This window comes from Mucilaginibacter sp. CAU 1740, assembly GCF_039839285.1.
GTDB lineage: Bacteria > Bacteroidota > Bacteroidia > Sphingobacteriales > Sphingobacteriaceae > Mucilaginibacter.
Genome location: NZ_JBDOQS010000010.1, coordinates 1 through 115,343, shown reverse-complemented (window position 1 = coordinate 115,343; position 115,343 = coordinate 1). Strand labels below are relative to the sequence as shown.

96 protein-coding genes and 3 tRNA genes (1 of these 99 running past the window's edge) are annotated in these 115,343 nt (G+C 44.2%); 28 read left to right on the top strand and 71 right to left on the bottom strand.

The window, feature by feature from the left end; translation table 11 throughout:
- On the bottom strand, positions 1–71 hold the start of the coding sequence (locus AAFN85_RS20985; protein WP_347529573.1) for a WYL domain-containing protein. 991 nt of this gene lie to the left of the window's left edge; only the first 71 of its 1,062 coding nucleotides appear in the window; it begins with the start codon at positions 69–71; its stop codon lies off the left edge, out of view.
- Between the two features lie 341 nt (positions 72–412).
- Here AAFN85_RS20985 and AAFN85_RS20980 point away from each other — a divergent pair, with 341 nt between their 5' ends.
- The 5 genes from AAFN85_RS20980 to AAFN85_RS20960 all read left to right on the top strand — a co-directional run bounded on the left by AAFN85_RS20980 (position 413) and on the right by AAFN85_RS20960 (position 5,074).
- Complete coding sequence (locus AAFN85_RS20980) at positions 413–1,867, top strand: RtcB family protein (protein WP_347529572.1); 1,455 nt, start codon at positions 413–415, stop codon at positions 1,865–1,867.
- Between the two features lie 83 nt (positions 1,868–1,950).
- Positions 1,951–2,574, top strand: a complete 624-nt coding sequence (locus AAFN85_RS20975) for a DUF5343 domain-containing protein (RefSeq protein ID WP_347529571.1) — start codon at positions 1,951–1,953, stop codon at positions 2,572–2,574.
- Positions 2,567–3,157: a Swt1 family HEPN domain-containing protein gene (locus AAFN85_RS20970; protein ID WP_347529570.1), complete on the top strand. Its 591-nt coding sequence runs from the start codon at positions 2,567–2,569 to the stop codon at positions 3,155–3,157. Before AAFN85_RS20975 ends, AAFN85_RS20970 begins: the two co-directional genes overlap by 8 nt.
- Positions 3,158–3,432: 275 nt before the next feature.
- A complete protein-coding gene (locus tag AAFN85_RS20965) occupies positions 3,433–4,350 on the top strand; it encodes a hypothetical protein (RefSeq protein ID WP_347529569.1) in 918 nt (305 codons plus the stop codon).
- A 259-nt stretch (positions 4,351–4,609) separates the two neighbouring features.
- Positions 4,610–5,074 (top strand): hypothetical protein, encoded by a 465-nt coding sequence (locus tag AAFN85_RS20960; RefSeq protein ID WP_347529568.1) that lies wholly within the window; start codon positions 4,610–4,612, stop codon positions 5,072–5,074.
- 384 nt (positions 5,075–5,458) lie between these two features.
- Here the strand turns inward: AAFN85_RS20960 and AAFN85_RS20955 are convergent, their stop codons facing one another.
- Positions 5,459–6,688, bottom strand: a complete 1,230-nt coding sequence (locus AAFN85_RS20955) for a hypothetical protein (protein ID WP_347529567.1) — start codon at positions 6,686–6,688, stop codon at positions 5,459–5,461.
- A 107-nt stretch (positions 6,689–6,795) separates the two neighbouring features.
- Positions 6,796–8,019, bottom strand: a complete 1,224-nt coding sequence (locus AAFN85_RS20950; RefSeq protein ID WP_347529565.1) for a hypothetical protein — start codon at positions 8,017–8,019, stop codon at positions 6,796–6,798.
- A 583-nt stretch (positions 8,020–8,602) separates the two neighbouring features.
- Here AAFN85_RS20950 and AAFN85_RS20945 point away from each other — a divergent pair.
- On the top strand, positions 8,603–9,730 hold the full coding sequence (locus AAFN85_RS20945; protein WP_347529563.1) for a glycoside hydrolase family 76 protein: 1,128 nt from the start codon (positions 8,603–8,605) through the stop codon (positions 9,728–9,730).
- Positions 9,731–9,927: 197 nt separating this feature from the next.
- On the opposite strand, the gene AAFN85_RS20940 is transcribed toward AAFN85_RS20945, so the two are convergent.
- Positions 9,928–10,266 carry a hypothetical protein gene (locus tag AAFN85_RS20940; RefSeq protein WP_347529562.1) on the bottom strand — a complete coding sequence of 113 codons (339 nt, stop codon included), beginning with the start codon at positions 10,264–10,266 and terminating at the stop codon, positions 9,928–9,930.
- 151 nt (positions 10,267–10,417) lie between these two features.
- Between AAFN85_RS20940 and AAFN85_RS20935 the strand changes: the two genes are divergently transcribed.
- The 8 genes from AAFN85_RS20935 (at position 10,418) to AAFN85_RS20900 (ending at position 15,228) form a co-directional block, all read left to right on the top strand.
- Entirely contained in the window at positions 10,418–10,573 is a 156-nt protein-coding gene (locus AAFN85_RS20935; RefSeq protein WP_022832652.1) for a lmo0937 family membrane protein, read from the top strand.
- A gap of 312 nt (positions 10,574–10,885) precedes the next feature.
- Positions 10,886–11,227 carry a hypothetical protein gene (locus AAFN85_RS20930; protein WP_347529561.1) on the top strand — a complete coding sequence of 114 codons (342 nt, stop codon included), beginning with the start codon at positions 10,886–10,888 and terminating at the stop codon, positions 11,225–11,227.
- A gap of 5 nt (positions 11,228–11,232) precedes the next feature.
- Positions 11,233–11,973 carry a DUF72 domain-containing protein gene (locus AAFN85_RS20925; RefSeq protein ID WP_347529560.1) on the top strand — a complete coding sequence of 247 codons (741 nt, stop codon included), beginning with the start codon at positions 11,233–11,235 and terminating at the stop codon, positions 11,971–11,973.
- A 125-nt stretch (positions 11,974–12,098) separates the two neighbouring features.
- Positions 12,099–12,890 carry an NIPSNAP family protein gene (locus tag AAFN85_RS20920; RefSeq protein WP_347529558.1) on the top strand — a complete coding sequence of 264 codons (792 nt, stop codon included), beginning with the start codon at positions 12,099–12,101 and terminating at the stop codon, positions 12,888–12,890.
- Between the two features lie 40 nt (positions 12,891–12,930).
- Entirely contained in the window at positions 12,931–13,095 is a 165-nt protein-coding gene (locus AAFN85_RS20915) for a hypothetical protein (protein WP_347529557.1), read from the top strand.
- Between the two features lie 3 nt (positions 13,096–13,098).
- A complete protein-coding gene (locus tag AAFN85_RS20910) occupies positions 13,099–13,578 on the top strand; it encodes a nucleotidyltransferase (protein ID WP_347529556.1) in 480 nt (159 codons plus the stop codon).
- 161 nt (positions 13,579–13,739) lie between these two features.
- Positions 13,740–14,960, top strand: coding sequence for a multiheme c-type cytochrome (locus AAFN85_RS20905; protein WP_347529555.1), 1,221 nt, complete (start codon positions 13,740–13,742; stop codon positions 14,958–14,960).
- A 43-nt stretch (positions 14,961–15,003) separates the two neighbouring features.
- Positions 15,004–15,228 (top strand): DUF4287 domain-containing protein, encoded by a 225-nt coding sequence (locus AAFN85_RS20900; RefSeq protein WP_347529554.1) that lies wholly within the window; start codon positions 15,004–15,006, stop codon positions 15,226–15,228.
- Positions 15,229–15,335: 107 nt separating this feature from the next.
- Here the strand turns inward: AAFN85_RS20900 and AAFN85_RS20895 are convergent, their stop codons facing one another.
- The 7 genes from AAFN85_RS20895 to AAFN85_RS20865 form a co-directional block, all read right to left on the bottom strand.
- Positions 15,336–15,500, bottom strand: coding sequence for a hypothetical protein (locus tag AAFN85_RS20895; RefSeq protein WP_347529553.1), 165 nt, complete (start codon positions 15,498–15,500; stop codon positions 15,336–15,338).
- A 164-nt stretch (positions 15,501–15,664) separates the two neighbouring features.
- Positions 15,665–16,912, bottom strand: a complete 1,248-nt coding sequence (locus AAFN85_RS20890; RefSeq protein ID WP_347529552.1) for a PepSY-associated TM helix domain-containing protein — start codon at positions 16,910–16,912, stop codon at positions 15,665–15,667.
- On the bottom strand, positions 16,905–17,150 hold the full coding sequence (locus AAFN85_RS20885) for a hypothetical protein (protein ID WP_347529551.1): 246 nt from the start codon (positions 17,148–17,150) through the stop codon (positions 16,905–16,907). The genes AAFN85_RS20890 and AAFN85_RS20885 overlap by 8 nt, the downstream gene beginning before the upstream one ends.
- A gap of 73 nt (positions 17,151–17,223) precedes the next feature.
- Positions 17,224–19,605, bottom strand: a complete 2,382-nt coding sequence (locus tag AAFN85_RS20880; RefSeq protein WP_347529550.1) for a TonB-dependent receptor — start codon at positions 19,603–19,605, stop codon at positions 17,224–17,226.
- A 775-nt stretch (positions 19,606–20,380) separates the two neighbouring features.
- A tRNA-Cys gene (locus AAFN85_RS20875) sits at positions 20,381–20,454 on the bottom strand.
- A 7-nt stretch (positions 20,455–20,461) separates the two neighbouring features.
- Positions 20,462–20,534, bottom strand: a tRNA-Ile gene (locus AAFN85_RS20870).
- 13 nt (positions 20,535–20,547) lie between these two features.
- Positions 20,548–20,621, bottom strand: a tRNA-Pro gene (locus AAFN85_RS20865).
- A 502-nt stretch (positions 20,622–21,123) separates the two neighbouring features.
- On the opposite strand from AAFN85_RS20865, the gene AAFN85_RS20860 reads away from it, so the two are divergent.
- From AAFN85_RS20860 to AAFN85_RS20845, 4 genes are all read left to right on the top strand, one after another.
- Positions 21,124–22,695, top strand: a complete 1,572-nt coding sequence (locus AAFN85_RS20860; RefSeq protein WP_347529549.1) for a TROVE domain-containing protein — start codon at positions 21,124–21,126, stop codon at positions 22,693–22,695.
- A gap of 1,010 nt (positions 22,696–23,705) precedes the next feature.
- Positions 23,706–24,461, top strand: a complete 756-nt coding sequence (locus AAFN85_RS20855; protein ID WP_347529548.1) for a nucleotidyltransferase domain-containing protein — start codon at positions 23,706–23,708, stop codon at positions 24,459–24,461.
- Complete coding sequence (locus AAFN85_RS20850; protein WP_347529547.1) at positions 24,458–25,534, top strand: nucleotidyltransferase domain-containing protein; 1,077 nt, start codon at positions 24,458–24,460, stop codon at positions 25,532–25,534. The genes AAFN85_RS20855 and AAFN85_RS20850 overlap by 4 nt, the downstream gene beginning before the upstream one ends.
- A gap of 313 nt (positions 25,535–25,847) precedes the next feature.
- Positions 25,848–26,531 carry a TIGR02117 family protein gene (locus AAFN85_RS20845; RefSeq protein WP_347529546.1) on the top strand — a complete coding sequence of 228 codons (684 nt, stop codon included), beginning with the start codon at positions 25,848–25,850 and terminating at the stop codon, positions 26,529–26,531.
- Between the two features lie 203 nt (positions 26,532–26,734).
- On the opposite strand, the gene AAFN85_RS20840 is transcribed toward AAFN85_RS20845, so the two are convergent.
- From AAFN85_RS20840 to AAFN85_RS20825, 4 genes are all read right to left on the bottom strand, one after another.
- Complete coding sequence (locus AAFN85_RS20840) at positions 26,735–27,706, bottom strand: NAD-dependent epimerase/dehydratase family protein (protein ID WP_347529545.1); 972 nt, start codon at positions 27,704–27,706, stop codon at positions 26,735–26,737.
- 321 nt (positions 27,707–28,027) lie between these two features.
- Positions 28,028–30,316: a GH92 family glycosyl hydrolase gene (locus AAFN85_RS20835; RefSeq protein ID WP_347529544.1), complete on the bottom strand. Its 2,289-nt coding sequence runs from the start codon at positions 30,314–30,316 to the stop codon at positions 28,028–28,030.
- Between the two features lie 175 nt (positions 30,317–30,491).
- Positions 30,492–31,163 carry a basic secretory protein-like protein gene (locus tag AAFN85_RS20830; protein WP_347529543.1) on the bottom strand — a complete coding sequence of 224 codons (672 nt, stop codon included), beginning with the start codon at positions 31,161–31,163 and terminating at the stop codon, positions 30,492–30,494.
- Positions 31,164–31,482: 319 nt separating this feature from the next.
- Positions 31,483–32,514: a substrate-binding domain-containing protein gene (locus AAFN85_RS20825; protein ID WP_347529542.1), complete on the bottom strand. Its 1,032-nt coding sequence runs from the start codon at positions 32,512–32,514 to the stop codon at positions 31,483–31,485.
- Positions 32,515–32,906: 392 nt separating this feature from the next.
- Between AAFN85_RS20825 and AAFN85_RS20820 the strand changes: the two genes are divergently transcribed.
- Positions 32,907–34,235 carry an amino acid permease gene (locus tag AAFN85_RS20820; RefSeq protein WP_347529541.1) on the top strand — a complete coding sequence of 443 codons (1,329 nt, stop codon included), beginning with the start codon at positions 32,907–32,909 and terminating at the stop codon, positions 34,233–34,235.
- Between the two features lie 2 nt (positions 34,236–34,237).
- Positions 34,238–35,398: an aminotransferase class I/II-fold pyridoxal phosphate-dependent enzyme gene (locus AAFN85_RS20815; protein WP_347529540.1), complete on the top strand. Its 1,161-nt coding sequence runs from the start codon at positions 34,238–34,240 to the stop codon at positions 35,396–35,398.
- Positions 35,399–35,484: 86 nt separating this feature from the next.
- Here AAFN85_RS20815 and AAFN85_RS20810 read toward each other — a convergent pair whose 3' ends face one another.
- The 27 genes from AAFN85_RS20810 to AAFN85_RS20680 all read right to left on the bottom strand — a co-directional run bounded on the left by AAFN85_RS20810 (position 35,485) and on the right by AAFN85_RS20680 (position 74,726).
- Positions 35,485–36,075 carry a hypothetical protein gene (locus AAFN85_RS20810; RefSeq protein WP_347529539.1) on the bottom strand — a complete coding sequence of 197 codons (591 nt, stop codon included), beginning with the start codon at positions 36,073–36,075 and terminating at the stop codon, positions 35,485–35,487.
- Positions 36,076–36,377: 302 nt separating this feature from the next.
- Positions 36,378–37,769, bottom strand: coding sequence for an outer membrane beta-barrel protein (locus tag AAFN85_RS20805; RefSeq protein ID WP_347529538.1), 1,392 nt, complete (start codon positions 37,767–37,769; stop codon positions 36,378–36,380).
- 568 nt (positions 37,770–38,337) lie between these two features.
- A complete protein-coding gene (locus tag AAFN85_RS20800; RefSeq protein WP_347529537.1) occupies positions 38,338–39,678 on the bottom strand; it encodes a sigma-54 dependent transcriptional regulator in 1,341 nt (446 codons plus the stop codon).
- Positions 39,653–40,828 carry a M20/M25/M40 family metallo-hydrolase gene (locus AAFN85_RS20795; protein ID WP_347529536.1) on the bottom strand — a complete coding sequence of 392 codons (1,176 nt, stop codon included), beginning with the start codon at positions 40,826–40,828 and terminating at the stop codon, positions 39,653–39,655. Before AAFN85_RS20795 ends, AAFN85_RS20800 begins: the two co-directional genes overlap by 26 nt.
- Before the next feature lie 6 nt (positions 40,829–40,834).
- Positions 40,835–41,380: a GNAT family protein gene (locus tag AAFN85_RS20790; RefSeq protein ID WP_347529535.1), complete on the bottom strand. Its 546-nt coding sequence runs from the start codon at positions 41,378–41,380 to the stop codon at positions 40,835–40,837.
- Between the two features lie 207 nt (positions 41,381–41,587).
- On the bottom strand, positions 41,588–41,770 hold the full coding sequence (locus AAFN85_RS20785; protein WP_347529534.1) for a hypothetical protein: 183 nt from the start codon (positions 41,768–41,770) through the stop codon (positions 41,588–41,590).
- A gap of 319 nt (positions 41,771–42,089) precedes the next feature.
- Positions 42,090–44,039: a sigma 54-interacting transcriptional regulator gene (locus tag AAFN85_RS20780; protein WP_347529533.1), complete on the bottom strand. Its 1,950-nt coding sequence runs from the start codon at positions 44,037–44,039 to the stop codon at positions 42,090–42,092.
- A gap of 4 nt (positions 44,040–44,043) precedes the next feature.
- A complete protein-coding gene (locus AAFN85_RS20775) occupies positions 44,044–46,356 on the bottom strand; it encodes a sensor histidine kinase (RefSeq protein WP_347529532.1) in 2,313 nt (770 codons plus the stop codon).
- A 427-nt stretch (positions 46,357–46,783) separates the two neighbouring features.
- Positions 46,784–48,112 carry an ATP-binding protein gene (locus tag AAFN85_RS20770; protein WP_347529531.1) on the bottom strand — a complete coding sequence of 443 codons (1,329 nt, stop codon included), beginning with the start codon at positions 48,110–48,112 and terminating at the stop codon, positions 46,784–46,786.
- 2 nt (positions 48,113–48,114) lie between these two features.
- A complete protein-coding gene (locus AAFN85_RS20765; protein ID WP_347529530.1) occupies positions 48,115–49,026 on the bottom strand; it encodes a DUF4157 domain-containing protein in 912 nt (303 codons plus the stop codon).
- Between the two features lie 8 nt (positions 49,027–49,034).
- Positions 49,035–50,021 carry a tetratricopeptide repeat protein gene (locus AAFN85_RS20760; RefSeq protein ID WP_347529529.1) on the bottom strand — a complete coding sequence of 329 codons (987 nt, stop codon included), beginning with the start codon at positions 50,019–50,021 and terminating at the stop codon, positions 49,035–49,037.
- Entirely contained in the window at positions 50,018–53,572 is a 3,555-nt protein-coding gene (locus tag AAFN85_RS20755) for a DUF4157 domain-containing protein (RefSeq protein ID WP_347529528.1), read from the bottom strand. Before AAFN85_RS20755 ends, AAFN85_RS20760 begins: the two co-directional genes overlap by 4 nt.
- The gene (locus AAFN85_RS20750; protein ID WP_347529527.1) at positions 53,569–55,089 is read right to left on the bottom strand and encodes a contractile injection system tape measure protein; all 1,521 of its coding nucleotides are present in this window, start codon (positions 55,087–55,089) and stop codon (positions 53,569–53,571) included. The genes AAFN85_RS20755 and AAFN85_RS20750 overlap by 4 nt, the downstream gene beginning before the upstream one ends.
- Positions 55,090–55,097: 8 nt before the next feature.
- The gene (locus AAFN85_RS20745) at positions 55,098–59,129 is read right to left on the bottom strand and encodes a hypothetical protein (RefSeq protein ID WP_347529526.1); all 4,032 of its coding nucleotides are present in this window, start codon (positions 59,127–59,129) and stop codon (positions 55,098–55,100) included.
- Between the two features lie 18 nt (positions 59,130–59,147).
- A complete protein-coding gene (locus tag AAFN85_RS20740) occupies positions 59,148–61,859 on the bottom strand; it encodes a hypothetical protein (RefSeq protein ID WP_347529525.1) in 2,712 nt (903 codons plus the stop codon).
- Positions 61,856–65,152, bottom strand: a complete 3,297-nt coding sequence (locus tag AAFN85_RS20735) for a hypothetical protein (protein ID WP_347529524.1) — start codon at positions 65,150–65,152, stop codon at positions 61,856–61,858. The genes AAFN85_RS20740 and AAFN85_RS20735 overlap by 4 nt, the downstream gene beginning before the upstream one ends.
- Before the next feature lie 8 nt (positions 65,153–65,160).
- The gene (locus tag AAFN85_RS20730) at positions 65,161–65,583 is read right to left on the bottom strand and encodes a GPW/gp25 family protein (RefSeq protein WP_347529523.1); all 423 of its coding nucleotides are present in this window, start codon (positions 65,581–65,583) and stop codon (positions 65,161–65,163) included.
- 5 nt (positions 65,584–65,588) lie between these two features.
- Entirely contained in the window at positions 65,589–65,879 is a 291-nt protein-coding gene (locus AAFN85_RS20725) for a PAAR domain-containing protein (protein WP_347529522.1), read from the bottom strand.
- Positions 65,880–65,888: 9 nt separating this feature from the next.
- The gene (gene vgrG / locus AAFN85_RS20720; protein ID WP_347529521.1) at positions 65,889–67,640 is read right to left on the bottom strand and encodes a type VI secretion system tip protein VgrG; all 1,752 of its coding nucleotides are present in this window, start codon (positions 67,638–67,640) and stop codon (positions 65,889–65,891) included.
- Positions 67,641–67,647: 7 nt separating this feature from the next.
- A complete protein-coding gene (locus AAFN85_RS20715; protein ID WP_347529520.1) occupies positions 67,648–68,319 on the bottom strand; it encodes a LysM peptidoglycan-binding domain-containing protein in 672 nt (223 codons plus the stop codon).
- Positions 68,319–68,501 carry a DUF5908 family protein gene (locus tag AAFN85_RS20710; protein WP_347529519.1) on the bottom strand — a complete coding sequence of 61 codons (183 nt, stop codon included), beginning with the start codon at positions 68,499–68,501 and terminating at the stop codon, positions 68,319–68,321. The genes AAFN85_RS20715 and AAFN85_RS20710 overlap by 1 nt, the downstream gene beginning before the upstream one ends.
- Before the next feature lie 4 nt (positions 68,502–68,505).
- The gene (locus AAFN85_RS20705) at positions 68,506–68,964 is read right to left on the bottom strand and encodes a phage tail protein (protein ID WP_119408241.1); all 459 of its coding nucleotides are present in this window, start codon (positions 68,962–68,964) and stop codon (positions 68,506–68,508) included.
- A gap of 2 nt (positions 68,965–68,966) precedes the next feature.
- Positions 68,967–69,398 carry a phage tail protein gene (locus tag AAFN85_RS20700; protein ID WP_119408240.1) on the bottom strand — a complete coding sequence of 144 codons (432 nt, stop codon included), beginning with the start codon at positions 69,396–69,398 and terminating at the stop codon, positions 68,967–68,969.
- Positions 69,399–69,441: 43 nt separating this feature from the next.
- Positions 69,442–71,430: a phage tail sheath C-terminal domain-containing protein gene (locus AAFN85_RS20695; RefSeq protein ID WP_347529518.1), complete on the bottom strand. Its 1,989-nt coding sequence runs from the start codon at positions 71,428–71,430 to the stop codon at positions 69,442–69,444.
- A gap of 11 nt (positions 71,431–71,441) precedes the next feature.
- The gene (locus tag AAFN85_RS20690; protein WP_347529517.1) at positions 71,442–72,893 is read right to left on the bottom strand and encodes a phage tail sheath C-terminal domain-containing protein; all 1,452 of its coding nucleotides are present in this window, start codon (positions 72,891–72,893) and stop codon (positions 71,442–71,444) included.
- Positions 72,894–72,911: 18 nt separating this feature from the next.
- Positions 72,912–74,102 (bottom strand): hypothetical protein, encoded by a 1,191-nt coding sequence (locus AAFN85_RS20685; protein ID WP_347529516.1) that lies wholly within the window; start codon positions 74,100–74,102, stop codon positions 72,912–72,914.
- Positions 74,103–74,141: 39 nt separating this feature from the next.
- Positions 74,142–74,726, bottom strand: a complete 585-nt coding sequence (locus tag AAFN85_RS20680) for a DUF4255 domain-containing protein (protein ID WP_347529515.1) — start codon at positions 74,724–74,726, stop codon at positions 74,142–74,144.
- Between the two features lie 739 nt (positions 74,727–75,465).
- On the opposite strand from AAFN85_RS20680, the gene AAFN85_RS20675 reads away from it, so the two are divergent.
- The gene (locus tag AAFN85_RS20675; RefSeq protein WP_347529514.1) at positions 75,466–76,062 is read left to right on the top strand and encodes an NAD(P)H-dependent oxidoreductase; all 597 of its coding nucleotides are present in this window, start codon (positions 75,466–75,468) and stop codon (positions 76,060–76,062) included.
- 90 nt (positions 76,063–76,152) lie between these two features.
- Here the strand turns inward: AAFN85_RS20675 and AAFN85_RS20670 are convergent, their stop codons facing one another.
- Positions 76,153–77,268 (bottom strand): metallophosphoesterase, encoded by a 1,116-nt coding sequence (locus AAFN85_RS20670; RefSeq protein WP_347529513.1) that lies wholly within the window; start codon positions 77,266–77,268, stop codon positions 76,153–76,155.
- An 87-nt stretch (positions 77,269–77,355) separates the two neighbouring features.
- On the opposite strand from AAFN85_RS20670, the gene AAFN85_RS20665 reads away from it, so the two are divergent.
- Positions 77,356–77,874, top strand: a complete 519-nt coding sequence (locus AAFN85_RS20665; protein ID WP_347529512.1) for a protease — start codon at positions 77,356–77,358, stop codon at positions 77,872–77,874.
- A gap of 132 nt (positions 77,875–78,006) precedes the next feature.
- On the opposite strand, the gene hmpA is transcribed toward AAFN85_RS20665, so the two are convergent.
- From hmpA to AAFN85_RS20600, 13 genes are all read right to left on the bottom strand, one after another.
- Entirely contained in the window at positions 78,007–79,218 is a 1,212-nt protein-coding gene (gene hmpA / locus AAFN85_RS20660) for an NO-inducible flavohemoprotein (RefSeq protein WP_347529511.1), read from the bottom strand.
- Positions 79,219–79,258: 40 nt separating this feature from the next.
- Complete coding sequence (locus AAFN85_RS20655; RefSeq protein WP_347529510.1) at positions 79,259–79,555, bottom strand: hypothetical protein; 297 nt, start codon at positions 79,553–79,555, stop codon at positions 79,259–79,261.
- A gap of 11 nt (positions 79,556–79,566) precedes the next feature.
- Complete coding sequence (locus tag AAFN85_RS20650; protein ID WP_347529509.1) at positions 79,567–79,857, bottom strand: cupin domain-containing protein; 291 nt, start codon at positions 79,855–79,857, stop codon at positions 79,567–79,569.
- Between the two features lie 29 nt (positions 79,858–79,886).
- Complete coding sequence (locus tag AAFN85_RS20645) at positions 79,887–80,273, bottom strand: group III truncated hemoglobin (RefSeq protein WP_347529508.1); 387 nt, start codon at positions 80,271–80,273, stop codon at positions 79,887–79,889.
- Between the two features lie 133 nt (positions 80,274–80,406).
- The gene (locus tag AAFN85_RS20640) at positions 80,407–80,814 is read right to left on the bottom strand and encodes a cytochrome C (protein ID WP_347529507.1); all 408 of its coding nucleotides are present in this window, start codon (positions 80,812–80,814) and stop codon (positions 80,407–80,409) included.
- A complete protein-coding gene (locus tag AAFN85_RS20635) occupies positions 80,811–81,074 on the bottom strand; it encodes a hypothetical protein (RefSeq protein WP_347529506.1) in 264 nt (87 codons plus the stop codon). The genes AAFN85_RS20640 and AAFN85_RS20635 overlap by 4 nt, the downstream gene beginning before the upstream one ends.
- 19 nt (positions 81,075–81,093) lie before the next feature.
- Positions 81,094–82,131 carry a cbb3-type cytochrome c oxidase subunit II gene (locus AAFN85_RS20630; RefSeq protein ID WP_347529505.1) on the bottom strand — a complete coding sequence of 346 codons (1,038 nt, stop codon included), beginning with the start codon at positions 82,129–82,131 and terminating at the stop codon, positions 81,094–81,096.
- A gap of 3 nt (positions 82,132–82,134) precedes the next feature.
- Positions 82,135–84,294, bottom strand: a complete 2,160-nt coding sequence (locus AAFN85_RS20625; RefSeq protein ID WP_347529504.1) for a cbb3-type cytochrome c oxidase subunit I — start codon at positions 84,292–84,294, stop codon at positions 82,135–82,137.
- Positions 84,295–84,405: 111 nt separating this feature from the next.
- The gene (locus AAFN85_RS20620; protein ID WP_347529503.1) at positions 84,406–84,843 is read right to left on the bottom strand and encodes an Rrf2 family transcriptional regulator; all 438 of its coding nucleotides are present in this window, start codon (positions 84,841–84,843) and stop codon (positions 84,406–84,408) included.
- Positions 84,844–84,929: 86 nt separating this feature from the next.
- Positions 84,930–86,045 carry a PAS domain-containing sensor histidine kinase gene (locus AAFN85_RS20615; protein WP_347529502.1) on the bottom strand — a complete coding sequence of 372 codons (1,116 nt, stop codon included), beginning with the start codon at positions 86,043–86,045 and terminating at the stop codon, positions 84,930–84,932.
- A 19-nt stretch (positions 86,046–86,064) separates the two neighbouring features.
- On the bottom strand, positions 86,065–86,394 hold the full coding sequence (locus tag AAFN85_RS20610; RefSeq protein ID WP_347529501.1) for a hypothetical protein: 330 nt from the start codon (positions 86,392–86,394) through the stop codon (positions 86,065–86,067).
- Positions 86,395–86,405: 11 nt separating this feature from the next.
- A complete protein-coding gene (locus AAFN85_RS20605) occupies positions 86,406–86,825 on the bottom strand; it encodes a hypothetical protein (protein WP_347529500.1) in 420 nt (139 codons plus the stop codon).
- Between the two features lie 154 nt (positions 86,826–86,979).
- The gene (locus AAFN85_RS20600) at positions 86,980–87,984 is read right to left on the bottom strand and encodes a sensor histidine kinase (RefSeq protein ID WP_347529499.1); all 1,005 of its coding nucleotides are present in this window, start codon (positions 87,982–87,984) and stop codon (positions 86,980–86,982) included.
- A 708-nt stretch (positions 87,985–88,692) separates the two neighbouring features.
- Between AAFN85_RS20600 and AAFN85_RS20595 the strand changes: the two genes are divergently transcribed.
- Positions 88,693–89,556, top strand: coding sequence for a helix-turn-helix transcriptional regulator (locus AAFN85_RS20595; RefSeq protein WP_347529498.1), 864 nt, complete (start codon positions 88,693–88,695; stop codon positions 89,554–89,556).
- A 21-nt stretch (positions 89,557–89,577) separates the two neighbouring features.
- On the opposite strand, the gene AAFN85_RS20590 is transcribed toward AAFN85_RS20595, so the two are convergent.
- Positions 89,578–90,021: a DoxX family protein gene (locus AAFN85_RS20590; protein WP_347529497.1), complete on the bottom strand. Its 444-nt coding sequence runs from the start codon at positions 90,019–90,021 to the stop codon at positions 89,578–89,580.
- A 170-nt stretch (positions 90,022–90,191) separates the two neighbouring features.
- Between AAFN85_RS20590 and AAFN85_RS20585 the strand changes: the two genes are divergently transcribed.
- Positions 90,192–90,785 (top strand): HD domain-containing protein, encoded by a 594-nt coding sequence (locus AAFN85_RS20585; RefSeq protein WP_347529496.1) that lies wholly within the window; start codon positions 90,192–90,194, stop codon positions 90,783–90,785.
- Here the strand turns inward: AAFN85_RS20585 and AAFN85_RS20580 are convergent.
- The 4 genes from AAFN85_RS20580 to AAFN85_RS20565 form a co-directional block, all read right to left on the bottom strand.
- Positions 90,782–91,363, bottom strand: a complete 582-nt coding sequence (locus AAFN85_RS20580; RefSeq protein ID WP_347529495.1) for a Crp/Fnr family transcriptional regulator — start codon at positions 91,361–91,363, stop codon at positions 90,782–90,784. The genes AAFN85_RS20585 and AAFN85_RS20580 overlap by 4 nt on opposite strands.
- Before the next feature lie 68 nt (positions 91,364–91,431).
- Positions 91,432–92,289: an SDR family oxidoreductase gene (locus AAFN85_RS20575; RefSeq protein ID WP_347529494.1), complete on the bottom strand. Its 858-nt coding sequence runs from the start codon at positions 92,287–92,289 to the stop codon at positions 91,432–91,434.
- A gap of 439 nt (positions 92,290–92,728) precedes the next feature.
- A complete protein-coding gene (locus tag AAFN85_RS20570; RefSeq protein ID WP_347529493.1) occupies positions 92,729–93,775 on the bottom strand; it encodes a glycoside hydrolase family 43 protein in 1,047 nt (348 codons plus the stop codon).
- 215 nt (positions 93,776–93,990) lie between these two features.
- Complete coding sequence (locus AAFN85_RS20565; protein WP_347529492.1) at positions 93,991–95,019, bottom strand: LacI family DNA-binding transcriptional regulator; 1,029 nt, start codon at positions 95,017–95,019, stop codon at positions 93,991–93,993.
- Between the two features lie 253 nt (positions 95,020–95,272).
- Between AAFN85_RS20565 and AAFN85_RS20560 the strand changes: the two genes are divergently transcribed.
- Together AAFN85_RS20560 and phnN are read left to right on the top strand one after the other, a co-directional pair.
- Positions 95,273–96,067, top strand: a complete 795-nt coding sequence (locus tag AAFN85_RS20560; RefSeq protein WP_347529491.1) for an endonuclease/exonuclease/phosphatase family protein — start codon at positions 95,273–95,275, stop codon at positions 96,065–96,067.
- An 81-nt stretch (positions 96,068–96,148) separates the two neighbouring features.
- The gene (gene phnN / locus AAFN85_RS20555) at positions 96,149–96,706 is read left to right on the top strand and encodes a phosphonate metabolism protein/1,5-bisphosphokinase (PRPP-forming) PhnN (protein WP_347529490.1); all 558 of its coding nucleotides are present in this window, start codon (positions 96,149–96,151) and stop codon (positions 96,704–96,706) included.
- A 7-nt stretch (positions 96,707–96,713) separates the two neighbouring features.
- Here phnN and AAFN85_RS20550 read toward each other — a convergent pair whose 3' ends face one another.
- Complete coding sequence (locus AAFN85_RS20550) at positions 96,714–97,157, bottom strand: GNAT family N-acetyltransferase (RefSeq protein WP_347529489.1); 444 nt, start codon at positions 97,155–97,157, stop codon at positions 96,714–96,716.
- Between the two features lie 145 nt (positions 97,158–97,302).
- Here AAFN85_RS20550 and AAFN85_RS20545 point away from each other — a divergent pair, with 145 nt between their 5' ends.
- Positions 97,303–98,088, top strand: a complete 786-nt coding sequence (locus AAFN85_RS20545; protein WP_347529488.1) for an SDR family oxidoreductase — start codon at positions 97,303–97,305, stop codon at positions 98,086–98,088.
- Positions 98,089–98,172: 84 nt separating this feature from the next.
- Here the strand turns inward: AAFN85_RS20545 and AAFN85_RS20540 are convergent, their stop codons facing one another.
- From AAFN85_RS20540 to AAFN85_RS20530, 3 genes are all read right to left on the bottom strand, one after another.
- Positions 98,173–99,597: a hypothetical protein gene (locus AAFN85_RS20540; RefSeq protein WP_347529487.1), complete on the bottom strand. Its 1,425-nt coding sequence runs from the start codon at positions 99,595–99,597 to the stop codon at positions 98,173–98,175.
- A gap of 64 nt (positions 99,598–99,661) precedes the next feature.
- Positions 99,662–100,255, bottom strand: coding sequence for a penicillin-binding protein activator LpoB (locus AAFN85_RS20535; protein WP_347529486.1), 594 nt, complete (start codon positions 100,253–100,255; stop codon positions 99,662–99,664).
- A 51-nt stretch (positions 100,256–100,306) separates the two neighbouring features.
- Entirely contained in the window at positions 100,307–100,729 is a 423-nt protein-coding gene (locus AAFN85_RS20530) for a hypothetical protein (RefSeq protein WP_347529485.1), read from the bottom strand.
- A 508-nt stretch (positions 100,730–101,237) separates the two neighbouring features.
- Here AAFN85_RS20530 and AAFN85_RS20525 point away from each other — a divergent pair.
- The gene (locus AAFN85_RS20525) at positions 101,238–101,735 is read left to right on the top strand and encodes a nuclear transport factor 2 family protein (RefSeq protein ID WP_347529484.1); all 498 of its coding nucleotides are present in this window, start codon (positions 101,238–101,240) and stop codon (positions 101,733–101,735) included.
- A 396-nt stretch (positions 101,736–102,131) separates the two neighbouring features.
- On the opposite strand, the gene AAFN85_RS20520 is transcribed toward AAFN85_RS20525, so the two are convergent.
- The 6 genes from AAFN85_RS20520 to AAFN85_RS20495 all read right to left on the bottom strand — a co-directional run bounded on the left by AAFN85_RS20520 (position 102,132) and on the right by AAFN85_RS20495 (position 114,806).
- A complete protein-coding gene (locus AAFN85_RS20520; RefSeq protein WP_347529483.1) occupies positions 102,132–103,958 on the bottom strand; it encodes a beta-galactosidase family protein in 1,827 nt (608 codons plus the stop codon).
- A 45-nt stretch (positions 103,959–104,003) separates the two neighbouring features.
- Complete coding sequence (locus AAFN85_RS20515; RefSeq protein ID WP_347529482.1) at positions 104,004–106,436, bottom strand: glycoside hydrolase family 2 TIM barrel-domain containing protein; 2,433 nt, start codon at positions 106,434–106,436, stop codon at positions 104,004–104,006.
- A 16-nt stretch (positions 106,437–106,452) separates the two neighbouring features.
- Positions 106,453–107,985, bottom strand: coding sequence for a glycoside hydrolase (locus tag AAFN85_RS20510; protein WP_347529481.1), 1,533 nt, complete (start codon positions 107,983–107,985; stop codon positions 106,453–106,455).
- A gap of 339 nt (positions 107,986–108,324) precedes the next feature.
- Positions 108,325–109,827, bottom strand: coding sequence for an RICIN domain-containing protein (locus AAFN85_RS20505; protein WP_347529480.1), 1,503 nt, complete (start codon positions 109,825–109,827; stop codon positions 108,325–108,327).
- 74 nt (positions 109,828–109,901) lie between these two features.
- Positions 109,902–111,605, bottom strand: a complete 1,704-nt coding sequence (locus AAFN85_RS20500) for a RagB/SusD family nutrient uptake outer membrane protein (protein WP_347529479.1) — start codon at positions 111,603–111,605, stop codon at positions 109,902–109,904.
- A gap of 18 nt (positions 111,606–111,623) precedes the next feature.
- Entirely contained in the window at positions 111,624–114,806 is a 3,183-nt protein-coding gene (locus tag AAFN85_RS20495; RefSeq protein WP_347529478.1) for a TonB-dependent receptor, read from the bottom strand.
- Positions 114,807–115,343: the final 537 nt, after the last annotated feature.

Here is a 115,343-nt window from a genome sequence, read left to right as displayed (position 1 = left end):
TGTTTGCGGCGGTTTTGGAGACAGCCGTCGATAGTGCGGTAGCGAATGAGGGCGTTGCGGTTTACGGGCATAGTTGTTTTTGGGGATTACACCGATTGATTTTTGATTACACCGATTTTGATCTATGATGATTTCTGATTTGGTTGATTGCGATAATTTGTCTGAACCGGAATTTGGGGAAATTATTTGAATTTATTGAATTTGCTTAGCATTCTGGTAATTCCTTCATTCCCCCAAATTCCGGTTCAGACTTTTTTTTCGATAATATTATAAAAATATTTTTCACTACGCAAATACATTGCGCAGATGGTATTTTAATTTGTATCATCAATCAGGCCAATATGGTCTGGAGAGCAAACAAAAGAAACCTCCCCGTCGAGTGGCGACGGGGAGATTTAGAAAAGCTTGAATTATGGAAAAGATAAAGATCAGCAACAACGAACTCACCGCCTTAGGTGTAAACGATAATAAAATAATGGAAAGCTTTAGCCGCGTAGCTAACGGACTGTTAAAACACGGCGTGATGGATAAACAAGAAATTCTGGCTAACCTCGAAGCGCTTATTGACGACCCAATGCCTTATACCTTTAACAAAGGCGACAAGTTTAAAAACCTTGCCGAGGCGGTGATCGATCTGCGTAAGGAAGGCAAGTTTCTGAAACAACCCCGTACTACCTTCGCCCTGAAAAAGGAGATCGCCGATTTCCCGGTTTACGGTATTGAGCATATTGAGGCTGGGGCCTTGGCGCAGATGAAAACCGCTGTTAGTCTCCCAATAGCGGTAGCAGGCGCTTTAATGCCCGATGCGCACCATGGCTACGGGTTGCCTATTGGCGGCGTGCTGGCCACTACGGCTAATACCATTATCCCCTTCGCGGTTGGGGTGGATATTGCCTGCCGTATGTGCCTGAGTATTTTTGATATGCCAGCCACTACGGTTGATACCGAGACCGATATGCTTAAAGGCCTGCTGCTTAACCATACCCATTTTGGGATAGGCGGTGTTACTAAAAACCATTTCGATAGCTCGCTATTTGACCGCGCCACATGGAGCGAAACCAAGGTGATCCGTAACCTGAAGGATAAGGCTTACGCCCAGTTAGGTACCTCGGGTACCGGCAACCATTTTGTTGAATGGGGCGAACTTACTGTAGCCGATAACATGCTGAAAGGCGTACCGGCCGGTAGCTACCTGGCATTGCTTTCGCACTCGGGCTCTCGCGGTTTTGGGGGTAATATTGCCGATCATTATTCAAAAATTGCCATGAGCAAAACCAGGCTTCCGCAGGAGGCTAAGCACTTGGCATGGCTTAATTTAGATAACGACGAAGGTCAGGAATACTGGATTGCCATGAATCTGGCCGGCGATTACGCCAGCGCCAACCACCACGAGATCCATAATAAAATTGCCCGTGCCCTTAACCTTAAACCGGTGGCCATGATTGAAAACCACCACAACTTTGCCTGGAAAGAGCAACTTGCCGATGGAACCGATGTAATGGTACACCGTAAAGGTGCCACCCCGGCCGGCGAAGGTGTATTAGGGATCATTCCCGGAAGTATGAGCACACCCGGCTTTATAGTGCGCGGTAAAGGCGCAACAGCTTCTATTAATTCGGCCTCGCACGGTGCAGGCCGATTAATGAGCCGAACAGCCGCCTTCAAAACCATTAAACGCGACCTGGTGGATGTCGAGCTGCTAAACAAGAAAATAACCCTTGTAGGAAGCGACCTTGACGAAGCGCCAATGGTTTATAAGGATATCCATACCGTTATGGCCGCCCAGCAAGAGTTGGTTGATGTACTGGCCAGCTTTCAGCCGAGGATTGTGAGGATGGCTGATGCAAAGGAGAAGCCGGAGGATTAAATAAGATCCAAACTTTTCAAACGAACTATTTAAATTCTAATAATATCTATAAATTTAATATTTCATCAAATAAACAAAACTATATGGCAGCGGAAATACCTTATCTTTCAATACCGGGATCAATTGTAAAGATTTTAGAGAAAGTTAAAGAAGCACAGACCCCAGAATCATTTAGTCAAGATTTTTTAAAGACAAAACTTGGCTTTAATGGTGGAAATTACATGAGATTTATTTCTTGGGCAAAAAAGACCGGACTATTAACGCAGGATGGCGTTCCAACACCTCTATATAAACAATTTAGAAATCCTACTACATCTGCAATAAGTTTGGCTAAGGCATTAAAAATTGGGTATGCCGAATTATATTCTAGAAATGAATATTGTCACGACTTGGACAGAAAATCATTTAAAGCTTTAGTTATGGAAGCAACAGGGGACTCTCACGATTCTACAAAAGTTGATTCGATAGTAGCCACTTTTTTTAATGCGAAAACTCTTGCTGATTTTGAATCCAACCCTATTAAGTCAAAATCTGATGAAGAGCCTGTAGAGCTCCCCAAAGGTCCAAAAGAGAGGCATGAAAAAGTTGATAAAACGCTCAGTTTGGGATTAAACTATACAATAAATCTAGTGTTGCCTAAAACCGACGATCCAGCCATTTATAACGCAATTTTCAAATCCTTAAAAGAAAATTTATTAAATGAATAACATTAATAGCATCGAATCGAAAATAAAGCTGTTTGCTTTAGCTAACTCACTAACTGAAAACAACTTAGATAAGGTTGAAAAAAATCTCGGTATCGATTTAGAGCGAGGAGCTCAAATCGAAGCAAAACGTAAAGATTATTATCTTCAATTTGAAGCAAAACTTCGAGAAGAGGCGAAGGAGATGGCAGAGCATTATGAAGTTTTTTATTGCCTTGAAAGATCAATTCGCAGTTTAGTGGTTCAACTTATGTTTGAGAAAAACGGAGAAAAATGGTGGGAAGAAAAAGTTAATTTAGAAATTAGAAAAAATGTTGATACAAATATCAAGAGAGAAGAAGAATCTGGCTATACTCAAAGATCAGAATTAAAAATTGATTACACAACATTTGGAGAACTGAGCCAGATAGTCACTTCCAATTGGGAAGCCTTTACAGATTTATTTAAAAATCCAAGAGCTTTCCAAAAAATAATGACTAGTTTAAATTTACTTAGAGGCCCAATTGCTCACTGTTGTCCATTAGCCGCAGATGAAGTTGTGAGACTTGAAATAACCGTAAAAGATTGGTTTCGATTAATGGAATGACTATCTATCTTAATCTTCCATTGGTGTACGCGTGTCGCGTGTACCTGAATCACATGCAAAGCCTCTCAACTTATAAACCACTTAAACAATCTTTAATTTATACCACAATACACTTAAAAAGTACCACAGTCTACTGGCAATAATCAATTACTTTCGCCCGAAAAAATAAAAGATGAATAGGGTAATCTGTTCTTAAAAAGAACAAATGTCAGCCCTTTATAAGTTTTAAGAGCTAATGACCTGCGCAACCCTATTTAGTTTTAATTTTCGATGCGATGAAAAAAATATTGCCACTTAAAAGCGTATTAGGCTACGCTTTGATATTTATAATGATAGGCACCTCCCTGATGCTTAATAATAAGGAGATCATATTACCGGAGATGGCGGCCCTGGCTATGGGTTGCCTTGTTTACGAGCATCCCGGCTGGCTGGCTAAGCCTTTTCATATTTTTCTTTTGCCTTCTATTACAGCTATCGGTGGCTTTCTCATCAACCAAACGGCCCTGCCCCTGCCTGCAAAGCTGATACTGGCTATAGCTTTTGTGTTATTAACGCTCCTTACCTTTAAAAGCTCGCTGGCTCCGGCGCTGGCTACCGGTTTGCTGCCTGTTATAACAAACGTTACTTCGGTTTATTTTATTTACTCCATACTCGCGCTTACCTTGTTACTGGTAGCATTTATGTACATTGAACATAAAGTACCGCAAATGCCGCCAAGCCTAAAACGGAAACCAAAAGACAATATCCTTTACTTAAGTTTTATATCAGTTTGGATACTGATCTGTGCCCAAAACAAATGGATGTATATCGCTGCCATCCCTCCTGTTTTGGTGGTAGGCTTTGAATCGATACACAAACCCGAATACTCTTTTACCATGTTTTATAAGCAGGTGACCGCCCTGTTTTTGGCTGCGGCTATAGGTATTACGGGCCTGTATTTTTTAGGCAACCTGCTTTTGGTGGCGCTGTTTGATATTATTGCCATAACGTTGATGCTGCGCGTGATAAAGCTTAAGCTGGTTCCGGCGTACGCGATGTCGTTACTGCCAATGGTATTGCATAACCCATCGTACCAGTATTTTTACTGGCAGGTATTGGTAATGGCTATTGTTGTTTTGGGTACTATTTACGGTTATAAGAATTGGGGGCTTAAAAACAAATTTAGTCTTGGATGGGTACGAGGACGACAATAGAGATGAGTAGTAGAAATTGCTATTGAACACCATCTCGTCAGAAAAAAACTTACAACAATAAGAAACTTTGCACCTTAGCATTCTTAAAATCTTCGCCTTTCACAAAAAAACTTTGCGCCTTAGCGCCTTTGCGTGCTCAAAAATATTCAGCGTTCACAAAAACCGTTGCACCTTTGCGAACCCAAATCTTCGAACCACCAATTCTGCACTTGCAAATCCCTAAACTATCCCCTATTTTCATGGCGTAAACTATATCACCATGAAACCTAAACCAAAAGCAAACCGCCTACTGTGGGTATTGATCATTACCGTTGCGTTTTTAATCGGCAACAAACACAACACCCAGGCATTAACAAGCCATAAACTTAGTACAGATTCAGTCCCAAACTCAACAAAACAGCGCGAAGTACTGCTATCTCAGCAACTGTTTGTGGTTAAACTATCTAAACTCAAAAGCAAACCCGACAAGCCACAAAAAGTTAATTTTAAAGCCGAACTACGCGATGCTTTCATGGTAATTTGTTATGATAAAAACAAAACCATTACAGAATTAAACTGGACTATGTGCCCCAATGGCAAATGCCCTATAACCGGCACATTCAATTACGGTTCGGCACAATACAAACAACTCGATACCGTAATAGCGAACGCCAGGTTAGCTAATGCCCAATCGACCAAAAAATTAAAAAGCCTAACATCATCCGCAAAAAGCAAAACACATTGATGTTTAACGTATAGATGATGTTCAAAAGAGAAAGTTTGCGAATCTAAGCGCCTTAGCCACTTCGTGTTCTTAAAACCCTCACCATTCACAAAAATAACTTTGCGGCTTAGCGTCTTTGCGCGCCTAAAATCTTCAGCCTTAACAGAACACATTTACCATCTCGTGTGCCTAAACACCTGATAAGGCCAGGCAAATTTCTGAAGCCCAAATCCCCCTAAAAAAATAAACTCCCCACAGCACTCGCTGCGTGGGGAGTTAAACCTAAACCTTATCACAAATCGTGAGCAAGGCGCTCACTATTTATGCAACTAAGATAGCAATACTTTTAAAAACTGCAACTTTCCCGTTACAAACATTCATCAAATCTTCATACCTACCGGGCTGCTACCTCCCGCAAAATGTATATTTTCTGAGCTGGATGGTAGCTTTAGTGTAGTTAGACGAAGCCACAGGTTCGGGGAAAAGTGAATACATATTTTTACCATCGCCTGTGGCTATCAGGTGGCCATTGTAGGATGCATCGGCAAGGGTGCTCCAGGTAAGATCGCCCATGGCATTATACCGTTCCCATTGCAGGTATCCATCCAAATAAATATTATTATCCCCATCAAACGCCATCGATCCATTCCTGATCACCTGCTTTTTCCAAGCCAAGGTACCGGTGTTAGCTATTTTACGCAGGGTGTTGTACCGCCAGTCGTCCTGGTTAAAAGTATTTACGTACACATTGTCGTTGTTGTCTATAAGCAGACCTAAGGGGCCTGCATACTCGCCTATACCAACCTGTGTAACCCATAAAAAATTGGTTTTAGCATCAAGCTTTTGCAGGTAAAAAATGGCCGGTTTGGCATCGGTAGGCTGTTCGGTAAGTTTAATATGAGCCTCATTAGTTGGGTTGAAGTTGGCATCCTTATCCGTTATTCTGCCAAGCAGATAAATGTTACCATTGGGGCTAATCTTCAAATCAATAATGCCCGAGTAAAAGCCTCCGCCATCTACGGTACTTTTTTCGGCCAAAAGGGTATTGCCGTTCATTATGGTCAGCCTGTTTTCAAAGCCTATATCATACCTGTTCCCATCTTTATCAACAGCCAGGAAAAAATCCCCGTACTGATGATCATCGCCATTGGTAATTTCGCCCTTATCATTAAACCTTACATTACGCCCTAAGGAATATGGCGAAGTTGAGTATTCGGTATGGAGATAAATATTTTGCTGATAATCGAAAACCAACGAGATCCCGTCGATATCAAAATTAAATACAGGTTTATCTACCTCTTTAGCCCAGATCAGTTTACCCTCACTGCTTAGCTTTTGGAGCACCACACCTGGCCCTGTAAGGTTTAACACGCCATCTCCGGGATCGGCGTCAACAGTTCCTTTTACTTCTGATGCTACATAAATATTGCCTGTTTTATCAACCGCTACGGCGTAGTGAAAATTCGCTTCTCTCCCATCGGTTATCATCACAGTTTTATTCCACTGAAAAACAGGCTGACTGTCACACGGGTCGGTTTCAGGGTTTTGCTTATCTTTTTTACAGGTGGATAAAATACTACAGGCACAGATAAGCGTGATTGCTGTTTTAAGGCTTAAGGTTGATGATTTTGGCATGATGCGGTAGTGGTTTGCCTTAAAGTTAAAAGCATTATACCGCGCATTTGCTATTTATTTTATTCATTAAAGTTGTAAAACCTTATAAAACTTATGAATCGACCAGTTTAACGACCGCAAAATTCAAACCTCCGGATGTGGATTGTTACCTTAGTATTGAGCTTAAAAGGCTGTTCCATTTCAGGATAAAGCGAGTACATGCTGCGCCCATCGGCAGTGGCTATTTGGTCACCTTTGTAAGCGGCATCGGCAAAGGTATTCCAGGTTAAGTCACCACTAATATTATACCGTTCCCATTGTAAATAGCCATCTACATAAATATTACTTTGTGAATCAAGTACTACCGATCCGTTCCTGATCACCCGTTTTTCCCACCTAAAACTGCCATCGTTAGCAATACGACGCAAAAAATTATATTGCCAGCTGCTTAGGTCATACCTGTTGATATATACATTTTCATTTTTATCAACCAGCATATGAAGTGTTTTGCCCCAAACACCTTCGCGCCCAACCTGTTTAACCCATAAAAAATTGCCTTTGGCATCCAGTTTCTGCACATAAAAGGCCAGAAATTTTTCGTCGGTGAGCGGTTCGGTAAATTCCATGTGCGTTTCCTTACCGGGGTCAAAATCCATCTCCTTATTATCAGTAACGCCAAGGATATAAATATTGCCACGATCGGTAATTTGTATATCTGTTATTATCGTATTATTAGGCCCTTGCATTAACCGCTTGTTCATTAAATAGGTGTTACCCATACGCTTTACCAACATGTTACCGTACTCTATCTGGTATTGAGCGCCGGTATTATCAACGGCCAGCAGGGTATGGATACCATATTGAAAATCGGCACCGTTAACCACATCACCGGCTTCGTTAAATTTTGTAGTACGATTGATGTTACCGTAGCTTACGTTTAAATAAGCGTTACGATAGGCATCAACAATTAACACCATGGTATCAACCTTTGATTGTTGCACCGGGATACCTACCCTTTTTGCCCAAACCAGTTTGCCGGTAGCATTTAGCTTTTGTACCACCACCGCAGGCCCGGTAAAGTTTAACACGGCCTCGCCGGGGTCGGCATCAACAGTACCCTGAATGGTGGCAGCCACGTAAACGTTTCCCATATTATCGGCGGCTAAAGCATAGTTAGAATACCGATCGAAACCATCGGATACGATGGACACCTTACTCCAATTAAAAACGGGTTGTCCCTCGCAAATATCTATTTGGGGAGTTTGATTACCTTTTTTGCAGGATGATAAAATGGTGAGTATGCAAATAAAGGCGAACGCGAAAGTAAGGTTTACGGCTGGATGTTTTAACATGATACGGTAGTGGTTTGCCTTAAAGTTAAAGGCATTATACCGCGCATCTGTTGTTTATTTTATTCATTAAAGTTGTAAAACTTATACACCCGAAGGTATCAGCACGGCTAAAAAAATAAAAGCCCCATAGCACTCGCTGCATGGGGCTTTAAAACCTAAACCTTATCACAAATCAATGGGCGAGTGCCCATTTTTTGAATAATCTAATTTAATACAAAAAGCATCAATTGCAACATTCCTGTTACATTCATTTTTGTTCATTTTTGCTTAACCCTAAATACACACGTAAGAGTCGGTTTCGCGAACGATAAAGTATATGTCGGCAAGTACTTTCACCCTATATTTATTTCTTTTATTATAGTCATTCTATCTTAAGGATGTTTACAAAACATTCCGCCTTCCCGGTTAAAAACCCGGTTAAAATTAGGGTTAACAACTTTTTGCGGGTTAAAACATATACAGCGTTTTACTTTTTGCACTATCATTGCCTTACCAATAAACATTAACCAATAATTAAGAAAATAAAGCCTTCTACTTTATCTGCCCAAATAAAACCTATTATACCAACCTACATTTATTAATTATGAAAAAAACGTGCTACACATTAGCGCTCGGCCTGTTCATTACAATAGCAAGCTGTAGCAAAGGCAAAGAGGTTACCCCGGCAACGCCCGTAAAAACCGATCCTGCCAAACCCAACGACACACCCGGCTTTAGCAGCTCCGATGCCGACCTGGCTTACACCGCTTTCAACAACGCTTTTTACGATACTAATAACAAACTATACTTCAGCACCACTAAAAAAGACGGCGTAGCCGCCATCTGGACGCAGGCCATTTACTGGGATATGGCCATGAACGTGTACGAGCGTACCAAAACCCCGGCCCAGCTTACCCGCATTGGCGATATTTACCAGGGCAATTACAACCATTACGATGGCTACAATTGGGATAACACCACGGTTTGGTTTATTTATGATGATATGATGTGGTGGGTGATAGCCCTTGCCCGCGCAAACCAGCTTACCGGCAACACCACCTACCTTGAAAAAGCTAAATCTGGTTTCGAGAGGGTGTGGAAAGGATCATATGACCCGGCCGGCGGCGGCATGTTCTGGGATTTTCAGCACAGCGGCAAAAACTCGTGCATTAATTTTCCTACGGTTATCGCGGCTATGAAATTGTATGCCATTACTAAAGACGCCTCGTACCTGGACAAGGCCAAATCGATCTATAGCTGGTCGAAAACTAATTTGGTAGATGCTTCGGGAAAAGTGAACGATAATAAAATTGGCAGCAACCCTGCAGGCGGTCAAGATTATACCTATAATTCGGGTACGGCAATAGGCGCGGCTATGGCTTTGTACAAGCAAACCAACGATGCCAGTTACCTTACCGATGCCAAGCTATATGCCGATTATGTAAAAAACAGCATGTGCACCAACCAGATCCTCCCTGCCGAAGGCGATTTTAACGAGCAAGGTGTGCTGAAAGCCATTTTTGCACAATATATAATGCAGTTGATTAATGATGGTGGCCAAAGCCAGTACTTAAGCTGGATCCAAACCAACGTTAACACCGGCTGGGGCAACCGAGATTCGCGCAACCTTACCTATCGCAACTATGCGGTAAGTACGCCAACCGGCGATATCCAATCGTACGAGGCCAGCACTATTGTAACCTTTATGCAGTTGGTGCCGCCAACTAAGTAAGGGTTTAATATTTCACGCAAAGGCGCAAAGGCGCAAAAACGCAAAGAAAAAATCTGGCGTTTTTGCGCCTTTGCTTACTTTATATATTGAACTTTCACAAAAACCTCGTGCCTTGGCTCCTTGGCATACTTAACTCAACAACCATCCACAAAAAAACTTTGCGTCTTAGCGCCTTTGCGTGCCTAAACCCCGAACTTTTATACATCCCACATTGCCGGCGATTCCCTGTACCTGTTTATTTCGTCAATCACCTGCTCTACTTCCCTGCGGGTAAGGGTATCTTCGCCATCGGTAATATAATTAAACACAACTCCGGGTTCTTCATAGTTAATATGACCTAAGTAATCGGGATTGTTGTTCTTTTTAAACAAGCGGCGTATTTCGGCAGCGGCAGGTTTTATGTTCAGCGCCGATTTAACACGCTTAAAAATGCTATATGAGTAGGTTATTATCGGGTGCCCATCCATGCGCAGTTCTGTTTCGGGCAAAATAGCCAGGTGCAGGTTGTAGGCTACTGTAACAAAAAATGGTTTCATAAAAACATGGTTTACCGGCAGATATAGCAAGCGTTATGCCACAATAACCAAATATTTAATTTATTTACTTAAACAATAATATTTTACCATAACTTCAAACACTGGCACGGTTTTTACAATACATCTCATAACAAACTAAATATATACTACCATGAGATCATTATTGTATATCATCGCCGTTATCCTCATTATAGGCTGGGCGATCAGCGTATTTGCCTACTCGGCAACAGGTTTAATCCATACATTATTGGTAATAGCGGTAATATCCTTTTTACTGGGCATTATCCGCAGTCCATCAACTGTTTAACCAGCCGATACTATAACATTGTAATATAATAGCGAACGCGGACCGGTGAGTCCGCGTTTATTGTTGATTTTTGTCTGAACCATGATTTATAGGATTAAGTGATTGTCAGGATGATTTTGTCTGAACCCGAATTTATGGAATTAAGGAACATACAGAATGCTAAGCAAAATCCTAAAAAATCCTTTAATCCTAAAAATCACGGTTCAGAAAAAATCAGCGTAATAAAACAAATCAACGGTCGAAATCCCGGTTCAGACAAACTGTTTAACATTCCACTTGTTAAATTTATTACACCTATAAAAACATATTACCATGGCACTAACTGATGATGAATTTCGAGAAGAATATAAACCGTTATACATTCCTGCCCATTTCGAGGTACAGGATACACAGCAAAATAAAATAGTTTTCGCTTTGGCACAGCTTGGCGAAGGCTCCGCTGCCGATGTGATTACCGAGTTGGAAACCCTGCAACCCGGCATAACCGACGATCAGTTGAAGGCGATCACCAAAACCGTTCTGGCCGATCTGTATGATAAAGGCCTGCTGAAAGGCGAAGAGCATAACGGGCAGATGCAATATAACCTCAGCAAAATAACCGAAGCAAACGATGGGTCGACTGATGCGGGTGAAGGCTTAACCGGCTTGTCGTAACTTGCATGCGAGGTTCTTATTATTCGGGCACCAGCAATATTGTACTGCCGGTGCCCAATAAATCGGCCTTTCCGGCGGCTTACCAGGATAAAAGCAGACTTAGTTACTACGGCTCGCTTTTTAACAGCCTGGAAGTGAACAGCACTTTTTACAAAATCCCCTTGGGTAAAACGGTAGCGCGGTGGGGAGAAGAAGTTCCTACCGGCTTCAGATTCACCTTTAAACTCTGGAAGGACATCACCCATAATAAAAACCTCGCTTTTAAACCAGCCGACATACAACGTTTTTTTGAAGTGATTGATCATTGCAATAAAAAAGGTTGTTTATTAGTCCAATTACCGCCCGGTACCCGTTTTGACGATCATCGGCAGTTAGAAGTTTTATTGGCTGAGATCCGTGGGCATGATCCTGAAATGGTATGGCATATCGCTGTCGAGTTCAGGCATAAATCGTGGTATAACGATATTACTCATCATCTGTTGCAGCAATATAACATGGCGATGGTTACACATGATATGAAAGCCTCGGCAACACCAATTATTGAACCATGGACTGATTTTGTTTACATCAGGTTTCACGGACCGGAAGGCGGTTACCGGGGCAGCTATCCCGATGAGGTATTAGCTGAATATGCAAGCTATATTAACGAGTGGCAAGAGGACGGCAAAACTGTTTATGCGTATTTTAATAATACACTGGGCGATGCATTGCCAAATCTGCTTACGCTGAACAATTTGGTATCATAGGTATAAAATAGATCCAAGTTATTGCGTGGTGATTCTACAACCTCCTTTTTTCCATAAATTTTAAACTTGTCCATTTCACTACATTAAAAGTATCTTAGTACAATCAACAAACCAGCAAACACGCTATGAAACGCCGTTCGTTCATCAAATCATCCGTATTAACCGGTGTAACCGCAAGCATACTACCAGCCATGAGCCAAGCCACAGAAGCCCCAGCCACCACTGCCGAATACTATGAATTAAGGGTGTACAGCCTAACAAACGGCATTCAGCAAAAACTGGTGGAAGATTATTGGAAAGATGCCGCCATCCCGGCCATGAACCACCTCGGCGTAAAACACGTAGGCGTGTTTACTGAAATGAACCCGACCGGGCAAACTCAACTATATATACTTGTACAATACAACAGCCTGGCCCACTACAGCAGCGTTGCCGATGCCCTCGAAAAAGATCAGGCATATCAAACCAAGGCTTCGCTGTACCTCAACGCGCCGGCCACAGCACCAGCTTATGAGCGCATTGCAAGTTCGTTAATGAAAGCTTTTACTCATATGCCCCACCTTGAGGCTCCGGAAAAGAAAACCCGCGTTTTCGAACTCCGTCAATACCAAAGCGCAAGCGAGGCCGCCGGTAAAAAGAAGATAGAAATGTTTAACAACCAGGGCGAGATAGATATTTTTAAACGCCTCGGCTTCGCACCGGTATTTTGGGGCGAAACGGTGATCGGCAACCAAAGACCAAACCTTACCTATATGGTTACCTTTGATGATATGGATGCCAAAGCCGCCCACTGGAAAGCGTTCGTATCCGACCCTCAATGGAAAAAAATAAGCGCAGTACCTGAATACGCTGATGCGTTGTTGGTGAATAAAATAACATCGACTATGCTGGTGCCTACAGATTATTCGCAGATTTGATTGTGGGATGCATTTTTTGTAAATTTGAATTGATCGCGTAATGGAAAAAGAAAAGCAAACATTTAGCCCTGCCGAAATAGAACTTTTAAAAGAAGGACTTAAGCGCAGCTATAAAGAACGTTTTGAAATGGCCACCCGTTTGTACAAAGTTCAACAAACCATGAGTAAAGCTACCATTACACACAAACCATTTATCAGCAAGTAACCTGTGGACGTTTTTGATGAAGAGATATTAAACTTCTGGAGAGCACTACAGGAAAATAATGTTCAGTACATCATGATTGGCGGCTATGCCATCAACCTTCATGGTTACCAGCGCTTTACAGGAGATCTTGATATCTGGATAAAAGACACACTCGACAATAGAAAACAATTGCGCAAAACATTTGTGAGTTGTGAAATGGGCGACTATCCAATGATAGAATACATGCAATTTGTTCCCGGTTGGACGGAATTTCATTTAAACAACAGCCTTCAGTTAGATATTCTCACAGAAATGAAAGGCCTTGAGAATTATACTTTCGATGAGTGTTTGCAAATGGCGTCAATCGCGGAGATTGAAAATGTCAATGTTCCGTTTCTCCACATTAATCAGTTAATATTAAATAAGAAAGTGATCAATCGCCCTAAGGATCAACTTGACGTATTGGCACTTGAACAAATAAGCAGGTTACGAGAGGATCAATAACTAAATCCGAAATCTAACATCCCAATTCCCTCCCCTACATCACCACTACTCCCATTTTTTCTTGTTTGCATTATCTAAATATTGCTTTAAATTGTAATTGGATTTTTCGTGGTCTTGCGAATATCCAAACCAATTTATAACCAGCCATATAACCGTAAACAATGCTCAAAAAAAGATACCTTTTTTTAGTTCTACTTGCCCTTATACCTTTTAGCTTTATTTTAACACAATGCTATACAAGCACCTATGCCGATCCGCGGGGTGAGGTGTACGCCGGCTCCGAAAGTTGCAAAAAATGCCATAGCGATGTTTATACATCATACCTGCACACGGCCCATTTCCAAACCTCGCAACTGGCCACCGAACAAAATATCAGGGGTAGTTTCGCTAAAGATTCCAACAGTTTCAGTTTTGGCATGGGGCAAAAAATCGTGATGGAAAAACATAACGACAGCCTGTACCAGGTAGGTTACATTAACGGCAACAAAACCGAAGCCGAACCTTTTGATGTAGCCATAGGCAATGGCAAGGCACAAACCTATATGTACTGGAAAAGCAAAATGTTGTATGAACTTCCGGTATCTTATTTTGAAGCACTGCACAATTGGGCCAACAGCCCCGGCTATTTGCCTGATAGGATGAATTTCGGTCGCCCAATTTTGCGCAAGTGCCTGGAATGTCACAGCTCGTTTGTTAAAGAACTTCCGCCCGAAAAAGGTGAATTTGGTTTCGATAAAGCATCGATGGTTTATGGTATCGATTGCGAACGCTGCCACGGCCCTGCCGCTAACCATGTTAACTACCATACCGATAATCCGGATGATAAAAAAGCTAAATACATAGCTACTTATGTGTCCCTCTCGCGTACGCAAAAAATGGATGCCTGCGCGGTTTGCCATTCGGGTAATAAAAATATTCCGCAACGCTCATCCTTCGAGTTTGAAATGGGCGATACTTTAGTAAAAGACCGCACCCAGCCCCGCGTTATCCCCGGCACCGGCAACATGCCCGATGTGCACGGGAATCAATACGATTTGTTGATAGCCAGCAAATGCTACACCATGAGCAAAATGGATTGCGGCAACTGCCACAACCCGCATAGCAATGCCAAACAAAGTATGGCCATATACACCCAGAAATGCTTAAGCTGCCACAGCGAGGCCAGCCATAACTTTTGCAAAATGGCACCACAATTAGGTACCGTGATCGGTAAGTATTGCATTGATTGCCATATGCCTAACAAGGCCTCGAACGTGATCAGGCTTGAATCGGCAGAGAGCAAGGTGAAAGTGCCTTACATGGTGCGCAGCCACTACATCGGCATTTATCCCGAAGAAACGCAGAAAATAGTTGAGTTGATAAAAGGCAAAAAAGGGGTTTAATTTTTACCGATATTGATAACATCAATGACAAATAACAAACCGCATGTCATTCCAGGGATATTTAAAAACCATTAAAGAAAAAACCGGCAAGGGCCCAGCCGATTTCAGGCAGCTGGCCGAAGAAAAAGGATTTACTAAAAGCGGCGAACTAACTGCCAAAGCCGGTGATATTACCAAATGGTTAAAGGATGATTTTGAGTTAGGGCATGGCCACGCGATGGCTATTTACGCCTTGCTGAAAGGTATTAAGAACGAAAATAGCGAGTAAACGCTGCGGCACGTTGGCGTGAAGACAGCCCAACCGGGGGGATGGTAGAAAAATTTTTACTCGCCGTTGCCGTGTCTCCACGGCAACCAGTATGCATTCCTCCCCTTTCAATTATACACCACATAATACAATCTTATCGCAATAAGATACAACGCCAGCAGATCGCCTTTTAAAAGGTTAATTTTTTGCCTGGAGGTAAGCTTGCTTTTTGAACTAAAGCACGTTTTATAAATATTGGTTATGGTTATCCTTGTGGTATTTAACGTTTCCATGTTTGGCAGATGCTTTTGGTTTGATGCTTCATTTAATTGAACCACCTATAACCAATCATTTGCCAAACAATCAAAATACTAACTATCAACAACTTAACACAAAACAAAATCAAACTTCCCCACCATATTTCGAAATTTTACGACGAAATAAAGTAGACCAAAGCTTATTTCTGTACCACTACCCTCCGCGGCACATAACCCGGTTTGGCATTAACGGCAGCAGGCTTAACATTGCTGTTTGTGGTTTTACTTTTAACAACCGGCTTCTTCTTCTTCTTCCTTCTACCCCACCAAATAATAAAACCTGTTATTGGTAATGAAGCGCAAAATAGCGTGCCTAAAAACACCAATATTTTGGTAGGCATCCCGTAAATACTGCCCGTATGGATGCCGTAGATAGAGTTCTGCAACTTTTCAGCAGTGTTTTTAAACTCCTGGCGGGTTTGCTGTTTTAATACGCCGGTTTTAGGGTCATACTCGTAGCTGTCACCTTCGTCCCAGCCACTATGATCATTAAAACTTAGGTAGAAGGCTATGGTGTGTTCCTGGTGATCTTCGTTAATGGTTTCGGGAAGGTTGATATAAAGTTCTGTCCAGTTTTTGCGTTTAGTGAGCACATCGGCAAAAGCTATATCCAGCGGATCTTTGCCAGATTGTGTTACCGGCGTTGGTTTTACTTTTTGCACCTGCTCGGTTTTAGGCAAGCCGCCAACCAGGCTGTACAACCCGGTTGCCCACCAGTTAAAACTCCATACAAGGCCGGTAGCAGCCAATATAAATATCAGCATAAACGAATAAAAACCGCCAACGTTATGGATATCATAATTCTTTCGTCGCCAGCGGGCATCCCACTTAATAGTGAAACGTTGTTTAAACCCTGCTTTATTTTTCGGGAACCAAAGTACCACGCCGGATATCAACGACACGATAATAATGAGCGAAGACACCCCGATAAACCAATGCCCTATATCATACCTCAACAACATTTGCTGGTGCATTACCCGGCACAGGTAAATCCAGTTGGTTTTAAAATTGATCTCGCCCTGAGCCTTGCCTGTGTAAGGGTTTATGTAAACTTCCTTACCATATTCATACTCGGAGAAGAAAGTGATACCCGGCTTTTTTGCCTGGCGATAAGCGCTGAACGCGTAATTTTTATCAGCATCATTTTTTAGCTGGATCCCGCTCAGGGGCTGATCTTTACCCGAAGCTATCTGCGCCTGTTTCAAAAGTACAGAAATCGGCAGGGGCTGCTTATTTATCTTATCAGCAAATACCGTATCATGATGCCACCAATTGGTAAGCTCAACCTGGAACACAAAAATAGCGGCAGGCAGCAGGCTTAATACTAAAACAAGACCCGATGCAAAACCGAGCCATAAGTGGATTTTACCAGCTATCTTTTTAAACATTTGATGATATGTATTGGTACAACGCTTTCCTGTCAATTTTTGGCACCTGTATAATAATACCCTCATCAGTAAGCCTTTTTAAATGCCCATACACCGAGCCTATACTCACTGGTGCACCTCCGGCTTTCACATCAAGCCAAATGGTTTCGGCATCTACCGGGTCGCGGTGATCCATCAGGTATTGTAAAATTACCTGCGATATGGGCCTTAGCTTTAATTGGTTGTTCTGATCATACATAACAGGTGTACTATTCAGGGTTAATAAAAACACCGGCAGCGAACAAACGCCCACTGCCGGCTTATGATATAGGTTAAAATTTAAACGATACCGATGCGATAAATTGACGCAAAGGCTGCGGATTAGCCGTAAACGACGGCGACCAGTATTTTTTGTTGCCGATATTATTGGCAGCAACCCCCACACGCCATTTAGGCTGCTCATAAAACACCGTAGCGTTAACCAGTACAAATGATGGTATCACAATGGTGTTCTCGAGGTTGTAATAGCTTTTTTGCGCATAGTTACCTCCTACGCCAAATCCAAAATCCTGCAGCACAGATCCCGATTGGAATTTGTAGCTACCCCAAAAGTTAGCTACGTTTCTTGGCGTACCGGTAACATCTTTACCCTCACCCTCGGTGGCGCGGATGTATTGGTTTTTATTGTAAACGTAGCCAGCCAAAAGGTTCAAACCTTCTACCGGGTTAGCCGTAAGGCTTACCTCAACGCCTTTACTTTTTTGTTTACCATCCTGGTAGGTGTAGTTGGCATTATCATAGCGCAAGGCATCGCGTACATCAATATTGTAGTAGCTTACCGTAGCCGAAAGCCTGTTATTGGCTGTGCTTACTTTAACACCACCCTCCCACTGAAAAGCATGCTCTGGTTTCAACACCACACGGGTACCGTTTGGCTGTACAGTTGGGCCGTTGTTGGTGAAGCCGCTCATGTAGTTACCAAAAATGGATACCTGATCTTTAACCGGCTGATAAATTAAACCCAGTTTAGGGGTAAGCGAGGTTTGGCTGTAACCGCCATCGCCTTTAAGTTGATACCTGTCAACACGTAAACTTACCAGGGTCATTAACCTGTCGGTAATATTTATCAGGTCTGAAGCGTAGGTAGCGTATTGATTGTATTCAGATGGGTAGAGGCCTGTAAAACCTGAAGCAAGGGCCTTATCGGCGCGCAATCTTGTAACCGGGCTATAGGTTTTGGTGATATCGATGGTATCAACCACGGCATCAGCATAAGTAAAATCGCTGGTGGTATGTACATAATCAAGTCCCCATACCAGGCGGTTGCGTACTGAACCGATCTTGAAATCACCCCTCAGGTTGTGCTGAATATCAGTATTGATGGTAGTAATAGGGCCAAATAACGACGCGCCACGCTCAACCTGCGTAGGGCTGATAAATACCGGGTAAGCCTGGTAGCTGCGCGATACTTTTTCGTTATTTACCGAAATATTGGTTTGCGATGTCCAGTTATCGCTGATCTTGTATTTGGCCTCGAAGTATGAACGGAAGGTATTGGTAACCGCATTGAAATCGTCGCTGTATAATGATGCGCGGTAATCAAGCGGGATTTGGTTTACGTTAGTGATATTCAAACCCGGGAAACGCAGGTAAGGCGTGCGGGTGAGATCTTCATGATAAATTTCCAGATCGGCCGATAAGGTCAAGCGGTCGTTCACTTTATAAAGCAGGCTTGGATCGATGGTAAACGTGTTGTTATGGCCATTTACCAGGTAGCTTTGCTGTTTGTTTACAGCCGCGTTAATGCGGAACAGTACTGTTTTCTCTTTGTTAAGCGGCGAATTAACATCAGCAGTAACGCGGTTCAAACCCCAGCTGCCTGCCGAGTAGGTGATCTCTCCTTTGGTTTCTTCGGTCGGTTTTTTGGTTACCATATTGATGGCACCGCCATATGATGAAACAGTATTACCAAACAAAGTAGCCGATGGGCCTTTCAAAACTTCAAAGTGATCAACATTCACCGGATCGACAGATGAACGACCGGCCGCGATGAACTGGATACCGTTACGGGCAGCTATCTCGGCAGTAAAACCTCGCAAAGTGATACTTGTACCACCGGCAGGATCAATAGAAGGGATAGCACCCGGCACGTTAGATAATGCCTGCGAGATATTAATATTCAACTGATCTTTAAGCAATTCGCTGGTCACCACATTATATACCTGCGGATTTTCGAGGTTTTTAATAGGCAGTTTGGCAACATCATCACTTTGCTGGCGGTTAAATTTATTGATACGTTTGCCCGATGTAACCACCACTTCCTGTAGCTGTTGGTTATTTTCGGTAAGGGTGAAGTTAACCTCGGTGGTTTCTCCCGCTTTAACCTCAACAGTTTGTGTTTGAGTAACAAGGCCTATATAGCTTGCAACCAAAGTATAAGTACCTGGCGTTACATTGTTTATAGTATAAGTGCCGTTATTACCGGCGTGGGTGCCTTTGTTGGTACCTTTCAGGGCGATGTTTACAAACTCGCCGGGTTCGCCGTCGGATGTTTTTACTTTTCCTTTAATAGTACCGTGTGGGGTTTGGGCAAAGCCCGCGTTAAAAACAAGACAGAGCAATAAACAGCCCAGCCATTTTAAGGTATTGTAAATGTTACTTTTGGAGGAAGGATTAGAGGTAGAAGTTTGACTGCATAGTCGGGTAGAATTCATAGTTTTGTTTAAATGATTAATTAAGATTGAAGGATCTGTTAACATTACCCGGTGTTAAGTTTGGCGACCATGCACCGGGGTATTTTTAATTTATTTGAGGGTTTGCTGATAATTTTAACAGCTGTATCACCTCTCCCCTTCCTCTCCGCATTCCATCAGGTCCCGTTATCCATCTTAAACCGATAATCAACCCACTAAATGGCATATCAAACAACAAATTCATATTGGATTGGCAATAAGCATCTGCGGCAAAGAACGTTTTTATTTAGAATAAATCCAAATAAAAACAACAAGCTATTGAGTATCAATAAGCTTAGTTATTACCATTAAACATTTTGCATAAAGCGAGATTTTGTCAAAACTTGAATTTGGGGAAATTATTAGAATTTGTTGAAATTGTTTAGAAGCCCTACCAAAACCGTCATTGCGAGGCACGAAGCAATCCCCGACTGTACAGGGCGGATCTTTATAGCTGCTCTGTCTCTTGGGGATTGCTTCGTACCTCGCAATGACGCTCGGACATATAGCAGTTTTTTAAACATTTGCCTGGCATCCTGCCCATTCCTTAAATTCAACAAATTCGGGTTCAGACAAAATGAGCTATTCAATACTTACGAGGCAAGTATATCAAAAAATAACTAAAAAAATAGGCAATAAAATCCAATATTAATATTATTTAATAATATTAAACACAACTAACACCGGCATAACTTTAAGCTATACCAACAAGCAAAATGCCCCGATAAGGAGATAATCTCCCACAATAAAAAAAAAGAGGCCGGTACAAGATTCGAACTTGCGAACATTCCTTTTGCAGAGGACTCCCTTGAACCACTCGGGCAACCGGCCTTGTGTGTGGAAATAAAAGGACTTGAACCTTTAACCGACACCGTATAAGGGTGCTGCTCTAACCATTGAGCTACATTTCCAGCTATAAATCAGTAGGGTAACCCGGACTCGAACCGGGAGCCTCCACATCCCAAATGTGGTAATCTGACCAATTGATATACTACCCTAAAACGCAAAAAATCCCCTTAGTTTTTATCTAAGAGGATTTTTCAGATGTGTTATATACTTACTATATATACATAGCTATCTCCTCCGATAAATCGGTATGGGTGATGGACACTGTATATATATTGTTGCTTTCATGATGCAATTATACAAACAATATTTAAATTAAAAAATATTTATTAAAAATATTTTTTTTGAACCAAATTGAGGAACGATTCGAGCGCTAAGGAACAATCTAATTTTAATTATTTTCAGAAGCGTCATTGCGAGGTACGAAGCAATCCCCGACTTTACAGAGCGAACCTACAAGCCCCTCTGCCTCTCGGGGATTGCTTCGTACCTCGCAATGACGGCTTATATATACAAACAACCTCCAAGTAAATAACCCAAATCCCGGTTCAGATAACTTTTTTAAAAAAATTTCAAATAATTTTTCACTACGCAAATACACTGCGCAGTAGCTTCTAACCTTTGTATCATCAAAACAAACAAAGGAGGTTTAAAATGAAATTCAACCTGTTAAGCAAAGTAAAAACCATCGTTACTAATTATGAAGGCGCTAAAGCATTTAAAATGAGCGCTGAGATGGAACTATACACCACGGTAGTAACCTGGAGCTTAAACGATACCTTTTATGAAAAAGATGAAGCACGTATGGAACGCCTGCGCACCTTGATAGCGAAATGCAACCCGGTATTTGTGGGTAAGCTGGCGGTGTATGCCCGTACTAAAATGTATATGCGTTCGGTACCGCTGGTGCTGGCTACTGAATTGGCTAAGCTACACTCGGGCGACGATCTGGTTGCCCGGGTTACGGATGGCGTGGTTGGTCGTGCGGATGAAATTACCGAATTGCTGGCCTGTTATCAGGTGCTGAACCAGCGTAAGGGTACTAAAAAGTTAAACCGCTTATCAAAACAGATGCAAAAAGGTTTATCGCTGGCGTTTAACCGCTTTGATGAGTACCAGTTTGCTAAATATAACCGCGATGGCGCTGTTAAACTGCGCGATGCCTTGTTCCTGGTGCACCCACGTGCCAAGGATGATCTGCAACAGCTGATATTTAACAAAATAGTAGCTAACAACTTGCAAACACCTTATACATGGGAAACTGAGCTATCGGCTTTAGGTCAACTAAATTTCGATAGCGTTGAAGCTAAGTCTATCGCGTTCCGCGCCAAGTGGGAAGAACTGATAGATAGCGGTAAAGTGGGCTACATGGCTTTATTACGTAACCTGCGTAACATACAGGAAGCCGGCGTAAGCTATGCCCACTTTAAAAAAGTGTGCGCAACGCTAAGCGATGGCGAGCAGGTGGCGAAAGCCAAACAGTTCCCATTCCGTTACCTGGCTGCTTACCGCGAGCTGATAACACCAACTAACGCTGTGCAAAACATAGCAAGGGCAGCAAAAGCAGCCATAACAGGCAACAAAGGCTATACCGGCGAACTGCTCGATGCTTTGGAAAAAGCGGTACAGGCGAGCGCTGCTAATATCCGAGGCTTTGACGAAAATACCCGCGTGCTGTTGGCTTGCGACGTTTCGGGCTCAATGCAGAAACCGATCTCGGCAAACTCGAAAGTGTTACTGTACGATATCGGCCTGATGCTGGCTATGCTGCTGCAATCGCGTTGCAACAATGTGGAAGTGGGTATGTTTGGTAACTACTGGAAAACCATTGCTGTACCACGCCATAACATATTAGGCAACGTGCAGGAATTTTATCGCCGCGAAGGTGAAGTGGGTTATGCCACTAATGGTAACCTGGTGATCCAGGATCTGTTAGACCGTCGCGTACAAATGGATAAGGTGATGCTATTTACCGACTGCCAATTGTGGAACAGCAACAGTGGTGCCTATGATATCCAACAGCTATGGGTTCAATACAAACAAACAATCGCGCCAAAAGCAAAACTCTACCTGTTTGATTTGGCAGGCTATGGTCAAACGCCATTGCAGCTACTGAATAATGAGGTGTACCTGATTGCCGGCTGGAGCGATAAAGTTTTCGATGTACTGGCTGCTATTGAAAAAGGCAACTCCGCGTTGGATTTAATTAACAAAATTGATTTATAAATATGGGGAGGAAAAGGCCTCCCCTACTTAAGGAATAAAGATGCCGTATGCCTGGCGTTACTTCGCTCAAAATGAAAATTAACGCGGGCTGCCTGTTGCTCTTTATAAAGAAGGTGCCGTATGCAAGTGTTACTTCGATTCCAAGCCTGAAACGCCGGTTCGAGTCCGGCCCCGTAAGGGTAGTTGAGATGGTTAAACACAGGGTAAGCACGCACTTGTAACCTGTTGCCCTTCTTTTTTAAATATTAAAACTTATAAAATGCGGAGAGATTTATCCCTCCTGTTAAAAAATAAAGATGCCGTAGGTAAGGGTTACTTCGCGACAGACCAAGGGGAGGGCATTGTGGCGCAAGCCGTGATGGAGGTTCGAGTCCTCGCTTGCAAGCCCCCAATTAAAGACCCTTTCCGCCTTTGCTCTTTATATAAAGAAGGTGTCGTTTATAAGTGTTACTTCGATCCTTACTGTAACGCCGGTTTGATTCCGGCCCCGAAAGGGTAGTTTAGATGATTAGAACGCAGAGAAAGCACGCACTTATAACCTGTTACCCTTCTTTTTAAAACATTGAAAATAAATAAGGTGCCGTAAACAAGTAATACTTCGTTTAGGGACGTTAGGGTCGCCGGTTCGAACCCGGCCCGCGGGTAACCGCGGTAGCTCAGTTGGTAGAGCATAAAATAGAGACTTGTTACCTGTTGCCCTTATTTTTAAAAATGAACAGCGGTTAAAGTGCCGTAGATAAGTATTACTTCGCCTAACCCCAAGGTCGCCGGTATAAGTCCGGCCCGTAGCGTAAAGCTAAGGTAGCTCAGCAGCATAGAGCATGGGACCCCGATTACTTATCGGCTATTCGCCTTTAACCGCTGTTTATTAAAACTTTGCAACCTAACCTTTATCAGTAAAAGAAACCGGGATGCCGTGTACGTGCGATACTTCGCTTTCCACGCAAAACCTACCGCACATTAATTATTGCTCCCGGTTTCTTTATTTAAACTTTTAACTGAACAATATCATGAACCAAACCATACAACAAAAACTGCTTGGACTGGAGCAGGCCGAAAATATAAAAATACTTTACGCCTGCGAATCGGGCAGCCGGGCCTGGGGCTTTGCCTCGCCGGATAGTGATTATGATGTGCGCTTCTTTTACGTGCGCCCACTCGATCACTATCTCAGCATAACCAACATGCCCGACTTTTTGGACTTCCCGCTTAATGATGAACTTGATCTGCGTGGTTGGGATATACAGAAAGCGCTTAAATTGTTTCTAAAATCCAACTCATCGCCGTACGAATGGCTGCAATCGCCAGTTGTGTATATGGAAGCAACCGGCTTTGCTAATGAACTTCGTGCTTTAATGCCCGGCTATTTTTCTCCAAAGGCTATGGCTAACCATTACGCGTCGCTCGCATTCAACGCACTCACTGATGACCTGCAAGGCGATGAGATGAACCTGAAGCGGCTTTTTTACGCGCTAAGATCTGCCCTGGCTTGCCTTTGGATAGTTGACCGGCAAAGCGTACCGCCAATGGAATTTGCTAAATTGCGGGTAATCATAACTGATGACGCTGTTCAGCAGGCTATAGAACCCTTGCTGGAGCAGAAACGGAATGCCGTTGAAAAAGCTGCAGTAAAATCTGTTCCGGTATTGAAACAATGGCTTACCGAAACCCTAAGCTATTGCAAAGCGCGAATAGCAGAGTTGCCATCAGAAAAGAAACAAACCGACAAGCTAAATGCCTTGTTCAGAAAATACGTACACCGATGACTTTTAACTATTTAAAACAAAACCCGCGATGGTTCCTGCTCGATTGTATCAGCGGGAGCACCGCGTATAACCTCAACGTTAAAGGATCGGATACGGATAAAAAGGGCATCTTCATTATGCCTCAAAAGCAATTGTACGGTTTTACACAAACAGCGCAGGTAGCTAATGAAAGCAGTGATGAGGTCTATTTTGAGATAGGGCGATTTTTAGAACTCCTTACCAAAAACAACCCTAATATACTGGAGCTGCTAAATACACCAAAGCAATTTGTGCTGTACCGCCATCCGCTGATGGAGTTGATAAAACCGGAAGATTTTTTGTCGAAACTTTGCCTGGATACTTTTGCGGGTTACGCGCATTCGCAGATAAAAAAAGCCCGGGGCTTGAATAAGAAGATCAACAAACCTATGGACGAAGAACGCCGGTCGGTATTAGATTTTTGCCATGTTATTTATAACGATGGTAGCGTTACATTAACAGAGTGGCTTGAGACAAATGGCTTGGCTCAGGATCAATGCGGACTGGTTAGTTTGGATCATTTCAGGAACGGATACCTGCTTTATCATCAAACCCAATTAACTGAGGGTAGTTTTAGGGGGATCATATCCGGTCCGGAGGCAGATGATGTTCAGCTAAGCTCGGTTCCTAAAGGCCTCGCTCATCTTGCTGTGATGAACTTTAATAAAGATGGCTATTCGGTATATTGTAAAGAGTACAAAGAATATCACGAATGGGTAACCAAACGCAATGAACTGCGCTATCAAAGCACCTTATCGCAGGGCAAAAACTACGATGCTAAAAACATGATGCACACCTTCCGGCTGCTTAATATGGCCGCCGAAATAGCGCAATATGGCGAGGTAAGAGTGAACCGACCCGACAGGGATTTTCTGCTAAAAATCCGTAACGGCGAATTTGAGTTTGACGATCTGATGCTGATGGTAGAAGAAAAGATGATGGAGATAGGTGAATTATACAGCACCTCTCCCCTGCCCGAACGACCGGATTTACAGAAAGCGGAGGATGCTTTATTGGAGATCAGAGCGGAATTTTATACAGCTGGTTATCAATAATTAAAAGATCTATATCCATTCAACCCAGCGTTTTTTAATTCCCTCCTTGGGGAGGGGTGCGATGGATTGTGTAGTGGCAGGGAGGGGTTTATTCGTCATGATCAGCAAAGAAGTACATCGTAGAAACCCCTCCCTACACCCTCCCAGGGGAGGGAATCGCACTTTCCCCCGCTCTTCTTATTTCTTCCGAACAACTATGCTGACAACACCAACAACGACGAGACAAGCGCGACGCTCAAACCCCACCTCCTCCCGGGTTACCTTTACGTTATTCCAGTATTAATTAAGACAACCAAACCTGTTAACCTTAATTATGAACATCATCAAAAAAATTGCCCGTATCATACTGAAATTTGTTCTTGGCTTTATAGCATTTGTACTGCTTTACGCCCTTTCGGCATTTATATTTTCAGTATGGAGTGTAAAGAAAGAACCTAATACAGCTAATGACGTGGCCATCTACATCCTGACCAATGGCGATCATACCGATGTGGTTTTACCTGTAAAAACAGCAATTGTTGATTGGAGCAAAGAAATGAGCTATCAAAATACCATATCCAAAGATACCACCAACAAATACCTTGCTATTGGCTGGGGCGATAAAGGTTTTTACCTCAACACCCCTACATGGGCCGATTTGAAATTCAGCACTGCTTTTAAAGCGGCCTTCGCTTTAAGCACATCGGCTATCCACGCCATTTATTACCCTAACATCCGCGAAAGCAACGACTGTAAAAAGATCATGATCAGCAATGATCAATACAAGCGCATGGTTGCATTTATTGATAACAGTTTTAAACGCGATGCCGCCGATAATGTCATCAACATAAAAACCAACGCCAATTATGATAACAATGATGCGTTTTACGAAGCTAAACGCAAGTACAATCTATTTTATACCTGCAATACCTGGGCTAATAATGTGCTGAAAGCCGGAGGGCAAACCGCCTGTGTTTGGACACCGTTTGACAGAGGTATTTTTTATCATTACCGATAGAGAGGCCATAAAAACATCAGCTCTATCTAATAAAAGTTGTCATTTCGAAAGAGCAGAGAGGGAAAGAGTGTAGGGGGCGAAAGAGAAATCTTATACGTCCTGCTAAGCGGCTTTGCATTCGTTAAAGCAGGTCGTACAAGATTTCTCCTCCCCCGGTGCACAATCCTCACCCCGCTCGTCGAAATGACAAATGGGTTTTCTTACTATATAGTCTCCTCAGTATATTTAATGCTCAGATTCTGCAGCATATCCTCTGTCATTAAACCAACATCATATTTCGGCTTCCAACCCCAATCTTTGCGGGCTATGGCATCGTTAATACTTTGCGGCCAACTATCCGCAATGGCCTGGCGACTGTCCGGCTTGTAGGTTACTTGTAGTTCGGGTTTGTGTTTTTGTATTTCGGCGGCAAGTTCGGCGGCGCTGAAGCTTAGACCTGATAAGTTATATGATGTGCGGATGCTGATGTTTTCGGCAGGCGCTTCCATCAGTTCGAGCGTGCCGCGGATGGCATCATCCATGTACAACATCGGTAAGCTGGTATCTTCAGCCAAAAAGCATTCGTAGCTGCCTGTTTTGATAGCTTCGTGAAAGATAGCCACGGCATAATCGGTAGTGCCACCGCCCGGAGGGGCTGAGTAGCTGATCAAGCCCGGATAACGGATACTGCGCACATCCAATCCATATTTCTCAAAGTAATAACGGCACCATTGCTCGCCTGCTATTTTGCTGATGCCATAAACGGTGGATGGATTAGTAACCCCATCCTGCGGGCAATCAACCTTAGGCGCATCCGGACCAAAAACAGCAATGCTGCTTGGCCAGAAAATCTGCTCCAGCTTTTCTTCGCGGGCTACCTCAAGTACGTTTAAAAGGCCTTGCATATTGATATCCCAGGCCATCAATGGGTTTTGCTCACCGGTTGCCGATAACACAGCCGCGAGGTGATATATATGGGTGATACTTTTTTCCTGAACCAAAGTTTGCAGAGCTGCTTTATCAAGCACATTTAACTGCGCGTAAGGACCAGCTTGCGTTGTTTTTTCATTTACCGGATGACGATCTGAAGCGATAACCGCATCCGCGCCATATTTTGCACGTAGGGCAATGGTCAATTCAGTACCAATTTGACCCAATGCACCAATTACAAGGATAGATTTCTTGTTACTATACACGTTTTATAGATTTTGTAGGATTAAAATGCTTTTTTTTAAAGCGAAGACTATCGGAGACATTTCCCCCTTTGTCATGCTGAGAAACGAAGCATCTTCTTCGCCCTGTATAGCCGCCCCGCACTGCGAAGAAGATCCTTCGCTATCGCTCAGGATGACAAGTAAAAAATGCCAAGCTGAGCCTATTGGGCTAATTCTGTATTCCCCCTTTCACAGGGTACAAATCCAGACTTACGAAGTTTTAAAAACTTCGTAAGTCTAAACCGGCCGAGATCAGAGCTTAACCTTGAGACAACTAACCTCTTATCTCCAACCTCTAATCTCTTATTTATGCTTCGAGCTCATGTAAAACGTGATCTCGCCGCCATTCATGATATCGGCATGGCTGATAAACAGTTTATCAAGCGTTCTGCCGTTCAATACCATTTTTTGTACATAAACATTTTTCGGTCCCTGGTTTTTAACGTTAACCGTAAATGTTTTGCCATTATCCAGGTTAATCACCGCGTGGTCAACAGCTGGGCTACCGGTTGAGTACTCGTCAGAACCCGGTGCTACCGGGTAAAAACCAAGCGAGGTGAATATGTACCAGGCGCTCATCTGGCCGGTGTCATCATTACCACCTAAACCATCAGGTGTTGGTTTGTACATCATCGGGAGGATCATGCGTACACGTTCCTGGGTTTTCCATGGTTTATCAGTCCAATTGTACAGGTAGGCTACGTGGTGCGATGGTTCGTTACCATGAACATAATTACCGATGATACCGTCGCGGGTAATGTCTTCAGTTTCGGCAAAATATTTATCTGGCAGGTTCATGGTGAACAAGGAATCCAGGTAACGCACGAAACGTTTATCGCCACCCATCATTTTGATCAAACCTTCAGGATCCTGCGGAGCGAACAGGGTATAGTTCCAGCTGTTACCTTCAATAAAGCCTTCGTTAATGGTGCTCAATGGGTCGAATTTAGCACGGAATACACCAGCAGCCGATTTAGGACGCATAAAGCCTATCGATGGATCATAAACATTTTTATAGTTTTCTGATCGTTTGATGAACTCCTCGTAAATGTCATTACGGTTTAGTTTTTTAGCCAGTTGAGCGATAGCCCAATCGTCAAAAGCATATTCAACTGTTGATGACACAGATACGCCGCTTCTTTCATCGGGAATAAAACCTTTGTCCATGTACTCGCCAATACCTTCATAATCGCGATGACGGGCGGTGGCTACGCAGGCGTCAAGTGCCTTGTTAGCATCGAAGCTTACATTACCTTTTATAACAGCATCGGCAATTACTGCAACACTGTGGTAACCGCTCATACACCAGTTTTCGTTACCCGAGTTTGACCATACCGGCAGCATATGCTCCGGACTTTGATCATAATGGGCCAGCATTGATTGAACCATATCCGCATTGCGTTTCGGCTCAATGATGTTGAACAGCGGGTGCAAGGCGCGGTAAGTATCCCAAAGCGAGAATGTAGTATAATTTGTAAAGCCGTCAGCTTTATGTACATTTTGATCTAAACCTTTGTACTGGCCATCGGCATCCATGTACAAGGTTGGGTTGATCATGGTGTGGTACATTGAAGTGTAGAAGTTAAGCTTGGTTTCTTTACTTCCGGCAATTTCAATTTTGTGCAGTTCTTTTTCCCAAAGCTGCTGACCGTCGTTTTTCACTTTATCAAAATCCCATCCAGGTGCTTCGGTACGCATATTGTTCAGCGCGCCATCCATGCTTACCGGCGAGATCGCGAATTTGATCTTGATCTTCTCCCCTTCTTCGGTTTTAAAATCGAAGTAGGTGCGCAGTTGCTTCCCGGCAATTTCAGGGAAGTTTTTCACCTGGTTAAATTTGCCCCAGAAACCACCGTAAACTTCGCGTTTATCATATTTTTTATAGCCATGCTGATAAAAAGGCTTAGAAAAGCTCATGGCAAAATACAAAGTACGGGTACGCGCCCAGCCATTGGTTTGGCGGTAGCCTATCACGGTTGTATCGTTAACTACCCGCAGGTAAGTCCAAACGTTTTTATCGGGATAGTTATAGATGCCAGCCATCAGATCCAATATGATATGTGATTGATCTGATTTTGGGAATGTGTACTGGTGAAAGCCAACCCTTGCCGTAGTAGTTAACTCGGCAGTGATGTTATTGGCATCCAATTTTACTTTGTAGTAGTTGGCCGCGCTCACCTCGTTCTGGTGCGAAAATGCCGAACGGTAACCGCTGCCCGGTTTATCTGCCGTACCGGGATTTAACTGTAGCTTACCAACAGTAGGCATAATTAAAAAGTCGCCCAGGTCTGAGTGACCGGTACCACTGAAGTGTGTATGACTAAAGCCTACAATGGTTTTATCATCGTACTGATAACCCGCGCAGTATTTATATACATCGGGGTTATATTTGCCATCTTTTTCGTAGCTGGCGGTGTCCGTTTCAGGGCTAAGCTGCACCATACCAAATGGCACTGTTGCGCCTGGATAGGTATGCCCCATACGTTGGGTACCGATGATGGGCTTTACATAGTCAACCAGTTTTTCGGTTTTGTTTTGGGCCTGCGCATATACCGCCGAACCCATTAATAATGCTGTAAGTATTCGCTTCATTTAATTTACTATATCATTATTCCCCTTTTTTTGGGGATTTTATTTCGTCAACACAGGGCCCGTTTTCCATTATCTTACAGACTTTTAATTGTTGTGATAAGGCTGCTAATTTATGCAAAACAGGTTATTTAATATCCTATAGCTTAATTTGTTACACAAACGTTTGTATGCCAGCTTAAATTGCAGGGTTAGCGGCATAGGCGGTCCATAACTCATCAACCGTTTTGCCTGTCAGGTTTTTCCAGCTATCGGCTGTATAGGTATGCTCACGCAGTTGTTTATCTAATGTTTTTACCAGGTCGGGCTTTACATTTTTTTCTATCCAAACCAAAAACCTTGCAGTTACACGGTAAGCATTATCATAGTTTTGGGTTGATTTAAATGCTGGCAGCGCCCATTTTGCACCGACATTATCTACACCGAATTTATTACGTGCATAATCGGCAATACCTTCGGTCAACCAGCCCGGTCCGTCGCTGTTGCCGTAGGCTTGTACAATGTGCATTACCTCGTGGGTAACCACATCAATATCGCCGGGGTGTTTAGCCATGTATTTAGCGCTGAAAACAACGGTATCGTTACCTGTAGCGGCAACACCATCGTAAGCGGTATCAATAACAAAGGTTACCTTTTTTGAAGTGTTTTTGTTGTACTCTTTAGCCAGTTTAGGATAAACCTCGAAGAAGGTTTTGATCAGGCGATCTTTTAGCGCAGTACTAAAAGTAGCGTCTTTACTGATGAAAGTTACCTGGTAACCTTTTTGTTTAAAAACCTCCTGAGCAACTGTTACATTGCTTGCAAGCAGGCCCGAAATAAAAACTGTGAACAGAATTAGCGTTTTTTTCATTGATTAGTTTGATATATTAATACTATCTGCAATACTAAAGTGACAAATATAGATAAAACGTTTTATCATTTTCAATGTACCCTACTGTAATATTATTGCTAAATGCTATATAAAAATTAACTCCTGCTACCTTCAAACAGCAGGAGTTATAATTAATTAAACAATATTGGGGAGAAAGAACTATGAAGCGCTTGAAAATGAAGGCAATGTAAACAGCGGTCCAGGCAATTCCTTCGTTTAAATCTTTTCAAATCTAATTAAATAAAACGTTTTACCAAATAGTTTTTAAACTACTCCCCTTTAATTTTTTCACGTTAAATTAAGCCGTAACTTTTGTTAGGGTCGATCCGCGCTCTATCAGTTTTGAAGGGATCTGCAAATCAATTTTCGAAGCATCCATTTTCCGGCTGCTGATCTGCTCCATCAAAATATCAATGGCCGATTTGGCTATTTCATAAGTAGGCTGCTGAATGGTTGTAATACCCGGCGGGTAAAGGTTAAAGATCTCGTTATCATCAAAACTGATCACCGCCAAGTCGCCGGGAATGCTAAGGCCAAGATCCCGGATAGCTTGCAGGCCCATAGTACCGAGATAGTTGGTGGTAAAAAAGATACCGTCCATCTGCTTTTGCTTCCCGATAAATTCTTTAATAGCGTTTACGCCATCGGCCTTGCTCATATCATATGGCACTTTGAGCACCATTTTGCTATTATCTTTTAAGCCATGATCTTTTAAAGCAGCCTTAAACCCTGCCGAGCGGTCGTTCAATTGCACCAGGCCAAGATCAGCGGTAACCATGCCGATATTTTTATAGCCCGATCTCACAAAGCAACTTACTGCATTGTAAGCACTCTCATAATTGTTTACCAATACATGCGGAATATCAAACCCGGGGAAATATCCATCAATTAATACTACCGGCTTCTCGCTATCAACCAGGCTTTGAATGTCTTTCTCAAGGCCTTTCATCGGGGTTATGATATAACCATCAACCAGTTGCTGCGATAGCATCCTGATCATGTCCTTACCTTTTTGCAGGTTGTTGTTGGTACTGCAATAAATAATGCGGTATCCGTCTTTTTCGGCTTCCTCTTCAATTACCTTGGCCATCTCCCCAAAAAAGGGACCGCCTATGTTTTCAACTATCAAACCAATAACTTTTGATACGCCCGTGCGCAGGCCAACCGCCATGCGGTTTGGTTCGTAGCCATTTTTTTGGGCCACGTCCAGGATCTTTTTGCTGATCTCTTTGCTTATACGCCCTTTGCCGTTTAATACAAATGATACGGTAGTGATTGAAGTGTCGGTTAGCTTGGCTATATCCTTGATGGATATTTTTTTCTTGATCATTCTATATACTGTTCAGGTGTTAGGTTGTTACGCTTTTACTGTAGTACCCCAACAATTACGTTTGCTTATTGTGTTTTTTATTCCCGCCAAATCCGCCCTCAAAATGGTTAAAACTTTATGGTTTTATGTGTTTTTACCGTAAACAGAGGCCAGGCAGGATACAATAGGCCCAATTATAGGATATTACAAGGTCAAAGATATCTTTTACCTAATATTTTGAGCAAAATACCTTTTAATTGTTACAAATCAAGATAATTATCAATTAGGCCTACCCCTACAAAGTTTCTACAAGTGATTTTCGCACGTAAATTATCTACACCGTTAATTGCTGCTTATTTAAATGTTAAATTTATCTTCGTGTTTACCCTGATTAATTGGTATTTTGAAACTACATGAGCATAACGCCCAAACTTACCCGTTTTGATCTTTCAATGATTGTTGTAAGTCTGGTTATAGGCATGGGCATATTCGCCGCTCCTGCCGAGGTAGCCAAAACATCCAGCAATCCCTATTTATACTTCGGGGCTTGGCTGCTTGGCGGCGCGGTGAGCCTTTGTGGCGCGCTTACCTTTGCCGAAATTGGTGCCCGCTACCCTACCACAGGCGGTTTTTATAAAGTTTTTTCTTTCTGTTTTCATCCTGCTTTTGCTTTTATGATCAATTGGGTATTAGTGATAAGCAACGCCGCGTCTGTAGCAGCCGTAGCATTGATCGGGGCCGAGTATATTAATCCGGTTATTATGCCGCAAAGTTTGCAAAATGATGTAGGGGTAAAAATCATGACCATCGGTTCGGTGCTGATATTGTATGTGATCAATTACCTGGGCATTAAAATGAGCGCCCGCACGCAAAATGTACTTACGCTTTTTAAAATAGGTATGATACTTATTTTATGTGCCGCGGTGTTTAAAGGCAGTATAGCACAGGCCGGTAAAGTGATAGAATATCATAATAATAACGGCATCAGTGCGTTTGGTTTAAGCCTCGTAGCTGTATTTTTTACCTATGGGGGCTACCAACAAACCATCAATTTTGGTGGTGATATTATAAACGCAAAGGTTAACATACCAAAAGCCATCTTTTTTGGGATAGCTACCGTTATATCACTATATATGCTTATCAATTTTGCTTACTATTCTATTTTAGGCATCAGCGGTTTGCAGCATAAAACAACACTGGCAGCCACGCTGGCGGGTGTACTGTTTGGTACAGCGGGTTATAAAATAGTATCGTTGCTGATGTTTGTATCGGTATTGGCTTTTGTGAATGTGAATATTATGGCAAACCCGAGGGTGTATTACGCCATGGCCGAAGATGGGATACTACCGGCCAGGTTTAAGCGTGTTAACAGCCAAACACAGGTACAGGAATTTGGACTTACCTTTTTTGTGGGCGCAGTATTGGTGATATTGTTCTTTGCCGGATCGTTTCAAAAAATATTGAGTTATGTAATGTTTTTTGATACGATAGGACTATCAACAGCCGCGGTAAGCATTTTTATTTTACGCCGAAAAACCAAACATTTAAATGATACCGGTATTTATAGTATGAAGTGGTATCCGCTTATCCCTATCATATTTATAACTACCTATTGGTTTGTAACCATCAGCATTTTTATCGAAAACCCGCAGGCCGCCTTAATTTGCATTTTGGCCTTTATAGCGGGTCTTATAATTTACTTTATTACTAAACGCAGCCAACAACCTTATACTACGCCTTAATTATGGATATTTCATTTATATTAAATGAACTGGGGGAAGAGAGAGATCAGTACTTCAACGCGGTTTCGCCGCCAATTATGCAGAGCAGCAACTTCAGTTTTAGAGATGTTGCCGGGCTAAGGGCCGCCATGAGCGATGAGTTTGAAGGCAACCTGTACTCGCGCGGGCAAAACCCTACGCTTAATATTTTACGCAAAAAGCTGGCTGCCCTTGATGGTGCCGAGGATGCCCTATTGTTTAGTAGTGGGATAAGTGCCATCAGCATCCCTATTCTATCGTTGTTGAAATCGGGCGATCATATCATCGCAGTTGATAACATTTACAGCTGGACCATCAAGCTTTTTCAAGATCTGCTGCCTAAATTTGGTATTACCACTACCTTTGTTGACGGAACAGTTTTTGAAAACTTTGAAGCAGCCATTCAACCTCAAACCCGCCTCATCTACCTCGAAAGCCCGAATACCTTTTGCTATGACCTGCAGGATATAAAAAGAGTAACCGCATTGGCACGTTCAAAAAACATAACAACAATAATTGATAATAGCTATTGCAGTCCGCTTTTTCAACAACCTATAGCTTTGGGGGTCGACCTGGTGGCGCAATCGGCAACAAAATATATCGGTGGTCATTCGGATGTGGTAGCGGGTGTACTTACCGGCAGTAAAGCGATGCTTAAACACATTTTTGAGCATGAGTTTATGAACATTGGCCCTGCGCTTTCGCCTCCGGCGGCATGGCTACTGTTGCGTGGCCTCCGTACGCTTCCGCTGCGTTTGCAGCGAAGCTTTGAAAGCACCAAAACCATAACCCAATGGCTTGCAAATCATGATAAAGTACAACAAGTGATCTGGCCATTTAGCGCTGATTTTAAACAAGCCGAATTAGCGCGCGAACAAATGCAAGGCTGCGGTGGATTGTTCAGCATCACTTTGAAAGATAGTTCGTTCGAAAAGATCGAAACGTTTTGTAATAGCCTAAAACACATTTTGCTGGCAGTATCATGGGGAGGGCATGAAAGCCTTGCGGTACCCGCGATCGCCTCCATCAAAGTAGATCAATACAATCAACACGACCAGCGCCATCAATTGATCAGGATGTACATCGGCCTGGAAGATCCGCAATATTTAATTGCCGATCTGGAACAAGCCTTGAGCACCATATAAAGAAACAAAAGCCCGGCCTCGCGCCGGGACTTTTATTTTACTCCGGAATCCGACCTGTCCGGCGTTTCAACCTAAATTTTATGGAGTTACAATGACGCGTGTTGTGTGGCAGCATTGTGCTGGTGCTCAAAATACAAGTACTTAATTTCATACTGTTTATTAAGCTTATCATAAGTAGCAAGGCTGGCATCGTTATGGAAATAATTCTCGATGCTGTACCTAAATTCAGTTTGCGTAGCGAAGCTTTTATTGATGTTGGCAATGGTCAACTCCGTAACCGGCGCGGATTGATTTACGCTGAAAAAATACATGGTTGCGGTTACATAGCCCTTACCTTGTGGCATCAACTGCGCATGGCTGTAAAGTATAAAACCGGCTGTATCCAATACCTGGTAGGCCTGGTTGTGGTAAAACCTGTAATCAACGCCATTAAAACGATAACCAAAGGTCTCTGCTTTAGCCAGCCTTACCTTTTTACCTTCGCTTTTGAGGTTGATATGACTTCCACCTAAAAACTCGTTAAGCTTTAAATTATTGGCGTCGGCGTAAGCTAATTTACCCATCTTATAATCCTGTAAGGTAAGGTAGATACCGGTGCTATTACTTTGTGCCATCAGGCTATTTACCTGTGTGCCGATCATCATCAAAATGACGATCATCTTCATTACATTTTTCATGTTGTTTACTATATATTATTAAAATTAAGGGCATAAAAAAGCCGGGCGGCAAAACCCGGCCTCCAACCTTTACTAAACCTATCTGTACAATCAAAACAGAGTAGATTATCGCGGTTTGAAAATGCGTTTGTATCGCTTGTATATTTACTCACCCCGACATCGCTGCGCTTGTCACCCCTCTCTACGCTGCGCGTAAAGAGGGGATTTTTAGTTTTTTGCTTTCCCTACCCTCTTTACGGCTTGCCGTAGAGAGGGTGGTCCAGCGAAGCGTAGACCGGGTGAGTAGACTATACTACATGCAATTAAAACCTAACCAGCAAAGCAGCTATAAATCTCGTTTCAGAGTTTACCAGATCAGGTGTAAAATTAGTTCCACCAAGCGGTGTGGTATTATAACCATCTGGCGAGGTAACACCACCGTGGCCTGCAAAGTAAGGTACATCGGCATGGCGATGTACTACTTCCATCCTGAAGGTTAAGTAATCGTTTGGCATCAGATCCACAGTGGTTGAATAATCATAAGCATGGAATTTATCGCCAGGGTTAGCCGAAAACGGATGTGTACCGATAGCACCTGTGCCTACAGCCGGGATTGGGTTTGCATCACCCGTTGGGTAAAGCACCAGGTAACGACCAGGGTTATTCATTACGCCACCACCAACTGTCCAACCCAGGTGACCTTTAGCCATTACCATACGATGGTAAAACATGGCACTGGCAAAGTATTGGGCAGGACCTTTAACCGGATCAGATTTAAAGCCGTTTACGCCGTCGCCTTTTTCGTAGCCAAGGTCGCCGGTTAGGGAGAAGGCCATGCTGTTTACAAAACTGTTTTTGTTTTTGAAGTAACGCAGTTCCAGGCTGTTATCGGTATGGAAACGTTTACGACCGGGCTTATCCTGTGTATCCGCTCCGTAGTAGTTATTGGTTAACAATTGTAACCACTCTTTGGGCCTCCACAGAATCTGGCCACCAATGCCCGGGCGACTGTTGAACATACCATATGATTGCCAGCCGTTAATGATCCAAGGCTCGATTTTTAACTTGTCAGATACAAAGATCTGGATCCTGACACCGTTAAAAAACCACGGTGTATTGTCGCTTGTAAATGAAGGTTGGTAAGCCCAGTTCTCGGCATTATAGTAAGAGAACAAACCAACATACGACATGAAGATACCGGCATCAACATTGATACCATTCAGTACATCGAAATGGTAACCGGCATTGGCCTCGCTCAGGTAGCGGTAAGCTGTTGAAAGATCAAACTGGCCGCGGGTAACGCTGAAATCGTTACGTGGAACTACCGTCGATCGGGTGCCAAACTGCGTAAGCACGCTGGCACGCACGTTATCGTAGTGAAAATCGCCACCGAGGGCTACGGTCGAGATCTCGAACTCATGGTCGCGGGCCAGGGCGGTTGAACCTACTACGGTATGGTCTACAGGGTTATGGTTTGAGGCGGTGTAGTTAAAATCCAATAAAAAACGGCCGGTAAAGTATTTGGTATCTAAAAGGGCTTTGTGGCGGCGGTCGTTGCCGTTAAGCCAGGTAAAATCGCCAAAGGCAAATGGCTCGGGTTTAGCTTTTACGGTGTCTTTAACAGCGACGGTGTCGGTTAAAGAGGCGGCGTTTGCCTGTGCGTAGGCTAAAAGTAGTGTAAGGCCTAAAGCTACGAATAAGAGAAGTTTTTTCATTTTGAATATGATATGAGTTGCCCGCGGCAGGTACGGTTGCAGTGTTTAGTTTATTTGCACCTGCCTGCGTTAATTATGGCACACATGCCAATTGCTATACCAAGCGACGGCTATACTTTTTGATTAATTTGATTATCAATACTTTAATTGTTTTTGATTTATTTTTTAATGGAAGACGAGCGAGGATTCCATTTCATTTTGAGAGGGTAGTTTTATCAAGGTGATGTGTTGATAAAGTCCTGGTATTGGAACGCTGCCGCAAGCGTCTCGCTTGTGGCCATCATGCTAAGCTGTACGAGCGAACAGCTACGTTGCAGATCTAAACTAACGCTGCCGCAAGCGTGTCGCTTGTGGCCAATATACTAAGCTGTGCAAGCGAACCGCCGTGTTGTAGACCTAAACGCGGGCCACAAGCGACACGCTTGCGGCAGCGTTTGAACCGTAAAATATTTACAAAAAAATCAGCCCCGCTAAGTTTCGCAAAACTCAGCGGGGCTGATCCATAATTTAAAAAAACGTTTGTCATACTTCGTTCCTCAGGATGACAAAGAGGAATAATTCGTGGCGATCAATTCATCAAAATATGATACTCCTCAATCTTACGGTATAAGGTAGCCAATCCAATCCCCAACACCCTTGCCGCTTCAGATTTGTTGCCTTTAACATACTTCAGTATCCGGCGAATGTGATGTCGCTCCACACTATCCAGATCAAGCGCTACCAGGTCATAATAGCCGCCGTTATGAAATTCATTAGGAAGTAATTTGGGGGTAAGTACCGGTTCATCCATCAAAATAATAACCCGCTCTATTACATTTTTAAGCTCCCGGATGTTACCGTTCCATTTATGCTGATTGAGTAACTTGAAAAAATTGGGATCAACATCAGGCTGCTTCTTTTTCACTTTGGCGGAGTATAATTTGATAAAATGCCGGGCCAGCACCTCTATATCCCCTATCCTATCCCGCAAAGGCGGCAACAGGATAGAAAACCCCGAAAGGCGATAAAACAGATCGAGCCTGAAATGCCCCTCTTCCGATTCTTTTTGCAAATCGCGGTTGGTAGCGGCTATCAATCGTACATTCACCTTTACCATTTTGGTTTCGCCAATTTTTATAAATGTGCCATTTTCAAGCACCCGCAGCAATTTGGCTTGCAAATCGTGGCTCATCTCGCCTAACTCATCCAAAAAAATGGTACCACCGTTGGCTTCCTCAAACAGGCCTTTTTTATCCTTTATGGCACCCGTAAAAGCACCTGCTTTGTAGCCAAACAGCTCGCTTTCCAATAGCTCTTTGCTAAAGGCACTACAGTTAACGGCCACAAAAGGCTTGTCTTTCCGCTGACTTTCGTAATGGATAGCTTCGGCAAATACTTCTTTGCCTGTACCCGTTTCGCCTAAAAGTAAAACGGTGGCATCAGTGCCGGCTACTTTTTTGGCAAGTTCCACTGCTTCCAATATCGCCGGCGACTGGCCTAAAACTATCGGGAACCCATGTTGGGTTTCCGCCTCATCCTGCACCCGGTTAATGTGGTATTGCAGGTTGGCTTTCTCTAAGGCCTTACTTACCAGCGGCAGTATTTTATCGTTATCATCGCCCTTGGTCAAATAATCAAATGCCCCGTTTTTAATGGCCAACACCCCATCGCTTATAGTGCCGAAAGCCGTTAGGTTGATCACCTCGATATAGGGCTTTATCTGTTTAATACGTTGCACCAGCTCAACACCGTTGGCATCGGGCAGCTTTACATCACTTAAAACAACCCTCACATCTTCCCGCTCAATAACCTTTAAACCAGCTTTTGCATTTGGCGACTGGATCACATTATAACCTTCCAGCGTTAATATGCGCGCCATCAGCTCGCTCAGCTTTATTTCGTCATCAATTATTAATATGCCTGGTTTCATTTTTGTATTTATTAGGATTATTGATGAGTACCAGCGGAAGCGTTTCAAGCAACCTCACATATAAATGGATCCCCTTTTTTATTTCTTCAAGGTAAATAAACTCATCGCAGGAGTGCGAACGGGCCGAATCGCCGGGGCCAATTTTAATCGAGGGGATGGATAACCAGGCCTGATCTGAAGTGGTAGGCGATACATAGGTTTTACAACCAACCGCCAAACCCGCTTTTACAATAGGGTGATCAAGCGGTACCGATGATGCCCCTAACGAACCGGGACGAGGAGTTACCTGGCAGGATACATTACGCCTAATAATATCTACTATCTCTTTTTGCGAAAACGTATCATCATGCCTTATATCAACCGTAAACTCGCATCGGCCGGGTGTTATATTGTGCTGCGTACCGGCTTTGATGGTGGTAACCGTCATTTTTACGGGCGACAATCCTTTCAATTGCTGCGGAAACTGGTAAAGGCTAAACCATTCCAAATCGCGCAGGCACTTGTGGATGGCGTTGTCGCCTTCCTCACGCGCGGCATGGCCCGGCCTGCCGTTGCTGATGCAATCAAGTACCAGGTTACCTTTTTCGGCAATAGCCATTTGTAGTAGGGTTGGTTCGCCTACTATGGCCAATTCGAGTTTTCCTAATAGAGGTAAGATGGATTTGATGCCGTTCTCACCCGAGTTTTCCTCTTCGGCGGTAATGGACAGGCAAAGGTTAAAGCCAAGGCCATGGTAACTATAAAAATGCAGGAACGATGCTATCAGTGATACTACGCAACCGCCCGCGTCATTACTGCCTAAGCCATACAGTTTACCATCGGTTATTTCGGGGCAAAGTGGGTCTTTGGTGTAACCCTCGTTTGGCATAACCGTATCCATATGAGAGTTAAGCAGTATTGTCGGTTTAGTTTCATCGTAGTATTTATTAAAGCACCAGATATTATTTCCTTTGCGTTTTACCTTAACCGAGTATCCGTACAAATATTGATGAATGATATCGGCAACAGCAGCCTCATCACCGCTAAATGATTGCGTTTTGATCATGTGCTGCAACAAAACAACGCTCTCGCTAAAAAAATGAGGGTTTAAAGGCAGTGATGGTACATTCAGTGTGGCAGCCGGTTGCTGCTCGTTCAATGTTTTTATCATAACAGGTTAGTTTAATTGAGGATCGAACAACATGGCAGTACACAGGCAATTGCAACGGTTTTTATTTTGCAGTACATCGTAATTCACGCAGCTTTTGCAGGCATCCCAAAAACGGGTTTCACGCGCTACTTCTGAATACGTTACCGGCTCGAAACCCAGGCGGCTGTTCATTTTCATAATAGCCAGACCTGATGTAATGCTGAAGATCTTTGCCGTTGGATATTTGCTGCGCGATAGATTAAAAATACTATCCTTGATCTCGGAAGCTACACCCTGGTTACGGTGCTTTGGTGATACGATCAGGCCGCTGTTGGATACAAACTCGCCGTTATCCCAGGTTTCGATGTAGGAGAAACCTACCCATTCGCCGGTTTCGGTTACGGCTACGATGGCTTTGCCTTCGTCTATCTTTTCTATTACCGAAGCTGCCGACCGTTTCGAGATCCCCGATCCACGGGCTATGGCCGAGCTTTCCATTTCTTTGATGATCTCATCGGCAAACACCACATCAGCAGGGATGGCCGGTCTCACAATAATTCGTTCATCTTCCATTTTAAATGTTTATTTCAGCTACCAGCACAGATCTGTTGAATAACTGTACATACCCCAATGCCAAAAGGATGCCCATTGTGGCATGCCCATGCCATTTATAGGTTTAGGCCATGTAAATGAAGATTTTATGTTTATCCGGAATTTACGGGTACAAAAAAAGCCTATCAAAATGAAAGGCTTCTATTTTCAAAACAAGATATTTTGATCTTATTCAACCGTGTGGTGATATTCCGGAGTGATTTTAAAATGCTCCAGGTAGCCATCTTCATTAACTGCGAGCGCGCTTATTTCTGTTTTAGGAGATGCTTTTTTCTTTTTAGGGCCAGCCAGCGGAATGATCACCACTGCTATTAAAGCGGTAATTTCAAGTATGTTATAAAACGATTCCATGATCTTTATTTGATGATAAAGTTCATGATTGGCTAAGTTTGTGCCAAAAGATGGGAAAAACGCGCCTATTGCGCTGTATTGGTTATAAATTGCTTTTTGCTTGTGAGGTTAGCGATTGAAGGGCTATCATTTTGAGATGGTGATATTATCAAAATGAGAGGGTGTTGATGTTAAAGTTAATAAACTACCGTCATTGCGAGGCACGAAGCAATCGCGAACTTTACAGGGCTTATTTGCATGGCCCCTCTGCTTCTGTACGATTGCTTCGTACCTCGCAATGACGTCTTTATCAATTAAAATCTTTCAGACTCATACCTCTCTACTCCCACTTCTTGATCCCCAATTTTTGCATTTTTGAATGCAGTGTAGATGGCGGCAAACCCAGCTTGGATGCAGCGCCATCCTTGCCACTTATCTTTCCGTTACAGCGTTTCAACACCTCAAGGATGTGTTCGCGGGCGTGCTCATCAATGGTTTTTAACCTATCATTCTTAACCTCTGCAAATACAGGGCTTTCTTTTTTATTTTGAAACTTAGGCAGATACGCATGTTTTATAACAGGGCCATCGGTAAGCAACACGCTCCGTTCAATAAAATGTTCCAGCTCGCGCACGTTACCCGGCCAATGATACTCAAGCAACTGCGACATTACATCGGGTGATACATCGGTGATCTTTTTACCACTTTTTTGCGCGTATCGCTCCAAAAAATGGCTGGTTAATACAGGTATATCATCCTTACGCTCGCGTAGTGGCGGTATAATGATCGGAAATACAAATAATCGGTAATATAAGTCCAACCTAAAACGACCTTCTTCAACTTCTTTTTCGAGGTTGCGGTTGGTTGCAGCTACAATGCGCACATCAATTTTAATAGGCCCTTTACCTCCAATACGTTCAATCTCCTGCTCCTGCAAAACGCGCAGTAGTTTAACCTGCAACTCGGCGGGCATCTCGCCTATCTCATCTAAAAAAATGGTTCCGCCATCGGCCAGTTCAAACTTACCTGTACGCTTTTCGATAGCGCCCGTAAAAGCACCTTTTTCATGTCCAAACAGTTCGGATTCTATAAGGGTAGCAGGCATCGACGCGCAGTTAACTACTACAAGTGGTTTGTTTTTACGGGGCGATAGGTAATGAATACTTTTAGCAATCCGCTCCTTACCGGTACCGCTCTCACCCAAAACAAGCACCGAGGTATCAAGCGGGGCTACTATGCCGATATGGTCAAGCACGGTAAGCATCTGGTGGCTTTTACCGATGATGCCCTGAAAACCTGCCGCTTTACTCTTTTCGCTTAGTTCTTTGCCGGTATATTTATCGTTTTTAGCTGCTTCAATTTCGCCATGATCTACCGGCATTATCTCTTCAATAACACTCAGTAACGATCGGTGCAATCTATCTAACAGTACCACATGATCATTAGCATAGCAATCAGCTTTGCGACTGTAAAACGAGAACGATATGTTATCCCCGGTTGAAGTGCTTAAAGGCAAGCCCAAAAACGATTGCATATTAAACGATTGCGCAATCAACTTTTTAACCGGAAACTGCGATTGCATTTTTACAAAGCCTGCTCCATTATAAAAACTGGTTTTAGTAACCAGCGGACTATCGGCCTGCAATTGTTTTAATTGGGCCTTGTTAACTTTGGTTACGTTCAAAAACTCGTCCGTTCCAATTACCTGGTATTCATCAAAACCGGTACGCAGAAAAGAAATGGCCTCGTCAGAGAAACCTACCGAGGTTTTTACTATGATAGTTAAGTAATCAAACGGAACATGGGGTTGTAAACTTGTAGAGATCTTGAGCAATTTCTGCTTCCAGGTTATCGGCTCGGCTACAATATTTTTAAATACCTGCTCCAAAGCCTGCTCCCGACGTAACCGCGATTCGATGCTGTTTTGGTGACGATAAAAAGCCACATCCAGCGTGATCAGCAATTCCTTTTCCCGAAACGGTTTAACCAAAAAGCCGTAAGGTTGAGTTGCCTTAGCCTTTTCAAGGATGCTTTCCTGGAAATTGGCCGACAAATAAACAAACGCTATATTTTTTGATGTAAGTGTAGCGGCAAGGTCAATGCCGTTTAAATTTCCTTTTAAAAAAATATCAAGCAATACCATTTCGGGCTTTTGCTCTTCAATAATTTCCAATGCTTCGGGCACCGAATCGGCGATGCCACAAACACGGTATCCGGCGCGCGTCAATATTAATTTCAGGTCGTACGCTACGAGCGATTCATCCTCAACTATTAATATTTTTCTGCTCATAGTATCAGTTAGCTATATATGTTTTTGTATCTAATTTACTCAATATTTTCTCGGCCCTAAACTCAACTGTAATAGTGGCACCGCCGCAACTTTCAATTTTAAAATAGCCGCCAAGCTGCTTACTCAGGGCCTTCATCATTTCCATGCCTAATGAATGGGCTTGTTTTATATCAAAATCAGCAGGCAGGCCTTTGCCATTATCGGCAATGGTTAGTATGATGGTTTCTTCGGCCAGTTGAAGGTTCACCTTTATTTCGCCCCTACTGTGGGAGAAGGCGTATTTTATGGCATTGGTGATAGCCTCGTTTAAAATAAGGCCAACGGGAACAGCCTGCGCCACATCAAGTCTTATAGGCTGTATCATTTGCTCAAAACGGATTCCCCGTTCGGCAGGGTTATAACAATCGGCCAGGTAATTGATCAATTCATTAATATATACCGGCATATCAATATAGGCCACCCCCGAGTTACTGTACAATTTTTGGTGGATAAGCGCAATGGCCTGCACCCTGTTCTGGCTTTCGCGAATGGCAGCAAGGGCCGCATTATTTTTTAAAAATGCCGATTGCGTATTGAGCAGACTCATCACAATTTGCAGGTTGTTTTTTACCCGGTGATGAACCTCTTTCAGCAGCCAATCCTTTTCATCAAGCAGGTTATCTTTTTCGTGAACAAGTTTCTGTAACGATGTATTTTGCGCGTTGATCTCAGCCTGTTTTAGCTGTAACTGCTGATTGCTACGTTGTTTATGCCGGTAACCATTAAATGCAAAGCCTGCTACAATAATAAGCATGGCAACACCTGCAAAGGTAATGTTGCGCTGCATGTTAACCCGCGCCAACTCGGCACGCTGGTTTTTGCTTTGGCTGCGCAGTAATTTTATCGACTGTGCACTTTCCAACGTTTTATTTTTTATATCCAACTCTGCTATCTGCTTTGCTTTGATGGCGCTGAACAGCGAATCGTTGATCTTTTTATGGATCTCGAAATGTTTTATGGCAGACACGTAGTTACCCGCCGCCGAATCCACCCGGAACTGCATGTGATGAATTTTGGTAAGCGTGATAGGCCTGATAGCATCAGCTCTCAGCTTCAGGATCTCGCTGGTGTAAAGGCCCGCCTTTTTAAACTGACCTGTAAGCAGGTAAAAACCTGCCATGGTTTCGTTATAGTGAACAAAATCGGTCACCATTTGCTCGTTGGTTGTGTAAAAATCCTTGTTAAAGTTGGTGATCTTGTACACTCTCATCATATCCAGATAATACTGCTCGGCCTTAGGGTAATCCTTTAGGGCTACATAAATATTACCGAAGGCTTCGTACATATCAACCTTTTGGGCAAGGATGGCAGGAGGCACATCTTTAACTGCCTTTGTGAGGTAAGCCAGCGCCTCTTTAGGGCGTTTAGCGGTAATGTAATCGTAAATAATGAGGCTTAAATAGCCGTAAAAATCCTCGTACTGCTTGCGCTGCTGCAATATCTCGGCCGATTTAAGGATGTAAACAAGGCTTTGGTCATACTTGTCCAGATCGGCATAAACCAGGGCAACTTTCGCGTAATAAAAATCGGCCAGGGCGGTATCCGCCGTTTCATTCATGCTTTTAATTACTTCAAGCCTGTAATAAAGCTCTTTATGCAGATCAACCTTTTGCTTGCTTACCTCGGCAAGGGAGTTAAAAGTGGTAGCCAGTTTTTTATAGCCGACGGATTTATATTGCTTTAAAGCCTTGTTTAGTTCCTCGTCGGCCAGGTCTAATTTTTTTAGGTAGAGGTGAATATCGGCAACACTCCTGATCATATCCGCTTCTTCAAGCTTGTTGCCGGTTTGTTTAAATAGTGTACGCGCCTGTTCGTACGCATTCATTTTATCAGGTATCGCGCCCTTAATATCTACTGAAATATTATCGCCCAAACGCGCCCAGATCTTGCTTTCGGCATATTTATCACCGGTTTTACGGTAATAATTTATTACCTGCATAAAGGTGGCTTGACCCTGTTTCAGATCGGTTTGTTTGATATAGGCCGCGCCTTTAAGCATTAAGGCCTCGTTAAGCCATTTTGCTGAGCGGATAGCCATGCTCATCTGGATAGCTTTATTGAAAGCAGTGATGCCGCTATCCAACGCTTCTTTATGATCGCCTATTTTATTGAGGTAGTAACTCCCAAGCTGTACCTGGAGTTTAATGGCATTGGTATCGGCCTTATTTTTTAAGTTATTTAGATTGAGTTTAATGGTAGCAACGTCCATCTTTTTTTGCCCCAGCGCTCCGGATGCAAAAAAAACAACAATAAAACATAACGTTATATATTTAAACATGTACAGCGTATTTTATTGTAATAAAGACAATTATAAACAATAACATAACCCTGCCATCCCGGGTAAATGCAGCGGAACTATGACAGGTTTTGATCAGTAAATTTATTCATTTTTGGTCAAATCAGCCTTATTTATTTGGAAGCCAATTTTGCAGCGGCTATAGCGAAAAGGAATACATCAGTTTTAATAAAACTATCTATCACCATTGCGGTAATCAATGTACGTTTTACGGTTTTTATTGTATGGATTACCTTTTTGATGGGATTGCTGTAACATTATTTTTACAGCGCGTATAAAAGATCATGTCATTGCGAGGAGCAGGCGAGGGCCAGCGCGCGAGGGCGACGTGGCAATCGCATGCTATACAGGGTGGCTATGCTTACGTGCGGTTGCCACGCTGCGTTCGCAATGACATTGAAAAAAATCGCTACCAAACCCTATTCTCTTTAGTATATTCCCGCTCGATCCCTTCTAAGATCAACTCGTTCGAGATCCGGGCTTCTTTGCGAGCCAGCATTTGCAGGCAGGCAAACTGCACTACGTTTAAAATACCCGAACCGCTCAGTTCATACTTACGCGAAATTTGCTCCAGGTTAATATGCCCGTTAAGGTTAGCTTTAGGAGGAAATGTTTTTTGCCAGATGGTGTACCGTTCCTCGGCATTGGGGAGCGGGAAATGGATAACCGATTGAAAGCGGCGCATAAAGGCCTCATCAATGTTATTTTTAAAGTTGGTGGCCAATATTACCAGGCCGTTATGCTGTTCAACACGTTGCAGCAGGTATGATGCCTCCTGGTTGGCGTATTTATCGTGGGCATCTTTTACGTTGGTGCGTTTACCAAAAAGCGCGTCGGCCTCATCAAAAAACAGGATCCAGTTTTTGTTATCGGCTTTTTCGAATAGTTTGGATAGATTTTTTTCGGTTTCGCCGATGAATTTGGATACGATCATAGATAGGTCGATCCTGAACACATGTTTGCCAGTGTACTTGCCCAATAACGATGCGGTAAGCGTTTTACCCGTTCCCGGCGGACCGTGGAACAGTGCGCGGTAACCCGGTTTCAGTTTTCGCTCCATGCCCCAATCGGTCATTAAAACCTGTTGGTAGTTTACCCAGTTTTCAAGCTCGGCAATCTGTTTACGGGTGATATCTCCAAGCACCAGGTCGTCCCAGTTATAGGTAGTTTCCAAATGCTGTGCAGGGAAGTTCATGCTTAGTTTAGGGATGGATTGCGTGCCGCTGATCAAGAGTTCGAGGTACTCCGGCTGCAATACTATCCGGCCTGATAATACGGGCTCTCCTTCCGGCACATCTTCGAGGTACAAAATATGTTGTTTGGCAAAGTTGCTTTGATGGTGGAACAGGGCCGCGATGTCCAATCGTTTCTCCATATCATCGCCTGCCAGTATAAAAGCCGCGGTTTGCCCGGTTGGTAAAAAACTACGCCCGTTCCGGCTTCGTACACCGCCTAATTGTTGGAAATCGCCTGATTCCTGCATAAAAGGCTGGATGATCTCATCAAAAAAATCAACCTGTAAGTGCGGGGCCAATGCCAGCATCAGTATGATCACCTCGTTGCTATCCAATTTATAGTCGCTGATGAGTTTTTCGATACCGCTACCGCCCCGATCCAAACGCGGCAACAGCGGCGGTAAAAATGCTCCCTCATTACCCAACGAGGCCTGCAGCCGCGCTTTGAGGCATCCGGCCGTGTATTGCAACAACGCTTTTATCTGTTTAAGATCTGTAGCCATAACTATTTACGCGGACCGTTTTGCTGTACAACATGGGTTAATTCGTGCGCCAGCAAGTTCATACCCGCGGTGCTTTCCGGATCAAACTTGGCGGCATTAAAGTAAATATCATTGCCATGCGTAAATGCCTGCGCTTTGGATAAGTTGCAAAGCTCAACCGCCTGCTGCCCGGTGTGAATTTTCACCTGCTCAAAGTTGGCATTCATCTGATGCTCCAACTGCGCCCTTACCTTGGCCGGCAGCGGACTGCCGCCGCCCTTGCTTTCATTCAATAACCTATCAAACTTAGCTTCCGGGGCTTCCGGTTTTCCTTCTGTTTTCTCTACGCCCCCGCCTTTTTCTTCTTTCTTTTGCGCGGCGGCTTTATCATCTTTTTCCTCGCCTTTCTCTTTCTTCTGCGGCTTGCCTTCGTCTTTTTTATCCTCTTCGCCTTTTTTCTGCGGCTCTTTGTCCTTTTTCTCTTCTTCTTTTTTCTGCACGCCTTCCTTATCCTTCTTATCTTCTTCCTTTTTTTGCGGCTCTTTATCTTTCTTTTCTTCTTCTTTTTTCTGAGGCTTTTCCTCTTCCTTCTTCTCGTCTTTTTTCTGTGGTTTGCCTTCTTCCTTTTCGTCCTTCTTTTCCTTTTTCTGCCCTGCTTTTGCATCCTTTTCTTCATCCGCGCCTTTTTTCTGTACGCTCATCTGGCCCATCCGTTGCGATGATTTGGCAGGCTCCTGCTGCGCCATGGTTACTTTGTGTGCAACGGCATCGGCCTCCTGCTCGAGGGCGGTATCCTGGTTACCGTCAATTTTACGGGCCTGGAAAAAGGCATCATTATCCTGTTTGGCTTTTTCGCGACTGCCGCTAAAAAACGGCTTCTCACCTTTATCGGCTTGCGGCTGGTTAAGCGGCTGGCGGGTATGGATTGATTTCATGAGATAGGTTAGTTTAAATTATTCAACAGATCCAGTTGTTTTTTGGCATGGGCGGCCCACTCGCCGGGTTCATTGTTCAGCAGGTCTTCAAATACCTGTTTAGCTTTGGCTTTTTCGCTGAGGTTTGCTAACGCGATGCCCCGATAAAGCTTGCCTTTGTTATTATCCGGATGCTTTTCAAGCAGCAGATCAAAATGCAGCAATGCTTCGGTAAAACGGTCAAAACCCAAACAAAGCACACCAGTGTTTAAGCGCACTTCCTCATTGTCTGGATCGTACTCCAATATGCGTTCGTACTCGGCAGCACCCTCAATTATATCATTACTTTGTAGGTAGGCCACAGCCAGGTGGTTACGCACGACCACATCCGCAGGAAAAAGATTTAAATACTGTTTAAGATAAGCTATAGCCGAAGCGTAGTTTTTCACCATCAGTTGCGCCAGTCCCGCGGTTTGCAATGCCCTGCCATTTTGTGGATTTTCCGACAATACATATGTTGCCATTTCAAAGGCGTCATCATATTTATTGGTAGATAGGTAAACATGTGCTAACCCCATTAATAAGTTCAGGTTTGAGGGGTTCAGTTCAATGGCCCGCAGCCAGCAGGTTTCGGCACTATCCATATCTGCCGAGATCATATACAGTTTGGCAAGCCCTTCCCAGGCCTCAAACTGATCTGATTTAAGCTGGATGGTTTGCTTAAAGGCATGGTACGCGTTTTCATAAGCGCCAAGCAACACTTCGGTATTGGCAAGGTTTAGCCATGCGGTGGCATGGTGATCGTCTATCTCAATGGCCCGCTCAAAAAGCGCATGGGCATCGCTAAACTTATTTTGCTGATAAAATAGCATCCCGCGGTTGTTCAGCAGCGTTACGCTTGGCTGGTTCAGGTCGGCAGCTTTGGCGTAGTATTGGTCGGCAGCTTCAAAATTGCCGTTTAGGTGGTGCATAGCGCCAAGGTTTATTAATTCGGTTAGTTGGCTTTGGTTGCTCATAACATTTCTTCTTTAACTTTATCGGCTATGCCTCCCGCTATTTCGGGGATATTGATATCCGGATAGGTAACTTTTATATCGTCGGTTTTAACATCAAATGGTTCGCCATCCTTATAATGAACAGGCAGCGATACTTTCACCTGCAGATCAGGTCCGTAGCTGAACGAGGCCAGGTTTTTGCGCCATTCTTTGGAGATATCGAACAAGCCCAAATCAAGGGAAGCCCTCAGCAAGGCATTCACATCGAAGGTGAATTTAGGGTGTACCTCTATCTCTCCTAAAGCATTAAATTCAAACCCTTTGGTTGGCGACCAGGACAGATCTACCGCAGCGCTTGCCTCGCCCTCCAAACCTAAACCACCCCGCACTTCGATGCCGCCGGTAACACTGGCCACACCAATGCTAAGCCCCACACCCAGATCGGCATGTAACTGGATGCCTGCCTTGGCCGGAATAGAGAATTTGGCCCCGCCCGAGATCACGGTATCTTCAGGATGAGAAGGATTGAATTGAATTTGGCCGAAAACATCTTTTAACTGGCCCGGCCCTACGCTGGCTTTAAAATCCAGCCCGCCATTAATGGTTGCCACCACACCGATGCTACGCGGCCCCAACGGGATAGCAAACAGCGGGATCTCGATAGTTGGTGCTTTAAACAGCTGCTTATCGATAGATTTTTGCGGGAAGATATCCACGGCCGATGGTAGCTCTAATCTGCCCACTACTTCGATCTCCCCGGCAGGAGTTACTTTAACGCTGGCCGAAGCCTGCAGCCAATCGGTAACTTTAAGGGTTAATTTGCCCGATCCATAAGCGGTGAACTTATCTCCTGCCGGGCCTGATGGCGTACCATCGGCAGATATGGCGCGGTTGGTTGCGCCTACAGTTACCTCGCCGGATACCCTGTCGGCAGTGTAGGATGCTTTGCCCTCGATGGTTAGCGCGCCATCATCATAGGCGATGGTGAGCTGCGAATTGATCTTAGGTATTTTGGGTACTGCTGTACCATTGGCCTTAACGTGATAAACTTCGTCAGGCCCGCGGGTAACCTCAACCGAGCCGCTGCCGCTTTGAATGCCGGGTATGTTTTCGTCCAGTACAAAGCTGCCGCCTATCACTAATTGATCATTGCCATAGGTAACATGGATCTCGGCGCTTTTTACGCCTTTAATATCCGGTTCGGCAGTGCCCGTGGCAGAAAATACATCATTAGCATAATTAACATTAATATGTGCCGATTTAATTCCTTTTATTTTGCCCGGGCCAATGCCAATTTCGCCGGTTGCAGATAATCCCCCGCCGCCGGCCCCTTCACCGGGCTTTGTATAATCAACTGTGATACGTGCGGGATCAAATGTTTTTGAATCAAAATCGAATGATCCGCCCAATGCGAAAGCCCCCGAAGAGCCCCCTTTTGCATGAATTTCGCCTTTTCCAAGTTTGTTGATCTCAAAATTAAGATTACCATCAACCGTTAATCCCGAATCGCCCAGTGTAATACCCAGCGATGTATCAATAATTTTAAATGGCGGTGGCAATTTGATCTCGCCGCTATTAAAAACTTTCCTGATGCTTAAACCGTCACTATCAATAACGATGTCAATATCCGCCTTGTCAATAAGCGGGATAGTGGTGTGTACTTTACCTTTTGCTTCGAGTTTACCCTCATCATTAAATTCGGCATTTGATAACTCAACCGGACTTAGCGCTTTAAGCTTTGGCTTCAGTACCTGTAAAATGCTTACTTTGGAAACATAACCTCCATAAATGCCGGGTATGGGGTTTATGGGAACTTTAATAACTTCTTCATTTGCAACCTTACTGCTTTTAAACAGTTGTACCTGCATCTCACCGCTGCCCCCAGCCTGCATAATATCCGTTTCGGGAGCATAACTTAAAGAAACTATATTATATTTATTAAACGGTCCTTTCTTGGGTATTTCAAGAGGCTTGCCGCGTCTTTCGCTAAAAAAGAGGTGTACTGTTTCCGTATCTACAAATGCTTTTAAAAGCTTATCATCTTTGCCTGGGGCCAAAAAACGCATTCCGTTAAGATGCTCGCCTTTCTGTATATCTGTAAGAGAGTATTTGTCCTGATCGCCTACGGTATCTGGCGACCCTTTTTTAACCAATTTTTCGACCGTAATATCGTACCCTCCTTTTTCTCCACCTGCCGACACCCCCTTTACACTCTCGGGATCGTTTGCCTCTTCAGCCTTTAAAGTTTCCTTTACAGCTCTTGCTATATTTGCCTGAATGGTAGGCCCAGTTGAACCATTGATGGGTTGAGATAAAAGCCATAAATTGCCAATATCCGTATCGGAACCACCCATCTGAAGCTCTGCTTTATGATCTACCTGAAACTCATGCTTCCGGCCATCACGACGCCAATCGGGCCTGGTTGAACGGGTTCGAATCTCATCCGGGCTACCGAAAAGTACCCCTCCGGTCGCATTGGTTTTCGAAACCATAAAATAAACATCCTTATTCTGGCCCTTCCCGCCCTCCGGCACTTGTTCTTTTTGTAGTTTTTTAAACTTATCATTAAATCCTCCATCTACAGCTGCCGCCTTTTCCCAAATCTCCCGTTGCTTATCACTCCTTGCTACATATTTAAATGAGTAATCGGCTTTTTTGGTCATCATATCGTATTTATAACCGGGAAGCTCTATGCTATCAACCTTTATGGTTTTATTATCTTTATCTATCTTGCTTTTTCCCGCATGAACTTTGGCTCCTCCACCGTCGGCCACGCCCATTTCTGCCCGTTGAATAATACCTTTCTTTTTTACGCCTCCACCACCCTGCTGCACCGTATGCGCCACTTCATGCGCCAATAAATGTTGCCCGGATGTACTCTGTGTATCATACTTGCCCGAATCGAAATAAATATCATTGCCATGCGTAAAAGCCTGGGCTTGTAAATCACGACTCAGGCCCGCCGCTTCGCTATTATTATGCACCCGCACCCCACTCAAATCTGTACCCATAGCCCCTTCCATATCTTCGCGGGTGTTGGCGGGTAGTGGCTCGCCGCCACCTTTGCTGCTTTCAATTTTTTGCTGGGTTTGGGGCGATACATCCGGTACAGCGGCCTGGCTGCTACGCTTTAATGTATTACCCTCGTTGGGGTCGCCATCGCTTTCAAAAATGGGGCGGCGTTGCAGTTCTTTATCGCCGCTGCTTTGTTCTTTTTCCTGCTTGTCTTCTTTTTTATCATCCTTTTTTTGAACGGATGGAGTAGTGGCGGGTGCGGGTGCGGAATTAGTGGCACCAGCAGTAGCATTACCCGGAGCAGAATTAGTCTGTGTTTTTGGTTGATTAATATGCTGAACAACCTTATCGGCTACCTGGTCGGCTTGTTTTTCAAAATGATCGCCGGGTTCGTTCACCGTCATTTTGCGTTGCACGCGGTTGCCTTCAAAAAACGGGGATTCTTTAGACTGCTCAGCCTCGTGAGTGGCCGAAAAGAAATTATCTTTCGATGCCTGCTGATTTGCGGGCTGCGCTTGTTTGGTATTGGCGGGTGCTGCCTTTTGCGGTGTTTTCATTGCCATTCCACGTAAAAAGGTTCAACCATCCAGGGTAATTTGATCACACCCATGCCCCATGGCAGGGTTGATAACAGGATATCCATGTCCATCCGCTCAACTATAAGGCGAGCGGGCTGTTCGGCCTCTATCAGTTTCCCATTGCGGTTCAGGAAGCCTTCGCGCAAACCACCGGGCGAGGTATTTTTTAACGCCTTCCAATATTTGATTACAGTAAGCAGCATATTATCTGCCTCGTCAAGCATCCGTTGCGGAATCTCCACATCGCGCTCCAAAGGTTCATCAGCAGGCCATCGGCATAAAAACTTCTCGAAATACAGGTCGTACTCAAAGGCGTTGGTATTACCCGTACCCAGGTAATGCAACAGGTGAACGGCCAGTTGCCTTGCAGGCAGATCCACAAAATCATTATCCTGCAGCAAGCCAAAATCTTTAAAAAAATATTCTAAAAATGGGTGCAGGATCACCAAACCGGCCTGGCTAACATAAACACCTCCCTCATCTTCTTTTTGTATGGGGTCTGTTTCGGTTGTTGCTGTTGGTTTGTTTTTTTGTGCGATAGGTTGCTGTTCCTGCTGCTTTAAAATGGTAGCGGCAATTTCAATTAATTTTGATATAGAGGGTTGAGTGGATATTTTAAACGATTCCACTAATAAAGTGGCCATCTTTCCTGCCATTTCTTCCGAAATGATAGAAAACTCACCTTTGCGCACATAAAGGGCGAAGAGCATTTTTTCTATTATCGCCAATAATGTACCTCTATCTAAATCAGGTTCATTAGCATCGCTCTTTTTGTTATGGCTTATTGATATCGCAATATCTTCAGGTAATGACGTATTAGTTTTCGCATTACTTTCTTGCCCTTTACCGGCAATTTTTAACTGTACTTGCTGTACAATCAATTCAACCGTTTTTTGTACCTGCTGCTCTTCTATTGTCAATAAAACAATAAGCAGTTTTTTTACAGAGCTAATGCTGAATTGCTTAAACAACCTGTTTACAGCCAGTACCGAAGTTTTAAAAACGCCACTTAGCTTTGATCTTAAAACGCTTTCCCTTGCTAAAACAGATAATAGCTTACTAAACCATAAATCCTCCTGTTGCAGCCAATCGGTATCAGCTGCGGCATACCATGGTAAACGACCGGTAGTAATAAAGTACACAAATACATCAAAAGCTTTTTGCTCTTCGGTTAATGCCAGGTGCCTGATCTCCGCCTCTTCCTCTTCGGTATTAGGCAATATCGACGGGTTCAAAACCGGATCGAGCACTTTGGCAAGGCTTGCTGTTAGCTGCTCAAAAACGTCTTCTAATTTACCCGAACCCAGATCGAGGTCTATCTTATCTATCAGCACATGGTTGGGCACATCCATTTTATCCAGCAATAATTCCAGTTGCTTCATTAACACCTGCTCAAAGTGGCGCACGGCATCGTCCTGCACCTGTTGCGCAGTGTTACGCCGCGGCACTTCAATGTTCAGTACCAGCTTATGGATGATATGTTTACCCTTAGCCATTGTTTAGCTTATTTGTCTGTTCCCGGATCTTTTTTGATAACTGTAGGATCAATTTTGGTTATATCCGGGTTTGTAGTGATATCTTTTATCGTGGTATCTCTTATAGTTGTGTCTCTGATTATTGGAGTATCTGTTGGCAAATGGGTAAATATTGGTATGCTTCTGGTAGGCGGCAAAGCAACCGTTACGTTATAAACAGCACGGCAACTATCATATTTACCATTTACAGCAATGAGCGTTATTACTGTATTGCGACCCCGAGGGTACTGACGCATGTCGAATACTTTGGCCAAACTTACCTCGTTGCTTGTAGTACCATCATCAAACGACCATGTGAATTTGAAACTTCCGGCATTGGGTGTATTATTATTTAAAGCGACTGTTGCGGCTCCCTTTTCAGCATCTATTGATACTTTATAATCAAAGCTTGCCGCCGGGTGCTCATGAATAATGATAATGCAATCGGGTATCGGTTTATCATTCACCATAAAATCACCGATCTTGGTGTCAAACGGCCCTTTTGATGGATCAACCACCCATTGATTGCCCAGCAATTTAACCTGGGCATCCAGTGTTTTTGATGTTACAATGCCATCCAACGGTTGTACTGTTGTAAAGTTGATATTGCCTTCGTCTGAACATACCTCGTTTTTGGCCAGCTGCAGCAATACCTGTTCTTCAGGAATTTCGACAGTAAAATCAACGGATTGCGTATCGCTACAATCATGGTTAACAGCCGATAACGTGAACGTAACCTTGCCATCCGGGAAGTTTTTACGCAGAAAATCGTATTGCAGGGTAGCTGTGTCATCCGGCGAGGTAAGGTTGGCATGCACTTGCCCATCAGGCATTGTCCAGGTGTATGCGAATGAATCACCATCTTTTTGGTTGGTGGTTGCCGATAAGCGGATGTAAACAGCATAGGTTGATGTATCGCTTGGCTCGGCGGTTGGTTTAACTTCCGGATGTTTAAATACGGTGATGGTGCATTCTGTTGGCTGCTCGTTCACGGTAAACTTAACGGCCTGGCCAAATGAGCCATCTTTAACTTTAGTAGTGTCAAAGTAAGTTATGTTATCCTTGCTAACTACAGTATCCTCAAACCCAGCCGAAGCTTTGATAATGCCATCAACCGGACTCACTTTAAATTGCAGCAAGCCTTCGTCCGAACATGCTACCGCTTTAGGCAAGCTCAAGCCCACCTGCGGTTTAGGCATAATGAAGCCTATAGGCGGGCAATCTGAACAGCACATGTAAGGCAGGCAAAAATCGGCAAATACCACATCGGCAGGTACATCGGGGGTTGCGGCAACCGCCCTTTGTCTGCCCTGTTCCATAGATGCCCGTTGTGCCTGTTTAATGATCTCGGCTTCGATAGTTGGGTTATATTTACGGCCCGAACGCTTTTCGTAGTACCTGATAGCATCCGGGATATCCTCATAAGCTACATTTTTGGCTATGTATTCGATGGCAGCCTTATCATTGGTAAAACCTTTAACAAACTGTTTATCATCTTCTAACGGAATAAAGCGCTCATCGCCTAAACCCTTGGTTGGCGGCGTGGTTGGATTAGGTGTGGCAACGGTTGCCGCGTACACCATTACAAAAGTGCCGCCGGCAGGCACTCCGGCCAAATGCTCCAAACCGGTATGACTGGCCGAATAGGCCGCGAAAGTAAGCTGTTTCAGCAGCTTTGTTTTGCGGTCTTCAATTTCTTTTAATATTACAGCCAATGCCTGGCCGGCACAGCAGTTTTCTGACAAGCGCCACAGTTGCAGCTCGTAATCATCCTCATAGCCTTTGCGCACATAATCGGCCTTGGCAAAAATATCACGGCTTCTTTTAGCTGCTGATTTAACCTCGTTGCAGAGGTCATCCAGCCGGGTGGTAAAATTATCTATGGTATCTTCGTCAATATCCACCAACCTATCGGGCAGCCACTGGCTAATATTCCGTGTACCGGCAATCATACGGATGGGGATATCAACCGCTATAGCCTGCTCGTACGATCCCGTTTTGGAGGTATCAACGGCCTGCCCGGCTGCGGCAACATAATCGGAGATACTAACGGAATTTCCTTGCTTCCGTATAATATCCAGGAAATAACCTACAGTATCCTTTTCGGTTATAATGTTAAAATCAACCGCGTCGGTACCGCCATTGATCACATATTTATCTCCACGTTCGGCATTTTTGTTGATCACATATCCGCCGGTTACTTCCTGTTGGGCGCTTTCACGTGCGCCGGTGCCGGCAGTTTCGGCCGCTGCTTTGGCCATTCTTTTTTCGGTGCGGGCAGGTATATCTCCTTCGTTGGCTAATGATAGTTGCTGTTCGGCAAGCTGGCCGCGCACCTCGCGGGCGGTAGTGTAGCCTGTTTTGGTATCAAAGCTCGAAAAAAACTGGCTCACATCACCGTAAAGGCAATTCTGTTCGGCCTGGAAAGCCCTCAAAGTGGCCTCGAGGTCGTTAAACTGGCAGGCATAATCATCTATATCAATATCATCAAGCGTTACCGTACCCAGGCGTATGGCTACCACATCAAAAGGCAGGTTAGTCTCCGTTCTGATCTTTTCAACGGCCTCCATGGCATCGGTATAGGTTTTACCTATATGGCCTTCGATCCTGAAAAAGTTGTTCCCATCTATCGAATAACTTAAAGGATTAACAACCGAATCAATAGCAGGCGAATACAAGTTAGCATTGTACCCCAATATCAATTTATCTGTACCCTGTAACCAGCGGTTATAGCTCCATTTTGGTGCGAGGGCCGGGGTTTTGCTACCGTAATAAAAAGGAATGGCGCGTGCCTCTACCGGGTTACTGTTATCAACCGATGGGGTGATCTTAACGCCCGCACCTGCTGATGGCGAGAAAGCGCTGCTCATAATATTCAGCCTATCCAACAGGTTAATCGCAGCGTTCAGTTTTTCGCGGTTGCTACTCACTGCCGGCGACGAATAAAACCGGTGACGGTATGGTGTTGGCTTGGCACCTACAGTAATATTTAAAGCGCCTAGCATCAAATGTTTAGGGAATGCGTAAATATTAGGGCAGCAATGGTAAACAATATCAACCAGCAAGGCCCTCAGTTCGTTATAAGTAGCTAACAGGTCTTTATAAAAATCATACAAATATTGCGATTGCAATGGTGCCGTCGATTGGCTAAGCGATGTACTGATGATAGCTGTAACGCTATTAATAGGATAAACAGATTGCGGATCGAGTACAAATTTAAAGGTGTTATACAACGCCTGGATGGCGTTTACCAAAACAAACGCACCGCTTTTTGCTGTATTAGCAAAGGCGGCGGTGAGTGTTGCAGATGTAGCTATATTCTGCGAGTTTAAAAACACCCGGCGCGCTGCCAACACAGGCGCATCTATATAAGAGTTATAGGCATTGAAATACTTTTTGTAGATATCATCATAAATAACTTCCGAACCTGTTTGCTCAATGATCTGGTTCATATCCGCTTGCGAAACCAGCAATACTTTTGGCCGGGCCACCTGTTTGCGGCCCTGGTTATCGCAATCTATCGCGGTACAGGCGTCAGGATCTTTAGAGTAGTATTCGAGGTAAAGCAAGCCGTACATTTCGGTCAATTCCTTACCTGCTTTGGCTTTAAAACCTGTAAGCGCGGTACTATCTGCCGGGAAAGCCCCTTTATCATCGGCAGCAACCAACTCCCATAAAGCCATCTGCGCGCTATCGGTACCCAAGGGATAAAAAGGCGGATATTTGATGAGCGAATTATCATAAGCCCTGAAGTTTGTGTAGGTGGTTTCAGGCAGGTACAGCAGGTCGCCGTCGGTAGTTACGCCGCAGCCTTTGCCTACGGTAATGCCATTGGCATCGCCTTTAAAACTTAAACCGCATACCAGGCCTACCCCTATTAAACAAGTACGGGTAAGGCGTTGCTGATCTTCAAAAAAATCTACAATATCATTTAGCTGCTTGGCGGTAAGCACCTGGCTATCAACAAAGGAATTATACTCTAAAGTGATATCGGTAAGCTTTATGTTGGTTACTGGAGGCATGGCTTTTTCATTTAGGTTTTAACTGTTATTATTTGTGCCGCCCTGCAAGGTGCCAAGGCTGGTTTTATTCAATATTATAGGGTTGGTTTCCTGCGTATCATCATCGCAATCGCTTAGTTGGCCCTGCTGGTAAACGGTGTAAAGTTTTTCTATCAGGTCGATGAATTTGCTGTTCACTACCGGGTCCATAGCGGCATCGGTACTTACCGCTATGTGTTTAGCTTTAAGCCAATCTTTATACTGGTTTTCAAAATCAACCATCTGGTCGTGACCGATAAAGCAGATCCTCGGTAAAATATGGGCCGGTGTTTCGGTGCGGATCAGCCGCTCGGCATAAGCCCGGAACGCTGTATTACGCAACCGCACGCTGTAACCCGGCAGTATCACACAAATGCGGAACGAGTAGGGATCGAGCGGGTTACAATATTCGCCGTTGGGGTCAAGGCAAACGGGCATAAACTGGTGATGCGTTTTATCATCGCCGGTGTAATCAAATGGCGGCCTAAGCAGGATGTTTTCAATCACATACATGCCCTCCATCTTAAACCTATTTTCCATAAAATCAATAATGTAACCGATCTCGGTTTCAATAGCCGCCGCGCTAAATTCCATATCATTGTTGGTAAGCAACGTATTTTGCGCGTTAGCAATATTGTACACATATTTGCCGGCCGTTACTCCCGGGCTTAAGCGGTAGTTTTCCCTATCACAAGCCAAAACAGATACCAGGCCCAGATCTTCATAGGCATCAATCTCTTTTAAGTAATTGGCGTTGCCTTTAAATTTCACAATGCCTAATTGCGATATCGTCCAGTTGTAATGCGTGGCATCTGATTTAAACAGGGCATAATCTTCAACACTTAATTGCTGCATTTTATAGTTAGAGAAACCCAGCAACATCGAGATACGCTTTTCCATGCCCGATACATTTACCTGCTGCTGCTCATCAGTTTTGGTATTGAACAGGTCCATCGCCGCGCCGCGACAAATACTCATCTGGTCGTAATCCTTCAAAAACTTAACCTTATGCCTGATGATGTTGCGCTGGTAATCCTCGCCGTAAATGCGGTACATTAAAAACACGTACTCGTTAAACTGCTCGGCAAAGCGCGACAGTAAATGATCAAGGAATTTATTTTTCCTTTCGGGATAATTGTCCTGACCAATCTCTGTAATCACGCCATCAACCATTTGCTGCCATTGGGCGTAGCCTTCCACTATTTTATCGGCATCGCGTACGCTGTTCACCACATTGCTGAAATAGGTTTTGCGGATACTGTCGTCGGCTGTTAAAAGCACCCTGGCGTTTGAGAGCTGGGCGAAATAGTTGGCCAGTACCTGATCGTAAAATAATAGGTAAGCTTTCAGTTGCAGCGCAAGTGAGCGTTGCTCGGTAGTGGCGGTATCCGATAGCCCCAGCGGCGAGATGCCATAATTTTCGGGGAACTGGTTTTGCAGGGTTTCGTAGTGGCCTATGTCGCGGTAGTCACCTTCGGGTACGGGCAGGTCTACTATTTTTTTGGCTTCAACGCTATCCTGCCAATCCTTGCGGAGCTTGTCCAGGTCGGCATCGGCTTCGTTTTGTTTTAGTTCGATAGGAACTACGTCTTTGTAAAATGTGAAGGATGAATTGGTTTCACAAAGCACCGGCTTATGCCCGGCGGCTACGCAAAGCAACCACTCGTTTGATTTGTAGATCTTATCGGCCACCTCGGCTTGCGTGGCGGTACATCCGCAGAAACCGAACGAGATGCGTTTTACCAATCGCACGCCATCAATTTCCATAATGATGCGGTACAGATCAGACAACCGCACTTCGGTACGTAATTGCGAGGCGGCCAACTCGGCAGGGATAATAAAACCCTGTTTGGCAAATTGGGTATCGATGCCTTGCAGGTTAGCAAAATCCATTACGGGGCCTTCAAATATCTCATCGGGTTGCATGCCTTTATCCAACAGTTCCTGCAATAGGTAAAATTGAATATCGGGCGTTAAATATTGTTCGATGTTGAACATGATCTGCGCCCAGATCATTTCCGGATCGGCCTGGGGTTGCAGCTCTATCTCGGCACAAACCACTATCTCCTGCTTATCAACGGCCTTAACCTGGTCAAGGTCTTCGCACAACTCGCGAAAGTAGTGATATACCGATTTTATTTGTTTGATGATACCATCCTGTTTGGCTTTGATCTTAATTTCATCGCCTTCCAGTTCGGGAAAATCTTCAAAATCTATCAGGATATCATTGATGCCTTTCAGGTCGAATTTTACTTCCTCACCTGTTTTTGCAGCTTCGGCGTTTTTTGCATAACGCAGTAAAGCTTTGCCATCCGGCTGTTTATAGTTGGCGATAATGCTGTGCGGCGATTTTTTTATCCAGGCATTGCGCACACCATCAATCCGCACAAAAAGCTGGCGGTAATCATCGGGGGTAACCGGGTAAGTTGGTAATATTTTGATGGCCGATAGAAACTGCTGGTGCATGCTGGCCGTGTTATCATGGTCAACAGCAACAATGTTTTCTACCGGTAAGGTGATTCGATAGTTAAGATCGGTAAGGGCGTAGCATAGCATCTCGAGCGTGGTGATGCCCGGATCGTGCACGTTATAATCCGTCCAGATGGCGCTGGCCAGGTCGCGGATGTGCTGCATGCCCTCGGTGCGCAGGGTATTGTACTCAGGCCCAAGGCTGGTATCAATTTCTTTTGGTATGGTTAACTGATCTGTCATGGGCATACGGGTACGGTTTGGGTATCAATAATGTGTTGTTTGGCCGATACCAGGATGGCTTTCGAATTGCCGGCCTCCAGCACATCGGGATTTGCAGGCCCGGTGGCGGTGAAGTACATTTTAAAATCGGCTATATAATCAACATAAGATAGTTCTTCAATAAAGCGGATCATTACGCTTTTGTACAGCGTGCCGCCAAAATCAATATCGGCGTTCTGGTTAAAAGCCCAGGGCGACAGGTAATTGATCAGATCGGTATTCAACTTCGCCGCGTACAGGTTTTCATCCAGCCCGAAATAGAATTTCACTTTAAAGGACAGGGTCACTTCCTCATAATCCGGGTTGATAGTAAGCAGATCAACATGCTGCGAGTTGAGCCCTGAAAGGTATTTGGTGATCTCGCTCAGGGTATTTTTGCTTACGCGTGGTTTGAAAGGATCAAAACTGATCTGGTTGCGGATATCAGGAATAGCCACCACCCGCACACTGCCGGGCGCAACTTCGCTGCTATCATCCGTATGGTTAAGGCATTTAACCCTGAACACCTGCGGGAATTGTGCCATTACCAAATGCTCATAATCCCAAATGGTGATGGCCCGGTGTTTATGCCTCAAACGTTCGCTCACCCTTAACCGGAACGCGCCATCATCTTCAGGCAGCAGTCCGCCAAAGGAAGCATAGGGCTGTGCGATGGATTTGATCTGCGGCAGCCTATCCACCAGTTTGCTAATGGTACCGGCAGGTAGCCCGCTTGCCAGGTGAGATAGCTCGTTGTCATTATCTGCAAACTCAGCCTCGGCGGCCTGGATATGTACGTTAATGAATTTACAAACCGAATCGATAGTTACCGAAACCGGTAGCTCCACGCCAAGCCAGGTAAGGTTTTGGTTGAGGAAAGTGTTATTGGTAGTAGCACCTTCGGGGATCAAAAATTTGATAATGCCTGATCGTAAAAAATCGTTGGTATCGTCGCTGATGATATTTTTCTTATCCAAAACCAGCCACTCGTTGCCGGAGAGATAATACCATTTAGGTTGGATGGTATCTGTAAATGATGGTGCTAGTGCATCTTCACTCCCTTCGGCAACCTGGAACAGAATGCTCGCTACCGAACCTGTTTCAATACCTGCTATGCCAATGTAAAACCCTGCCAGGTCAGGCACTTTAGGCATTCCGCTGATATTGGCATCTATTAAACCATGATATTGTTTTTTAAGAAAGGCATGTTGCTCGGATTGACCAAAGGGTGTTTCGTGAAAAAACTGTACGCCGTGGTTTAAATAATCACTTAGCAGGGCGGTATTATCGTTGCTGCTTGTCAGGTCATCAATTTTGTTGGAGGCTGATGCTTTATAATCTACAGTAAGGGACGCTATTTCGGGCGTGTAAGGTTTTTCTGGTATCAGCGATGTGCGGGCGGTGTTGCTCATCGCGGCAGCAAATAGTTTTGGATAAGCATCGTGCAAAAAGTCTTGCTTTAGGCTGATGCGGATATAATTATCCTTTACCCCTGCCGAAAAGTTTTCTGTTTGCGTTTGCACCGGCTGGCTAAATTGCTGAAAGCCAATAAAGCCTAATACCGGAAAAAAGAACTGCATGGGCTGCACATACTGCTGTATTAAAGCCTTTTCGGCCTGAACACCGTTGCCTTCGTTAAACGCTCCCGATACATTAAAATACAGGTATTGGTTAATGAAATAAGAGGCCTGATTTACCGGCTGCTGTACGCCGCTGGGCTGAAGCTTAAAAGTATTATCAAGCACCGTGATCTCGCCCGCTGGCGACCAGCTCCCGTCTTTTATAAAAGAAACTTTTGCCTTAACGCTGTCTTTACCGGTTATAACAGCACTACCACCATTAGTTGTAGTTGCATTACCCGAGTTATCAAGTGTGATATCGTATTTAGCCGGAGTAAAGGATTTATTTACAAAGTTATCGCGATAAGCGGTATAGTACTTGGCCAGATCGGTAGGTACGCCCTTCCATTCTATTTGGGGCGAGATCTCTGTCCATTCCTTTTGAAAGATCTCGGCATTACCTATATAAAGCGTTGAACCTGTTTTAGGTAACGCGCCGAAAGCGAAAAATGGTTTGGATGGATCAACCTTGCCATTATCATTTTCAACCGATAAGTTTTTCATACCGGTTACAGCAACGTCAATTTTCACGTTAGCCAGTTTGGCCTTGTTTAAAACGTTATATGCCGAATAAGCATCGCCGTTAACATTCATTAACAGGCGGATAACCGGGAAATCCGTTTTATAATTTTCTTTATGAATAGCCTGGTTATAAGGGACTATAGCCTTGGCTTTAGCCGGGATCTTTACGGTGATAACCAGTTGTTGTCCGCTTACCTTAAAGGCATCGGTTACCGGAAAATCGGCCTGGATCCAATCCTTCTCTGATGTTAAAAACACCTTAAACTGGTTGCTCAATACCGAAGCGCTGAGCGCGCCAAGACCGGTAAAGTTTAACGTTAAAGCAATGGTACGGTCGCCCTCGCTCATCAATAAAACTTTTGATGCAAAGGCAAAACCCATCGAAGCCGTTGGCCAGCTGGCGTTACCAAAAGGGTTCCATTTAGGTACATCATCCTTAAAAGGTGTACCCAAACCATCTGCCGAAAAACTTACATCAGCGTAGGCAACCCTCTTGTCAGCATCAGCCCTGTACCAACTTTTCATGGCGGCTATGGTGGCACTGTTTACGGCCAGTTCGCTATTTGTTTTAAATACGATAGGCTTTGGCTTAGTGCTTTTATCCTTGCCGGCATCAAGCGCGGTGCCTTGCGGCAGCAGGAAACCGGTTAGGTTACGGGCCAGTTCAAATATTACGTGTACTTTATCGGGTACCTCGGGGCGGTTGCGCAGTTGCAACACCTGCTTAAAATAAAAATCGAGGTGGCGGCCGGTAAACTGGTTCAAGGCATCTTTAGAGTGCTGTAGCAGCATGATAAAGCTCATGAACAGGGCCAGGTGCGGCTCTACATCGCTTTTGATGCTCGGATCGGGAAAGCCCAGATCGGCATTCTGCATTTTTACTTCAACCTGTTTCAGAAAATCCTGCAGCGCTTTTTTATCCTGGATAAAGAAAGGTTTCCAATCGCCTTGAGGGTGGTCGCTGTCTTTAAGCGAGTAGTAGTTAAGTTTATCGGCATAAGCGGCCGCGAACGTTAGCCAATCTTCCATGCCCAATTCCTCAATTGGGGCGTAGGCAGGATCGAGCGCTTTCAAAAAGCGCTGCGATTGGCTTGAGCCATCACGTTGAAGCGGATTTTTATCGTTACAGGCCATGGTTAGTTCTATTTGTTGGTCATGATGCTGGTAAGGTCATTTTTATAAAAAGGGAACACGTAGTTGTACCGCGAATTGGTGGTACGCACCGTGTAATTAAGCTTGATAAGCAAGATCCCTTCGTTATCCATACTGCTGTCAACGTCGGTGCTGTTAAGCGTTATCCTGGGTTCAAAGTACAGTACGGCAGTCTCTATCAAATCTTTGATGTAGGTTTTGAGGGTAAGGTTCACGGCCTCAAAAACTACGTTTTGTAAATCGCAGCCAAAGGTTGGCTGCATTACGCGCTCGCCCAGCCGGGTGGTGAACAGTATGCCGAGGCTGCTCTCGATATCGGCCTCGTCGGTAAGCATTTCCACTTTACCGGCGTGGTTATCAAAACTGGGCGGGAAACTCCAACCCCTGCCTATAAAAGCTATTTTTGGTTCCATTTTCTTCAGCCTCCGATTATTACTGTTGGGCAGCCTAACACTATCGATCCGCCGTGGGCTGTGCTATCACCCATGCGGACGGCGGGCTTTCCGCCTATCATCACTGTGGCCGAGCCCATGATGATCGAATCGGGCGGACCGGCGCAGGTGCACATATCGCCTACGCAAACGGCGGGCATGCCACCTATGAGTACGGTTGGTACCCCCGGCCCCAATACCGGCCCGCCTACGTGGGGCGAAGGGCCGTTGAACATAGGGCATACGTGCATATCGCCTATCCGTGCTGCTGCTCCCATTTTTGGTAATTAGTTTATTTGTACAATTGAGCCTTTAAGCGTTGCCGTTCCGCTCGATTTTACTTCCACACTTGCCGATCCTTCGGCCGCGAGCGAGGTATTGGCTTTCAGGCTTACATTCATCCCCTCGGCATTAAAATCCTGCTGTGCTTTAAGCACCAGCTTGCCCTGGGTTTCAATGGTGATACCATCGCTATTCATTTTGATGGAATTGTTATTCTCATCCTTCAACTCTATCGCCCCGGCATCCTCATCCATCGTTATTTTTTTCCCGGCAGGAGTTTCGATGGTGACTGATTTTTTATCATCATCAAAAATCATTTTCATTTTGCTGCGGGTTACAAAGCCTTTTTGGTTGTTGGCATCGGCAGCCTGCAGCGGCGCGGTTTTGTTGCTGCTGTTCAGCATGCCCAGCACCACGGGTTTGCGCGGGTCGCTGTTTAAAAAACCTACCACCACCTCATCGCCAACCTCGGGTAAAAAGAAACTTCCGCGATCTTTACCGGCATCTAAAGTGGCTACGCGCGCCCAGATGCCCTGATCGTCCGGACTGATCACCGGCATGCGTACCAAAATGCGGCATTCGCCATCAGGGTCGCTTTCCAGTTGGGTTACTACACCTATTTGCAAGCCGGGTACCGCCTGGATCAATGCCGAGGCCGGTTTAATACTGGTCTCAAACTTTTCGGTAAACCATTGCGGGTCTAATCCAAATTGTACTTCCAGCTGCCAGTCACCTGCAGATACATGGTGCTGAATGTGGCTTACAAAGGCGTTGCCGTTAAAGCGGTCGCTCAGGTTGCTCAGCTTAATGATCATGCCGGGTTTTACCGTGTGGATGCCTTTAAACTTTACCCTGCCGCGCACTTTGGACAGTACCTGTTTCAGCTTCATTCCGGTTGCCCAGGCCTGTAATTCAGGTTGGGTAAGTTTGCCGCCGTGGTTCAGGTGGAAATCTTTTTCATTAAACACACCTGCCAGGTCATCGGCAGTCAGGTTGCCGTTCATCTCGCTTGATGGCGGATTACCATCAACCTTTTCAATCTCCTGCGAGGCCGGGTTCCAGGTGCGGCCGGTTACGGATGGAAACTGGATCCGGGAATCGATCTCGGCATCCAACTCCAGCATGGTGGCACCAAATGATAACTCTACAACAGGGCTCCCGCTCAATTCAGGGGCTTTAATGGTAAGCGCGTTATCATCTGTATAAACCAGCATGCCGTTTGCTTCGGCGCGGGCGGTGATGAAATCCCAGTCGGTAGCTTCGTATTGCACCAAATCGCTGGTGGTTACGTTCATGGTGGCTACATCGGCGGTTAAACCGCTGTAGTTACCGGCAAGGGTTGTGATGGCATCGCTATCCTTCACCTTTTCGCCAAAGTATTTGCTGTGGCGGGCCAGGGTCATGGCTATGGCTTTATCACGGCATTCAATTACCAGTTGCGAGCCGCTGTTGCGCAGCTTGATGCTGTGTTTTATCACCACGCCTTTAAAAAGCGTATAATTATCAGATTGGTAACCGCACAATATCTCGATGCTTTTTCCTGGCACAAACAGATCGCCGTTACTGGCATCAAACTTTTGGGCCGAGCTATCGCCATCCATAATTACCAGTTTGGCAGCGGCTATGCGGTTTACGCCTTTATCAATCACAATAGCTTCCACCTGCATGGTACGCGGTATTTCGGTACCCTCAATTTTTACAACCGGGGTTACAACGGTACCGGGCCTGGTGGTTTCTATGGTGCGGCTATCGGCCATGGTGTTATTATTGATTTAATGGTGGAAACTTGATCTTTGAACCTGTGGTTAAATACCTGAAATCGTTAAGGCCATTTACGCGGGCCACTTCAATGTAATATTTCGAATCGCCATACATTTCGTAGCAGAGCAGCGGCAGGGTATCGCCCTCGTTAATCACCCGTACTTTCATCAAATCGGGCGATTGGGCATTCTCTTTAGCTACCCGCTTCTTATCCTCAACCGAACCAATGAAACCGGCTTTTACTATAGCCCTCAGCGGCCTGCCCTGGCTATCAAACAGTTTATAGCTGATATCCATCGATTCAAGCGCGCCATCAAACTGAAGCGTTCCCCAATAAATGCTTACAAAGCGCGGCCGGTGCTTATCGCCCTGGTACTCGATAATGAGCTTTTGCAGGTTTTCGATATCCTCGTCAATCCCCAGTTCCCCGGCGGTAGCGCCATTGATCACCCCGGTACGGTCAAACATCAGTTCGAAATCCATTTTTTGCGGCTCGATCTTGGAAAACTTGGGCAGCTTGCCCGATGTGCCCTGCGCCTGCTTATCAGAGTATTTGATCTCTATCTTCTGGCTGTAGCTTTCGGGGTTCACCTGCACAAACATGGAGCCTTCCTCCTTTTTGTTCTGAGGATCGGACCAGGCCACGATCTTCATTTTGGTTACGTTATCAGGCATCAGCGTTCGTTTTTATTTTTCAATATTTCCAAAATCTGCTCCACGCATTCGGCAATGATCTCATCCTTACCGGCACCGCCACCACCGCCCTTATCTCCACCGCTGCCACCTTTCGAATCCTGTTCGGCAGGGCTTTGGTTCACGCTTACGCGGATGTTGAGTTCTCTGATCTCGATAGGCATAACATCAGGTTTGAAGGGTGTAATACTGGTACTGCAACTCAAAGCTTTCAATAGCGATGCTGTTTTGCTCGGCGTTCAAATCGCTCAGGCTCCATTTTTTTGGCCAGGCCTGCACTACATTCCAGGTTAAAAGCGGGTCGTGCTCTTCGTTAAGCAGGCTAACGGTTAGGTCTTTTGGTTCGATAATAAAGTTATTGAACACGTTATTACACCAATCCACCAGTAGTTTCGATTCGGTGATCAGCCCGCGTTTCAATACCAGCGCCGGGAACTTGGCCCGTACCGGTAAGGCATGTTCAAAACGGTTTTCACCGCCCTCCTTCCTGCTTTCGGTTTCCATCTCCATAGATAGGCCCGATACGTTCTGGAAACGGCTGTCGATCTCTTCCTCGCCAATGCCTGTAAACGTCACTTTAAAGTGAAAGCCTAAAGGCGGATAACCCGATTTAGCGTCGAAGGCCATGTTTAGCCGTTTTTAATGGTTAAACCTTCGTGTGCAACCTCCAAAGTTTCAATAGCAGCCTCGTTGGCATCTGCCTTTAAATCGGCCGACTGGATCTTAACCGGGAAGGCGTTTTTAACCGACCAGGTAACCACCGGCTGGTGCTCTTCATTCAATAGGTTGATGGTGAGGTCGCGGCGTTCTATCTGGTTTAGTTTTACGGTGTTCATCCAATCATAAAACTCATTATCGTTGGCAAAGGTGCCCCGTTTAAGGGTGATATTGCCGTATTTACGCATGCCGGGCATTTTTACCTTATTGTATTCCTTGCTGCTGCCTTCGCGGTATTCAACCACTTCGGTTTCAATTTGCAGGCCGGTAACTTCGGTAAAACCAATGCGTGTGCCACCCCAGTCAACCTGGAAATGGAATTTGGGTAGAGGATAATTTGCCATTTTATTTGTTATTAAATGAAATTCAACTGATTTGATTTATTGATTAACTCTCCAGCATTTTGTGCGAGAAACGGAGGATGATAAACTCGGCCGGGCGTACTACGGCCATGCCTATTTCAACTATCATGCGGCCCTCCAAAATATCGAGCGCGGTCATGGTTTCATTAAGGCCAACGTGTACAAAAAACGCGTCTTCGGGTTTGGCACCTTGCAGCGCGCCTGCACGCCATTGCAGCGTTAAAAAGTTCTGGATCATCACCCTAACTTTTGTCCAGGTGTTGGCGTCGTTATTTTCAAACACGAAAGGATAAGTAGCCTTTTTAACAGATTCTTCAACCATGATAAAGAAACGCCTTACCGGGATATAACGCCACTCGTTATCGTTGCCTGTAAGCGTACGCGCGCCCCAAACCAAAGTACCGCGACCGGCAAAAGCCCTGATAGCATTGATCGATTTCCCAGTAGCGGTAACATTCATATCGTCCTGATCGCTGTTATCTATTTTTACAGCAGGGCCAACTACGTTATTCAGGCTTACATTGGCAGGAGCTTTCCATACGCCGCGGGTTCCATCAACATTGGTATAAACCCCGGCTATAGCGCCCGATGGCGGGATGGTGCTTAATTTTAGGGAAACAGCAGAATTAGCAGCTCCGAAAAATACGTTGCCCGAAAACAAGGCATTCTCGGCCAGGTTTTCATAAAACAACGCGCCATTTATCAACCCTCCAAAACCGGTTAATATGGTGGCAACTGTACTTTGCAATGCCTGCACTATAGAAAGCGCTCCGGTTGCATCTTTGGTAAAATTATCGCCATTGGCAGCAGCTGCTGCATAGGTTGTATTATTTAGCCAAAGCGTATTATCCAGCGCGTTGTATACTGTTGAAGCATCGCGGCCAGCAGTCATATTGGCGCTTACCTTGCCATTTTTTTCATAACCGATGAGCGTGATAATGGCGGTTTGCAGTTTTGTATCTTTACTCAGCGCGTCGATATCATTACCATAAGCGGCAGCTACCGGTGCATCTTTAGCTTTTTTACCAGCGGTAACTATGGATGCTAACAGATCCATGTAGCTGGTTAGCATAACATCGGGGGTTACATTTTGGGCGATGTTGTTGGCGAAGCCATCCAGTTTTGCTTTAACGGCGTCAACCCCGGTTAACCTCAATGCTGTAGCATCGGCAGTGTTACTAAAAACAAAGCCAATCACTTTATCGGTGTCTTTACCGGCGTTTTGCAGGTTGGTTACCAGCGCTTTTTCGTCAGTGCTTTTTGAAAAGCCATCGTAGTTGGTGATCTTAACAGATGGCGAAGCATTATTCCAAAACTCCAACTGCCTGAAATCAACATTTACATCATAGCTTGTTATGATCCAGGGATAATAGGCCGCACCATAATTAAGGTTATTGATGCCTATCGAACTGCGGAAATTATCTATCGGCTTATAAGTAGGATCCTGCCTTTTATCGCCTTGCAATACATCTAATATTGAAAACCTATCCTGCATGGAAGCACATAAGCTCAATGCTTTAGTTTGCAAACCGCTAAAAGCTGTCAGATCGGGATTACCTGCGCTTAGTAATTCAACCGCATCCGGAAACAGGATCAGTGTAGGTTCATCTTCGGCGGTTAGGGTATCTATTCCGTTTGAGATCGGTGTAGCAGTTACCGCAGCCGAATAATCACCAACAGAAACTATATAACATGGGCCGCCCCCATTATCAAAATACTGCCTGAGCGATACATATAAATGAAAACGCTTATCGGGTGCAACGCCCAGGATCTGGTTGTTGGCCGGGTTAACCGTAACCTTAATTGTTGTCGCAACATATCCCCCGCCAAATAAACTTTCAAACTCCAGTAATGATTTTATACGGGTAGGTATGTTTGTTAACGGTTTACCGTCGGGCGTTAATGCGGATGCCGTAAAGCCGATAAAAGCAGGTATAGCGGTTTCAACCTGGGCTACTGATGGTGGGAATAGTGCAATTTCCTGCACATAAACGCCGGGTGTTTTATAAGCCATTGCTAATCGAATTAAGATTGAACCATTTTATGACTGAACTTCAGAATGATGAACTCAGCCGGGCGTACCACAGCCATGCCCACTTCAACTATAAGCCGACCTTCCAGTATATCAAGCGAGGTCATGGTTTCGCCCAGGCCTACGTGTACAAAAAACGCGTCTTCGGGCTTGGCACCCTGTAGTGCCCCCGCACGCCATTGCAGCGTTAAAAAGTTGGCTATCATACCACGCACCTTAGCCCAGGTATTACCATCATTTGGCTCAAATACAAAAGGCTGCGTTGAATTTTTAACCGATTCTTCAACCATGTTAAAGAAACGCCTTACCGATATGTAGCGCCACTCGTTATCATTACCAGCCAGGGTACGTGCGCCCCAAACCAATACACCCTTGCCAGAAAATGCCCTGATGGCATTAACCGATTTACCGGTGCTGGTAACGTTCATATCTTCCTGGTCGGCATCGTCAATTTTTACAGTTGGCGCGGCAACCATATTGAGGCTCAAATTGGCAGGTGCTTTCCAAACGCCGCGGGTATTATCTACCGAGGCATAAACGCCCGCAATAGCAGAAGCCGGAGGTAATATGAGCGAAAACTGGTCTATCTGTTGTTTGATAGTGTTATATAGATCGCTGTTTAAATGATAGATAGATGTAGCTGTGTTTTTATCATCGCGCAAAACGGCGTTAGCCGGAATGTCGGCAGGCAACACGCCCGCACCCGCAACTACTTTCTGCTGTGTTTCATCAAGAAAATAAGGAATACTTGTTTGCAACCACGGGTAGTAAGCAGCTCCGTAGCTAAGGTTATTTACGCCAATTTTACCGCGAAACTCGGTAGCTATATCAGCAAACGCTTTTTTTCCTTTATCAGCTGCGGCAACAAGGGGATCGATCAACACAACCCTATCCTGCAAAAAGGCCGCCTGTGTTAATGCCGAAGTGAATAAACCGTAGTACTTGGTGGCATCGGTAATATTAACGGCATCGGTATAAAGAATAATGGTTGGTTCATCTTCTTTTTGAACTGCATCAAGGGCTTTTCCCAAATCGGTTTCGTTGGGGGTTATCGCAGCGCCGGTTTGCCCTGCCGAAGAAATATAGCAGGGGCCGCCGCCGTTTGCAAAGTAAAGCTGCAAACAGTAATACATTCTGAATTTCAAGGTAGTGTAGGGATCGGTAAGCACGGTATCCAATACAAAAGCGGTACCGCTTTTATTGATCTTGATACCTGCTGCGCCCGTTGTTATGTAAGCCGTATTTTCAGCAAAACCGAAGATCTGCTCATACTCCTTCAGGGATTTGATCCGGGTAGGAACATTTAACAATGACGCCCCATTGTAGGCGATGTTTTGTGTGTAGCCTATAAAGGCGGGGATAGCCGTTTCAACCTCGGCCACCGATGGAGGTAGGAGCGGAATCTCTTCCACGTAAACACCTGGAGTTTTGTATGTTGTTGCCATATTACTGTTTTTTAAATCCTAAAAAAATATGTCCGAAAAAATTTGGTTCGTTTCTGGTTTAATGAGCGCCGCCGTAGCGTTGGGCAGATCGGTAGTGGTTGGCTTGTTGTTTTTATCCTTCACTTTCACCGTTATAAAGCCCTGCCTGGTTAATGGCAGCGCGTTGTCAGTTACCGATGCCGGCCCGAATAATTTGCCGACATACCGCCAATAAGTTGCCCTGTTTTTAAAGCGCAGGCTAAACACCGGCGATTTCAGCGTAGTATCGGCCTGCAACAGGTTATACACCGCATTACCTGTTTTTACACAGATATCAATAAAAGCCCAGGCCGATGCGTCCTGGCTGTAGTAAAAACTAAAATCATCTTTATAACTGTTATCGGCAGTGCTGATGTGCGCCGAGTACAAACCCTCGGGCAAATCCCCCATATCGGCTTTAAGGGTGTTGAGCGCGCCTGTTTCCATATTGGTGATCAGGTTAACCGAATTGCCGCTCCTATCTTTAATAACCAGGTTGGGTGTTTTACCCGCAACAGATACCTGGTAGGTAAATATGCGGCCGGACTGGCGGATCAGATCATTGCTGCTTGCATAGGTTAAAGGCTTCCCCCCTATCAGCGGATCGGTGATCCAATTGCCAGCCGGTGTGCTACCCAGAGTTGGGTTAAGACTGTTTTTTTTCTGGGCGATAAACAACTTGGTTGGCGCTGCAGGATTATCTACCAGCATATCGCCGGGATAATAGTTTGTACCTGCTTTGTACTTGTTTACAGTAGCTGTTAATGATGGCGATACCCGCGGACTATAAGCCGGATCATTAGTAAAATAATACACCATGCCCATTGGGGCCTGTAATGGCAATGAACTGTAATTAGCGAAAAGCCCATCAGTTATAGCCAGTTTAAAACTGAACACCAGGTTATCGGCAGGTACAATTTGCGGCTGTTTTTTGCCTGCGTTTAACGTAGTGGGCACACCGGTAATGATACCTGTGGGCGTTTGTTTAAAAACTACATGTAAGCCTGCAAATTTTGCAAGGGTAACCGCTGTTGGGGCAATGCTCATGAAACTACCTACACTGTAGCGCTTTAACATATTTACCTGCGCATCGGCCGTAAGCGTGTCAAAAGGCTTATCCCCGTCGTCCAAATGATAATGGTGACGGATATTGATCTCGAAAAGCGTTTCGTAGTCCAGGTTAAGTATCATTGCAGGTTATAATTTATTGGCAGATAGCCTTAGTAATTATTAACTCAGTTTATCGCTCAGTTCAATTTTTTTGATGATGCCGCGTGTCTCGGTCACATTATCCCTCAGTATTTCAACCAGCCTTACGCGGTACAGTACATATGGAAATTGTTTGCCGCCCAATGTGCTCCACAGGTAATTGGCCTGCTCAAATGTGGGCGAGTAGATATCCAGGATGAGGCGAAAATCGCCCAGACCTACTTTGGTTGTTGGACTGTTCTGTTTAGTGAAAGTGTTTTTCCCCTGAAAAAACTCAACGATCTGCGAAAGGTAGATCAGCGATTTTTCGTAAGAGGTATGCAAACAGGCCGAAAAAAGCACATACAGGTTAAGGTACATGGGCGCGTTGCGGTAATTAATGTTGTCGCCATCACGTACATAGTTGGGGATATTTTTCATGGTAAACTCTTCAGATATGTTTACCAGTGTTACCAATATATTTTCCAGGCTCTTGATCTCATCATCGCTTAGGTGGGCAACGTTTTTAAGCTGCGTAAAATTTGATGCAAGCCCGGCGTTTCCCTCGGTTGTTTTGAGATAATTATTTAACTGCTCGGCTAAAAAACTAACGGCCTGGTAAATCATGATAATGTTTCGTTTATAGGTTTATAGGTAGTTGCAGTTACCTGCTGATGTTGATGTAAAGTTGGGTATCAGGATTTTACAACCTGCAAGTGTAGGCACGTAATTATCAGCGTGTATATACGCTATTATAATGCGTATAAATACGTAAGGATGAATGGGTTAAAAAAACACAAAACCTTTAACCCGTGGTTAAAAAACGGTTTTATGGATTGGGTTTAACTGGGATTTTGGGGAGATTTTTTTAGGATGTTTTTTGTCTGAACTCGAATTTGGGGGAATTATTTGAATTTTTTGAATTTGCTTAGCATTCTGTTAATTACTTAATTCCCCCAAATTCCGGTTCAGACAACTGCAAACTGATTACGCGGCCAACTATCTGCTGCCAGGATCCTGTCAGTGTTCAATTTTTAAAAACGAGGTGTTCAACTTTTGAAGTCGAATTTTATAAACAACTGATTATCAAAGCCAAGATGTTCAAATCAGTATTTTTAACGTTTTATCCATTTTACAAGTAACTGAATATCAAGCGTTCCATTTTATACAAAAAAGCGAAGTGTTCCACTTTTAAAAATTGAACAGTACTTAAACGCTAATTATTCTCTATCAAGGTGCGCCTCGGATGCAGTTTTCTGACTTGCTAAATAGCCTCGCTATCCCAGAGGATACCGGTATCCTTTAGGATAGTAGTATCTTTTTGATAGCAAACCCGGATAACTTTGCTATCTCAAAACACACAGAAATGAAAATATTACATCTAATCAGCAGCCCGCAGGGCGAGGCTTCATTCAGCGTAAAATTGGGCAATGCCGTTGTTAAGGAACTGCAATCGGCCAATCCGGATAATACATTAACTACCCATGACTTGACCGCTACCCCATTCCCGCATTTGGAGGAAGCACACCTTACATCATTCTATACCCCCGAAGAAAAACGCACACCAGAACTGGTTGAAGCCGTTAAACACTCGGACGAGGCCATTGCCGAATTAATGGCTGCCGATGCAATTGTGATAGATACGCCGATGTACAACTTCAGTATCCCATCAACCTTAAAAACATGGATAGATCATATTGCCCGCGCAGGCAAAACTTTTAAATATGATGGTAAAAGCCCTGAAGGATTGGTAAAAAACAAAAAGGTGTACCTGGCCATAGCATCAGGCGGAGTTTACTCAGAAGGTTTTATGAAAGCTTATGATTTCACCGAGCCGTATCTGCGCGCGGTATTAGGCTTTATGGGGATGACGGATATTAAAGCATTCCGCGTTGAGGGTATCAAAGTTCCCGATCTTCAGGCAACGGCTTTAGATAGGGCAATAGAATCTATCGAATTGTAAGTAATGTATTGTTGAATAACTTAGGTATGCAAAGGCGCTGAGCCGCAAAGGTTTTTCTTAGCGGCTTTGCGTCTTTGCTTGCTTTTTATATTACACAGTTAAAGTGAACCTATCTGATAATTCGGCTGTCTCATCATCAGTAGCAGTATAATATTCGCCTGTTATGGTGATTTGAGCATCAACCTTCTCAATCTCCAGTTTCAAAAATCCGTGGCGGGTATCGCAACTGCATTCAAGGTTAACATTATCAAAGCGTGCATCGTCGGCAGTAAATAGTTCGTTATCAGTTGACGCTACGGCATGCAACTCGTCGAAGCCGCCGGTGCCTGCTACAATAAAAGGTATCACCGTACCATCGCTATAATGCTTGTGAAAGCGTTGATAATTATGCACATGCCCGCTAAAAACAATATCCGGGCGAATGCCTGTTTCTTCAAAAACACCTTCCAGAAAATCTATCATTGGCAGGCTGGCACCGTGATTAATATCAGCCGAGTAAGGTGCATGGTGCATGCAAAGAATAATTGCTTTGTTTGGCCGTCGCAAATCGGCCGATTTAAGTTCTTCTATAAACCAATCGCGTTGTTCATCTGTAACCACGCCAAACTTAGGTACGTTAGTATGCAGGCCGATGATGGTAGCCAACGGCGTATCCATCGTCCAGTAAATATTGGGTTGCGTTATGCTATTGCGGTTTATTTCCCGGCTTAATGCTAATGGGCGCGAAACTGTATCACAAAACACGGAGGTAAAGGCATCGAGGCTTTGGTAAGGCGTTTCGGCAGCGGGATTTACATCGCTGTCGTGATTGCCGGCAATGGCAAATATGGGTGCGGGATATTGGCTGTAGGGTTCAAAAAACTGGTCGTAATATTTTTCAGCTTCACCGTGGTGATAAACGATATCACCCAAATGATATAAAAACTTCGGTTTGTTTTCACCGGTATGTTGCTCAAACTGCGTGGCCATTAAACCCGCTATATGTCTTTGCGAACCGGGATTACGACTACTACCTGTATCCCCAACCATATGGAATACAATTTTGTTATCGGCAACACCGGTTACAGCATCATGAATGGATAAATGATATGGATAAGCACCCGTAGGTTTGGGTAAAGGTTGAAACTTATAACTATCGTCCGGCTGATTTTTTTTGATAACCGGTGTGGTGTGTTTTTCGGTAGAGACTAATGTGAGTTGCTCCATATGGCAAAAATACGCAACCTACTGTTAAGATTGGGTTAAATTGCCCCCTAAACCACATCACCGGACGGTAAATTTGTACCTTTGCGCATGAAAAACTACAAATTGATCTTATCTGCTGCCCTACTGACATTATCTGCCTGTAGCGTGAACAACACCAAAAAAGCAAACTCGTCTGCCGATTCTGTTGCTAATCAAACTACCCCGGCAACAGTTAGCGACAGCCTGACTGCCAAACTGCAAATTAAAAACACCATTAAAATTGGTGAACCAGTTGAACTTAAATTTACCGTTTACAATACAGCCGATACTGCGCGCCAGTTTTGCAAATGGCATACACCTTTTGAGCCATTGATGAGTAAATACATTGAGGTAAAAGATGCAAACGGACAAGAAATGCAATACAAAGGCGCCATGGCCAAACGTATTATGCCGCCACCTGCCAGCGCTTATTTAAAGGTTAACGCTAAAGATAGCTTATCAGTAACTGCCGACTTGTTAAAAGCATTCGATATCAGCAAACCTGCCAAATATACTATTGTATATGTTGGTCAAAACATGAGTGGTTTGGCTGTTAAGGATAGTGTATCGTTTGAGTACGTGAAGTAATTCACTAAGAAACAGTTATAACAAACACGTCATTGCGAGGCACGAAGCAATCGCACATAAGCAGGTCCGACTTGTATAGTTCGCGATTGCTTCGTGCCTCGCAATAATGTTGTGTGATTAAACTCCTCCCTCCTAATTCAACTGCAAAGTTTGCGGGCCGAACTCTTCAAAATGGATCAATTGTTTATCAATTCCTTTTTTCAGCAATTCGCGGTAATGCAGTTCGATAAACCCGGCGGGGCCGCAAATGTAGTATTCGGTTTCGGGCGCAAAGATCTCATCACCTAACTGATTTAGGTCAACCCAGCCTGCGTACCAATCGTCGGCTTCATCTCCCGCTACTTCGCTGTAAAAAATGTGTTTTTTAACATCTTCGTTTTTACTTTCCCAATATTCGATCATCTCTTTAAAGGCATGCACATTATTATCCCTGCAACCATGGATCCAGGTTTTAGGACGTTTACTGCCGCTTTCAACCAGGCTTTCCAACATGCTCATTAATGGGGTTTGACCAACGCCACCACTTATAAAAACCACAGGACGATCACTATCGGCGTTTAAAACAAAGCCGCCCGCCGGTGCCGATACTTCGATAATATCACCTTCGTTAACAAAATTGTGTAACCTGTTACTGATCAAACCATCGGCAAGCAGCTCATTGCCTGCCTCGCGTTTAACCGAAATTCGGTAGTACTCACCATTCGGAGCACTCGAGATGCTATACTGACGTGGCTGCAACAAGTTAAGCTCGGGCAAAAACAAACGTACGCTCAAAAACTGACCGGGGGTAAAATCCGGTACTTCACCGCCGTGGGTAGGATATAGATAAAACGAGTTGATCTCGGCCGATTCTTTTACTTTCTCTTTCACCACAAACGGACGCCAGCCTGTCCAGCCGCCTTTCTTTTCTACCTTGCTGGCGTATAATTTACTTTCGTGATTCGCCATAATCCCTGCAAGCTGGTTATAGGCTACCGTCCAGGCTTCCAATAATTCAGGCGTAGCGGCATCGCCTAAAACTTCGCCTATGGAGGCTATCAGGTGGTTACCGACAATGGCGTAGTGCTCGGGCCTTACATCAAGACTGGTGTGTTTTTGCCCAATTCCGTCAAGCACAGGCATTAGTACAGCAGGGTTTTCAATATGTTCGGCATAGGCAAGCACAGCAAGCGCCAAAGCGGTTTGTTGCTTAGTGTTTTTTTGGTTGCCCATGTTAAATACATTGCGCAGTTCGGGATGGTGGGTAAACATCCTGTTATAAAAATGCTTTGTTAATAATACGCCATGCTCTCTCAACACCGGCACTGTGGCCTTAACCAACTCCTTTTGTTTGTTAGTGATCATAATTTAACAGATTATATATTTATTAATATGCTGCTTAAAATCAGCCCTGAATGAGTAAGCAAATACTATCCTCCACAGCCAACAGCCCGTGCAGCACGTTTACGGGTATTTCAAATTCAGCGTCTTTTTTTAGTTCTACAGATCGTTCGGCCTCGTTATATAATACCTTGCCTTCAAGTATTACAAGCGTGGCCGGAACAGCAGTTTTATGCTCCTTAAGCACCGCTTCTTTTTTAAGGCCGATAGTAATTACCTTGTAACCATCACCCTGTTTTAATATTTTAACTACTGGCCTGGTAGCTTCCTGCATTTGCTCGCGCACTTGTTCAATTATCATGTTATTTAATATTAATTGTAAACCCCATCCGGTTCGGCATACCTGATCTCGGCACCGTTGGCCAGTATTATCCAGGCTTTTAAATCATTGATCACCCTTAGCATATGCTGCTCGTTGGCTGGTATTACAAAAGTTTCGCCCTTGTTAAGTTCATAGGTTTCGCCACTATAGATGAGCAACGCGCTGCCTTCTTCAACCAGCAGGCATGCATCAGATGTGGCGATATGCCTTTTCATACAAGCATCAGCCTTAAGTTCTATTTTAACCACCCGGAAGTTTTGGTTTTCCTGAAGCTGTTTCATAACATTTTGATTTTTAATAATTGAAGTAATTAAACGATCACCCTGCCAGGGCCGCCTTTCATATTGGCCAGCTTGCTTTGAAACATCACGGCCATTAATCCCGCCCTGTTTTTGGCATCATCGGCCATGGGCCCTGCAAAATGGGTATCAACAGTTTGGGTAAACAGTTCGAGCCAGCGGTTAAAATGATCTGCATTAATGATAAGCGGGGCGTGTTTGGCAAAGGGGTTACCTTTAAAACCAGCAACGCCAAATAGTACCGTATTCCAAAAGGCGTACATTTTATCAAGGTGCGGTTGCCAATCGTCTTTAATTACGTCGGCAAAAACGGGACCCAATAATCCGTCGTTCCGCACCTTGCTGTAAAAATCATCAACCAGTAGTTTGATCGATGTGAGGTTTTGTATATCGTTCATTTCGTTGTTAGTTTTTATTTTTCTGAACCGGAATTTTTAGAATTAAGAAATTGCCCGAATTCTAAAAATTCTTTCATTCGTTTAATTCCGGTTCAGAAAAAATCCGAAATCGAAAATCCGCAATCCCAAATCACTAAAGCTTCACAGCCAGCGAGGTGATGATAAAATACCCTGTCCAGGCCACAAACAGAATAATGCCTACCACCAGCCACCAGGGGATACTTTGAGGGGTTTCGCTGCCCTGCAGCATGAATGTTTTCTGATCGCCTTTGCCGTAGGCATTTATCATCAGCGGCAATACGCCTTCTACTATCTCATCCTTTTTTAAACCTTCGATAGCTATGGCCGGACCGTTGCGCACTACAAAGGGGATAAGTTTGATGCCTTCCTTACCCTGGTGGTCTTTACTTACTATTTTAAGGGTATGGTTGCCGTCGGTTAATTTTCGGGTATCCAGATCGAAGGTTACCGGGGCAGGAAATTCGCCCAGGGGCTTGGCATCGTCGTCGATAAACAGGGTTACAAAGCTTTGGTCTCTCATGGCTGCATATCGTTTAAAATCATACGTTTAATGTGTTCGTCATGCTTTTCGCCGGGCTTTACAAAGCATTTAATGGTGGCTATCAGCACGTACAGCGTTATAATTACCATAACCAATACGATAAAGTAATCCAGGTTACCGTCAGGACCGGCATCCGGTGTAGTTTCTCCAAACCTGCCGGATGATTGGTTGCTGCATGGTACCGCCGTGGCATCCAACCGAAGGATGATCATCAGCAGCAGTATGATATATTTTTTCATTTTGTAATTGTTGAGTGTATTATTTTTTAGCGATCTCCGCTTCAGGTTTGCCGAATGAGGCAATGATCTTTTTCACATCGGCTACCGTTACTTTTTTTGATTTATTGCCCCAGCTTTCGCGTTCGTGGTTTACTATGGCGGCTACCTCTTCGGGTTTTAAATTATTGTTGGTACCTACGGGAGGCATCACACCATAGCCCTCGCTTATGCGGCCATTATAACCTTTCATAATAATGGTTACCTGCATTTCGGGGTTATCATCCAACACCACTTTACTTCCTTTTAATGCAGGGAAGGCACCTACCAGGCCTTCGCCATTTTCCTGGTGGCAGCTTTGGCAATTGGTAGCGTATAAGGCTGCGCCATCAAATTCGGGTTTGGCGGCTACGCCACCGCCTGTAGCGCTCGCCTTATCAGCCGCGGTTTTTCCGTAAAGGAATAATGGCGCCGGTGTACTATTAGGCAGGGTAACTTCTTTTAATGATTTTAGATAGGCCACCAGCGCGATAAGTTTTGGCGATGCTACTATCTTCCCGGTAATGCCTTTCCTGAAATCGTCAGGTACATTAACTACCACATCATTTGGCCAGGCATAGTCTTTTATATCAAACAGCCACTCGTACGATGGCATGATGGATTGCTTAACTACCGATCGCGGATTAAACAAATGCAGATAATGCCACTCATCGCCCGGCTGGCGGACGCCTACATTAGTCAAATCCGGGCCGGTACGTTCCGATCCCATTAGCGTGGCGGTGTTACGCCATACATCGGTACGGGTTATATTGGCATAATCGGCGGCTATGTTTGGGCGCGGGCCCCAAACTTTATCCATATCAACATTGCGTACCTGTTGCGTGTGGCAGGCTACGCAACCTTCGGCAATAAAAACCGCCTTGCCTTCAGTTTCGAGGTTGGTTAAAGGTTTGCTGCCCGGTAATGGGGCATTATTATTCTGACTGGTAAATGCCGGCCCTATCGCCACAAAAAATGTTAGCAGCAGGAAAAAGCATAACGCAGTGGTAAAAAGCTTTTTATGATCGTTATAAATTTCCATGGCTTATGCAATTTCGGCGTTAACAGGTTGGTTGTTCAGTTGCTCAAAAATCTCGTTTTTGATATCCGCCTCGCTTTTGTGGGCGGCAAACATTACATAAATGTTCCAGGCAAAAACCAGGTGCGATGCCCACATCAGTGTGCCGCCAATGGCTCGCCACAGCCAGTAAGGGGCCATCATCACTACGCCATCAATAAAAGGTTTCCCTTCTGTCCAGGCTATGCCTTTCAGCGTTCCGCCTATCATGAGGGGTATTGTGTAAAAAAGCAAACCGATCAATGCCATCCAAAAGTGCGCGCCTACCAGGCCTTGTTTAGGCTCTTTCCCGGTAAGTCGCGGAACAATAGTGTAAATACTGGCCCAAAGCATAAAGGCGATAATGCCGTACATGGTTAAGTGCGAGTGGGCGGTGGTAAAATCGGTAAAGTGCCAGATTAGGTTGGTTTCCCTGAAAGCTTCGGCCGTGCCCTGGGTTGATCCTGTAAAGTAAAACAGGATACCCACTATATAAAATGGCAGCGTATAACTGCGGCCAATTTTATTAAAATTCCCCCTGAACGTCATGATGAAATTGGTAGTGCCCGAAAACACCGGGATCAGCATGCCCATGCTGCCAACAATAGCTACCGTTTGCAACCACCATGGTATCGAACTAAAAATAAAATGGTGCGTACCTATCAGCGTATAAAACAGTATCTGCGACCAGAACGCCAGGATCCCTAAACTGTACGAGTAAATAGGCGTATTTAACTGCTGCGGCAAAAAATAGTATATCAGCCCAAGGTTAAAAAACATAAACCACATACCCACTGCCTGGTGCATATAATAACCCTGCACAATGGTTTCGCCAAGTCCGTTTTGGTAAAAAGGGAGGTAGCCCACTATTGCTATCACCGTTAAAAACATCATGGCCGATACTATATACCAATTTGAGATATAGATCTCTTTTGTTTTACGCTGCCCTATAGTTTTAAGATAATTAAACAGGCTAACAACAATACCCGCCGCAAAAAGCGCCATCACCGGCCATATGTATTCGCGATATTCGCCTCCGCCATTATTGATGCCCGCCATAAGCATCAAACTGCCGATAGTTACCGCCGAATTGATGAGTACCAACGAATAATATCCCCACCTAATACTGTAAACAAGCGTATTGCTTACTGTAGTTACCACGTAATACCCAAGGCCTATCATAGCCATTGATGACCATCCCCAAAAAACCATATTGGTATGCAACGGCCTGAGGCGACCAAAGCTTAGCCAGCTAACATGATCAGCATCGGGCGATACGAATTTGATGCCGATATATTCGCCGATAGAAGTGCCTAAAACAAGCCATAGCGCGGCGCTGCCCAGGTACCACATAATGAGGCGTACCAGTTTCGGATCGGTTTGATGTTTAGGTGCCGCCTTACGTTTGGCCGCAAAAAGGCGGGGGCCGTGCACTTCATCAACATTCAGCAAAATCCCTTTCAAATCTTCGGGGGTAATACTGCCGGCCAGCTCTTTATTAGTTAGCCGATAATCGAGCGCATGTTTACGTTTCAGTAGTTCCTCGTAAACTTCGTCATCATTATCCGCCGCTTCGGCTATTTGCCTGGTTTCTTTTTTTACCCTACCGTAGCGGGTTTTGGCGGCTACATTCTTGATTTTCAATCCTACCAAAAACACGGTTACCAACAGCGGGATAAATATTAAAGTGAGCATGATCAGCATACCTGGGCTGGTAAGCACATGCTGACCTACATCAGTAGTTTGCGCATTGGCAGTTGATGCCAGCAACAGCAGCAATACAACTATCGCTGTAGCATTGAAACCATTGCCTGCCCCTTTCGCCTTTTCAGCAGCTTTTTGTTGGGTCTGGCGTCGCCTGATCAATTGTTCCAGCTGCGGGCTATCAAGGTTATTAATTTGCGTTGCCATCCATTTATCGCCATAGCGCTCGCGGGCTACCTCATCCTCGCGAAGGCCGCGGGCCAGGCGGATAAGCCAAAGCAATAACAACAGCAATAAAAAAACAGTTATAGCAATGATAATGCACGCGCCGGTGTTAAAAGCGGGGTCGGGTTTTAATACCTCATCGGCGTAGGCGCTGCTACCGGGGGATAACAGCACTAAACCTGTTAACAGGCTAAAAATTAAGTAGATTTTTGGTTTCATATTAAAATATATTAACACCTTTTTATCTTTTAAATTGATCTTTTAATGGTGATCTTAAGTTTTAATTCACCAAAAAAATTGAATGTGTTTACCCTGCGATGCGCGGGTGGTTTATCTTTTAAGAACTACAGTACCTAAATTCAGGTCTCCATTAAACTGACCGATGGTAATGTTTTCGAGCATGCTTTGCAGGCGGTTCCTTACATCTAAAAAATCGTTATGTAAAGGACAGGGATTTTTTGACGAGCACTCCTTCAAGCCCAAACCGCAATCCCTGAATATGCCTCCGCCATCAACGGCTTCTATTACATCTGATAGCGGGCGGGCAAGGCTTTGATCGTCCAGGTAAAAACCACCGTGCGGGCCTTTTACCGATTGGATGATGCCGCGCTTGCTCAGGTCCTGCAGTATTTTGGCCAGGAAATGCTCGGGCGAATCAATGCTGGTTGCTATTTCCTTTATCCCTACCCTACTGCCATCGGCTGTGCGCTGTGCTATAAAAAACACCGCCCTCACCGCGTACTCACATGTTTTTGAAAATATTCCCATTGCTTTATAAAGCAAATGTAGGCATTAGTTTCAATAATAGAAGATAAAAATATCTTTTATTATTTCCTTACTTAAAAATGACTGTTTTAGGCCATCAATTTTACCGCCTCCTGCCCGGTTGTGTTAAATTTACTTTGCTCGATATTTGGCAGACTGAAATAAAACACAGCTCCACCATTTTGGCCATTTTCGGCCCGTACGGTACCGCCGTGTTTTTGGATAATATTTTTAACAATATATAAACCAAGGCCTTTGCTGTTTTTTTGCCTTACCGATTTCTGGCTGCTTTGGCAAAACTTTTGAAACAGCTGCCTGCCATCCTCCTGGTTAATACCTATGCCCTGATCATGTACGGCCACCTCAACATCGGTATCGGTACGATTGATGCTAACCGTTATGTGCGAACATTGGGGCGAAAACTTAGCCGCGTTGGTAAAATAATTAATGAGTACCTGCATAATTTTGTATTTATCACCCCTAACCATTACCGCGTCGTTATTGGTGTTTTTACAAAAGCGGTGCCCTGTGTACAGGATCCGCATTTCGCCCATTACATTATCAATAACGCTGTTCAAATCAAACAAGCAAAAGTTTAGTTGTTCGGGCTTGTCGCCATCCGAGGCAGAAAGATACTCCTCCATCAAACGTGTAATACCATTAATATGCTGATCAACAATATTGAGCAGTTTCACCGGCTGCTTGTTAATACTATGCCCTAAATGGTTAATGAGCGATTGCGTATTGAGTTTAATGATGGTTAACGGCGCGCGCAATTCGTGGTTAACAATGGCCATGCCCAGGCACTCTTCATTTACCTTTTGGGTAACATCTTCAATAGTGCCAATCATTTGTTCGGGTGTTCCCCAGCGGCGCGAGTATAATACGCCGGTTAATTGTACCCATTTTTCGGTGCCCCGAGGTGTTTCTACCTGTACGCGTTTCTCAAACTTAGCCCCGTTAAAACAGGCTATCTTAAAATCGTGGATCAGTTGGTTTAGCTGCCCGGGCTTAACCAGGTCAAAAAAATCGTTGATATGATCATCATAACCTTTTTCCAGTTCCAGTATCTTCCGCATCCGCGGGCAGATAGAAAGCTTATTTGATCTTAGTTGTATTTTCCAATTGCCAATACAGGCCCCACTGGTGGTGTACTCGGGCAAAGTGCTTCGGCGGCTATCAATATTTCTTATTCCCCTGTTCATATAGTTTGTTTTGTGGCCTTTATTCGGTTGGCGATAATTTTAATTTAATAACGGTATTGAATTTGGCCCATAGCCTTAAAGACATACCTTTGATATACGACCTGTAATTGCTCATCAAAATGCCATCAACCTGGTAGTTATTGAGGCGGATAGCATATACCAGGTTATCTCCCTCGCTATCCCGGCTACCCCCGCAATGGTACATCTCTAAGATCTCGAAATCATCGGGCGAGATGAGTTCATTATATTGCAGGCACCTGATATGCTCATTCTCGATAACAAAATCATGATTAAAGCCGCGTGCCTGCAGGTTAATGATCACATCTAAAAGTTTATTATCGGGGCGCATACCGGTTTTATTTAAATGCCAGAGGTTACCAGTTCATTATTCTTGTTTGTATTTTCGGCAGTTGCAGCACTTTTATAGATCCATAAATAGCCCTGGCCCGCCATATAGTAAACCATAAGCACAGTTTGTACTATAAACAGCGGCAACTGTATAGTTAATAAGTATCCAGAGGCCATGCCAGAAAATATGATCACCGCATCAGATAGCACAAAGCCAAGCCCCACCTGTTTAAGTACCGGCTTATGTGGCATCAGCATAATTATTATCAGGGTAAACTTTAACGCGCAAACAACCTGGAGCGCTATCATGAAAAACCCGGTAGGATTTGCAGGCTGTATTAAACCGGTATTAAGCCTGATGAAAAACGCCGCGGCAACCAACATTGTTACACTTGCAAAAAAGGCGACAAAGAGCGGTATAAACTTTTTCATAGGTAGATGTTTACAGTTTTCAAACCAGGTTAACTTATAATCAACAATTAACTCTTGTTTAATAATGTAAAGTTCGGGGCGGGGAGGCGCCTAATCAATGTACCAATTATGGTTTCAGTAGTACAGATTACATAGCAGGTAAAACCAACACAAGTTACTCCTGTAAGGAATAATTCTGGCTATCCACGTTACCAAAATTGTTTTCGCCCTTGAAAATAAGCGTGATGGTCAAACCCTGATCGCTTTCCATTTTTAAATTACCATCCAGCTGTTTGCTCAACGCCTTCATCATCTCCATGCCTAATGATGATGTTTCCCTGATATTAAAATCTGCGGGCAAACCGATTCCGTTATCGCTTATTTTTAGTACGATGCAGTGATCATCCTGTACATGCATGCTTAGGTTGATAATTCCCCCGCCATCGGGGAAAGCGTATTTTATAGCATTGGTTATCGCTTCATTAAGCATCAGGCCAACTGGGATGGCCTGCGATACATCCATTTTAACAGGGTCTGTTTGCTGTTCAAATCTGATGTCTTTAGCTGGCGCGTTGTAGCAATCGCCCAGGTAATTAATTAGCTCTTGAATATAAATGGTCATATCTATATAGGCCACCTCAAAATTGCTATATAATTTTTGATGGATGAGGGCGATGGCCTGCACCCGGTTCTGGCTTTCACGAATGGCCGCCAGCGCGGCATTATTTTTTAAAAAGGCCGATTGGGTATTGAGCAGGCTCATCACTATTTGCAGGTTATTTTTAACCCGGTGATGCACTTCCTTAAGCAGCCAGTCTTTCTCGTTGTGCAGGCGGTTGTTGTCTGTAATTAAATATTGTAATGCTTGTTTTTGTTCGGCAATTTGCTTTTGCTTTTCATTAAGCAGGCTACGGTTAAGCCGTTTTAGCCGGTAAGCATTGTAAACAGATAACAGAACGGCCAGCAAAATTACTATGCCGCTTACAATTATATTCGGAATGACGCCTGTTTGATCTTCGTTAATATCAACGGCCCTATCCTCTATCATTGCAAGTGCCCCGGCTTGCTTGTTACCTATAGCATAATAGTAACAGGCATTAACTTTTATTGATGATAAAAGCAACAGGCTTATCAGTATCAGCTTATAACCAACCGCAGACGTATTTATATTGATGTTCACCTGATACTATTTTTACAACAACCACAAAACCAATAAGATACAATTAAACTTTTAATTATATCCTAAATAAGTACTGCCACCTATTCAGCCTATAAAAATCATATATAGTACTATGACAATCAATGTATTAAACACGGATTTTGATGTATCAATTACATATTGAAGTAATTACACTTATAAGGAGTAAATATTTGGCTGGATATTATGGCAAATAAGGATAATTGGTACATTTTTATCCTAACATTCATAATGTATTATTTCAAGATATAAAAAAGGCCGTAGTTGAGTAAGTAAAAGCGATGGCCTCTGAAGGATTTGTGGCGCTTGGCGGGTAGGCCTGTCACCCTGAGTTTGTCGAATGGTCGCGCGCAGAGGCCCCACCCACCATACTTCGACAGGCTCAGCATGACCCACTTTTTATTATACCATGGATATGTACGAAGCAATCGCACGTTTAAGAAATATCGCACCGCTGCTTAGGCATCTTTAAACAGCTTTTAAGTTGTAGCATTAAAAGTTCTCCATTCCAAAATCATACCATCAAATAAAAATACGCTGCGATATTTCGCTCTCCGATAGTGAATTTAATGATATATCGTTAGTTTTTGAAAACAACAAAACACACAAATATCTTATAATCAAAAACTTACAACAAACGGCACGATATTAGGATACTGCATTACGCTTTACAATCCTAAACAAGTAACTATGAAACAATTTAATGATCTGGCAACGCCGTATTTTGAAAAAGCAAGTATCTGCCTGCCTTTCAAAATTCATACTATTAATTGGATAAAGGAAAATGGTATCGACCTGCCTAACGATTATTTTATGTTGATATGGATAACGGCAGGCAATGGCTATTACCGGCTTAATTTGCAAAAGCATGGTGTAGCTGTTAACCAGTTATTGCTGATAAAACCAGGGCAACTGCACGATTTGAAGTTTAGCCAGGATTTACAGGGCTATGTTATATCATTCACCGATTTGTTTTTAGATATCGATGATTACGGCGGCGAAACTGTGTACGCACACTTTTACCAGATGTTTAGCAACATGCAAAACACAATTATTAACAGCGAACTGGCCGAAGATATGAGAGATATTACTGAAATAATGATGAAGGAATACAGCAGGCATAACCTATACCGGGCCGAGATCCTGAAACGCTATTTCAAAATTTTCTTAATTTATTTATCGAGGCAATTTGAAGCGATAGCACAACCTTCAAAACAATCGCGCAATACCGAAATACTGCAAAGTTTCATGACCCTGCTTGATAAAAATTATAAGGAGCATAAAATGGTTTCCGATTATGCCGATCATCTATCGGTAACCCCTAATTATTTGAATGAGGTGGTGAAAAAATCAACAGGGCAATCGGCAGGATACCACATACGCCAACGCGTTGCAAATGAAGCAAAACGCCAGGCGGCGCACCCCAATAACTGTATGAAAAAGATAGCCTACGATCTTGGCTTTTGCGACCTGGCCCATTTTAGCAAGTTCTTTAAAAACACCACCGGTACCAATTTTTCTGATTTTAAAAAGGCAGGCGTTTATCGTAGCTAATTATAAAACAGTTTTCGCAGCTCAATCTTCCATTTCGAATTTATGATCGATACTCCAGCGATAAACAGGTATTGATGCTAATAACAAACTCCCCGCGCTATCGGCCCAAACCGAATAGGTAAACGGTGCCTTAAAGCCTAAAAAAATGGCCATACACAACGCGAAGGTTAAGGTGAGGGCGAAACTTGCCAGGGCCGCTATCCGTATCTTAAAACCAACAATAAACAATACCGCCACACTTACTTCGGTTACAGTAGCTAAAAAACCCATAGCGCCGGCCATCCAATGGTTAGCAAAAGGTACCAGCGTATTGGTATAAACCACAAAATTATCCCAGCTACCCCATGCTACACCACTTTGCCCCGGAGCACCCGAAAGGCCTAACCTATCGGCCACGGGCAACAAGAAACCTATAGCCAGGGCAAACCGTAAATAAAGTTGGGCGATGTGAAAAGTGCTTTTCATAGTGTGATGAGTTAAGGGCTGCAAATTAAGGTTATAAATAATTGTTTAAACACATAGCTTAGCTTATTGACATAATACGGATAAAAGTGTCATTTTTATGTTGAAGCATTGCCTGGCCATAAATTATCCAGATTTTCTACAGATTGTGCGGGTAGTATAGCGGGTAAATCATGCCTGCAATAAATATAGTACAAAAAGCTGCCGCCTACGTTAAAATGCTGTTGAAAAACGGCTTACCGGCAAATATGTACTTTCATAATTTACAGCACACCCAACACGTGGTAAATGCAGCTATTGAAATTGCCAAACAAAGCGGGTTAAACCGCGATCAAACTACTATAGTTAAAATTGCCGCCTGGTTTCATGATACCGGCTATTTGTATCAATACAAAGGGCACGAAGATACCAGCATTGTTATAGCGGGCACGTTTTTAATGCAGCACCATTACGGTAACGATTTTATACAGCAGGTTTGGGATTGCATTGAAGCCACCAAAGTACCGCAATTGCCTAACAACCTCACCCAACAGGTTATTTGCGATGCTGATATGAGCCACTTTGCCGACACAAATTATCAAGATTTCGCCGGGCGTTTAAAACAGGAATGGGAAGCACGTTTAGATAAGCGCTACGCCGATAACGAATGGCATGATATGAACCTCCATATTTTACAGCATCACCAATATTTTACTGATTATGGTAAAACAGTATTGCAACCACTTAAGCAGAAAAATATTGAGTTGTTACAAGGCCAAATGGCTTAATGCTTCTTCGCGCTTTCCTTACGCACCCGGCTCAAGGTTTCGGGCGTAATGCCTAAATATGATGCGATCATAGCTTGGGGCACCCGCATAGCCAGATCTGGATATTTTTGTACAAAATCGAGGTATTTCTGCTCAGCGGTGAAGGCTATTGCAGAATGGATACGGTTTTGGCTAACAATGAAGCTTTTATTGAGGATAGCGTTAACCATATCATTAAAAGCCGGGATCTCCTGGCAAAGCTTATCGAAGTTAGTTTTGGTGATCATGATCAGTTCGGTATCTTCAATAGCGTCGATGTTGTTTTTGGATGGTTCGCCGGTAAGCAGGCTGGCCCTATCTCCCGTCCAGCCATCTTCGCGGGCAAAGCTGATAATATTTTCTTTGCCATTATCATCAAGGTTGTAAAAACGCAATAATCCTTTTACTATAAAACAGTTGTACTTCCAAACATCGCCCTCCTGTAACAGGTACTGCCTTTTACGAAGCTTTTTGTAAATACAAACCGCTTCAATTTTAGCATAATCGGCTTCGGTGAGTGTTGTTTTATTGCTGATGTATTGTTTTAATGGCCCGAACATAATAAAAGCGAATATCCCGTTTTATCGGGATATCCGCTTTAATGCCGGCTATATTTTACAATAAAATATTAATTATTGTATTTGCTAAGCCATTTTGCTTTGATGGCGGCACGGGCATCAATAAATTCCTGATCTGTACCTTGTGCAACTGCATCAAGCGGGTAACGCAGCGGACGACTGCCCTTTTCCATTTCAACCAGGTGCAGGATACCATCGGCAATGGTTTGCGGATCCATGTTAAACTCGGCCATTTTGCTGAACAGGGCAGTACCCATAGCATTAAATTTCTGAGCAGCCTCATCGCCATATTCGGCAATAATGTCTGGTTTATCGGCGTGTACCCCTGCTTTGCTGCCGTTGTTCATTTCGGTTGGGTAAACTCCCGGCTGGATGCTTACGTTTTCGATATTGTATTGGGCAAGTTCGTCATGCAGACCTTCGGTAATGCTTTCCACACCAAATTTTGAAGCGAAGTAAGGGATCATGAACGGTAGTGTATGACCGCTTGCGCCGGTTGTGATGTTGATGATCAACCCATTTTTGGCGGCACGCATACCAGGCAACACAGCGAAGATAGTGCGCAACGTACCGTAAAAATTCACTTCGAACATCTGCCTGATCTGATCGATCGAGTAGCCTTCCAGCAAACCAAAGCCTGATACCGCAGCATTGTTCACCAATACATCGATATGGCCGTATTTATTTAAAGTGTATTCAAAAGCTTTTTTAACAGAGTCGTCGTTAGTGATATCTATTTCAACTACTTCAACATTGGGCAGTGCTGATAATTCTTTGGCTACAGCTTCGTTTTTGCCGTTAATTCCGCGCATACCGGCAATTACGGTATGGCCTGCGTTTGCAAGGGTTATTGTGGTTAATTTACCAAATCCTGTGCTTGTTCCGGTTATAAAAATTGTTTTTGACATTTTGTATCGTTTTTGTTGATACAAATGTACCCCGGCCCCAAAACCTGCACATTGATGTATGATAAAAAGAAACTTGACATTTATCAAGTGGAAAAAAACAACTTCTTTAATTCTTGCGCTCGTTTATAACGAGCGCTTAACATGGTTTCGCTATTGTATCGCGTGTCACGCATCACAGATGCGAAAACCATGTTAAGCACTCATCACAGATGAGCGCAAGAGGAGATATGACATTTGCGGGCGGACCGGTCACTCTGAGCTTGTCGAAGAGTAGCGCGCAGAGACCCTACCCACCATGCTTCGACAGGCTCAGCATGACACCCATTTTAAACTTGTCATGGGTAGGTACGAAGCAATCGCGAACTATATAGATCCGACCTGCTTCCGTGCGATTGCTTCATACCTCGCAATGACGTGAGCTCTTATTCTATTTGTAAATCTATTTAGTTCCCGAAGGCTCACTCAGCTTCTCCCCATCCTTCACCGGCACACCGAAATTTGGCGAGCCATCCTTATTCCAGGTAAACTTCTGCGCACGGGGTGAGCGTTTGTTACCGCAGCCTTCATTTGGGTTTGAGTTGGCGTGATAGATGATCCAATCTTCCCTCCCATCCGGCGATTTGAAGAATGAGTTATGGCCTGGCGCGTAAACGCTATTCTCGGGCGATTGCTTAAATACTGGTTTTTCCGATTTTTTCCATGAGGCAGCGTTTAACAAATCACTGTTTTTATCTATCGTCAGCATCCCCAAAGCATAAAAATCTGTCCAGCAGCCACTGGCCGAATAGATCAGGAACAGTTTATTGCCATGTTTCAATATTTCGGGGCCTTCATTTACGCTAACGTGCGTCAAATCGCCATCGTGCAGGTTACCGTTGGTTTCCCAATCATAAGTTGGGCTTGATACCTTTACGCGTTCGCTGCTTATGGTCAGGGCATCCTTCATTTTAGCTATGTAGATATTTTGCTGCCCATTACGATCGCCTTCCCATCCCGACCAGATCATGTACCAGCAGCCTTTATTTTCAAACACCGATGCATCAATAGCCCATTTATCCGTACTATCGGCTATTTTACCTTTAAAATCCCAGGTACCTTGAGTTGGATCGGCCGAAGAATTTTCGATCACGTAAATACGGTGGTTGTTATTATCACCATTATCCGCAGCAAAATAAACATACCATTTGCCGTTGATGAAATGCAATTCGGGAGCCCAAAGATCTTTTGAATAGGCCGTTCCTGCAGGAGGTGACCACACAGCTTTTTTAGGCGAGCTGTTCAACGCGGTTACATCCTTTGTTTTCCAGATCACGATATTACCACCTGTCGAGTTAGTATAGTAATAAAACCCATCCTTCTGAATAACCCAGGGATCGGCGCCTGATGGCATTAACGGATTGGTGAAAGTTTTGCCGGCGGAAGTTTGCGCGTTAACGGCCTTGGAAAGTAAAAGCAGCAACAAGCAGGCATTAAACAGTTTTCTCATAACGCTGAAAGGGTTTAGCTTGGTTTATAACAGCGCTAAAAGTGAGTAAAAGATTTTGGAAAAGCAACAAATGTTAAAAATACATTTAATAATTGTCTCAGGCATTATTCCGTCGCGTCATTGCGAGGTACGAAGCAATCCCCTACTTACAGAGCCGTTAAACATAGTTTGCGATTGCTTCGTACCTCGCAATGACGTAGTGTGTTAAATAACCCTTATCTCTGCGATGAAGCCCTGATAAAAACCTCTGTAGGCAACACCGTAGTTTCAAACTCTGTTACCGGATACCTGCTTTCTATCAGGCTGATCAGCATTTCGGTGGCTTTTTTTCCCATTTCAAATCCAGGCTGGAACACAGCGCTTAATGAAGGGTTTAAAACTTCGGCCAGGTAGGTATTGGTAAACCCCAGCAAGGCGATATCATCAGGAATTTTGAAACCTAATTTATGTAGTTGCGATAAAGTGGTAGTGGTGATCCTGTCGGCGGCTGTAAAAATGGCATCAGGGCGGTCATGTCTGTAAAGCAGTTCGCCCAAGGCAGTTTCTATTTCGATGAGGTTTTTGCCTCCGTGAGGGCAATATTTTATCAGCGATTCATCAACCGGGATCTGGTGCTGTTCAAGTGCTGCGAGGTAGCCTTTTAAACGTTCGGCTGTGATGGATACATTTACCGAACTGGTGATATGCGCTATCCTTTTATAGCCCGAATTGATGAGGTGTGTTGTAGCGTTATAAGCTCCGGCATAATTATCGGCCACCACCTTATGGGTTTCAATCTCGTCGGTAACACGGTCAAACAAAACGATGGGCAAACCTTTTTGGTGGAGCTGTTTTAAGTGGTCGATATTCTGAGTTTCGGTGGAGAGGGAGATCAACAAACCATCTATTGACCGGAAGGTAAGGTGCTGCACATTTTTCATTTCCAGCTCATAAGACTCATGTGTTTGCGTAATGATCACGTTGTATCCTCTACTGTGCGCAACCGACTCGATACCGTCAATAACTTCCGAAAAAAACTGGTTGGCAATGGATGAGACTACAATGCCTAAAGATTTACTATTACCACGTTTAAGACTTTGCGCGTTAATATTGGGCTGATAGTTAAGCCGTTTGGCACATTCCAAAACCAAAGCTTTTGTTTTTTCGCCAATTTCGTGACTATCCTTTAACGCCTTCGACACCGCCGATGGCGAGATGCCCAACTCTTTCGCGATATCCTTTATAGTAACCCCGCCAAAATTCATTTCGTCCCTTGCTTATATTAATTTAACAACCCGCTTTTATATCGGATAGTAAACATAAGAAAAATAAGGGCTACACGGGTATGATGATCATTAAGATGTGAATAATATCCAATAGCGGTATTAAGGCCCATCCAAAGACAACTTCAGAAAAAACACTTCTGCCCTTATCATATAAGTACCTAACATAAAACTAATACAAACCTAATACCTGCCAAATGTTGATTGTACAATTTAGATTGCTGATATTGCCTTTGTGGAAACTGTTAAAATAATAACTATAAATACGTGGAAATGTGACGGCGATTACCGGATGCGGATGCGCATACTGGCCAAACAATTAGGTGAGTTAAAACCCCATATTATAGCCTGCCAGGAATGTTTTTACAGTGAGGAAGGAAAGGCAGATACTTTAAAATTTTTAGCCGATGCACTTAGCATGAACTACTGTTTTTTACCCGGCCGATCAAAAAAACGCCTGTTTGAAAGCCACCTGGTAAATAGCACGTCCGGATTGGGGGTATTATCAGTTTACCCGTTAAGTGAGTTTGCACATGTTAACCTTCCCGCTGTACTGGAAGATAACGACCGTAAAGCTTTTACCGCAGCCGTTAGCTTACCAACCGGTGCCGACATATTGCTTACAACAACCCATTTAACCCACTTGAGCCATGCCGGTGGTTTAAGGGAACGGCAGGCCGAAGCACTGGCATCTTTTGTAAGCACCAATAACACTCACCCCTATCATATCGTCTGTGGCGATTTTAATTCCACATCCGATTCGGACGAGGTAATAGCGTTTTTAGCAAACTCCAACGCGATTGATTGCTATGCTGCCGGTAATGGAACCGAGCCACATTATAGCCTTACCGACGCTTATTATAAAGCTAATAAACAGATCTGCATCGACCAGATCTTTGCCCTGCCCTTACCAAACGGTCAATATCCTCACTTTGCAGATTCGGCAGTAGTGCTGAATATCCCCGACGAGGAAAGCGGGCTATATGCAAGCGACCATTTCGGCATCACCACAACTATTGTTATTGAATAATGGAAAAGGTGTTATATTCGATCACCAAAAACACAATCCGCCTTTTTGCGGATGGACTTCAAGATTTATTTGACCTAAAAAATGAGTAAGTTATTTTATGTTATCGGCCCATCGGGTGCCGGTAAAGATACCCTGATGAACTACGCCCGCCAGCAGATCAACGGATCAGAAAATGTGATCTTTGCGCACCGCTACATTACCCGTGAGCCATTCTTCGGCAGCGAAAACCATGTAAGCTTAAGTAACGAAGAATTTGAGCTAATGAAAAAAGGCGGCATGTTTGCCCTGCATTGGGGCAGCCACAACAAATGCTATGGCATTGGCCAGGAAATTAACAGCTGGCTTAACAAAGGGTTCAATGTAGTAGTTAATGGCTCGCGCGAGTACCTGCCCGTAGCCCAACGCCTCTACCCCGATCTGTTTGTAATTTTAATAACCGCCAGTGCCGAAGTACTCATTAAACGCCTGGCAGGCCGTGGCCGCGAAACCGACGAAGAAATAACCGCACGCCTGGCCCGCACCGCCGAGCTTGATGTAAACCTGGAAAACTGCACTACCATACAAAACAACGGCGAGATTGAAGATGCCGGAAACGAACTGGTAAACCTGATCTCAGTTACACAGAAACAATTGGTTTGATCGTCAATTAAAGTGATTTTACAAAGCCCGACGATTTGATCTCATAGCCCATTTTTTGATAAAAAAGATGGGCTATTTTTCTGTCATCGCGGTTGCCGCTGCTGATGAGGATGGTATGTAGGTCTTGCTCTGCGGCGTGATCTTCCCAGGCTTTAACTAACACTTTTCCTACGCCAAGGTTGCGTGCAGATTGTTTAACTACAAAAGCCAGTACACGCAAGTAGTTGCCATTTTTTTCGTAATACAAACCTTTTTGCAACCCTGCCAGGCCTACAACCTCTCCGTTATGAACGGCCAATATAGTCCTGTAATCCGGGTGGGCAAATATGGCTTCCATGCGGGCCTCCATATCGGTAAGGCTGGTGGGATAGCTCATATCATTCATTAACTGAGTTATGATTTCGATATCAGCGGGTGTGGCGTCGCGGAGTGTTATCTGGTTGGTGGACATCTTTGCAATCTATTGATTCGGAGGTAAAAATTATTGATGTTTTGTTAGCTGCTCATAACAACTCCCGTTTTCATTACCGGGCTAAATCTTGAAATTTAGTTTCCCGCTCAAAATACTATATTAGAAGCATTACTTCAACACGCTTATGATAATAGGAAAGCTTGCAGGAAAAACAGCGCTCATTACCGGGGCCGAATCCGGGATAGGCCAGGGTATAGCCGTTGAGTTTGCATTAAACGGGGCCAATGTGATCATCACTTATCTTAATGATGAAGCTGCTGCCCAAAGCACACTATTAAAAGTTAAACAAGCAGGTGCCGAAGGTATTATTGTACAAACAGATGTTAGCGATGAGCAAGCTGTAGAGGCATTGTTTACAACAGCCTTTAAACACTTTACTACTATTGAGATCCTTGTTAACAGCGCAGGTGTGCGCAGCACAGATAAATACATTCATCAATTAAGTTTCAAGGAATTTGAGCACACCATAAAAACCAATTTATTCGGCACGTTTTTATGTTGCCGTAAATTTATACAACACCGTTTGGAGCAAGGCGGGCGCGGAAAAATCATCAACATCACTTCTATCCATGAAGAAATTGTAAGCGCCGGTAAAACCGATTATTGTGCATCTAAATCGGCAATAAGGGGTTTGTGCCGCTCTCTCGCCATGGAAGTGGCCGATAAGCAGATCACCGTTAATAATATCGCCCCCGGCATGATCCTCACTCCGATGAATCAGCAGGCTGTGGATGACCTGGTTTATCGCAAAGAGATGGAACAACGCATTCCGGCAAAAACATCAGGCACACCATTGGATGTTGCCAAAGTGGCCCTTTTCCTTGCTTCGGATGATGCGAATTATATTACCGGCACCACCCAGATAATAGATGGCGGGCTAAACCTGAACCGGGCACAGGGAGCACGATAACAAAAGAGCCATTTGCATTGCGGCAAATGGCTCTTTCTCCAAATACTATCTGATATAAAATACTGTACTGTTTTTGAAAACCGCCTACCTCAGCGTAGCATAGTTATAAAACTGCAACTTCCCTGTACCCTGCACAGTAATAGTTTTAGTTTCGCTTGCCCCTTGCGCGTTTTTCAAAGTAATATTGATCTTATTATCACCCTTTTGCAGCGGAATACGGGTGTACGAAATATAGGCAGGCAAACTTTGCCAGTTACGGGTATCGGCTTTTTCGGATAGCAGGCTGTATAACTGGATGCCATAACCCAACCCTTCCAACCACCCATTGGTTTTCCCGTCAGATTTGGCAGCGGCGCGTACCGAATACTCTGCCATTTTCTTAACAGCCAAGCGGGATAGAATGCCTCCCATCTCTTTCAAAGCCCGTTGCTGCAGTGTTTTAAAAGCCAATTCATTAATATTCTCGGCCTGGGTTAAAAAGGCTTCCTGCCCATTGTTAGAGATGGTTGCACTGCTGTAGTAAGGTGTTTGAGCTACGTATTTAGGATAAGCTACGTTTAAACTCTCTACAGATTTGGTGTTTACCTTCCCCCTATCACCGGTGTAATTAAATGGCACTACAATGCCACCTCCCGCATCCGAGAAAAACAGGTCGCCATTGCTGTTTCTTATCAAACTAAAAAACATGTTAACCTGGGTTTTAACAGGCGCAAGGCCATTCTCCCAAAAAAATATCAGGTCGCCGCCTTCGGATGGTTTGCCGGGCTGGTAATTGATTCCGAACGTCTTTTCAAACTCATCGGCCTCGGTAGTAAAACCGTTCAATTTGGCTGTGCGGATCACATCCTGTTCCAAACCTACCGGTATGGTTGTACCATAGTAAGTTTTATCCGGGCTTTTCAGGTAGATCTCGGCGGCGTTGCGGTACGATATAAAGGCGTTGTTAACATCGTTATTAGCCTCGTAAAGCATCCCCTGCAACATTAGCGAAAAAGCATCATCTGTGTAGCGGTTATCTTTGTTATTAAACTTATCGCCCTGCTGTTGTGACTGTAAGGTGATACGGCGTGCCTCTACAATAGCCTCATCGGTTTGATTGAGGTAGATGTAGTTAAGTGCCTTATAATAGTGGATCATGAATTTCTCAAAATCCTCGCCTTTGTAAGTTTGCGATGCCGGGTTTACCAATATTCCAACCGCAGCATCAGATGCACCGCCTAATCCCTGATCTAACAACTGATCGGCTTCGTTAAAATACTTATTGCTGTTATCGTACTCACCTTTAAGGTGACTAATGCGACCTTTTTCCATCAGGTATAACAACTTGTTGCGCGGCTTTTGGATCAGGCCGTTGCCGTCGAGGTCTTTTTCGGCCTGGGTATAGTTTCCAGCCGAAACGCTTTTATAATAAGGAGCAACACTTTGGTTATACGAGGCACAGCCCGATAAAAAAAGCGCCAACCCGATAAAAGCAAATACCCGGCGAATGTGCGTACGTAAATTGATCATTATATGATGCAAACAGCCCCGGATACAGGCAAGCCGTAACCGGGGCAATAAGTGTTAAGCGTCCTTAGTTTTTAACGTATTTGGCAATTTTCTTTTCGCCTATCCAAACTACCTCGTTGGTTTGGATATTGGTAAGCTCAAGGTTTACCTGGTAGTAAACCACTTTCTGGCGTTTGTGGGCATCAACAATAGAGTTGATAGAACCTTGCAAAATGTAATCGGCACCGTTTTCCATACCGAACTTTTTCATGCTCGATACGGTAGCGTTAGTTTGCTGATCGGCTTTTTCGGCACGCAGTTCTTCACGTTTTTTGCCGCCTTGTACCAAACGTACTTTTTGCGATTGGATAAATGAACTTTCAATATCTGTAAGGAAAGTTTCGGCATCAATATGTTCGTGGCTTTTGTTTTGAACGAAGCCTACTATTACTACCGGGCGTTTACCCTGGTGCTCGGTCATGTGGGTATCTATCCAGTTAGCGCCTAAAATTTTGCCGGTTAGTTCATCGGCAGCCATGCGGGCGTCGCTGTTATTCCAGTTGCCGCTTACGTCGATAGTTTCGTCGGTGCTAACGCGGGTAACCTGGCGCGAGCATGAGTTAATTAATAGTCCTGAAAAAGCGATGGCAGCAACTGCTATGATCCTGTTAAATTTCATCTGTAGTATATTGTAAATTATGATATGTTAGATTGTGTATTAGCGCTATTGTTACCAGCCGAAACCAACACCAATACTGGTGCGGCCTCCCCAGCCCCAGCGGCCACCGTAGTTACCGCCCCAGCGGTTACCCCAGCCATAGTTAAGATATGGTGAATAAGAGTAACCTCCATACAAGCCCCATGATGGTGAATAATCGTTATAACCATTCATCCGTTCCTCGTGTCTCCATTGGCGGTTTTGCTGGCGGCGTTCTAATTTAGCCTCGTACCAGTCGTACGCTTTATAGGTATTTTGGATGGTAACGCCGTGTAACCTGTTTAAAGTATCAGCCATACGGGCATATTTATACTGGCTTTCGGCATAGCGCGGGTTTTGATCTGGCAATAACGCTGTTTGCTGTTGGGCACTCACTACGCCGCTAAATAAGCTGCACAAAAGTACGCAAGCCGCAATAATGATATTATTTTTCATTGTGATTAATTTAATAAGTAAAGTTACGCAAAAGCGGCACCAAATATTACAGCGCTACCCTCCCGAAATGTTAAATTATGTTAGATTGATTGCTTTTTGACTTAATTATGAAAAGAAAGTTTAAGTATGAACCTCGATTTTATTTTTTGGGATTACACCGATTGATTTTTGATTACACCGATCTTGACCGTTGATGGTTTTGATTACGTTGATTTCGCTGATGTCTGAACCGGGATTTGGGTGGATTTTGGGGATGAGTAGCATTTTTTGTCTGAACTCGAATTTCGGGGAATTTTTAAAATTTCTCGAATTTGATTTGCCTTCTGTTCATTCCTTAATTCCCCAAAAATTCAAGTTCAGACAAATCAGCGAAATCAACGTAATCATTCTACATCAATGGTTCAAACATCAACTGTAAGTATAATACCCGTTTTCTTTTTAACACTCCCCCTGTAACAAGCATCGCATATCAAGCGTCAATGTGTTATATTATAAGTTTATAACTCCCATGAAAAAATTAATCCAAAACATACTCGCAATAACTATAGCTGCTATTTTCATTAATACACTATCATCAACAGCAGCTAAAGCGCAAACCAGCACCTTCAAACCCAAAGATGTTCAGCTTTACAACACCATAGCCCACATGGATAGCGTTATGTTCAACGCCTTCAACAATCGCAAACTCGATGTGATGAAAACCCTCTTCACTCCCGATGTTGAATTTTACAACGATGGTAAAGGTGTTACCGGCTACGATGCCACCATGGCGGGCTTTAAAGGAATTTTCGAAAACAAACAAGCCGCCGACCTACGTCGCGACCTGGTAAAAGAAAGCCTTGAAGTATATCCCATGCCCGGCTACGGTGCTATTGAAATGGGCACCCATATTTTTACCCATACCGAAAACGGGCAGAAGATTGTTGGTACCATGAAGTTTGTGCATATCTGGCAGCTTAAAAACGGGCAATGGAAAGTGGCAAGGGTAGTAAGCGTGGGGCATTGAAGCTTTTTTATGTGTCCGTGCCATAGCGGTTAACTTAAGCTTGCAGAAGGGGGTTAACAGGGGTTAACAGAAAACGGGGTTAACATTACATTATTTATCTGAAAATCAAATAATTATACAAAAATCAATGTAAACCCCTTTTTGTCAGTAAACACGGAACAGAAAAAGACTCAAATAATTAACAATCAGATATTTAATTAAAAAAAACAAAAAAAATATTTAAAATCAAAAAGGAGCAAGCGTAAACCGCTGGCTCCGCCGCAAGTTCAAGCGTCCACGCTTGAATGCTCCGAAATAGGAGCGTCCACGCTCCCGGAAGGAAAATTAAGCGTGGACGCTTAAAATAAAAAAGGTGCAAGCGTGGACGCTTGCACCTGCATAACTATCAAAAATAAACTATTTCTTCAACTCACTCAAAACCGGCTTAGCTAAACTTGGCAAAACACTTTGATCCGTTTTGATCAATTCTAAAACCTCAATCTCATTATTGCCCGCCTTCAACCACTCCACCGGAGCATAAACCGTTTGTTGCGGACCAACATTCCAGTAACGACCAAGGTTATGACCATTCAGCCAAACCGTACCTTTACCCCACTTGCTTAAATCAAGATAAGTATCAACAGGCTTATCTAACTTGAATATAGCTTTTTTGATTACTGGTTTGCCGCCGGTTATTTGCAGGCCTTTTCCGCTTAAACTTAATGTGTTTAAAGGCAGTCCATAGCTGTACCAGTTTTTCACTTCGTTACCATTTAAAGTTACTTTGCCTGTAATGCCTTTTTTGTTTTTAAGCAGGTATGGCCCAAAATTGATACGACCAAGGTTTTCTACCAAAATCTCCAATTTAACTTTTCCTTTTGGCAGGGTAATTTGCAGGCTATCCTGCTTCAGGCGCCTATCCAGGATGCCTACGCATTTCCCGTTCAGGTAAATGATACCATAATCGCGCAGGCCATCAATTTTAAGCATGGTTGTTTTGCCGCCGGTAACCGTGGTACGGTACAAGGCAAAGCCATAAGCCTGGTTCAGATCCTCAAAAGTTTGCGGAACTGAATGCAGCGTTGCTTTTGGCAAGTGATCAAACAAACCGAATGTTTGTGTAAAACGGATAGCAGGGATGGCTGCAGATGGCTTAGCGGCAGGCACTTCAGGCAGGGTTACACCTGCAGGTAAGTGTTTTTCAATCACTCCCCTAAATTTCATGTATTTATCAGTAGCGTTACCAGCCTCATCCAAAGGCGCGTCGTAATCATAACTACTGATCTGTGGCTCGTAAGGGCTTTGATCGTTAAAGTTAGCACCGTTCATGAAACCGCGGGTTGTACCGCCATGAAACATGTACATATTGATAGAGATCCCGGCAGTTAGCACCGAATCAAGCGGACCAACATATTTTTCGGCCGGAACAGTGTGGTGCGCGGTTCCCCACCAATCAAACCAGGCCGGGTACCACTCGGCAATAAAGTATGGGCCTTTGCCATCATGGTTTTCGCCGATCAGCTTTTTCACTTTGGCTACATTATCCACACCGTTGATGGCGGGAAGCAAACCTGGCAAATGGCCATCTTTAATCGCAGCCTCCGGATCGCATGTATAAAGCTGTCCGTCGAAACCTGCTTCAATAAACATTTTACGATTTAGGGCGAGATAGTCTTTATCGGCACCGTACGATCCATATTCATTTTCGATCTGTACCATTAAAACGTTGCCGCCATGGTTTATTTGTAGTGGAGCCAGTTGCTTACCTACCTCCATAATATATTTATGATAAGCTTCAAGGTATTTTGGTTCTTTGCTGCGTACCTGCAGGCCTTCCTCTTTTTCCAACCAATAAGGATAGCCGCCAAATTCCCACTCGGCACACACATAAGGACTTGGGCGAAGGATCACCCAGAGGCCTTCCTCCTTGGCAATTTTCACAAATTCGGCAATATCATGGTTGCCGCTAAAATCGTAGTGACCTTTTTGCGGTTCGTGCACATTCCAGAAAACGTAGGTACCTATGGTATTTAAACCCATAGCCTTAGCCATTTTCATGCGCTGACGCCAGGCCTCGCGGGGAACGCGGGTATAATGCATCTCGCCTGAAATGATCTGGAAAGGTTTACCATCCAGCAAAAAAGCGGTGTCGCTTAATGCGAATGTATGTTTCGCATCCTGGGCCGCAAGCCTACCGGTTACCAATAGAAAAGAGAAGAGGGATAACAGTTTTATAAACTTCATATAATATAAATGCAGGGGTGTTAATTTTTATCTTTTTGCCGATGCCTATTTTACAGTTAATGTTATAGTTGATGATTTAAGCTTACCGGCACTAAATTGAACCTGTACTTTGCCCGGAGTACCATTAGTTTGAACGTAAGCCAGCAAACGCCCGTGCAGAGCCTTACGCTGATTAGCCTGGTAATTTTCGTGACTGCTTGTGCTTCCGCTTTCCAATCCCAACAATTTAGCCGGACCGGTTATCGAAACAGTAACTTCATCATCGGCAGCAAATACCGGGTTACCATCTTTATCGGTGATATAAATCTCTATCTGGTTCAAACCTTTTGTTTTGATACCAAAATTTGTGTTATCGGCTATGGTTTTAAGCTGATAAGCCTCACCCGCGGTTTTGATGCTATTACTGCTAACTTCGGCGCCGTTGTTGTAACCTTTAACAACTAACTCGCCCGGTTCATAATCAACCTGCCATGATGGGGTGCGGTTACGGGCTTCACTTAATTTTTGTTTGCCTAACGATTTGCCATTCAAAAACAACTCGGCTTCCTGGCAATTGGTAAAGCAATCCACCTTTATTTTACTTCCGGGTTGCCAGTTCCAAACGGGTTCGGCAGTGCGGTGGCTCCAGACGCCGCGGTCTTCAGTACTGGTAATGGCGCGTGCGCCTATGTAAACCATCGGCTTATCGGCCCATAAACTTTGCCTGAAAAAGTATTCGGGCTTTTTAAAGCCAGCCAGGTCTATCAAACCTGCGCCATTGCTACGCTGCGGCCATTTACCGGCTTCGCCCAGGTAATCGATGCCAGTCCACAGGTATTGGGCCGAGATATATTCGTTGCTATCTACCGCGTTCCATGCTTGTTGTTGCATGCCGTTCTCACTGCCGTAGATGATGCGGTTAGGGTATTTTTTATGGTCTTCGGGATATCGATACTCCTGGTAATTATAACCTACAACGTCCAATACCTCGGGGTACCCCACCTCGTTCGACATTACTACACCGGCCAGCGCGGCGGTTACCGGGCGGGTGGTATCAATATCTTTTACAGCTTTAACCAATCGTTTAGCTATTGGCGTTAAACCACTTGCAGCCGGATGATCTGGCAGGTAGCCTTTGCCATAAATTTGCGGGTTGCGACCAGTGTTCAATACTTCGTGCGTATAAGGATCATTTGGATAATCTATCTCGTTACCAATGCTCCACATAATGATAGATGGATGGTTGCGGGAACGTAAAACCATATCGTGCACATCCCTATCGGCCCATTCTTTAAAATATTCGTGGTAGCCATTTTTTGATGGCGTGCCAACATTCCAGCCGGCTACCCATTTATTTTTGCCTATCTCCCACTCGTCAAAAGCTTCATCCATTACCAGGAAACCCATTTTATCGCATAGGTCATATAAATAATCGGCATGCGGATTATGGCTTAAGCGAAGTGAGTTCACACCGGCATCTTTCAGTATTTTTAACCTGCGCACCCAAACTTCTTCAGGAACGGCAACGCCCAAAGCACCTGCATCATCATGAATACAAACGCCTTTTAGCTTGGTACTTTTTTCATTTAAAAAGAACCCTTTATCCTTATCAAAACGGATACTGCGGATAGCTACCGATTGCGTTATCTCATCTGCTTTTTTACCGTTGCGGTTAAGCACCACTTTTAGTTTATACAGGTTAGGGGTTTCAGTATCCCACAATTGCGGCGAGGTTATCTGTTGCTCAAATTCAACAGGCTGTTTACCGGGTTTAATTTTTATCTGTTTTTGCTTGGTGCTAACTACTTTACCCTTACTATCAAGCAGGCTCACATTCACCAATACGCTGGCCGGGGCGTTAGTTTCATTAGTAACATCCACGCTAACTTTAGCTGTGGCCTTCTCTGCCGATACCTCCGGTGTAGTAAACGCTACATCCCACGGGCCGATGTGTACCGGATCTTTAACGATCAAATACACATTACGGTAAATTCCAGAGCCTGTATACCACCGTGAATCGGCAAATTCGCTATGATCAACTTTTACAGCGATGATGTTTTTCCCGGTTAAATTCAAATAAGGCGTTAATTCGTATTCAAAAGCGATAAAACCATTGAGGCGTTTACCTAATGAATGGCCGTTAAGCCATACCTCGCTGTTTTTATATACACCATCAAAATAGATATATACCTGTTTGCCCTTCCATGCGCTGTTACCGTTGAAACTTTTTTTGTACCAGCCTATGCCGCCAGGCAGGTAGCCCGTGGCGCTTGCCCATTCATCGCTGAAAGGGCCTTCAATAGCCCAGTCATGCGGCAGATCAAGAGTTTTCCAATTCGCTTCAGTGGCGAGGCCGTTGATGCCGGTATTAACATCTCCTTTGTGAAAACCCCAGGCCGAATTAAATAGCGTTTTGCCACTCATATCCTGGGCTTTCAGCAAACCCGGAATCAGCGCAAGGCAAATACAAAGCAGAAACAGGTAATTTTTATTTTTCATATCGCGATAGTGTAGTCTAATTGATAGTACCGGTGAAGGTGATCACCGAGCGGGCCGGGATAATTTGTTTTTGTGCCGATGCTTTGCCTGCTTTTAATTCGGCATTTTGTGATGTTAAATAGGATGACACCAATTTCAATTTATTGCTTCCGGCGTTGATATCCGCACTTAAATCGTTATTAGAGGTATTAATTACAACTACCACCAGGTTTTTATCCTGCTTAAAAGATGAAACCCAAAGCGGCTTATCTGTCGATGATACTTCGGCATCAACCCTCACAGCACCCGGCTTTACAAAGCGGCTATAATTACCCATGGCCCAAAGCATTTTGCTGGAGTAAAAATTGCCATCAGTTTTGTTTTTATCTACATAGATCAACCCATCTTTGTAATCATAAGCAGAAATAGCCGTCCACCATTGCCAGGCAGACGCGTTGGCTACCGCGAGATCGGTATGGATAACTGAGGCCAAGTATAAAGCCGCGTCGATACCGAGATCGCGCTTGTTACCGTCTATTTCACCTGCGTTATCTCCTAAAATACAATATTCTGATTGCCACAAGTTGAGACCTTTCACGGTCGCTACAGTATCGGCCAATGCCGTACGGGCCTTAACCGATGAAGCCATTGGTGATGTACTGAAATAACTATGTGTGGCGATGGTTTTAGCTACCGATGGCAGATCACCTATATAATTTGCCGAACCGGCTTTAAAAAAATCGCTGATCTGGCTGCCTTTCCCCGGTTTATCGCCTTTGGTAAAAAGGTAGTTAATGCTGCCAGCCTCGCCAATTAATATTTTTGAGTTGATCTTATCCGTTTTAAATTCTTTATCAATAGCCCGGGCGACTCCGGCTATTTCGGTGTTATTATAAGGAGCACCTTCCTGCCCGCCATCACTCCAATCCCATTGCGGTTCGTTTATCGGGCTGATGTAGTTAAACTTAACCCCGCTTGTTTTTTCAACACCTTTCACCACATCGGCCAAAAACTTAGCATAAGCATCATATTTATCAGGCGCGATGTTCACCTTTCCACCGTTTGCAAAGCTTTTACCATTTACCGTAAACTGCACCGGCGGGCTGTTATTAAACCCTAAAAACTGGTTAACACCGCGTTGCTTAGCCGCCTTTAAAAACCACACCTGCGCGGCCTGATTTTGCCAGTTGTAGTTACCATCGGCGTTTAAAAATGATTCAGCACGGCGCCACTCGTCTTTAATGCCGCTCGCTTCTCCCTGCTGGGTGCTGCCTGCACCGATATTGAACCTCCACATAGAAAGGCCGATACCTTTTGGCGAACCATCAGCATAAGTTTCCCGGCTAAAAAGCCAATCGGCAATCTGGTTACGCTTCGCATCGGGCCAATTGCCCACAAACTGGCAGGCCCAGGCATCGGATGCCGCAAAATTGCTGATGGTTTGATAGGTTTTTGAGGGATCGATTTTAATGGTCACCTCTTTAACCTGACCAACCGCCAAAGGGATATTAAGCCCTAAAGCGGCAACAACCGGAAGTATTTTTTTTATAGTAGAATTAATTATCATCATGTTTAAATCAACATTGCAACCGGCCTGTCGCCTGTATATTTACTCACCCCGACATCGCTGCGCTTGTCACCCCTCTCTACGCTTCGCGTAAAGAGGGGATTTTTTTTCCTTCGCAAGTTCAAGCGTCTGCGCTTGAACTATAACCGGAGTAAGCGTCCACGCTTACTATAAGTCGGGAGCGTGGACGCTCCAGCTTCGGATAATTCAAGCGTAGACGCTTGAACTTGCGATATTTATTTCCCCTACCCTCTTTACGGCTTGCCGTAGAGAGGGTGGTCGAGCGAAGCAACGACCGGGTGAGTAAACTATGCGCCCTGCACAACCGGTTGCAATGTGTTATTACTGTTGTACAATTTGCCATTGCTGGTTGTTACCACCACCATAAGGCCATTGTATAATGCCTGCTCCATTTGCGGTTGAAGCCCCGTTTACATCCAAAGCCTGACCGCTGTTGCGGTTTATGACTTTATAAATACCTGTACCGGTGCTGGTAAGTTGCCACTGCTGGTTGTTACCACCGTTCCAGGGGTATTGTATTATTCCTGCGCCATTAGCTGTCGAACTCATGTTTACATCGAGCGCCTGGCTGCTGTTACGGTTGGTTATTTTGTAATAGCCACCGCCGTTACTTGTTATGATCCATTGCTGGTTGTTGCCCCCATTTTGCGGCCATTGTATAATGCCGGCGCTGTTAGCTGTAGAGGCTCCGTTTACATCAAGTGCCTGACCGCTATTCATGTTTAAAAAGCGATAATAGGCACCGGTGTAAAATGCATCAGTACCGCCCGCGCCTACGCCCCATGCATATTTAATGCGGCTTAAGCCGGATGCATTGGTTGTTGATACGGTATAATTAGGACTTGTGCCATTTAATTGCTGTATGGCGTAACTATCGCCGGTGCGGATGCCCGGCCAGTAAACCGCGCCCATGCCGTATGCCCGTACCTGGTTGGTTAAACCTTGCAGGTAAGCTATTTCCTGATCGGCATTGATGGCACCGGTGTAGTTTTTACCGCCTGTCATCGGGATACCGAACTCGGTTAGTACTGCACGACTGCTGTATGCGCCAATATTAGCTTTAAAGCGATTTTCCCATTGCAAGGCTGTTGTTAAAGTGCCGTTGCTGAAAAAGGTATAATCATGTATCGACAATAAACATCCCGAAAAACGGCTATCGGCCCCTACGCCGGTAATATCCTGCGAGTACGATGTACCGCTAATGAGGATCCTGCCTTGCGGTACCGATGGATAATTGCTTAACCATTGGGCGCAAATGGTTGTCCACTCGCTTAAAGTGTAGCCATGCGGCTCGTTAAAAATTTCAAAGTACACGTGGGCATTGCTGCCATATTTGGTTACGATGGTTTGCCACATCGACCAAAACTCGGTGGTATTGTCAATCTTTCCATCTGTAGATGACTTGGCTTCCCAGTAGCCCAATATCACGTTCATCCCCTTGCTTAACGCCTTATCAATTACACCGGTGTATGAGTTCCACCAGGTTTGTGATACGGTTGAATAGTTTACCGGCAGCCTCAAAGTATTGGCACCGGTATTGGTTTGGATGCCTGTTAAAACGGCATCGGCCTTGCTTGATACGGTGGCATAACTATCTGTTGAGGCTAATCCGCTCAACACCAATATGCCGTCACTAAAATTATCGCCGTCGGCCGCCCAGTTAACGCCTTTCAGCGCGCTTGCCGGTGTCGAATCGGTGGTAACGATATCTGTACCGGGTTTGGGTTCATCTGTTGTTGCTGGTTGTTTCGTTACAACATTATCCTTTTTACATCCGGCCATTAAACAACATATCGCCACTAATAAAAAACTCAGGTTCTTCATAATTTGCTATAGGTTAATAATTGGATTAAAAAAGGGGGAAGAAAGAACTCCTTCCCCCTGTATTTAGCACATGCTTAATAGCCTGGGTTTTGTTGTAACTGACCACCCGAAGCCTGAATTTCAGTACGTGGTATTGGCAGCCAGTAATGCTGGGTCTTGAATAAACGGCCATCTAAAGCCACTTTTGGCGTATAACTAAATGTACCGTTTGCGTTTTTGGTAATGATCACGCCTGCTGCCGGTTTGTTCTCGGTAACATCGGCAATTTTCCAACGGCGTACATCATAAAAACGATGCTCTTCGAAGGCCAATTCCACACGACGCTCGTAACGAACCGCGGTACGCATATCTGTTTGCGATAAACCAGCAGTTAACGCAGGCATATTCACTCCCGGACGTGAACGGATAAGATTAATAGCTGTACGTGCCGATAAAGTAGAACCTGTAGGGATCACATCCGGACCGTAAGCTTCGTTAGCAGCCTCGGCAAAGTTCAGCAGGATCTCAGCATAGCGGAAATAGATCCACGGTTGAAAACCGGCGTTACCCCATGGGTTTTGCAACGGATAAGCATCGTTCATGAACTTTTTAAGATAGTAACCGGTTTTGGTAGTGTTCCAGTTATCCGGTCCATCTTTACTGTCTTTACCGCCTGGGATAAACGAATCAATTGTTTGTCCGCGATAAGTTGAACCATTGTATAATACGGTAGCAGCAAACCTTGGGTCGCGGTTGTCATAAGGATGGGTAGCATCATAACCCGAAGTTGGGTCGGTGATGGCTTTACCATTATCCATTTCATAATCATCCACCAAATTTTGTAACGGTGAGTTACCAGCCCAGCCGCCGTAACCGTTTGGCCCATTGGCAATTTCAAGGTGGGTGTGGTTAGCATTTTTAGTGTATAAACGTTCAAAAATGGTTTCGTTGGTTTCGTTAATTAAAAACAGGTTACCGTAACCGCCTGTGTAAATGCCATATTTATTTAGGCTGATAACGGCTTGCGCAGCAGTTACCGCATCGGCCCAGGTACCCGCAGCATATAACGGACTTGCCGCGTAAAGCGTTAACCTCGATTTTAAAGCCAAAGCTGCACCTTTAGTAGCACGGCCTAATAACCAGCCGCCATCATTACTTAAAGGCAGTTTTGAAGCCGCGTCATCCAGCTGGGAAACGGCATAATCAATACTCTCTTTGATAGTAGCACGCTTAAACAATGATGGGTCCTGCAGGTTATCATCCAGGTTACTAACCTTATCGCCTATCAAAACAACACCACCGTAGTTACGGATCAAATCCTGGTAACGGAAAGCCCTGATAAATTTAAGCTCACCTTCAAGGCGTGTTTTGTGAGCAGCACTCATATTAATGGTTGCTAATATGGCCAATGCCGAATTACATTCCCTTATGCTACGGTAACTGCGTCCCCAAAGCACACCGGCCCCGCCAAGGTTTTCGGGCGCAAGTTGGCCCCTTTGTACCAGCCAGGTGGCGTCATCATTGTTATAAATCGACTCGTCTGTTAACGAGCTCCACATGCTGTATTCAAAACCACGACCGAAGCCTGGGTTTGAACCATCGCCCTCTTTATCCTGTAATTTTGCACCTATATAACGGTTGGTAACATAAGCCTCAAATACAGCAGTATCTGAAGAAATTGCCGAAGAAGCGATCCTATCGGTAGGTGTTACATCAAGTAAGTTCTTTTTACATGCCGTGATGCTTAGCATGCCGCCCATCATTAAAAATAATAGTGGGGTTTTATATTGTTGTTTCATTGTTGTTCGTAGTTTGAGTTAAAATTTCACACTGGCACCTAAGTTCAAGATTCGTTGCTGCGGATAAAACTGGCCGCTGCCACTGGTTCCTTCCGGATCGTAATCTTTCACCTTGGTAATAGTGAACAGGTTAAATCCGCTTGCGTAAACCCTCAGGCCACCAATTTTAAGTTTTTGCAGGAACGGCCCATTGAAACTATAGCCTAATTGCGCGTTCTTCAACCTCAGGAACGATGCATTGTTTAACCAAAAAGTGTTGTTATATAAACCACCGCTAATGGCGTTTGACGCACGATCGGTTACACGTGGATAGCTTCCGTTAGTGTTGGTTGAACTGTAACGGTTATCGGCCCAGCTGCTGTAAAAGTTACCTACGCTACCTGCCTCAGGCAATACATATTGACTAACCTGTGCCTGGCCTGCAAGCAGTACCGAAAGATCGAAGTTTTTGTAAGACGCGTTAAGCGAAAAACCGTAGGTAATATTAGGGATGTTACCGTATTTGGTACGGGTTTGGTCATCGGCAGTAATTTTACCATCGTTGTTATAATCAAGATATTTCAAATCGCCCACTTTAGCGCCGGTAACGTGTGGATAAGCATCCAAATCGGCCTGGGTACGGAAAATACCAATGGCATCATACAATAACGAAGTACCTAAAGGTAAACCGGTTTGACGCTGATAGCTTAAAGTACCGCTTGCCTCGTCTATAAAAATGATCTTGCTTTTTGCATAAGTAATGTTTCCGCTTACACCCCAGTTAAATGCATGGCCGCTGCTGTTATAACCCAAAGTTGCCTCAAAACCTTTGCTGTTTACTTTACCGATATTTTCGGATGGTACCAGCGGATCAGAACCATAAGGGTTTACGATACCAGATGTAGCCGGTAATGATGCGTTACGCGCTGCAAGGATATCCGACCTTTTTTGCTGGAAGTAGATAGCCTCGATAGTGAAATTATGCAGGAATGTAGCGTTGATACCGATATCCAATTTCTTGGCAACCTCCCAGGTAATATTAGGGTTAGCCAATTTTACAAGGTTAACGTTTGGCTGAATGGTATTTGAACCACTGCCCGGAACGCTGGCCACAAAACCATTGTTAACCAATACATAGTTATCAAAGTACTGGAAACCGTTTACGTTATCATTACCTAACGAACCATATGAAGCTCTAAGTTTCAAATCGTCGATGAAAGTAACGCTGCTTTTAAAGAAGTTTTCTTTTGAAATTCTCCAACCTACCGATGCTGAAGGAAAATAACCCCATTGTTTTCCGGATGGGAAGATAGAGCTACCATCAGCACGTAACTGGCCTTCAAACAAATACTTTTCATCATAAGCGTAGGCTAAACGACTGATCACGCTTCGGCGGTTGTAGTTTGAGCTGTAACCTGAGTTAAGATAATCTGTTGCCGCGCTACCACCTTGCGAAAGCTCTGGTAATTGTGACGACAAATAGTTATAACGTGTAGCATCAAAATACTCCAGGTGATTTTTGCTTTGCTCGTAACCTACAAACGCGTTGATATCATGCATGCCAAATTTGTGCGCATAGTTCAACTTTATGTTTGAAGTGATCAGCTGCTGGTTATTTTGCGATTCAAAAAGCATCGCCGCATTATTGTTACCACCAACAACTACCGGCGAATACACCTGGGTGTTAGAATTGTAGCTGTACAGGTTATAAGGCTTGCTGAAGCTTTTATCAAAAGCGTATGATTTATCAACCGAGAAGAAACCATCTAACGATAAACCTTCGATACCCGGAATTGAGTAGCTACCTTTTAAAATACCGTTAAATACATTGGTTGGGTTGTTATTAGTACCGCCAATGTCGGTTACCTGCACGGCAGGGTTGTTATTTTCGATACCGGTTGTTGGCAAACCATTTGGATAATAGGCAGCTACAATAGGTTTAGCACGATATACCGAACGGAATACATCACCGGCGCCTGTTTGAGGGAAAATTCTATCTTCCTGACGACCAGAAAGTGATAAACCTACCTTTAAGCGCTTGGTAACATTCGCATCGATATTTGAGCGGAAGTTGTATTGGTGATACTTGGTAACACCATTTTTATACAAACCATCCTGGTAGATTGTACCTAAGGAAACAAAGTATTTGATATCATCGCTACCGCCACTTACCGAAAGGCTATGTTGGTTTTGAAGCGCAGTACTTTTTAATGTTTGCTTTTCCCAATCGGTATTAGGATAATTTAACGGATCTGAACCATCCCTGAATTTCTGGATCTGATCGGCAGTGTAGGCTTGGTTTAAGCCGCCGGCAGGGTTCGAGTCGTAGTTGATCTCGTTCATGATCTGGGCGTAGGTTGCCGCATCGGCCATTTTAGGCAAACGGGTTGGCGAAGCAAAGCCCTGGTTATAGCTGTAGTTAATTGTTGGTTTGCCGTTTTTACCGCGTTTGGTAGTAATGAGGATAACACCGTTAGCCGCACGGTTACCATAAATAGCCGCCGAAGCGTCTTTCAGTACCGACATGCTTTCGATATCATTAGGATCGAGCCTTTCCAAACCACCTATTTGGCCCGGAACACCATCAACAACTATCAATACGTTGTTGCTACCTGTAGTGGCTAAACCACGCACAGTGATACCCGAACCATCGTAACCCGGTTCACCGCTACGGTTGTTAACAATAACACCCGAGAAACGACCGGCAATGCCGTTTGAAAGGTTGGGTGCCGGACTTTTTACCAGCTCAGAGCCTTTTACCTGTGATATTGATCCGGTTAAGGTTGCTTTTTTCTGAGTACCGTAACCTACAACCACAACCTCATTCAATGATTTTGAATCGGCCTGTAATTGTACGTTGATAGTTGTTTGTCCGTTAAGTGCTACTTCCTGGGTGTTGTAGCCAATATAAGTAAGCACTAAGGTGCCAGACGAAGCGTTGGGCACGTTGATGTTAAACTTACCATTAACATCGGTAACAACGCCGGTTGATGTGCCTTTTAAGGCCACACTTACTCCCGGCAGCGCTTCACCTTTTTCGTCGGTTACTTTACCGGTTATGCGTGTGTCGGGCAGGCGTTGTTCATTAATAGTGCTTGCCATCGCTGCCGTGGGTAGCTGACTGGTAACAAAGCAAGCCATAGCCATACTTGTTGCGAGCGCGAAAAAGCGGGGCGACCATTTCCGGTGGGGAGAATCCTTTTCGAGTAAATTTGGTTTCATACGGTTTTTTAAATTGGTTTTTAAAATGAGGTAAACTTTGTCGCGGCTAAGGCATTTCAGTTTATAGGTAAGCTTTGGCGTTGATCCCCGCCTGGCTGCTTACCCGCTTAAAATTGATATCCTTTTACTTGAGTTTGGTTTACACCATGGTTATTGGTGAGGGCTAAATTGCGTGTAAAACGCCAAAATGAGTGAGGGGTAAATTCTGATTAAGAAAGGGGGATTTTGATAAAAAAGCCTTGTTTTGACAGTTTTTGAGGCGTTTTAAAGAGGGGGTAAATTAATATTGGTGAAATTTGGGTTGGTAGGCTGTGTTTGGAGATTGGATACACTAAGCAGGGTGTTGAGATAAGCACGCAAAGGCGCAGAGACACAAAGAAAAGAAGGAAAGAAAGCGAGCACTTTAACCGGAAACGTCATTGCTGTAAAGGTTAGATAATTCGGTAACAGAATTAGGGATTATTTTTGTTGTTTAGGGTAGCCATATCAATGGGCTTTTTACCATTAATCCCCTGATGTGGCCTTTCCCAGTTATAG

What these genes read in the sequence shown, in the direction of transcription:
- AAFN85_RS20980 (WP_347529572.1), top strand. Translation starts at nt 413, where the DNA reads ATGGAAAAGATAAAGATCAGCAACAACGAACTCACCGCCTTAGGTGTA.
- AAFN85_RS20975 (WP_347529571.1), top strand. Translation starts at nt 1,951, where the DNA reads ATGGCAGCGGAAATACCTTATCTTTCAATACCGGGATCAATTGTAAAG.
- AAFN85_RS20970 (WP_347529570.1), top strand. Translation starts at nt 2,567, where the DNA reads ATGAATAACATTAATAGCATCGAATCGAAAATAAAGCTGTTTGCTTTA.
- AAFN85_RS20965 (WP_347529569.1), top strand. Translation starts at nt 3,433, where the DNA reads ATGAAAAAAATATTGCCACTTAAAAGCGTATTAGGCTACGCTTTGATA.
- AAFN85_RS20960 (WP_347529568.1), top strand. Translation starts at nt 4,610, where the DNA reads ATGAAACCTAAACCAAAAGCAAACCGCCTACTGTGGGTATTGATCATT.
- AAFN85_RS20955 (WP_347529567.1), bottom strand. Translation starts at nt 6,688, where the DNA reads ATGCCAAAATCATCAACCTTAAGCCTTAAAACAGCAATCACGCTTATC.
- AAFN85_RS20950 (WP_347529565.1), bottom strand. Translation starts at nt 8,019, where the DNA reads ATGTTAAAACATCCAGCCGTAAACCTTACTTTCGCGTTCGCCTTTATT.
- AAFN85_RS20945 (WP_347529563.1), top strand. Translation starts at nt 8,603, where the DNA reads ATGAAAAAAACGTGCTACACATTAGCGCTCGGCCTGTTCATTACAATA.
- AAFN85_RS20940 (WP_347529562.1), bottom strand. Translation starts at nt 10,266, where the DNA reads ATGAAACCATTTTTTGTTACAGTAGCCTACAACCTGCACCTGGCTATT.
- AAFN85_RS20935 (WP_022832652.1), top strand. Translation starts at nt 10,418, where the DNA reads ATGAGATCATTATTGTATATCATCGCCGTTATCCTCATTATAGGCTGG.
- AAFN85_RS20930 (WP_347529561.1), top strand. Translation starts at nt 10,886, where the DNA reads ATGGCACTAACTGATGATGAATTTCGAGAAGAATATAAACCGTTATAC.
- AAFN85_RS20925 (WP_347529560.1), top strand. Translation starts at nt 11,233, where the DNA reads ATGCGAGGTTCTTATTATTCGGGCACCAGCAATATTGTACTGCCGGTG.
- AAFN85_RS20920 (WP_347529558.1), top strand. Translation starts at nt 12,099, where the DNA reads ATGAAACGCCGTTCGTTCATCAAATCATCCGTATTAACCGGTGTAACC.
- AAFN85_RS20915 (WP_347529557.1), top strand. Translation starts at nt 12,931, where the DNA reads ATGGAAAAAGAAAAGCAAACATTTAGCCCTGCCGAAATAGAACTTTTA.
- AAFN85_RS20905 (WP_347529555.1), top strand. Translation starts at nt 13,740, where the DNA reads ATGCTCAAAAAAAGATACCTTTTTTTAGTTCTACTTGCCCTTATACCT.
- AAFN85_RS20900 (WP_347529554.1), top strand. Translation starts at nt 15,004, where the DNA reads ATGTCATTCCAGGGATATTTAAAAACCATTAAAGAAAAAACCGGCAAG.
- AAFN85_RS20895 (WP_347529553.1), bottom strand. Translation starts at nt 15,500, where the DNA reads ATGGAAACGTTAAATACCACAAGGATAACCATAACCAATATTTATAAA.
- AAFN85_RS20890 (WP_347529552.1), bottom strand. Translation starts at nt 16,912, where the DNA reads ATGTTTAAAAAGATAGCTGGTAAAATCCACTTATGGCTCGGTTTTGCA.
- AAFN85_RS20885 (WP_347529551.1), bottom strand. Translation starts at nt 17,150, where the DNA reads ATGTATGATCAGAACAACCAATTAAAGCTAAGGCCCATATCGCAGGTA.
- AAFN85_RS20880 (WP_347529550.1), bottom strand. Translation starts at nt 19,605, where the DNA reads ATGAATTCTACCCGACTATGCAGTCAAACTTCTACCTCTAATCCTTCC.
- AAFN85_RS20860 (WP_347529549.1), top strand. Translation starts at nt 21,124, where the DNA reads ATGAAATTCAACCTGTTAAGCAAAGTAAAAACCATCGTTACTAATTAT.
- AAFN85_RS20855 (WP_347529548.1), top strand. Translation starts at nt 23,706, where the DNA reads ATGAACCAAACCATACAACAAAAACTGCTTGGACTGGAGCAGGCCGAA.
- AAFN85_RS20850 (WP_347529547.1), top strand. Translation starts at nt 24,458, where the DNA reads ATGACTTTTAACTATTTAAAACAAAACCCGCGATGGTTCCTGCTCGAT.
- AAFN85_RS20845 (WP_347529546.1), top strand. Translation starts at nt 25,848, where the DNA reads ATGAACATCATCAAAAAAATTGCCCGTATCATACTGAAATTTGTTCTT.
- AAFN85_RS20835 (WP_347529544.1), bottom strand. Translation starts at nt 30,316, where the DNA reads ATGAAGCGAATACTTACAGCATTATTAATGGGTTCGGCGGTATATGCG.
- AAFN85_RS20830 (WP_347529543.1), bottom strand. Translation starts at nt 31,163, where the DNA reads ATGAAAAAAACGCTAATTCTGTTCACAGTTTTTATTTCGGGCCTGCTT.
- AAFN85_RS20825 (WP_347529542.1), bottom strand. Translation starts at nt 32,514, where the DNA reads ATGATCAAGAAAAAAATATCCATCAAGGATATAGCCAAGCTAACCGAC.
- AAFN85_RS20820 (WP_347529541.1), top strand. Translation starts at nt 32,907, where the DNA reads ATGAGCATAACGCCCAAACTTACCCGTTTTGATCTTTCAATGATTGTT.
- AAFN85_RS20815 (WP_347529540.1), top strand. Translation starts at nt 34,238, where the DNA reads ATGGATATTTCATTTATATTAAATGAACTGGGGGAAGAGAGAGATCAG.
- AAFN85_RS20810 (WP_347529539.1), bottom strand. Translation starts at nt 36,075, where the DNA reads ATGAAAAATGTAATGAAGATGATCGTCATTTTGATGATGATCGGCACA.
- AAFN85_RS20805 (WP_347529538.1), bottom strand. Translation starts at nt 37,769, where the DNA reads ATGAAAAAACTTCTCTTATTCGTAGCTTTAGGCCTTACACTACTTTTA.
- AAFN85_RS20800 (WP_347529537.1), bottom strand. Translation starts at nt 39,678, where the DNA reads ATGAAACCAGGCATATTAATAATTGATGACGAAATAAAGCTGAGCGAG.
- AAFN85_RS20795 (WP_347529536.1), bottom strand. Translation starts at nt 40,828, where the DNA reads ATGATAAAAACATTGAACGAGCAGCAACCGGCTGCCACACTGAATGTA.
- AAFN85_RS20790 (WP_347529535.1), bottom strand. Translation starts at nt 41,380, where the DNA reads ATGGAAGATGAACGAATTATTGTGAGACCGGCCATCCCTGCTGATGTG.
- AAFN85_RS20785 (WP_347529534.1), bottom strand. Translation starts at nt 41,770, where the DNA reads ATGGAATCGTTTTATAACATACTTGAAATTACCGCTTTAATAGCAGTG.
- AAFN85_RS20780 (WP_347529533.1), bottom strand. Translation starts at nt 44,039, where the DNA reads ATGAGCAGAAAAATATTAATAGTTGAGGATGAATCGCTCGTAGCGTAC.
- AAFN85_RS20775 (WP_347529532.1), bottom strand. Translation starts at nt 46,356, where the DNA reads ATGTTTAAATATATAACGTTATGTTTTATTGTTGTTTTTTTTGCATCC.
- AAFN85_RS20770 (WP_347529531.1), bottom strand. Translation starts at nt 48,112, where the DNA reads ATGGCTACAGATCTTAAACAGATAAAAGCGTTGTTGCAATACACGGCC.
- AAFN85_RS20765 (WP_347529530.1), bottom strand. Translation starts at nt 49,026, where the DNA reads ATGAAATCAATCCATACCCGCCAGCCGCTTAACCAGCCGCAAGCCGAT.
- AAFN85_RS20760 (WP_347529529.1), bottom strand. Translation starts at nt 50,021, where the DNA reads ATGAGCAACCAAAGCCAACTAACCGAATTAATAAACCTTGGCGCTATG.
- AAFN85_RS20755 (WP_347529528.1), bottom strand. Translation starts at nt 53,572, where the DNA reads ATGAAAACACCGCAAAAGGCAGCACCCGCCAATACCAAACAAGCGCAG.
- AAFN85_RS20750 (WP_347529527.1), bottom strand. Translation starts at nt 55,089, where the DNA reads ATGGCTAAGGGTAAACATATCATCCATAAGCTGGTACTGAACATTGAA.
- AAFN85_RS20745 (WP_347529526.1), bottom strand. Translation starts at nt 59,129, where the DNA reads ATGCCTCCAGTAACCAACATAAAGCTTACCGATATCACTTTAGAGTAT.
- AAFN85_RS20740 (WP_347529525.1), bottom strand. Translation starts at nt 61,859, where the DNA reads ATGACAGATCAGTTAACCATACCAAAAGAAATTGATACCAGCCTTGGG.
- AAFN85_RS20735 (WP_347529524.1), bottom strand. Translation starts at nt 65,152, where the DNA reads ATGGCCTGTAACGATAAAAATCCGCTTCAACGTGATGGCTCAAGCCAA.
- AAFN85_RS20730 (WP_347529523.1), bottom strand. Translation starts at nt 65,583, where the DNA reads ATGGAACCAAAAATAGCTTTTATAGGCAGGGGTTGGAGTTTCCCGCCC.
- AAFN85_RS20725 (WP_347529522.1), bottom strand. Translation starts at nt 65,879, where the DNA reads ATGGGAGCAGCAGCACGGATAGGCGATATGCACGTATGCCCTATGTTC.
- vgrG (WP_347529521.1), bottom strand. Translation starts at nt 67,640, where the DNA reads ATGGCCGATAGCCGCACCATAGAAACCACCAGGCCCGGTACCGTTGTA.
- AAFN85_RS20715 (WP_347529520.1), bottom strand. Translation starts at nt 68,319, where the DNA reads ATGCCTGATAACGTAACCAAAATGAAGATCGTGGCCTGGTCCGATCCT.
- AAFN85_RS20710 (WP_347529519.1), bottom strand. Translation starts at nt 68,501, where the DNA reads ATGCCTATCGAGATCAGAGAACTCAACATCCGCGTAAGCGTGAACCAA.
- AAFN85_RS20705 (WP_119408241.1), bottom strand. Translation starts at nt 68,964, where the DNA reads ATGGCCTTCGACGCTAAATCGGGTTATCCGCCTTTAGGCTTTCACTTT.
- AAFN85_RS20700 (WP_119408240.1), bottom strand. Translation starts at nt 69,398, where the DNA reads ATGGCAAATTATCCTCTACCCAAATTCCATTTCCAGGTTGACTGGGGT.
- AAFN85_RS20695 (WP_347529518.1), bottom strand. Translation starts at nt 71,430, where the DNA reads ATGGCTTATAAAACACCCGGCGTTTATGTGCAGGAAATTGCACTATTC.
- AAFN85_RS20690 (WP_347529517.1), bottom strand. Translation starts at nt 72,893, where the DNA reads ATGGCAACAACATACAAAACTCCAGGTGTTTACGTGGAAGAGATTCCG.
- AAFN85_RS20685 (WP_347529516.1), bottom strand. Translation starts at nt 74,102, where the DNA reads ATGATACTTAACCTGGACTACGAAACGCTTTTCGAGATCAATATCCGT.
- AAFN85_RS20680 (WP_347529515.1), bottom strand. Translation starts at nt 74,726, where the DNA reads ATGATTTACCAGGCCGTTAGTTTTTTAGCCGAGCAGTTAAATAATTAT.
- AAFN85_RS20675 (WP_347529514.1), top strand. Translation starts at nt 75,466, where the DNA reads ATGAAAATATTACATCTAATCAGCAGCCCGCAGGGCGAGGCTTCATTC.
- AAFN85_RS20670 (WP_347529513.1), bottom strand. Translation starts at nt 77,268, where the DNA reads ATGGAGCAACTCACATTAGTCTCTACCGAAAAACACACCACACCGGTT.
- AAFN85_RS20665 (WP_347529512.1), top strand. Translation starts at nt 77,356, where the DNA reads ATGAAAAACTACAAATTGATCTTATCTGCTGCCCTACTGACATTATCT.
- hmpA (WP_347529511.1), bottom strand. Translation starts at nt 79,218, where the DNA reads ATGATCACTAACAAACAAAAGGAGTTGGTTAAGGCCACAGTGCCGGTG.
- AAFN85_RS20655 (WP_347529510.1), bottom strand. Translation starts at nt 79,555, where the DNA reads ATGATAATTGAACAAGTGCGCGAGCAAATGCAGGAAGCTACCAGGCCA.
- AAFN85_RS20650 (WP_347529509.1), bottom strand. Translation starts at nt 79,857, where the DNA reads ATGAAACAGCTTCAGGAAAACCAAAACTTCCGGGTGGTTAAAATAGAA.
- AAFN85_RS20645 (WP_347529508.1), bottom strand. Translation starts at nt 80,273, where the DNA reads ATGAACGATATACAAAACCTCACATCGATCAAACTACTGGTTGATGAT.
- AAFN85_RS20640 (WP_347529507.1), bottom strand. Translation starts at nt 80,814, where the DNA reads ATGAGAGACCAAAGCTTTGTAACCCTGTTTATCGACGACGATGCCAAG.
- AAFN85_RS20635 (WP_347529506.1), bottom strand. Translation starts at nt 81,074, where the DNA reads ATGAAAAAATATATCATACTGCTGCTGATGATCATCCTTCGGTTGGAT.
- AAFN85_RS20630 (WP_347529505.1), bottom strand. Translation starts at nt 82,131, where the DNA reads ATGGAAATTTATAACGATCATAAAAAGCTTTTTACCACTGCGTTATGC.
- AAFN85_RS20625 (WP_347529504.1), bottom strand. Translation starts at nt 84,294, where the DNA reads ATGAAACCAAAAATCTACTTAATTTTTAGCCTGTTAACAGGTTTAGTG.
- AAFN85_RS20620 (WP_347529503.1), bottom strand. Translation starts at nt 84,843, where the DNA reads ATGGGAATATTTTCAAAAACATGTGAGTACGCGGTGAGGGCGGTGTTT.
- AAFN85_RS20615 (WP_347529502.1), bottom strand. Translation starts at nt 86,045, where the DNA reads ATGAACAGGGGAATAAGAAATATTGATAGCCGCCGAAGCACTTTGCCC.
- AAFN85_RS20610 (WP_347529501.1), bottom strand. Translation starts at nt 86,394, where the DNA reads ATGCGCCCCGATAATAAACTTTTAGATGTGATCATTAACCTGCAGGCA.
- AAFN85_RS20605 (WP_347529500.1), bottom strand. Translation starts at nt 86,825, where the DNA reads ATGAAAAAGTTTATACCGCTCTTTGTCGCCTTTTTTGCAAGTGTAACA.
- AAFN85_RS20595 (WP_347529498.1), top strand. Translation starts at nt 88,693, where the DNA reads ATGAAACAATTTAATGATCTGGCAACGCCGTATTTTGAAAAAGCAAGT.
- AAFN85_RS20590 (WP_347529497.1), bottom strand. Translation starts at nt 90,021, where the DNA reads ATGAAAAGCACTTTTCACATCGCCCAACTTTATTTACGGTTTGCCCTG.
- AAFN85_RS20585 (WP_347529496.1), top strand. Translation starts at nt 90,192, where the DNA reads ATGCCTGCAATAAATATAGTACAAAAAGCTGCCGCCTACGTTAAAATG.
- AAFN85_RS20580 (WP_347529495.1), bottom strand. Translation starts at nt 91,363, where the DNA reads ATGTTCGGGCCATTAAAACAATACATCAGCAATAAAACAACACTCACC.
- AAFN85_RS20575 (WP_347529494.1), bottom strand. Translation starts at nt 92,289, where the DNA reads ATGTCAAAAACAATTTTTATAACCGGAACAAGCACAGGATTTGGTAAA.
- AAFN85_RS20570 (WP_347529493.1), bottom strand. Translation starts at nt 93,775, where the DNA reads ATGAGAAAACTGTTTAATGCCTGCTTGTTGCTGCTTTTACTTTCCAAG.
- AAFN85_RS20565 (WP_347529492.1), bottom strand. Translation starts at nt 95,019, where the DNA reads ATGAATTTTGGCGGGGTTACTATAAAGGATATCGCGAAAGAGTTGGGC.
- phnN (WP_347529490.1), top strand. Translation starts at nt 96,149, where the DNA reads ATGAGTAAGTTATTTTATGTTATCGGCCCATCGGGTGCCGGTAAAGAT.
- AAFN85_RS20550 (WP_347529489.1), bottom strand. Translation starts at nt 97,157, where the DNA reads ATGTCCACCAACCAGATAACACTCCGCGACGCCACACCCGCTGATATC.
- AAFN85_RS20545 (WP_347529488.1), top strand. Translation starts at nt 97,303, where the DNA reads ATGATAATAGGAAAGCTTGCAGGAAAAACAGCGCTCATTACCGGGGCC.
- AAFN85_RS20540 (WP_347529487.1), bottom strand. Translation starts at nt 99,597, where the DNA reads ATGATCAATTTACGTACGCACATTCGCCGGGTATTTGCTTTTATCGGG.
- AAFN85_RS20535 (WP_347529486.1), bottom strand. Translation starts at nt 100,255, where the DNA reads ATGAAATTTAACAGGATCATAGCAGTTGCTGCCATCGCTTTTTCAGGA.
- AAFN85_RS20530 (WP_347529485.1), bottom strand. Translation starts at nt 100,729, where the DNA reads ATGAAAAATAATATCATTATTGCGGCTTGCGTACTTTTGTGCAGCTTA.
- AAFN85_RS20525 (WP_347529484.1), top strand. Translation starts at nt 101,238, where the DNA reads ATGAAAAAATTAATCCAAAACATACTCGCAATAACTATAGCTGCTATT.
- AAFN85_RS20520 (WP_347529483.1), bottom strand. Translation starts at nt 103,958, where the DNA reads ATGAAGTTTATAAAACTGTTATCCCTCTTCTCTTTTCTATTGGTAACC.
- AAFN85_RS20515 (WP_347529482.1), bottom strand. Translation starts at nt 106,436, where the DNA reads ATGAAAAATAAAAATTACCTGTTTCTGCTTTGTATTTGCCTTGCGCTG.
- AAFN85_RS20510 (WP_347529481.1), bottom strand. Translation starts at nt 107,985, where the DNA reads ATGATGATAATTAATTCTACTATAAAAAAAATACTTCCGGTTGTTGCC.
- AAFN85_RS20505 (WP_347529480.1), bottom strand. Translation starts at nt 109,827, where the DNA reads ATGAAGAACCTGAGTTTTTTATTAGTGGCGATATGTTGTTTAATGGCC.
- AAFN85_RS20500 (WP_347529479.1), bottom strand. Translation starts at nt 111,605, where the DNA reads ATGAAACAACAATATAAAACCCCACTATTATTTTTAATGATGGGCGGC.
- AAFN85_RS20495 (WP_347529478.1), bottom strand. Translation starts at nt 114,806, where the DNA reads ATGAAACCAAATTTACTCGAAAAGGATTCTCCCCACCGGAAATGGTCG.